Below are 108,325 nucleotides of genomic sequence, written 5' to 3' on the forward strand. Positions count from 1 at the left end.
TATAACGCGTTTTATCATAGAAAGTTTTTTTGGCGTTTGGCTTTTTTGTTGGGGCGCGGTTTGTTTGTTGCGCGGTTTGCTCCTTGTGCGATTCTTGAAGGCGCGGTTTGCTCGTCGTGAGGTTCGCTCGGTTTAATTTCGCGATTCAATACTAAGGAAGATTCTTCCTTATATATAATAGAGAAGAAATCTACATATATAATAGAGAAGAAATCTACTTCTTATAGATACATCAAAACAAACCGCGCGAACCGCACAAAAAACGAACCGCACAAAAAACGAACCGCACAAAAACGAACCGAGGCTCTCCTTTTCTTTAAAAAATAGACAGTGGAGCTATTAAACCAATGCTTATGCGACCTGTATTGTAATTTTGTTGATTCAATTGTTCTTTTGCATAACTTGAATAGTTATACCAGCGTCCCACATAAGCAGCAAAAAAACGCAAATCCACCTTATGAAACGGACGGTACTGTACCATTGGAATTACTCCATAACTCGTTCTTACATGATTTGTGCCAGCGTCAACTGCTGTCAAATTATCTGCGTATGCATTACTTGTCATCAATGTCAAGGATAAATACAACTTAGTCAACACTTTATAATCCACTCTCAACCAATGATCGATATAAGCTACTTGCTCTGCTAATGCTGGTTTATCGCCAGCAAACATTGCACTTATTATTTTACGCTTATCTAAATCATCGTGACTGTATTGAAAATCATACATCACTGTTAACTTTTCATCTTGGTATTTATTTCCCAAAGCGATATAATGCATTCCTTTGTTTTTAGCTTGGGTAAAATAGCTATAACTATAAGAGGTTTGAAATTTATCTTGCCAAAAACTCCCTCTCCAATTCCCAACAACCGCAAAAGGAGTTTTGCTTTCTTCCGTTCCTTGTGGCATAGTAAATGATTCTATTTGATCCAGTTTATTCACACTTGCATTGAGTAGCTGAATATTAAATCGATGCTGAGGGGTTGCTTTGTAGGCCACACCAACCCCTACCATATAATTTTCGGCTGTGCTCAAAATATCATTGTAGTTTAAAATTTCTATCGCATTCAAATCATATTCATATCCTCCCCAATCCGTATACAGCTTACCAACTGCAATATTTACTTTTGACGAGGCTTGAACATCAATATAAGCAAGATCTACATTTGAATTAACACCGTCCAAAGTACCTGGTACAGCTTGAGAAGTATAGCGATGTCGAAAGCGAAAACGAACTTTATCGTGTATTTTAGCACTTAAATCCAGGCGCAATTCACTACCATTAAAGCGACTTGTTGTGTATTTGTTTTTTTCAAAATAGCTGTCTAAACTAGTTCGCACATAAAACTTTAAAGAAAAATCACTTAAAAAATTGGGTTTGTTTAACCCGATCAAAGGACTAGCAAGAGAATCATTCCTTTGGGACTGTTGACCAAAAACAACAGCAGACATTCCGATTATTACTAAGCATACAAATCTTTTCATACCTTTACCGTAATTACATTATTTATTCACTATTTAACTTTTATTAGTAATAAATATTCAATTATCAAAGAATATAAATACTAAAAATTATTAAATATTAAGAAACAAACAATATGCCATTTTAAACAAACAGCCGTAATTTGGACAAAAAAATAAAGGATAAAAAAAAACCACCTAGCCAAGTAGATGGTTTTCTGTTCTTTGCCTCTATAGCGTATTTCACTTCTTATTCAAGAGGCCAAATAATCCAAAGTGACCGTTTCGACCTGTATCCTTCCCTATTTTAATCGATAAAAAAAAACGAACCGACTAGTGTAATCACACCTGAGTCTATATCTATCCCTGATTCCTCCTTTCCATAGGCAGCAACAGAAAAGAACACAAAAGCCCCACCAACCGTATTAACTCTTCTTTCTCATCCTGTCCTTTTTTGCGATTCATCACTGATGCACGTACTGCTTTAGGTTTGACCCCAAAAGTTTCCCTCCTTTACTGCTAAAACCTCTTGTTAATCCAGCTTTCATTTTCCGATACTTTTGTATTTTAAATGATGATTATTTTTTAAGCGTCAGACCTAGTCGCTAGCTTTACTATTTCTCTCGAGACAAAACTAAAAAAGCAGAAAAAACAAGGACAATCTCCTTCCATTTCTTTCCCTTTATGAGCTAAATAAGGTATTTTTTCCTTTCTTCCCCAAACTAAACAACATTAAGAGGTTGAATTTCAGTTTCTTATATTAATAAATAAAGAGTTTGTAAAGGGTTTGTAAGGGGTAAGTTAATACCAGCAAGGGTTTTAGGCCGTTTTACCAATGTTACCCTTTACTATCTATTTACAATCTACTTACTATCTCTTTTCCATAATACAATCTTTTATCACAGTCATTCCTCTATGTAAAAAGCCTAATAAACGCTAGTAGCGCATGCATTTGTCCCTGTATTTCTATCCTAATTATCTCCTAAAATTGATGCGAAAACGGCTTCTACACTCTTGAAATAAAATGCGACCTCATTTGTATTCCAATTGCTGATCATCTAACTTTTATTATTCAAAAAAACGAGGATCAAACAATTAAATCCTCTGTTACACGTACTTTCTAAGTATTTATTATTGTTTGATAAATTTGACTTGATATTTTTTATCCCCTCCCTTTACTTGAAGAAAATACATACCTGAAGACAGAAAAGACACATTTATATTTTGTCTGTTGGACGCAGTTATAGGGAGTGTTTGAATTAGCGTTCCCGTACTGTTGTGAATAGTGGCCTCTAAAGAAGAAAAGATAAAATCAGTAGGGATTTCAAGATGCAGCACTTCCACAGCAGGGATAGGCCATGCGACCAACGCTTGGGGAGTTTCATCAACTAGTGTATCCTCGACTGTTACCCCTTTATAGGTATCAGAATTGATGAGGAGACTATAGTCCTGTAAACTATTCATTAACTTACCTTTATGTGAAATCACTACTTCATAGGTTCCCCTTTGAGGGTCATCAATATCGATTCGCTCTACGTTATCGACGGTATTATCCCCTTTGACGGCCTCACTATGAATAAAGCTATTTGTTAAACGCCAAGGAAAAAAGGTTTCTCCATCCTTTGTCACGCGAATATCCAAATCATTGACAAGTTGTTTCAACCTATTTTCTTCAACAAAATTTAGTTCGCTATATTTTCCTTCGACATCTGTCCAGGAGATGGTAAAAGAAAGTCGCTTCACTTCTTCTGTCAATTGAACGTGATAGGCGTGCATTTGTCCATTTAGTAAGCGATCTTCTCGAATAAACGCATCCTTTTTATCAGCTGCTTCTAAGAACTGTACTCCATTCCACGCATTGATTAATCCCCAACCTGTGCTTGCATTGGGGCCTGTTTGACGGGGTAAATATTCTGCACTATTAATCATCAATCCTTTCAAAGTAGCTGCTTTATAGGGAAAATTCTTATGCTCTAAAGCCCATTGTTGCCACAACAATAAAATACCTGACACGGCAGGCGTTGCCATAGATGTACCACTTAAAAAAGCATATAAATTCGCTTTTTCCATTTCTCCAGTGGCAAAACGGTATTGATAAATCGAAGAATACACATTTTCACCAATAGCCACGATATCGGGTTTAATTCGAAAATCATTGGTTGGTCCTGTACTACTAAAATCAGTTTCTTGTAAATTTCCGGAATTTCCTATCGCTATAGCTCCAACCACAATTGCATTTTTTGCATTTGCATGTCCTAAGAGAAGGTCCATTCCCTTTTTACTGGGATTGATCAATTCAGCATGTGTTTTATCATTACCTGCTGCCACAACAGGTTGTAAATACGGATATAGATAAGCTATTTTATCCATATTAGCTGCATCTATATTATAGGCTCCAAAAAAATCAGTGGATACGAGAGGTGTTTTTTGATTGTCAATGGCAGCTATTCCATAGGAATGATTAGATACTAAAATACCTTGTTGAGCCAATTGAGCCAATTTGGTCCTATCATTTCCCCAACGATAACTAACGGCTTGCGCTGCAGGTGCCATTCCTTGCGCCTTAGCATCTACTCCTTGAGCGATGACTGTTCCTGCTACATGTGTCGCATGACTCCTGCGGCGCTCCAAAACAGCAAACTCATCCGGATCTTCAGGCATTATTGTTTCCCAAGGCTCTAGCAATTCAACCTTAGTTCCTCCTCCCTTAGCAAATTCCACATGTCGATCAAATACTAACGCTCCATCAATAATTCCCACCAACATCTGCTGGCCTAAAAGTTGATTGAAAGCAGGATTATCAGAGGCAACCAATTGATTGACACCACTGACACTTTTAGTTACTTCATTATGTGTTTTAAAGTAAATGACCTTATTCCTTTCAATGCGTTGAGCCTGAAAATAATTAGCTTCATCAACGAATTGCTCTTTAAATGCGTGGTTCTTTTTTTTGTAATTCAGCAATTCTTTTTGTTCCATCGATTCTTTTTTAGCTAGCGCTCTAATTACACTAATCGCCTCATTTGTAGTATACTGTTTATTTAATTGCTGACGAATAGCAGCGGATTGGGCAAACATACTCGTTCCAGTAACGAACAATGAAAACAACAAAAAAGATTTAATTTTAGACATAAAAAACAGCTGTAATTTAAAAAAAAATGATTTCAACGTGGAATTTACGTAAAAAGCACGGTTTAAATTTATAATAAATTAAGTCAATTCCAATATATTTCTATCTTTGACAAACATTAAATTTATAACTAGATTACCCTATGTATATAAAAAAAGCAATTCTAAGCGTAGCAATAGGCGCTTCTTTATTTTCGATTTCTTGCAAAAATGAAGCAAAATGGGACGAAACAAACGCCTTTTATGCAGCAAGTGATTTACCTTATCAAACGGCTGATTTTGCTAAAATTAAGAACTCTGATTTTAAGCCAGCTCTATTAGAGGGAATGCGTCAGCAAAATACGGCCATTCAAAACATAACTGCAAACACAGAAGAACCTACATTCGCCAATACCATGGAGGCCCTAGAGCTATCTGGACTTCTACTAACTAGAGTGAGTAATGTTTTTTATCTACTCACAAGTGCGCATACGAATTCGGATCTCATTGCGATTAACAATGAGTTAGCACCTAAATTTGCAGCACATGAAGATGGTATTTACCTCAATGATGCTTTATTCGAACGCGTTAAAAAATTATATACGGACCGAACTCATCTTGGTTTACAACAGGAACAAATACGATTAATCGAGGTTTACTATGAACGTTTTGAGCAAGCGGGTGCAAATCTATCTTCGACGGACAAAGAAAAATTAAAAAAAATAAATCAGGAGATTGCTACAATGACCAATTCATTTAGCGATAAGTTATTAGCGGCAACAAAAGCTGGATCCGTTTCTTTTAGTCTAGAGCAATTGAGTGGGTTATCTCCAGAAACACTTACTTCATTAAAGCAAGAAAACGGCCAATATAACATTGCGTTGAGCAATACAACCCAACAGCCGATATCGAGTCAATTACAAGATGCTGCAACACGTGAACAGTTGTTCAAAGCTTCTTGGGAACGAGCTGAAAAGAAGGACAAGAATGACACCCAGGAACTTGTGATAGCCATTGCTAAAAAAAGGGCTGAAAAAGCAAACTTATTAGGATTTGAGACCTATGCTGCTTGGAGTTTACAAGGAACCATGGCTCAAACACCTGATCGCGTATTCGAGATGCTAAATACCCTTAATCGACATGCGCTTGAAGCTGCAAACGAAGAAGAACAGGTTCTCCAAAATATGATGGAACAACAAGGAGAATCAACAACTTTACACGCGGCAGATTGGTCCTATTATGCAGAAAAGTTAAAGGCGGAACAGTACGCTTTAAATCAAGAAGAATTAAAGCCATACTTTGAATTAAACAAAGTATTGAGAGATGGAGTATTCTTCATGGCCAAATACCTTTATGGCGTTAGTTATATAGAGCGTACTGATTTACCTGTTTGGCATGAAGATGTAAAAGTATACGAATTTTTCAACCAAGATGGCAGTCAATTGGGGCTTTTTTACACGGATTACTATCAACGTGATTCAAAACAAGGGGGAGCATGGATGAGTAATATTGTGGATCAATCCTACTTGACAAAGCAACTTCCGGTTGTTTACAATGTCGCTAACTTCCCAAAACCTGCTGATGGAAATCCGACCTTATTATCCTTGGATGAAGTCATAACCTTATTCCATGAATTCGGACATGCTTTACATGGTTTATTCGCAGAGCAAAAATACCCAACTTTATCAGGTACAAATGTATCTCGAGACTTTGTTGAGTTTCCTTCGCAATTTCACGAGCATTTTGCTTTCGATCCTTTAGTATTGAGTAATTATGCCAAACACTACCAAACAGGCTATATTATGCCTAAAGAATTGGAAGAGCGCATTTATGCTTCTGCTGGTTTTAACAAAGGATATGATCTAACAGAACTATTAGGCGCTACCATTTTAGATTTAGCATGGCACAGTATTGATGCTAACACGACTATTACTGATATTCATCAATTTGAAACAGATGCTTTAAAGCAACACAACATCTATTCAAAAACAGTTCCTCCAAGATATCGTTCTACTTATTTTAGCCACATCTTTGGCGGTGGTTATGCGGCAGGCTACTATTCTTACAAATGGTCTCAGATGATCGATTACGACGCTTATGCCTGGTTGATGGAACATGGCGGAATAAGCTTAGAAAATGGTAATATCCTACGTAAAAAACTATTTTCTCGAGGAAATACGATGCCTCTTGATAAGTTGTATCGCGATTTTAGAGAAAAAGATCCAACTATAGATGCGTACTTGCAGTATGCTGGATTTACAAAATAGTCTTATTCTAATAGACAATCAATCAAACAAGGCGGTCATAAAATGACCGCCTTGTTTATTTAAAAACCTCTTACTTCCCCAAGAACTATAAAGGAAAATATTACCTTTGCATCAAATGGAATACAGATGAATATCAAATTACTCGCAATTGGAAAAACGGACAATAAAGAATTGCAAACTCTAATGAATGACTACATCAAGCGTTTGTCTTTTTATGTAAAATTTGACATGGAGATTATTGCCGACATCAAGAATGCAAAAAATTTATCTGAAGCTCAACAGAAACAAAAAGAGGGTGAATTAATTTTAAGTAAGCTATCACCTACTGATTTTCTAATTTTACTCGATGAGAAAGGAAAGGAATTCACCAGTGTAGGCTTTGCGGATGAATTGCAGAAGCGCATGAATGCGGGTATAAAGACGCTTGTTTTTGTCATTGGTGGTCCCTATGGATTCTCAGACGACGTGTATCAACAAGCAAAAGGGAAAATATCACTTTCAAAAATGACATTTTCCCATCAAATGATTCGCTTATTTGTGATTGAACAGCTCTATCGCGGGTTTACTATTTTACGCAATGAGCCTTACCATCACCAATAGTAATTTAGTATACTTTATCTTGATCTAACACCTGATCTCTTAGTTTTAATTCTTCAATCAACACGCGCATTTGCAAATAGTTTTCAAAGTTCAATTCTTTGCTAAAGCCCAATTGCAGGCTATCTTTACCTTGTACTTTTTCTTGTAGTTGATTTCTATCTATGGCTTGTCCTTCAAAGAACAGGTCATTCGAAGCATTTACATAGAGTAAATTATCGGTTGATGTTGGTCGTTCAAAAACGTAATCAATGGTTTTAAACGGGAAGAAAGACAGGTGTTTGTTCAGCGTATCTGCATAGCTATAGAAAACGCCTTTTTCATCTGGGTGCATGCTATTTTTGTCGTATTTTTTATCCTTTACCCCTTGAATCATTTCCACTACTTCTTTTAGGTTGAGTTCTCTTTCTACGTGAAAAATAAAATTCGTCCCCCCTATTCGATTGTTGTCATTCAAGTGTGGGTGAATCCCATCCTCTGCAAATTCAATGTAAATTGGAGAATGATCGTCCACGCCTTCTTCTACAATATAGGCTGCACGTGCCAATTTCATTTCTTTCTTTTCACAGCTTAAAAAAAGAAAAAGAAAAGGTAATACAAACAGTAATTTTCTCATATCATCAATTGGTTTAAAATTTTTCTAACTTCACAGGCTTCTTTCACATCGTGTACCCGAAGAATATTTGCTCCTTTTTGCAGGGCAATTGTATTTAATACAGTGGTTCCATTCAGTGCTTCTTGTGGTGTAAGGTCTAATAATTTATACAGCATGGATTTTCGAGAGATTCCCACTAACACAGGTAAATCAAAACAGTGAAAGTGCTCGAGTTTTGCCATCAGCTCATAATTCTGTTGTAGATTTTTTGCAAAACCGAATCCTGGATCCAAAATAATATCGTTAATCTTGGCTGCTCTAGCTTGGGCTATTCGTTCTGAGAAGTAGTAACGCAAATCTACAAGTACATCCTCATACTGGGTTAAACTTTGCATTGTTTGTGGATTTCCCCTCATGTGCATCATAATATAAGGCACTTGCAATTGCCCAACCACTTCAAGCATGCGATCGTCTAATAATCCCGCAGCGATATCATTAACCAGGGCAGCTCCAGCTTCTATGGCTTGTTTGGCCACTTCAGCACGAAACGTATCAATTGACAATTTAATTGTAGGAAATCGATCCACTAACAAAGCAACCACCTGAACCAAACGCGCTATTTCTTCTGCTTCGCTGACAAATTCCGCACTAGGTTTGGAAGAATAAGCCCCTAAATCAATAAAGTCAGCCCCTTCTTTTAGCATTTTTTCTGCTTGGTTTAAGAAGTCTATATCCGTTTTGTATTTGCCTCCATCATAGAAGGAATTTGGAGTTACATTTAAAATCCCCATAATTCGAGGCGTAGATAAATCCATCAATTCTCCCTTACAATTTATTGTCATACAGCACAATTCAATATTTTATCTTATTTTTATTTCCATTTAATTCTTCAAAAGGTGTAACATTTTTTTCAATGCCATAGTATTATTACTATTTTTGAAGAATAATCCATTACAAATATAGTTTAAATGAGTACTACTTCTATACAATATGATCAGGTAATTGCAATTTGCAAGGCGTTATTTCAAAAAAAGATGCACGATTATGGATGTGCATGGCGCATCATGCGTTTAAGCTCGTTGACGGATCAAATTTACATCAAAGCGCAACGCCTGAGAAGTATTCAAGAGAACACGGTACGCAAAGTAGATGAAGGCGAAATTCCCGAATTTATCGGCATTATCAACTACTGTATTATGGCGTTGATTAACGCCGAAATTGGCGTAGGAAAATATCCAGATTTAACAGCAGAAGAAGTAGAAAAATTCTACGATCAGATGGTTTTGGAAACCAAAACCTTAATGGAAAATAAAAACCACGATTACGGTGAAGCTTGGCGCGATTTACGCGTGAGTTCTTTGACAGACTTAATCCTTCAAAAACTACTTCGCGTTAAGCAAATCGAAGATAACAAAGGAAAAACATTAGCATCAGAAGGAATTGAGGCTAATTATCAAGATATGTTGAATTATGCTGTTTTTGCGCTGATTCACCTTGAGCTAGTAAACGAATAAATAACCATCAACCACTAATTATGAAAATCATCACGCAACTGTCGCGCATATTTGTAGGCGTATTGTTTATTTTATCAGGTTTAGTAAAACTGAATGATCCTACGGGATTCTCTTTTAAATTAGAAGAGTACTTTTCGGAGGCAGTTTTAAATTTGCCTTTTCTAATGCCTTATGCCCTATCCTTAGCGGTAATTTTGGTTATTGCTGAAGTAATTTTAGGCGTTGCTCTTTTACTTGGATTTATGCGTAAACTCACGTTGACGTTATTGTTCTTGATGATTGTATTCTTCACTTTCTTGACCTTTTATTCCGCTTATTTCAATAAAGTAACGGACTGTGGCTGTTTTGGAGATGCCGTTCCATTGACTCCTTGGGGTTCTTTCACCAAAGATGTGGTCTTGTTAGTTTTTATCCTTATTCTCATTAAGTTTCAATCTTATATCAAACCAATATTCAAAACAAAAACCAATAATTTAATTATGATGATCACGATTATTTTATGCTGTTTTATGGGATATTGGGTATTAAACCACCTGCCATTAAAAGACTTCAGAGCGTATAAAGTGGGAACGGATATTCAAAAGGGAATGGAAATTCCTGAAGGTGCACCAAAAGCAGAATACCAGATGACCTTCTACTACAATGTCAATGGTAAAGAAGAGAAGTTCACCGATAAAGAATTGGGTAATATTCCAGAAGGAGCTGAATTTGTACGCAGAGAAGATATTCAATTAAGCGAAGGATTTCAACCTGAGATACACGATTTGACCATGGATTTAGATGGAGAGGAATACTTAGGTCAAATGTTAGAAGAACCTAAGTTGATTTGGATTATTTCTTATGATTTGGAGCGTGCAGATACAGAAGGATTACGCGCTATGAAAGACTTTGCGAACAAAGCGATTGTCAAAGGCTATGTAGTGGCGGGATTGACAGCTTCTGGCAACACTATTATTGATGGAGTAGTAAAACAATACGAATTGCCTTTTACGTACTATACCTCTGATGCAACAACATTAAAGACGATCGAAAGAGCGAATCCTAGTATTGTTGTGTTAGAAAAAGGAGTTATTGTTGAAAAGAAACACTGGAAAGACCGCGATCAGGTTACCTTAAAATAGATAAAATTTGTTGGCTTATTTCATCAAAAAACTGGGCTACTCTTTGCTAACGCTTTGGGGAGTTGTCAGTGTTGTTTTCTTTTTGTTTACCATTTTACCTGGTGATCCTGCGCGTATGATGTTGGATCAGAACGAAAATGCAGCACAACTTTTAACGATAAAAAAGAAATATGGGTTTGATCAACCGATTGGCAAACAATATGTATTGTATCTCAATGACCTTTCTCCCCTTTCATTTCACAGCACCCATTCTGATGATTACAGCTTTCGTCATGCCAACAAGTACAATGGGATTGTTCTTCTTACCGTAGGACAATCGGAAATTATGCTTAAAACGCCTTATTTAAGAGAGAGTTTTCAAAAAAATGGAAAAACGGTGAGTAGTATTTTGGCCGAAACCTTGCCCAATACTGTATTGCTTGCCACGGTTGCCATTGGTATTGCTCTTTTTATTGGGGTTTTCTTAGGGATTATTTCTGCGCTTTACGTCAATACCTGGCTGGATCGATTAATTTCTATTGTCAGTACTTTTGGTATGAGTATCCCCTCCTTTTTTAGTGCCATTTTATTTGCTTGGATCTTTGGATTCCTCTTGCATACCTATACGCAACTCCCCATGACGGGAAGTTTATACGAAGTGGATGACTTTGGTGAGGGGCGTTACTTGGCTTTAAAAAACATTATTTTGCCTGCAATAGTATTGGGAATTCGACCCCTATCTGTTGTGATTCAATTAATGCGAAATTCCTTGCTAGAAGTTTTAGGGTTGGATTATATCCGAACCGCTAAAGCTAAGGGGATGAAAACTGCGCAAGTGATTTACAAACACGCCTTAAAAAATGCGCTAAATCCTGTTGTGACAGCTCTTTCAGGCTGGTTTGCCTCTATGCTTGCTGGTGCCGTTTTTGTTGAATATATTTTTGGATGGAACGGTTTAGGCAAGGAAATTGTAGAAGCATTAAACACTTTAGATTTACCAATTATCATGGGAGCCGTACTTACTATTGCAACTGCTTTCGTAATCCTAACAATTTTAGTAGATTTGATCTATGCTTATTTAGACCCAAGAGTTAAGCTAAACGAATAAATATTCACACCCTATGAGAAAATTTTATATTGCCCTTTCTATACTAGCTATAACAGCTACAGCTTGTAAAAAGCAAACAGAAAAGTTGGAAGTACTTGCTACGGATCAACCAACTGAAACTCCGACAACAACACCTGAAACTGCTGTTGATCAATCGCAATTTGCAGCAGAAGCGCTTAGTCAAATCTTTTACAAATTAGATGGTAATACGATCACCTTTCAAGAAATTCTGGCACAATACACAGGCAAAACGATCTTGATTGACGTATGGGCTGCATGGTGCCCGGATTGCATCAAAGCACTACCAACAATAAAAACAATAAAAGCAGATTTTCCCGATGTTGTATTTGTCAATCTATCCCTAGATAAAACACCAGAAGCATGGAAAGAAGCTATTGAGAAATACGGTATTGAAGGCGAACACTTTTACCTCAATGACGACAAACGCATGAAAGGTACTTTCGGGCAAGCAATTCAATTGAATTGGATTCCCCGCTATATCATAGTAAATAAAGAAGGAAAAATTGAGCTTTTTAATGCAACAGAGAAAAACTTTGAAGATATAAAAGCCGTATTAAATACAAAATAATAATGATGAGACACCAAATTGTTGCTGGAAACTGGAAAATGCACAAGAATTATTCAGAAACCCATGCATTATTAGATGAATTAATTGAAGTATTGCCTACAGGAAAAGAAGTAGAAGTAATTGTTGCTCCTACTTTCACCAATTTAGCTAGTGCAGTAGCTCATTTAGAAGGAACCAACATTCAAGTGGCGGCTCAAAATATGCATCAAGCAGAAGGTGGTGCTTTTACTGGTGAAATTTCAGCTCAAATGTTATTGAGTGTTGGAGTAGAAACCGTGATTATCGGGCATTCCGAACGAAGACACTACTTTAAAGAGACAGATGCTATTTTAGCGGATAAAGTCAATACGGCATTACGACACAATATGCGCGTGATTTACTGTATTGGAGAAGAGTTAAAAGACAGGGAAAGCAAACAATACCTCAACGTCATTTTCAATCAATTGAGAGACGGATTATTCCATTTATCCAAAGACCAATGGGCTAGTATCGTTTTAGCTTATGAGCCTGTATGGGCAATTGGAACAGGAGAAACAGCCACGCCTGAGCAAGCACAAGAGATTCACGCTTTTATTCGTCAAGAAATTGAGCGTCAATACGATAAGTCGGTAGCAACGCGTACATCTATTTTATATGGAGGTAGTGTGAAACCAAGTAATGCAAAAGAAATCTTTTCACAACCCGATGTAGACGGAGGATTAATTGGTGGTGCAGCTCTTGTTGCAGCTGATTTTGCAGCCATTGTACAAGCAATCTAAGAACACTTTTGTTCTATTTATACCCTAGCCTATCTCAAGTAGATAGGCTATTTTTTTGTTTCAACCTTACTTATTTATAAAGATTCTAAATAATTTTCATATCTTTGTCAAGCTGAAAAGAAACAACATCATGCCATATAATCAAGAAATCATAACCTATAGCCAAGACAAATCGGTTAAAAATGGGATTTACCTCAAAGAGTTAGCCCCACAATCCTTCGAAAAGGGTATGGTCGGTCATACGCATCGCGATGATTACTACGTTTGTATATTGGTTTTAAACGGCACATTTCGAATCAATTGCGAATTGCAATCCAATGAATTAAAAACAGGTGATTTACTGCTGATTAAGCCGTATCAAATTCACACGATTGAGCATTATAGCGAAGATTTTTACGCCTATTTTTTGAGCATTCAAGATTTTAGAATTCCCGATGAATTGACGTATTTACTGTTTAACTTATCCTATACCCAACAACAAATTTCCTTGCCTCTAGAAGCAACCCAAACGCTTTTGGAGACCATCCATCTCTTGTTAAAAAACGAAAGTAAAAAAGAAGAGTACGCAACGGAAATCACTGATGGTTTATTTCAAGCTTTAATCTACAAAATTGGCTCTCTTTTTAAAGAAACAACGCAAGTTCCAGAAATATCGATTATCAATCAATCCAATGTTATCACGTCTAAGTTTAAGCGCCTAATCACAACACAGACGCATTTAAAACAGCCTTCTTATTTTGCCAATCAGCTGTTTATCACCCCTGCTCACTTGAATGATTGTGTCAAAAAAACAACGGGACAAACGGTGAGTTATTGGTTGAAGAAATCCATTATCAATGAGGCGAAACGACTGTTGTACTATACAACCAAATCAGTAAAGGAAATTGCTTTTGAATTGGGGTACGAAGATCATACGTATTTTTCTCGTTTGTTTAAAAAACACGTCAAACAGACGCCACTTCAATTTAGAGGTGATGCGATGGAATTGGCGAGTTAATTCTACGGAATATACTGTAGCAAACTTTCATAGGGATCTCCTTTCAAATTTAAAAGTGTAGCAAAAGCAGGTTCCGTTTTCCAAGCTGCTTGTTTGCAAGCCTTTACTTTTTCTTTAAAGGCGTTGCCTTGTTTTTGTAGAATTTCATATTCTATACACAAGTGACGATAGCCGTATTGTGCAGTTACGGGAATTGTTTGCGCAAAAATTTCGACAGGAAAATTGGCTATCTCAAAATTAGCAACATAAGTCAGTGGATTGCGTTGATTCAAAATAACTTCATTAAAGCCAGTATACGCTTGAAAATGATCCTGTACAACCTGCTGAAAATGGGCAAGATCTACAAAACTACACGCAATATCTATATCACTGGTGTCTATAGCGATGTCCAAGGGAAAAGTACCCACAACTACAGGAGTAAATTCATGTAAATGGGCTAAGATTTGGTGCGTGGTCAAGAGATCGTACACCTCTTGTTGCTTAGCTGTTCCCTTCTTTAAATAATCGATCGAAAAGAAATCCATTTCAGTTTAATGTGCTTTCATTTTGGAAAATAGGTTGATAATCACCACACCTAGAATAATAAATCCCATACCAATGATTGCAGGCAAATCGGGTTTTTGTCCATACGCAACAATAGCCACTACTGTTACCAATACTATTCCTACTCCAGACCAAATGGCATAGGCAATTCCAACGGGTATAGTTCGAAGTGTCAAACTTAGAAAATAAAAGGCAACCGCGTACATAACCACAGTCACCACACTGGGAATAATTTTCGTAAATTCATGAGAGGCTTTCAGCGCACTGGTCGCAATTACTTCACTGATTATAGCAACGAGAAGAAATAAGAAATTTTTCATTGGGTATCAATTAGTGTACAAAGGTAAACTAGATTGCCCATATATCCACTTCGCCTTTGTTTTTTCTCCTCTACGCTCTTGTTGGTCCACGCTCTTGCTTTTCTCTATTCTCTCATGTACCAATAATGGTCAATGCCATCGAGATCAAAAGTATAAGCTGCATGGAATCCTATTTTCCCTAATACGCGAATTGAACTTTCGTTTTCCACTTCTGAAACTGCATAAACAGGATGGTGTTGAAAGTTTTTTGCTGCGTAATCTAAACACGCTAATGCCGCTTCCGTCGCATAACCTTTACCCCAGGCATCAAAGCGAAAACGATATGCCAAATCTAGATATTCGCGCAAGCCATTTAATCCATTTTCCACCAGTTTAAATCCACACCATCCGATAAATTCATTGGTATCTTTTTTGACAATTGCCCAACGACCAATACCGAAATCAGTGTATTGCTTTTGAATAAATTCGATAATTTCATTGGCTTCCTCCATGGAAGTAATCACCATACTACCTACGTATTTTACCACGCGTTCATCACTGTCTAAATTGTAAATCCCCTGCGCATCCTCACGGGTAATTTCGCGGATAATCAATCGATCTGTTTCTATAATTGTTGCCATAGTCTATTTTGTATTTCTCACTAATTTAATAAAATAATCGGCACTAAGCTTTTATTCTTCAGAAAAATCGATTTAATACCTAAAACTACTTAATATGTGAGAAGATGAGGCGATGAGAGGGTGACTTGAACTTTACCCTCAAAAGAACAAAACCCTCTCCCCATTTTTTTACAACTAGATAAAGCGCTTAAAGACCACACTTGAGGTATGCCCACCAAAACCAAAGGTATTATTCATGGCTACATCCACTTGTTTGGTTTGAGCTACATTAGGAGTTAGATTGAGTTTTGGATTAATTTCAGGATCAACGGTTTCCAAGTTAATTGTTGGAGGAATGATTCCCTCTGTAATACTCTTAATACACAAAATAGCTTCAATGGCTCCAGCCGCACCTAATAAATGACCTGTCATCGATTTGGTGGCACTAATGTTCAACTGATCTAAATGCGCTTCAAACAACTGAGCAATGGCTTCGCATTCACTGCGATCTCCTACGGGTGTAGCGGTCGCATGCGCATTGATGTAGTTGACATCCTTTACTTGTAAGCCAGCATCTGTTAACGCTGCTTGCATAGCTGCCCTAGCGCCTTCTCCTTCTGGATGGGTTGCTGCTACATGATAGGCATCTGATGCAGCGCCATAACCTACCAATTCACAGTAAATCTTAGCGCCTCTTTTTTGGGCGTGCTCAAGTTCTTCCAACAGTAAAATCCCAGCGCCCTCACCTGCAACAAAACCGGTGCGATTAACATCAAACGGACGAGAAGCTGTTGTTGGGTCTTCATTTGCTGTAGATAAGGCCTTCATGGCATTAAACCCTGCAATAGCCGATTGACAAATGGTTGCCTCTGCTCCACCTGCTAAAATAATATCCGCACGTCCTAAGCGAATTGCATCAAATGCACTTCCAATTGCATTGTTGGCCGCTGCACAAGCAGAAGCTACGGCATAGGTCATCCCCTTTAAACCATAGCGTATCGACAGCTGACCTGCTGCCATATTCGAAATCATTTTTGTAATAAAAAACGGATTAAACTTGGGATGGGCTTGATCGTGTGCAAAATCTAAAATCTCGTTCTCCAACGTTTCGAGTCCTCCAATCCCCGTAGCTAAAATTGCTCCCACACGATGGCGATTCACCGTATCCAAATCCAATTGTGCATCCACGATACATTCTTCCCCTGCAGCTATAGCATACTGCGTAAACAAATCCATCTTTCTTGCCTCTGGTTTTGTAAAGTATTGCAAAGGATCAAAGTTTTTTACTTCACATGCAAATTGCGTTTTAAAAGGCGTTGCATCAAAATGTGTAATCGCCCCTGCTCCACTTTGTCCTGCTATGGCATGCTGCCAAAATGTATTTACATTATTTCCCAATGGGGTAATAGCACCCAATCCTGTAATGACAACTCTTTTCATATTTCTTCTATTTTTTATTTTCTTTATACTTACTAATAAGTAAGTATAGGGGTTAAAAAAAATGAACTGCTGTAGGTTTATTTTAATTGTTCTAAAAGCCCATAACAATACCCACGATAGTCAACATACTTATTTACTCGGGCCAATTGTAAACTAGCTACTAAACTTGATAAAATTAAAAACGCTCGTTGGGCTTCGTCTTCTTCAAAGTGAAAAACGCCTTTTTCCTTTCCTACAACTAGTACTTGCGTTAACCATTGGACAATTAAATCTACGATTTTAGTCACTTCTACCTTTGTACTAGGATATAGTGTTTCCACATCTGTACTCAGCGCTCCAACAATACAAAGCTTTCGTTCGCGCTGACTTTTTATATAGATTTTAATAAAGGTTTCAATTTTTTTTACTGGATCAAAATCAAAAGCTTCCATATTGGCTATCATTTCTTCAAAACGCTGGATATTGGTTTTTACGATACTCGTTCCCAAATTTTCTTTGGTTGCAAAATAATAGTGAATTGCTGCATTTTTAATCCCCAATTCCGTAGATATATCGTGATAACTAAATCCATTATATCCTTTGGTCAGAATTAACTCTTCCCCCAGTTCTAATATTCTATCTCGTGTACTAGACATCTTTTTTTCATTAAATAACACAACAAGTTTACTTACTAATTAGTAAGTAAACAATTTTTTTAACATTCTTTTTTAGCCAAATAGTTTAAAAAAGCTCCTCTATTCTTTTAATACTAAGGGTTTTACTCCTGTTAGACTTCGTACTCTATTCGACAAAAAAAGGGTTTGTATCTGTTATTTTGATACAAACCCTGCCATTATTTAAGTTATAACTTAGCCTCCTTTTCCCTACTCTTTTACGTATTTAGGTGGAACAGTGGTATTCGTTCCATCTACATTTCTACTGACAATATAGTGAGGGGAAGCCATTTCAATCTCGTTTTCTGCAAAAACATCTTGTGCATGTTGACGTAAATCGGAATAGATTTTTGCGGTTAACTTTGCTTCTTTGATGTAGACATTCAACTGATAATCGACATAGAAATCCCTGAATTGATCCTGCAAGATGAATGGTTTTTGTCGCTTCAATACGTGCTCTGTCCTATTGGCTACTTCATAGAGCATTTCGTGCACTTTTTGCCAAGGGACATCGTATCCCACGGCAATGGTTGTATGTAAAATCAATCCGTGTTCTTTAGCCGATTGTGAATAATTGACCGTATGTGCAGACATTATATTGGAATTCGGAATGGTAATAATTTCGTTTTTCGGTGTTTTAATTCGCGTAACCAATGCTGTTTTTTCCAAGACATCACCGGTGTACTCGCCTAATTTAATGCGATCGCCAATTTTAAAAGGACGCATATAGGTAATAACTAAACCTGCTACTAAGTTTCCAATAACCGATGTTGATCCCAAGGACACCACAATACCAGCAAACACAGAAACTCCTTTAAAAATTTCGGAATCTGAATTTGGTAAATAGGGGAAAATTAGAATAAACATAAAGATAAACATCAACGCACTGATGATGTTATAGGTTGGGAAAGCCCAATCGGGATAAAACCCTTTTAGGGTTATTTTATTGTTGGCTATTTTTTCAGCTAATGAGCGAACAAATTTCTGCATATACCTGAATATAAATACAATAACAAGGATTGTAAATAATTTAGGCATATAGGCACTCACACTTTTTCCCACTGATTTTAATGGTGACAAGACATAATCCAACAATTGATCTGAAATGTGTTTGGTAAATGGAAATAGCTTGAAGACAGCTAATAATCCGATATACAAAAAGATCAAGACGATGAGAAAGCGAACTACTTTGGCAATTGTAATGGTAGTAAGCATAGCCCTGTGATCGTCAATGATACCAAACAAGCCCTTGATTTTCTTACCGCGTTGTTTCCAAATCATCACTTTAGCTATTCTATAGCCGTAGTAAATATATTTGATAATGAAAATCTCCGCAATAATAATCCCAATGGTTCCTGCTATTTGCAAGAGTAACTGTTGCCAGCTCATGCTGTGCTGTTGTAATTCTACTGCATCTATAATTTGCTTCTTATAAAACGCTGCGGCTTGAATTTTTGTTTTCCCCTCCTGAGTGGCTTGAATTGTATCTACACTCATTAAGATTTCATTATCATACATCAAATTGAGGTAATTTCCTGTATCGACAAATTTGATGGAATCTCCATCAAATAAATAGTTGTCAACCAAAGAGGCTATCTTGTTTTCGATTGATTTAGCGCGTTGCTTGGAGGTAAACGATCCGATATTCCCATAAACATTAAATAGTGTATCGTGCATTATAATCACCGGCGTTTTTTCCAAGACAATATAAGCAGGCTGTGCTGTTTCTACCTTTTCTGGAGTTTTAGGTTTTTTGTCTTTTGCCCAGGTGATGCATCCCATAAACAACACAGTCAATAGAATGAAAAAGCGAAAATTCAATGAATAATACTTCATACGTAAGGATTCTAAATATCATAACAAATTTACTTTAAAAATCTGAATATAAAATCTTATTTTCAATAGGAGATGCAAATCCTTGTCTCTTGAATAACAGCTTGAACAACCCCAAGTTATTCTTTTTTATATCTCGAAACGCTTCGCAAAGTGTTCTTTCGTCTTTTGCCTTTTATTTGTTTTCAAAACCCCTATTAATAGGGAGACTGATACCTGTTTAAATCCAGTACATTCGTTTATCTAACTTTAAACAGCGTGTAACATGCGTTTCTCCCTTTTACTACTCGCTATTTTTTCCTTTATGGGATGCTATTCGTCTAAAGAACGCCTTCAACAACCTAGAGTCAAGCAAGAACTTTATCCCTATTTAAAAAAGAACGGCAATTACATGTATGTAGATACCGATTTTACTCCCGTCCTCCCTACGGAATACAGGCATGCGGATTTATTTACTTCAACAGGATATGCAGTAGTTCAAAACGAACAAGAGGAATATGCAGTCATCAATCAATCAGGAGAAACGGTGGTCTCCTTTTCTGAGCGCTATCTATCTTTACAGGTACTAACGGATCAACTAACTGTTGTCATGCGTCGAGAAACCTATACTAAAACCTCGCGTTTTTGGGAATGGGAATGGACTATTTTTTCGGGTTTAAATACAACCGTATCGCGTCAAAAATTTGACGTTTTCATCCTTGAAACCGATCAAGTGTTGTATTCGAAAAAACTCAGTGCTAAGGCCTCTCTTCCTTCCCATATACAACTACTGGATGATCAGCACTTTGTGTTCAACGAAACGCTGTATATCCGCAAGGGAAAGCGTTTAGTAAAACAAGCGGGTCACATTATTGATACGTTTAACAATCAGCGCGTTTTACAACAAAACGGAGAAAAATACGCCCTGCTAAACGCGAATGAAAAGCGACCTGAACGACAAAATCTAGAGGCAACAGACCAATTATCTTTTCTTGTTGAGGGTGAAAAAATGGTGCTAAATGGAGTAAATCAACGCCGTTATTATTCAACCGTACCTCACTTCTTGTACGATTCCGACAATCAGACATACTGGATAGAACCTCAATTTGACAAAGCTTTTCCAAAAGCGATCACCCTACAAGCACCAGAACAATTGGACTACCTTCAAAAGGTAAGCTATGTCAACTCGATTCCCGATTATTCCTACTTCATCTTGGGTGTCTTCTATTATGACGCATGGGTATATGATTGGAAATATGTATCCGAAACTGGGCAACTTTTAGATTCAATTGATGCTCCTGATTTCTTTGTTCTCGATGTTGTTTCAAGAGTACATCGTCCCTATACATCTGAACTAATTACTGCGGATCAATTGCCTGAAAACACAACGATACAAAAAATAACCAAAAACAGTTCCCTCAACCATGTCTTTAAAATAACAATAAAAGACAAAGCAGGTGTTGAACGCGTGGGCTTGTGGAATACGCAAACAAAAAATTGGGATTTAGCACCAATATACCAAGACTTGTATTGGTTGGATGTAGACTTGGGATTATTAGCCGTAGCACAAGAAGAATATCGCTATCAGCTGTATGACTATGAAACCAAACAAACGATCACATCTTCCATTTACAAATCAATCTATACTTCAGGTTGGGGTACAGTAGAAGATGCAATGGGGAAACAACATCAGTTTTACATTGACTTTAAAACACGAAAAGAATATCGCGAACCGAAATAACCATTGCTTAAAACGAAACACAGTTGACGTATTGCTCAACGATCCCCAATAAAAAAGAGGTTAAACGGAACTGTTTAACCTCTTTTTTCACTAACTAATTACAAATGAATAACAACAAATAAATTATTTATATGCGTTGATTTTTACAATATTACCAACGGTTCCATCTCCTAAATCTTGAATTTCCAACCCTTTTGTAAAGGTTGCTGTTGTTCTATCTAATAGATACACATGCGATTTTGCTGCTGCAGTAATCGGTACAAATACGTCATTTCCTTCTACGTAAGGTGTCCCAATTTCGGCGATTAATCCTGGTTCAGCAACTCCTTCAATCCACTTAAACTCTCCTGTTTTTGCATTGAATAGTGCTAATTTGTTTGCTGGTGCCATATTCCAAGATTGATCTGTGTTTGCAAACATGTTTAAGATAAACTGATCTTTACCTACTGCATATACTTTATACACTTTGTGACCTCCAGATTTTGCTTCTAAGTTGAAGTAGTATGAACTGTCAAATTTTAATGTATTCTTATCGAATTTCAATACAGCTGAAGGCTTCGTAGAGAAAGCGCCTTTTTCTTGGCTAATCATAGCGGATGGTGAGAATACATAAATATCTCCACTAGCCCCTTTTCCAATTGTAGATACGCGACTAGATCTGTAACGAGCGACAGCAAAACTCATGCGGTCATCTTTGATTACATTTTCTAATACCACTCTATTTTCAGGTTCTTTTGACATATCTAATTTGAAGATTGCCAACCATACGCGGTCTCTAAACGCAGAAGTATTGTCTTGGTCGCTATTTTCCGTAATTTTAAACGGTTCAATCGCCATAACAAAACGGTCGTTTCCAATATCTTCTAATCCTGCAAAGTTCGCATACTCGCCTTCTTCAGCAATGTTTTCGACATTGACAAATGACGTAAACTCAATAGCTCCTGTTACTCCATTAATGAAGTTAAACGCTTGTCCTTTTTTGCCGTTTTCCAATTCAATTCCCCCTGTTGTAGAGATCATGAATCGCCCGAAAGCAGTGATAAACTCTTCTCTATTAGGTAAATCTACTAAGGTATTTTCCTGTAAACGCAAGTCTTTGTTTAACATCCAGCTTTGCATTCCAGAAGGATCTCCTTTTCTGTATTCAAAAACGTAAGCACGTAGGTCTTTAAACGTATAGATATTTTTACCCAAGGCTGTTTTACCATTTCCTTTAACGCTAATCGCACCTTCTTTTAAGTTATCCACTTCAAGAAGTAGATTGGTTTTGGAAGCACTAGCACCTAGGATATATTTTGTTCCCAGTAAATCTTCTGGATTTCTTGAACCATCGTCAATTACTTCTTCTTCTCCTCCTTCTCCGCCTTTACTTGAATTATCATCACTTGAACAACTTGTCAAAGAGAATGTACTAACTAAAAAAGCTAATACCATGGTAGATAGAACTCTTTTTTTCATTTTAATTTGATATTAATAGATTATAATTTAGATTATTTTTAGTAGCTATAGCGGATTTTAAACATCACACTTCTTCCTGGTTTTTGGAAGCTGTAATTATCATACGCTAGTTTGTCGAATAGATTATTAACTTCTACTGTAAGATGTAAGGCGTTTTTAAATAAACTATAGGAAGCACTTACATCGTGTACCACTTGAGAAGGAATCCAGATCGGTTCTTCACCTATACTCTGGAAATCATAACTGTAATGATCAATATATCTCAAGTTATAGCCTACATTTAGGTTATTCCCCTTTTGACCTAAATCTTTAAACAACAAGCCCGCATCAAGAGACCCAAAGAAATAGGGTTCATTGGGAATGCGCTCTTCATAATAGGAGTTTAACTCTGTATCACTTCCAATAGCATACTTTTGTTTACTGCGGATACTTTGTGTAGTTAAACTTCCTCCTAATTGCAAGAAATCATTGTACACATAACGAGCTTCCACATTGAGGCCAATGCTTTCTACTCCACCGATATTCACACTAGACGCTCTTGATCCTGATCCATAGGGATTGCTTCGGATATAGTCTTCTGTTTTGCGATATACAAATCCTGCATCTGCAAATACTGCGTGTACTTTATCTAGAACAGTTGAATAGCTCAAGTTGAAATTGTAGTTATTCCCTGCTTCGGGTTTTAAGCCTGTATTTCCCCAAACCATATCCCCATCACCAAACAATTCGCTGTCTGTTGGCAGGCGGTACGTTTTCTCAAAAGAGGATTTTACCTGAAAATCCTTCCATAGATAGGTCGCTGCTATTCCATATCCACTTTTATCTACACTGGTACTTTCACTTAGATAGGTGTGTTTAATGGAATAGTGTTTTCCAAAGATGGATACATTCAAGTTATCTAGGATATTATATCGATAAGATAAAGCCGTGATATTTTTTAAACTTCTACGCGTCGTTTCACTTTTCTTTTCGCTTTCCGTTTCTTTAACTGCTAGGGGGTCTTCTGTTTTTCTATTGAAGTAGTAAATCACGTTATTTAAACTAAACGCGTGTTTGTCGTTTACTTTATAACTGATATTGGCTGTAGTTGAACCGTTGTGGTCAAAGAATTTCACTAGAGAAGGACCTCCACCAGATTCTCCTTTTTTCATGGTTTTAATACGCTCACCTGCCCAGTTATACTTGTATCTTGAGGTATCGATATTTTGGTTGTATCCGGCGTTATAGGTAGAGGTAAGTGTTACATCTAATCCTTCAGTAAACAAGTTGCGTTTGCTGTATTCTAAGGAAGGCATAATGGTTACGGAGCGACGCTTTTTCTGTCCAAACACCTTTTCCATAATCGTTCCAGTTTGCACGCCTTTTTTACCTTCTCCATAGGTAAATCCTAGGAGTAATCGGTCGGCATACGACTTATCTATCACCCCTACTTTAGCCACTACGGTAGCGGTTTGAAAGCGATCGTTGAATCGTTTTACCCATTGTTTTTCTTTAGAGTAAACCCCCGTTTTTAAATTGGCAACAGGAACGTATACTTTGTAGTTGTTATCCGAATAATTTTGGAAAGCATTCACTTGAAAGGTCATACCATTATCAAAAACCTTACTTACATTAAGGTGACTTTTATAGGTATTGAAAGAACCGGTAGCAAAGGAAGCATCAATTTTAGTTTCCTTGGCTTTATTCGTGATAATATTAACGGCACCACCTAAAGCATCAGAGCCAAATTCAACAGGAACTACTCCTTTATATACTTCGATGCGATCAACCATGGTGATGGGTAGGTTGTTAATCTTAAACTCACTTCCAAATCCCTCCATCGGAACGCCATCCATAAAGAATCGAATATGACGACCACTAAATCCGTTCATGGAAAACGTATAATCTGATCCTTCTGCTCCATCTCTTCTCACTTTTACACCCGAAACACGGTCTAGCGCACCTGAAACATCCAAAGAGGTGTTGTATAAGGGTTTCGCATCAATTGCAATTACATTATACGCAGACTCTCTCACTTTTTCAATAGGGCTCTTCACCTGTAAGATCACATCATCTAAAATGGCGTCTTTCGCTTTTAGGACAATGTGTTTCTTTACCTGTTCCCCATCTTCAACAGTAACGCGAAGCTCTACTGATTCATAACTAATATGTTGAACCACTAATTTGTAAGTACCTCCAGCGCCTACTTTTAGCTTAAAAGCTCCTTGCTCATTAGTTAAATCACTCTTTTTTGTTTCCACCAAGGCAACTGTTGCAAAATCGATGGGATTTCCCTTCTCATCTTGTACAACTCCCCCAATACTTGTGGGTTTGTGTTGTGCATGAGCAGCAAATAATTGGCCTAGGATACACGTGGTTAGTAATAGAAATTTCCTCATGGACGAATAAATTGTAGTAATTGGTAAATATGCTTTTATTTAGACTTAATATAAACAGCATGCAAATATATAGACTTTTTTAACATATCTAAAAATTATTTAGACTAATTTCAAATTACATTTGATTCGTGAATGAGATATTTGAATTATGTACTCAAAATGAGAACTATTTCTGAAAGGGATGTTCTTTAAAATAATGGATATCGCAATAAAAACAAAAAAGAGAGAATTAATATTTAATTCTCTCTTCTTCTTGAAATTCTTTCGTTACGCAGTGTTGGACCTGATTTTTTAGAATTATTTCGCTCTCTGTCGAACTTCTTTTTCGGTCTTCTATCCTCTTGGCGGTTGTGTTCCACCGATGTTGTGCTTTTTTCTGGTTGTCTTGCATCCTGAGTAAGGCTTGCTTCTTCTGTTTTAATCGAAGGGGCGATCAATTGATTCAATTCAGCCAATTCAGCTGCTGTAATTTCGCGGTATTGTCCTACGGGTACATCTAGGCTGATATTGATAATTCGAATGCGTTTTAGCGCTACTACATCATAATCAAAATACTCACACATGCGTCGAATTTGTCGATTTAGCCCTTGTGTCAAGAATATTCGAAAGACAAAACGACTAATTCGCTCCACACGACATTCTTTGGTCATGGTATCTAAAATAGGCACCCCTTGCCCCATGCGTTGGATGAAACGATCGGTAATTGGCTTGTTTACGGTAACAATATATTCTTTTTCGTGATTGTTCTTTTGGCGCAATATCTTATTGACAATATCGCCATCATTAGTCATGATAATTAATCCTTCACTATCCTTATCCAAACGTCCTACTGGAAAAATGCGTTTAGGGTAATTGATATAGTCTACAATATTATCTCTTACTTTTTTATTGGTGGTACATTCAATGCCCACGGGTTTATTAAAAGCTAAATAGACAAAATCTTCATTAGTTTGTCGGATCAGTTTTCCATTCACACGGATTTCATCTGCATCAGTTACCTTTAATCCTAGTTCAGGTAGCTTTCCATTTACTGTAATGCGTCCTTCTTCGATTAATCGATCGGCTTCTCTTCTCGAGCAGAACCCCACTTCTGATAAATATTTATTTAAACGCGTTTCTTGATTTTCCATAGCGCAAAAGTAAATAATAAATTTCGTTACTTATACAAAGAAATACGTTCTAGCTTAAAAACGTACGAATTGTTTCAAAAACCAAGGGATCTTGGAGGCTATGCCCCAAATCAATTGTCGTGACTACTGGATTGTTCTTTGCTTGAAGTGCCTGATGAAACCCTATAGCTTCTTGAAAAGAGACTTGTGCATCGTGAATATCATGAATACACAGGATGGGAATAGGCATGGTTGTTGTCGCTTGTGTACTACAATAATTCGCTAAGGGCTGTCCGAGGAGCGTTTCAATATAGTGGCGATACGCTTGACGCAATCGACGGTTATAGCCTAACAAGAGAAAGTACTGGGCTAAAATTTCCTCAAAGCGATCAAACGATCCTAAAATAACGGCCTTTTGAACCGAAGGATAGGATGTAACACTCAACTGTTGAAAGGCGGTAAAAGCACCTAAAGAATGTGCGACAACACCTTGCGGTTGAAAGTGTTGAATGACGAGATCAATTACTTCTTGATAATTCTTTACGCTCAAGTTTTTTCCCTTACTCTGTCCTAAACTCGGCGCATCAAAAGCGATCAGGCGAAAGGCATCTCCTAAATAGGTGTGCAGGGCTTCCCAACGGGCACTATTGCTTTCCCAACCGTGGATCAATAAAATCAAGGGTTTATCAATCGCTTGTGTATGCCATTGATAGGTATAAACCTGTTCCCCTTGATAGACCAAGGTTTCCACTTTTGCTTGCTGCAAGAATTCGGGTAAATGCGCAGGCTGAAGCTTTCCCTTACGCGGGGTAGAAAAAAGTTTATGCACCCAGTAAACGGCTTTATTTACTGAAATAAGGCTAAGAACATTCACTAAAGTGCCAACTACTTTTTCCATACAAAAAAAAGCCTCTTAAAAAGAGGCTTTATATTATTTTAAACCAGCGATAATCGCGTCGATTTTTTCTTTTTCTTCTTCAGCTAAAGCGCTATCTACAAGAATACGTCCACTGTGCTCATCGGTAATGATTTTTTTACGCGCAGCAATTTCTACTTGCGTTTGTGGTGGAATGGTAAAATACGATCCTACAGAAGCTCCTCTTTCAATTGACACTACTGCTAATCCATTTTTAACTCCTCCTCTGATTCTCAAATACGCATTTAATAAACGCTCTTCAATATCTTGTTTGAACTCTTCTGATTTAGCTAACAACGTTTGCTCTTCGCGTTCTGTTTCTGACATAATGTTTTTCAACTCTGCTTCAATGTGAGTTAAGTGCTCATTACGTGCATTCAAACGCTCTTCTGTTTGTGCAATGTTGCTTTTTTTATTCTCGATACTCACTTTCATCTCACGAATGTGTTTTTCAGCAAGTTCGATTTCTAACTTTTGAAATTCAATTTCTTTTTCTAAAGAGTTGAATTCTCTGTTATTTTTTACTTCGTTTTGTTGCTCAGTATACTTTTTAATAGCTTCTTTAAACTCTTCAATGGCATTTTTTTTCTCTTTAATACCACTTTCGATGCCATTTAAATCTACATGAAGTTTCTCTAAGCGTTTGTTAAGTCCAGCAACTTCGTCTTTTAAGTCTTCAACTTCAAGAGGTAGCTCTCCTCTCATATTTCTGATTTCATCGATTCTTGAGTCAATCAATTGTAAGTCGTAAAGCGCTCTTAATTTCTCTTCAACCGTTAATTCTTTTTTCTTTGTCATCGTTATAAGTAGTTAACTGGATTCGTATTTACTGTTGATAAAATAACTGCAAAATTAGGCATTTTTTTTGAAAGAAACTCAACTATATAATTTTTTGTATATCTTTCACTTTCAAAATGACCAATATCAGCCAAAACAAGCTGGTTTTCAGCCTCATAAAATTGATGGTATTTTAGATCGGCCGTAATAAAAGCATCTGCTTTTTGCTGTAAGGCTGCTTTAATAGCAAAACTTCCTGAACCGCCAAGCACAGCAACTTTTTGAATGGGTTTACCCAAAAGTGCGCTATGGCGAATACCGCCCGTCCCTGTTTTGTCTTTTACCAGCTCCAAAAAAGCGCGTTCTTCCATGGGTTGCTTCAATTCGCCTATCATACCCATTCCTACATTTTGCAACTTATTCTCTAGGTTATACAGCTCATAAGCCACTTCTTCATACGGATGCGCTTGGAATAGATTACGCAAAATTTTACCCTGCAAATGTTTTTCAAACGTGACCTCCACTTTATTTTCAGCAACAACTTCTTCTATTCCTGCCTTTCCAAGTACGGGATTGCTCTTCTCATTTCCCTTAAAACTACCTGTTCCTTCGGATACAAAACTACAGTGTTCGTAATTGCCAATCGCTCCAGCGCCTGCAGCAAATAAAGCTTGTCGTACCTTTTCGGTCTCTTGCATGGGAACATAAGTTACCAATTTTTGAATATAGTTCGCTTTAGGCAGTAATATTTTGGTATTCGTCAAGCCAAGCGTATTGCAAAAAATTTTGTTGACGCCTTCCTGATGATTGTCTAAAGCGGTGTGAATCGCATAAATGGCAATATCGTTTTTGATTGCTTTAATCACTGCTCTTTCAACATAATTTTTTCCCGTAATCTTTTTCAAACCCGAAAAGAGAATGGGATGAAAACACACAATAAGGTTGCATTGTTTTTCAATTGCCTCTTCAACAACGGTTTCCAATGCATCGTGGCAAACTAAAATTCCATTGACTTCCTGCTCATAACTGCCCACAAGCAAGCCTACATTGTCAAAATCCTCAGCATAACTCAAAGGAGCAAGCTCTTCCAAAATGGGAATAATATTTTTTACTTTCATATTCAATTACAAGCTATCAATCATTATTTCTCAAAGATACAAAAACCAATTTATTCCTTTCTTCTTTCTTTACTCAGTCTCCAATTATATGACCATGCTACAGCAGTCTTCCCAACTACACTTCTTACTATTTCTTTCTAAAAGCTAAAAAAAGTAATACTTTCGTAGGATGAAATTACTCCGTCTTTTACTTTTTCCTTTTGCCATTTTATATGGTTGTATTACAGGAATCCGCAACTGGTTCTATGCGATAGGTCTATTCAAGCGCACTGCTTTTGCTATTCCATCGATTGTGGTGGGCAACCTCAGCGTGGGTGGAACAGGAAAAACCCCCATGGTAGAATATATTATTCGCCTGTTGAAAGACCGCTATCAAACCGCAACATTAAGCAGAGGATACAAGAGAAAAAGCGAAGGGTTCTTCTTAGCTGATGCTCAGACAACCATGGAACAAATTGGCGATGAGCCCTTTCAGTATCACACCAAATTTGACAACATCGCCGTAGCTGTGGATGCCAAACGCGTGAATGGAGTTCGCCGTATTTTGGAAGAAAAACCACAAACAGAGGTTATCGTTTTGGATGATGCTTTTCAGCATCTCGCTTTTCAAGGGGGACTATACGTTTTACTTACCACCTATGATGATCCTTATTTTAACGATTTTATATTGCCTACAGGTAATTTAAGAGAATCGAGAAAAGGAGCAAAACGCGCAGATATTATCGTGATTACCAAATGTCCGAAAGACCTCAGCCCTGCCCAACAAAAAAACATAACACAACAATTACATCTAAAGCAAAGACAATTGTCTTTTTTTACGTATATTGATTTTAGTAAAATTGCATATTCAAAGTCTGATTCAGTGGAGGTTACTCAATTAATTCAGGAGGATTTTATTATGGTCGCAGGCATCGCAAAACCCCAATCGTTTTTCGATCACCTCAAAAAAGAAGACACAACGTGTTTGACTTTTCCTGACCATCATCATTTTTCACCTGCTGATATTGAGTTAATTTTGAAGACAGCAGCAGGAAGATCGATCATCACAACGGAAAAAGATTATGTTCGTCTCAATGGACTTCTTCCTGAACGTCAATTATTTTATTTACCTATTCAAACCGCTTTTTTAAACCATAGCGAAGCGTTTGACACTAAAATTTTAAACTATGTGGGAGAAAGTACAAGAAACCGTTCGATTCATCATTGAAAAAACGAATTTTAAACCAGAAATCGGTATCGTTTTAGGCTCAGGATTGGGTAACCTAACAGCAGATATCACTATTGAGCATGAGATTTCCTATGCCGATATTCCCAACTTTCCAGTATCTACGGTTCAAGGACATAAAGGAGCCCTGATCTTCGGAACAATTGGAGGTAAAAAAGTGGTAGCCATGCAAGGGCGTTTTCACTACTATGAGGGCTATGATATTAAAACTACGGTTTTTCCAATTCGCGTGATGAAGTACTTAGGTGTAGAAACACTTATTGTTTCCAATGCTTCTGGAGGAGTTAATCCATCCTTTAAAGTAGGTGATATCATGATTATTAAAGATCACATCAATGCCTTTCCTGATCATCCATTACGCGGGCATAATGACGAGCGTTTTGGTCCTCGTTTTGTCAATATGAATGAAGTGTACACCAAAAGCATTATTGAACAAGCCCAAGTCATTGCAAAAGCAAAAAACTACGATATTAAAGAAGGCGTATACTACGGTTTGCAAGGACCAACATTTGAAACCCTAGCGGAATACAAAATGGTACGCGCAGTAGGCGGTGATTGTGTAGGGATGTCAACCGTTCCAGAAGTAATCGTAGCCCGTCACATGGACATGAAGGTTTTCGGTATTTCAGTGATTTCTGATATGGGGAACGAAGATGGGATTGCTGATGTCAACCACGATGAAGTACTCAAAGCAGTACAAGCAGCAGAACCTATTGCTCGAGATTTAATCAATACCTTAGTTTCTACCTTAGCTTAAACTTATTTGATTCTATATAAAAAGTAAAGGCTGTTCCTTAATCAGGAACAGCCTTTACTTTTTATCTTGTAATTTCTTTATTTTTATTGATTTACTTCTTTTTTACGCTTCAATTGTTTCAAGGAAAGAAAAAAACTTGTTACCCCGAAAAACAAACCTGCACCATTAAAAAACCAGTAAAACACGGGCATATCTTGCATCAATAAAAGTCCTAGGGCTACAAAGGAAATCCCTAATAGGCCATAAAGTTGTGGTTTTTTACCCTCTGTAATCATTACCTTTTTCATTTTTCATCTGATTTAGTCCAAGCAAACTTATGTTAATAATAACAAAAAACAAAATTTATCACTACCATTTTTCCAGTTGACAGTACACGATTAAGAGTTAACTAATCAATAATCTGCATTTTCTTCATAATAAAGGTTGCATTCTTATTCTGACAAATACCGTCCCTTATTTTATAATCGAAATGTAAGTCGTCCTTTTTAATTTCGACTTCAAAACATTTATTCATTAAGATAGCAGGATACTCATTCGTGGTATTACACACTTCCAAATCATGGGTAGCGATCATACCATAGGTCTGTTCGCGGATTAATTTGAGAATCACCCCAATCGTTCCACTTTGTTTATCATCCGAATTCGTTCCCCTTAGAATCTCATCCAGCAACACAAAGCACGATTCACTCTGCACTTGTTCGATAATCATCTTCAAGCGTTTCACCTCCGCATAGAAGTAGGATTCACTGTCTTCTAACGAATCTGTTAGGCGCATGGATACCAATAAAGGCAATGGAAAAAATGTAGCTTTTGTTGCGCAAATCGGTGCTCCTATTCCCGCTAAGACCAAGTTTACTCCTATCGTACGCAAAAACGTACTTTTTCCAGACATATTGGATCCTGTTAGAATCACAAAACGCTGATCGGAAAAATCGATGTCATTGGTCACGCGTTTCTTTGCATTTAGCAAGGGATGCCCTAGATCTTGGAAGGACATTTGATTGGTGTCATTCAGCACAGGAAAGGTGTAACTTCTGTTGTTGTAGGAATAGTTTCCCAACGAATTAAAGGCTTCAACCTCCCCTACGATATCAATAACGGTTAGTACCAACCCTCCTTTTTCTTTCTTCCACGTTAAGAATTTGTGCAACACATGGACGTGGAATTGAAACAATCCATTAAATAAGATGGACACAAATAGATTGGCAACCGTTTCCAATTGTTCAAATAAACGCGATAATTTTTTGAGTTCGACACTGGCTTTAAACGAATCGCTTTTAATTTTGGTCAAGTACTCTTTCATGCGTGTTGTAGCAAATTCTTCCTTTTCTATTCGCTTGATAATCGCACTATAGCTTTCAATGGTTTCGTGTATTTTTTCAACTCCACCAATTTCTGCTTGGATCAACCTCACTTTTGCCATGGCCATAATGAGGTTTAACGAGAATACAGTAGAAGCTATATACCCCCATATGATATTGGACGAATCGACAAAAAATCCGATGGACGCTATGACAAATACCAAAGGCATAACATAGGCAAGTACTAAAGAAAGCTTACTCAACGTATTTACCTTCGATTGACTCCAACTTTTCAATCGTTCATAGGCTTCTTTATTGAGGTTGGACAATTTACTATAGGCATAGATTTCTTGTCTCCACTCAACCTTTTGTGAGAGTTCTTTTATCACCTCTTGATTTTTGAGGATATCGTCTTTGTTGCTTCGGCTTTTTAAAAGCGTTGCCAAATGTTCTTTTCCTTTATAAGAAGCGGTTCGATTGAGGTATTGGTAAATGGATTTTGGTCCAAAAATATCCAAATCAAAGGCATAGGGATGATCAGGCGTATGAAATTCATTGCCTTCTTCAAAAGGCCAATGATCTTTTTTGACAAAGTCATCTTCTTCTTGATTGATTTGCATCAGCGCTTCAGCATAGCGCATCTTCCAAGAGTAAGAGGCGTGAATACGCAAGAAAATGAGAAATACGAGCACTAAACCTCCTGTTACGTATAAATACTGATAATCTGCACGAGATACAGACAAATAGAAACAGTAGACAATCGCCAGAAAAGCGACTAAACGCAAGGCACCTACTATTTTGTATTTTTTTCTAATCTCATTGTATTTATGTTGAAAAAGGGAATGTCTCTTGGCGTATATCTCCATTCTTTTAAGATTTTAGTTTTAAAAAGGTTTTTTGTATTGGTGTTAACAAATATACATAATTAAGTAAGGGAGCTCCGTATAGATGACAAAAGAATCAAGCCGAATTTCATTAAAAAAAAGAGGGAACCTAAAAAGTTCCCTCTTTCTCTTCAATCGACCTATGAACGATCTATCTTTGGTATTTCAACCTAATACCTGCATTGTACATCTAGTATGAGTCTATCGTAAGTCTATTAGAAACCGTTATTTTAATAGACTTAATAGACTCATTATGGACTCATTATGGACGTACCACAAAGAAAACATGTCTCGTTCTGATGTAGCTGTACAGCCCTTGTTTATAATCCTGTTATCTACTATACAGTTTGCTACTTTTCTCTTGCATTTTTTCTTGTAACACTTCTTTTTTAATCCCATATATTACTTGTTGAAAGCGCGTATTTCCCACCGCCTGTAAAGAACAAACTCACCGCCATTAATGCATATAGCAACAACAACTCTACTGCCCATCCGCCATTTTCGTTGAGGCTAAAAATAAGACTACTTTGTACGAGAAGCACCGCTGTTATGCAATTGACTGCAAATACAGCTGCAGCCAAACGCGTTCTCCAACCGAGTAATAGCAGCAGGGGAGCAATGACTTCACCTACGTATACGCCATACCCGAAAAAAGCAGGCAATCCTTTCTCAACAAGCACATGTTGGATAAATCCAATACCGTGTACTACTTTTCCAATGCCATAAAACAACATGGGAAATCCGATGGCAATTCGACTAAGTAAAAGTCCTGTGTTTAATTTTGTATTCATTTAGTTCTATTTTTATACGTTTATTTTTACAAAGAGTCCGTAATTTTCTAGGTGATCCCAGCTCATGGCGAATTGTTCAAAATTAGCAGCGAATCCAAGTGCTAATTTTTCTCGTTTCACCCCTATTCTTATATGTTGAAATCCACGGGTATATTCGTGTCGATTGACATTACCTACAGCCGAAAGGCGAAAGAATCCCTCCCAGGCTTGGTTTAATTTTGGCGTATATTCCAACAACAGCGATTGTTCTAAGGAGAATCCTTTTTGATGGGTGGTTCCTACTCCATAGACCCCAATAAAATTTTTTCGCTTTAGTTGATATTGGAGGTAAACACTGGCAAATTTGCCAGGATTTTTTACGCCAACCCCCACATTTACTACAACGTTTTTAGGCAATTGATAGGCAAGGGTATTTCGGATGAAAAAGATATTATGCGTATCTTCTTCATATTCAGCATCAAATAAAACAAGGTTTTGAAGGGTAAGTTTATCTGATAGTTTATGGCTGACGGTATGGGTATAGCCATAAGATCGATGCCCTAGCATCATATCAGGCGTATAGGTTGTGGATTGTCCAAAAACAGAAAGAGTTAGCAATCCAAATAAGAGTATAAAAAAACGAGCCAATACCATGTGTCTATGATTATTTATTTTCATAGGACAAATGTATTCGCTCGCTAAAACACAGTTCTTAAGATATCTTAAGAAAGACTATCGAGGTGTTTTTTCTTGAGATAGCTCAAAAACTCTGGCGTTACCCCCAAATAAGAGGCAATCATATATTGAGGTACGCGTTGTTCAATATTGCGGTATTCTTTGATAAAACGCTGATAACGACTATATACCTCCGTACTCATATTTTCAAGGGTTCGCTCTTGTAAGGCGATATAAGCATTTTGTATTTTTAAACGAAAAAAAGTAGATATAGCGGGAATTTCAACATACAATTGCTCCAGGTTTTCTCTGCTAATTTGTACAATCACGGCTGGTTCAATGGCTTGAATAAAAAGCTTGGATGCTGTTTGTGTCAAAAAGCTATACAAATCATTAATCCACCATTCTTCAATACCTAGTTGCAACGTATGTTCCTGCGAATTTTCGTCTAAGTAATAACAACGCGCACTTCCTTTCGCTATAAATCGCATGTGTTGAGACAATTGCCCCGGTTGAAGTAAGTGCTCTTTTCGCTTGAGCACTACAATCTCCACTACTTCACTGATGCGCTGTACTTCGCTATCGGTCAATACTATGGTTTGCTTTAGATGCGCCAATAGTACTTCAACATAATCTTCTGTCATCCTTCTTTTTATTGTATTACCATCTCCACACTTGGGGTTCTTGTTTCCATACTAAAAGTCGGAATTCCTCATATAAATCACTAGTTCCAATGGTGTGCGTATCGCGTATTCCTTTGCCTAGCACTAATTTGTGTAAAACACCAGAATACGTTCCTACCCACAAGGTTGTTTCATCTTCAGAAACAGCGATTCCGCTAATTGTACCTCCTAAAAAGTGTTGCCACACTTCTTCTCCTGCTGGATTGATGGCGCGAATATAACCATAAGCATCACCTAAAACATAGTAATTTTGTAGAGCTACTCCTTGATACACACGCATATTCTCATCCATATAAACGAAATCTTCACTTTCTTCATAGGCTTCTACGTTCATTCCGTCCAACTTCGTGGCATCTACCCCAATGGTTACTCCATTGTAGAAGTGACAAGAATTGGTGATTAACTGTTTGTCATCTTTAGAAAACAGGCAAAAATGCGGATAAGACGATTGAGGGCCGACTACACCTACTTCCTCTCCATGGGCAGTCAAAATGCGGTGATCTCTTCCTTGATCCCCTACTACGATATAGGTATTATCGTGTGATAGGGTTGCATTTTCCATATCAATCGACAGTTCATATCCTTCTTCTTCCGCTTCTTTTAACTCCTCTTCTGTGTAGAGGGGATGAATAAGCTTTTGCTCCTGTTCCTGTAGCACATATATCCCTTCCATCGAAACGAATAAAACGCGTTTTCCATCGTTAAATGGGATCAGTTTTGAAATACCTAGTTGATCGAGGTCACCCAATGGAAATTCCGCTAGTACAGGTCCATTCCATCCTTGATATGTTACTATTTTATCCGCATAGGCAATAGCCACTACGTTATTTTTCATGGATTTTCCCAATCCTTTCATTTGCTCGTCTAGTAGGCTAACTGTAGTACCCGATACCAAGTATGCAGTTCTGCGTTCAAAAGAAGTTCCCGCTAAAAAAGCAACTGTATTGGCATCAATCGCTACGATATCTCCAATGTATTGTGATTTGGTTTCCAAAAATGGAATTAGAGGCGTATAAGCTGGTGGAAAGTCCGCTCTAAAAGCAGCTATTGTATCATCTAGATTGGCTTGTTTTAAGGCTTCAAAGACAACTGTTCCCAAATGCTCTCTTTTATCTTCAGCTTCTTCGCCTTCCCATTTATCCCATCCGTGCTCATTGCCAAAAGCAACCATCTCATTAATCGCTTTTGCGTATTGTTCCCCTTTTAAAAACCACTCTCTTTGTGGAGTCATTGTTTTTTTTACTTCTTGTTTCATCTTTCCTTTTTTACATCCTAAAGGTAGTTCTATTTCTCCTCTTTGCTTATCCCTAGAATTGTGGATATTCCATAAAAAAACGAGAGTTCTCTTGTACAAAAATCTCTCGTTTAGTCGTTATACTTGTTCGCCTTTCATCATTTTAGACCAATAGAGATAAGGCAACAGGTGTTTCTTTAGCATCCACAAACGCCAATGTTCTTTATGACTGGAAAAGACCAATATTTGCTTCAATTTAGGGTCGGGGATAAATTCATTTTTATAATTGAATTCTGCCAAGACCATTTTACCATAGCCCGTAACGAGCGGACAAGAGGAATAACCCGTATAGCTTTTATTGGTAGCCTCTTGCTTTTGAATTAAACGCATTAGATTATCAACTACTACGGGCACTTGCTTGCGGATAGCGGCACCAGTCTTCGCTGTAGGCAATCCAGCGACATCTCCCAATCCAAAGATCGCAGTATATTTATTGTGCTGTAGGCTATTGTGATCCACATCCAACCATCCCATAGCATTAACTAAGTTAGAATTCTTTACAAAAGCAGGTGCTGTTTGAGGTGGTGCTAAATGTAGAAAATCAAAAGGCATGGCCACAACATCTGCTGCTAATACTCGTTGTTGTTGATCATCTGAGGTTACAAAACAGTGGTTATCTTGGGCGTTGGTCGGCTTAAAATAGGCTATTTTCGCTTCTGCATCAATGCGAATAGGATTGTGAAAAGGCTTAAAATCAATTCCATATCGCTCAACAACTTCTAATAGTGTATCGGCTATTACTTTAACACCAAAAATTACACTCCCAGGCATGGGAAAATAGACCTTTGTTTTTTTATCTATTCCTTTCTTTCGAAAGTAATCACAAGCGAGATACATAATTTTTTGAGGAGCTCCCCCACATTTGATTGGTGTACTGGGTTGCGTAAATATAGCGGTTCCCCCTTGAAAGGCTTGCAGTTGTTTCCAGGTGTATTCTGGATCAATGTAGTTGCTGCAAACGACTCCTTTTTCAACAGCTTCTGCTAATCCTTCAATCAGGGAATAATCATTGACTAATCCTGGGCAAACTACCAAATAATCATAGGTTAACACCCCTTGTTTATTCGTTTGAATGGCCTGATTATCCGCATCAAAACCTACTACTTCATCTTGGATCCAGGTAACGCCTTTGGGAATTAGGGATGCCATGGGTCGAATGGTTTTTTGTTTGTCATACGCTCCCGCACCAACTAAAGTCCAAGCAGGTTGGTAATAATGTTCCGCTGCAGGATCAACAAGGGCAATTTCTAAATTTGAATCGCGCTTTTTTAACTGGGCCGCCGTCATAATACCCGCGGTTCCAGCTCCTATAATAAGGATTTGATAATGCTTTTTCATGTTGTGAGTTTTTGGTTTGATACTCCAAAATAGGCATTAATATTGTAACATTGTGTAACAAATGTTACAGGGTTAGCCAACAGTTGACAGTTCAGTTAACCGTATACCGTCAATCGTAGATTCGCGCTTTGCGCTTTGTTCTTTGCTGTTCGCACTTTGCACTTTGCACTTTGTGATATTCATTCTTATTTATATGATTTTCCCTACACTTCGTTAAATTTATTTTAAACAACAAAAAGTCAATTATTTAAAACATAATTGATTTATTTTTAATAATCATTTAAAATATCCAAACCATGCATAGAAGAGAGATTTTAAAACCCATCCTGGCTGTCGACATGGATGAAGTTCTTGCAGATTCCATTACTTTAGTATTAGAGCTATATAATAAGGCATACTCAGCAAATCTAAGTAAACAAGATCTTTTTGGAAAAACTATTTATGACTGCTTGCCTTCTTCTCACATCTCCTTTATCAAGGAACAACAAAATAGGGTGAATTTTTATCGAGAAGTAGCTGTTATTCAAGGGGCACAAGAAGGCATTGCGATTCTTTCAGAGAAATACGATATCTATGTTGTTTCGGCGGCTTTAGAATTTCCTCATTCGCTGGCTTCGCGTTGTGCCTTTATAGAGCAAAATTTCCCTGAACTAACTTGGAGAAAACTGATTTTTTGTGCGAATAAACCTTTAATTAAAGCAGATATCTTACTAGATGATATGACGGAAAATTTAGTTGGATTTGGCGCAAATGGTTTTGTATTTACAGCCTATCACAATGCAACGCTCAATTATCCCAATCGACTAAATTCTTGGGAAGAAGTTGTTGATCGATTTAGTTAAAACTTATTGTACCTCTTTCTTCTGATCCAAAATAAAAGATGACAAAAAAAGGGCGCCCAATTGGACACCCTTTGAATATTATTCTCCTCTTTTCGCACGTCTTGCACGCGCTAAAAGTGTATTTTTTAGTAGCATAGCGATGGTCATTGGACCAACTCCTCCTGGTACTGGGGTGATGAAGGCTGCTTTTTTGCTTACTTCCTCAAAGTCCACATCTCCAGCGATCACATAACCTCTTGGTGCATCAGCATCTGGAACGCGTGTAATTCCCACATCCACTACTGTTACGCCCTCTTTTACCATATCGGCTTTTAAGAAGTACGGTACGCCTAAAGCAGAGATAATGATATCCGCTTCTCTTGTAATAGCTGCGATATCTTTGGTACGGCTGTGTGTTAAAGTAACCGTTGCATCTCCGGGGTATCCTTTTCTACTTAACAAAATACTCATAGGACGACCTACAATATGAGAGCGGCCGATTACCACTACATTTTTACCTGCTGTTTCCACTTTGTAACGTTCTAATAGCTCCATAATACCATATGGAGTTGCGGGTAAGAACGTTTCCATTTCTAAAGCCATTTTACCAAAGTTCGTTGGGTGGAATCCATCAACGTCTTTGTCTGCATCAACAGCCATTAGAATTTTTTGTTCGTCAATGTGTTTGGGTAAAGGCAATTGAACAATATACCCATCAATTGCAGGGTCTTCGTTCAATGCTTTGATTTTTGCTAACAATTCTACTTCTGTTGTTTCTTCTGGTAAAGCCACCAAAGTAGATTCGAATCCAATTTGTTCACATGATTTTACCTTGCTTCCAACGTAAGTTAAACTTGCGCCATTGCTTCCCACAAGCACTGCTGCTAAGTGAGGTACTTTTTCTCCGCGAGCTTTCATTTGTTGAACTTCAGCTGCGATCTCGTTTTTGATATCTTCCGATACCTTTTTTCCGTCTAGTAGTTGCATTAAATCGTACTAATTAGTGTGTTGTTGTATGTAAAATAAAGAAGGTTTAAACTTCATTGTGAACCTTAAACCTTCTTTTTAATTTTTATTGCATGCCTTTCATTTGCCCCATCATTCGCATCAAATTCTTTCCTTTTGCCCCTTGCATCATCTTCATCATTTTACTCATTTGATCGAATTGTTTCAACAATTGATTTACCTGCTGAATATCTGTACCTGATCCTTTAGCAATACGTTGTTTTCGCTTTGCATCCAAGACCGATGGTGTTGCTCTTTCTTTTGGTGTCATGGAGTGGATAATCGCTTCGATGTGTTTGAACGCATCATCTTCGATTTCGACATCTTTCAATGCTTTTCCAACTCCTGGTAACATACCGACTAAGTCTTTCATGCTACCCATTTTTTTCACCTGTTGGATTTGCGTTAAGAAATCATCAAAACCAAACTCATTTTTCGCGATTTTCTTTTGGATTTTACGCGCTTCTTCCTCGTCGTATTGTGCTTGTGCACGTTCAACTAAGGAAATAACGTCTCCCATCCCCAAGATACGATCAGCCATACGTTCTGGATAGAATACGTCAATCGCATCCATTTTTTCTCCTGTTCCGATGAACTTGATCGGTTTGTTTACTACGGATTTAATAGAAATCGCAGCTCCACCGCGTGTATCCCCGTCTAATTTTGTAAGGATTACCCCGTCAAAATTCAAACGATCGTTAAATGCTTTCGCTGTATTTACGGCATCTTGTCCTGTCATGGAATCCACAACAAACAAAGTTTCATGTGGCGCAATTGCTTTGTGAATATTGGCAATCTCAGTCATCATCTCTTCATCAACGGCCAAACGACCAGCGGTATCGACGATTACAACGTTAAAACCATTTGATTTCGCATATTTAATTGCATTTTCAGCAATTTGAACCGGATTGTTGTTTCCTTCTTCTGAATATACCTCAACCCCCAATTGCTCTCCTACAACGTGCAACTGATTAATAGCCGCAGGACGATATACGTCACACGCTACCAATAACGGTTTCTTGTTCTTTTTTGTTTTTAGGAAGTTTGCCAATTTACCCGAAAAGGTTGTTTTACCTGATCCTTGTAAACCTGACATTAAGATAACTGAAGGAGTACCCGATAGATTAATTCCAGCAGCTTCCCCTCCCATCAATTGCGTCAATTCGTCTTTCACGATTTTGATCATCAATTGACCCGGTTGAAGCGTAGTCAATACATCTTGTCCTAAGGCTTTATCTTTTACTTTATTCGTAAAATCTTTGGCAATCTTAAAGTTAACGTCGGCATCTAAAAGGGCTCTACGCACTTCTTTTAAGGTATCTGCAACGTTTACCTCCGTAATTTTACCATGTCCCTTAAGAATATGAAAGGCTTTATCTAATTTATCGCTTAAATTATCAAACATATCGGTATTATTTAATACTTTGAAGCGCCAAAGATACTATATAACTCCTTAAGTCACAAAAAGCAAAAGCAGGAAAATAGTCTTTTTTAAAAATAATATCGCCTCTTCTGTCATTTTCTCCTCTTTTTAGGGAAGAAACAACAGGTATTGCTGCCTTGTTTTTCGCTCTCTTTAGCCTTTTCTTCCTTTTGGAAACTCAATTTCTGCGATTTTTTTCGTACCTTATTTGGATGAACTAGAATTATTCCGCTATGAAAAAAGTAATCTTCCTTCTCTTCATCTTATCGATGCAGGCGCCACAAGCGCAAACGATAGATCATCAAATTCAACAAATTAGACAAGCACATAACATTCCTCAGCTAACCTATGCGGTAATTACCCAAGACAGTATACTCAGCTTAGGAACATCAGGCACACACAAAAGTACAGATACGCAGAGCCATGCATCCTTGGTCGACTATTTTCACTTGGGATCCAACTCCAAAGCCATCACTGCTTTTATCGCGGCCACCCTCGTTCAAGAGGGGCTTATTAGCTGGAATACCACTTATTTCGATTTATATCCCGAAGCAAAGAAACAAGCCAACCCTGCGTATTACAAGGCTACCCTAGCTGATTTCCTATCGCATCGTGCAGGTGTTCATGCCTATACCAATGGTAGTGAACGATTAGCTCTACCCTCCTTTACAGGAACAAAACAACAACAGCGAACCGCTTTTTCTCAGTTTGTACTGACTCAAGATCCCATTGAAACAAAAGAACCGTACTTCTATTCCAACGCAGGATACTCCATTGCTGCCTCTATGCTAGAGAAAGTGACGAATAAATCATGGGAAACCTTGGTTCAAGAAGTTTTAGGAGACGAACTACACCTCAACTATGTCATAGGCTGGCCTAATCGAAATTTAGAAGATCAACCTTGGGGACATGCCTTATCCGAAGGAGAACTAACTCCTGTTCCACCAACATTTGAATACAACCTCAGCTTGATTGAGCCTGCTGGTGATTTAAGCATGACTGTCTTCAGCTACATCAAGTACATTCAACTTAATTTAGCAGGTCTTGCAGGGGCGAATAATGTACTTTCTGCCGCTTTGTATCGCGATTTATTTAGCACCAAATATCCTTATGCCCTGGGATGGGCAGTTACGAAAAAAGACAAGCACATACAATATGAACATGCAGGTTCTGATGGTACGTTCTTCTCTTACTGTTTGATTGACACAGCTACGCATAAAGCTTATATCCTACTAGCTAATAGCGGGACGCCTCAAGCGCAAGAAGGTGTAGCACAAACTTTAAAAGTCTTGCGCCAACACTTGTAGATTCTTCCCTTTTTAACGTTTTTATTATCTTGACAGGGCTACTTTAGCCCTGTCCTTATGCTAATTCAAACTCAACAAGCGTCTGTCTATTTCCTTTTGTATCAATCACATCCATACCAAAAAAATCAAATCCATTGCGTTTGAGATCTTCTGGCGAAATAATCTCCCCTGAGATCAATTCTATTTGTCCTTTTTCATTTAAAAATTCTTCCATTTCCTCGTCATAATCAATACCGTAGTACGCGTAAACAAGGATTTCAAACTCCGTTTCTCCACCTAAGTGTAACTGTTGAAGTTCTCCCTCCCGTTGTTTGAGTAATTCCTCTTCGTATTCATCACAAAATAGCGCATCATAACCGTGTTTGGCATAGTCAAAAAGTAAAATACGCTCCTTAGTCTGGCAATCTTCAGCATAAACGACAACGGGAAAATCATCCTGATCCAGCAATAGCTCAATATCTTCGTCATAAGTTCCACAATAGTAGAGCTTAAATTTTCTTCCTCCCGTAGTGGATTGTATTTGTCCACGCCATTCAATATCAATCATCTCTTGAAAATACGCTGGCTCGTCATAGGTTACAACATCACTGAGGTACGTAGGGGCTAGATAAGTTGATGGATTTTTCATCTTATTTTATTTTTTCAACAAGGTACCTCTTTTTTCGCTTTTTTTAGTTCTCCTTCAACTTTATATAACGATGCTTTAATACTCGCTTAATAGTAGACTCGTAAGGTAATAGTACTTTAGCTCCAAACAAATTTCAGTTCTATGCACACAGCAAAAGACAAATGGATTAACACCCATTACCACTTACATTGGGACGTTTTATATCAGTATGCCTTCACTATTTTACGCGATGAGACCTTGGCTTCTGATGTTGTACAAGAAGTTTTCATTAGCATTTGGAACAATTTTGATGGTTTGACCATTGACAATGCAAAGGCTTATTTAATTACCTCTGTCAAAAACAAAAGCTTGTACTATTTAAAAAATGTTCCATTTAATACGGTTCAGTTAGAATCGGTATACCACGTACTAACGGAACACGAATTACTAACATATGAAGAAGAGAATCTCTTTAAGGATCAATTGCTTCAGTTAATCTACAACAAGGCACAAGAAGTACTGCCCGTGCGTTGTTTAGAGATTTTTAATCTTCGTTTTTACAAGCACCACACCTATAAAGAAATTGCGTCTAAGTTAGCGATTTCTGAAAGTACCGTAGAAAATCAAATTTCCAAAGCATTGAAGACATTAAAGTCGAATTTGCCCTATACCTTAGATTTTTACTTTTTACTGCTGTATTTATTTCCAACGGGGGATTATTACCAAATCATCATGTAGTTTAAGAAAACGTTAGGCTTCTTTTTAGGCGTAGGGGCAGGCTTTGTTTTATTACTCTTTCTAGTATAATACCACGTATATGGAGAGTAAATTTAAAACCATGTTGACCCATTACCAACAAGGGGTAGCTTCGGAAACAGAAAAGCAGGTCATAGCGTCCTTTATAGCGAAGATGGGAGAAGACCAACTTCCTTTAGCCACCATACAGACCAACACAACATTAAAAAACAACATGCTTCGCGCCATCTTGGCGCACACCTCAAAAAAGAATAAAAAAAGAAGGAACACAACCAAAGCTCTTCTATTCAGTGTCTGTTTTTTATTTCTTGGTTTGGCCTCTGTTTATTACTACAACTATTATCCGACAATAGACACCTATACCGCCACGTATAGTTCTCGAACAATTACCTTAGCCGACCAATCGACGATCACTCTCTTACCAGGAGCCACACTATCTGTGTCTCAGGACTTCAACACCAAAAACCGAGACATTCAATTTAAAGGACACGCTTTTTTTGACATTGCACGAAATCCTCAACTCCCTTTTACGATTAGTGGCACTCAAGTTAAAACTTCGGTGCTTGGCACTTCGTTTTGGATAAAAGAAGAAGAAACACAGACGGTTATTGAGGTCGAAACAGGTCAAGTGAAAGTGGAAGACCCCTTGAATCAAATCTATGTTCTTCTTCAGCCTAAAGAAAAGGCGGAGTACAAAAATAAACAGCTACAAAAATACAATGCTGACCAAGAGCACATTTCCTCTTGGCGCTCTTCTTTACAGATGGTTAATGCTTCTTTTGCGCATTGGAAAGCCAGTATAGAACAGGAATTTGATATTATTATTTTATCCAAACATTCAAATATTCAACAGATTAAGATTACAGGAGATTATCGCAACAGCAGTTTAACAGACATTCTGGATAGCTTCTGCTTTATCAACAACTTAGTTTATCACAATCAAAACCATTTAATAACTATAAACGAAGCAAAAACACATGATTAACAACACAACATTGAACAAGCGAATTCGTTTGTATCTAACTTGTTGTATGCTCTTAGGCGCACAATACAACTTTGCCTTTAGTCAGCCTACTGCAGACCATGCCACTGGGATGACTATTGTTTTGGCAGCCAAAAAAACAAATGTAGGTGATGTTTTTAAGCACATAGAGGAACAGACAACCTATAAAGTTGTTTTTTCATCTGAGATGATCGACATCAATCAACCCGTTTCCTTTTCTAAAAGTACTTCTGTACTTACGGAAATCCTTGATGCTGTAGCTCAGTCAACTAGTACGAATTATCGCATCAACAACAACTTGATTTCTTTTGCTAGTCAACGCTCAACAACTGCCACACAGCCTACTCAACACATAAAAGGAAAGGTGACTGATGCAGCTGGTGAACCCTTACCCGGTGCGGTTATTCAAGTACAAGGTAGCGAAACAAGTACCTTAAGTGATATTGATGGTAATTTTAGTATCAAAGCCTTGGTAGGTAAAGATCAATTAAAGATTTCCTTTGTTGGGTTTACCACACAACTCGTCTTAGCGAAAGAAAACCTCAATATTCAGCTCGGAGAAAGCACGAGTGATTTGGACGAAATCATCATCGTAGGTTATGGGACGCAACAAAAGCGATTAGTGACCACTGCTATTGATAAGATGAGTGTTTCACCCGAAAATATGCGCACCGTAGCCTCCCCTGTGGAACTGTTACAAGGGCAAATGGCTGGGGTCAATGTCAATTTGAGCTCGGGTAATTTAGGAACAGGCGAACGCGTTTCTATTCGTGGAATTTCGTCTATTAGCGCAAGTAACGAACCACTCTATGTTGTTGATGGTATTCCGTTGTACAACCCTTCGGCTCAGCTTTTCAATATGGGGGAAGGCATGAGCTCCCTGAGTACGATTAACATGAAAGACATTGAATCTATCGAGGTACTTAAAGATGCCGCAGCAGCCGCTATTTATGGTTCACGTGCCAACAATGGGGTTATTATTATTACAACCAAATCAGGAAAGAAGAATAGCAGTGCGGTGCGATTCAACATCAATACCGGAATTTCTGAATTTGCAAATAAGAACAAATTAAAGATTACCAATTCAGACAAATATATTGCGCAATACAACGAGGGAGTTAGCAATTACAACAACCAATACAACCTCCAAGTGGGCGATAAAGACTATAAGAGCCCGATTAGCAATCCTTTTGGCGATTTACCCGACACCAATTGGCTGGATATCATTACCCAAAGAGGAAGCTTTACAGATGTTGACCTCTCTTTTTCAGGGGGATCAGAGAAGACCACGTATTATGTCGGCGCCTCCTTTTTACAGCAAGAAGGGGTTATCAAAACCAATAGCATGAAGCGCTATAATTTGAATACCAAATTGCAAACAGAAGTGACACCTTGGTTGACCATTGGCACCAACAGCAACCTCTCCTATGTTCGAAACAACCAAGTTCCCGGTCCTAACTTAGGAACGACCATCGTAGCTAGAGCGATTGAACAACGTCCTTTTGATCGTCCATATAAACCCAATGGCGACTACTATATTGGAGGAACAGAGGAATTACTAAGACACAATCCTATTCAGATTCTCAACGAGCAAAAAACCTACCTGGATCTGTTCCGTTATGTTGGAAATCTGTATGCCGATATTAAAATCTTACCCAATTTAACCTTTCGCAACAGTCTCAATACCGACTTTAACTATACGTACGACTACCTGTATTACAATGAAAAACACCCCTACGGCACAGGTGTTGGACGTTTAGTGGATTCAAAACGCACGATTTTAAACCTCGAAACAGAAAACATCTTAACCTATACCCAAAACTTCAATGATTTTGGTTTAACAGCGATGGCGGGGCATACCTTTCAAAAAGTAACGAATAATACCACAGGTATTGACGGGCGTGGTTTTCCTTCTCCTTCTTTTGATGTGATTAACGTTGCTTCAGAAATTACAGGAGCTACGGGTTATGTGACGGAATATGCCATGGAATCCTATTTCTCTCGTGTTTCCTTGGATTATTTAAGTAAATACATCTTAAACGCTTCTATTCGTACCGATGGCTCGTCTAAATTTGCACCTGATACCCGTTGGGGGTGGTTTCCTTCTGTTTCTTTGGGATGGAATATCGATCAGGAAGCCTTTATGCAAAATACAGGGATTGACGCTAAATTGAGACTGAGTTATGGTAGTACAGGAAACCAAGAAGGAATCAACAACTACGGGTATCTCTCCCTATTATCTGGTGGAAATGACTATGGTTTAGCTAGTGGAATTGCAGTATCGAGCTTTGGAAATGATGCGCTGACTTGGGAAAAAGCAAATCAAACAAACTTTGGTATGGATTTAGGCTTTTTCAATCGTCAATTGACCTTCAGCATGGATCTCTATAAAAAGAAAACCAACAATTTATTGTATTCCATGCCTATACACGCCACTTCTGGGATGTCGAGTATCCTGACGAATATTGGTTCTATGGAAAACAAAGGAATTGAAATTGCTTTAGGTACAGACCTGACTTTCAATAATTTTCAATGGGTTTCAAACTTTAACATAGCAACAAATAAAAACAAGATTACCCAGTTAATCGACAACCAAGGCGAGCCTTTATCCATTGGAGGGAACCGCGCCTTACAGGTAGGAAAAGATATTGGTTCTTTTTATCTATTTGTTCAAGATGGCATTTACCAATATGACGGAGAAGTTCCACAAGAACAATACGAGCGTGGAGTTCGCGCGGGTGATGTCAGATGGAAAGACAAGGATGGCAATAACCTCATCAACGACAACGATAGAGAAGTGATTGGCAGTTCTAATCCTGATTTTTTTGGAGGATGGAACAACAGTTTCCGCTATAAAAACTTCCAATTGGATATTCTCTCCACTTTTTCTTATGGCAATGATGTCTATGCAGGATGGAAACCAGGCGTACTCGGAAAATTAGGGGATCGCTTCCCAATCTTGGAGGAATACTATGACAACCGCTGGACAGGGCCTGGTTCTACTGATCGATATCCCCGCGCTTTAATGGGCGATACCAACAACAATAGAAACTCCGATCGCTGGTTAGAAGACAGTTCTTACTTCAAAATTCAATCCGCTACACTAAGCTATAATTTTGATCAAAAATTCTTGGACAAAATCAACCTAAAAGGATTGCGCCTTTACGTACAAGCGACCAACTTATTGCTCTTGACCAAATACTCCGGCTGGGATCCAAGTGTAAGCCCGAGTTTAGATGCTCGCTTTTACGGGAATGATGGTTTAGGGGTTCCTCCTACACGCAACTTCTCTATTGGTTTAAATGTCAACTTCTAATTAAAAAACAATGAAAAAAATACTTTTACTAGCCCTTAGTCTTTCGCTCTTTTCTTGCAGCAGTGAATTAGACCTACACCCAAGAACGGGAATTTCTCCAGATGCCATTACACCAAACGATTTAAAAGCGTTAGAAAATGGGATGTACAACAGTGTACAAAACGATCCCAAACGCGAATCGTGGATTATGTTTGACATTATTGGCGGCAATGTACAAGGATCGAGTACCACGAGCAAGGATGTAATCAACAACACCCTTAATCCGTTAAACAGTATTATTGTCAACAGTTGGAAAGGGTATTACAGCGCCTTATACCAAGTAAACAATGTACTTGCCATTGCAGAAGCTCTTCCATTAGATGAAGACACGAGGCGAATTCGAGGTACAGCCCACTATTTCAGGGCTTATATATACTATAGCTTAGTGACGCGATGGGGAGATGTCCCCCTATTAACAAAAAACACGGTAGAAAAACCTAGCCGTGCCCCTAAAGCATTGGTATGGGAACAGGTAGAAAAGGATCTAGCTACCGCTCACGAATTCTTAGCCACTGCAAAGAGTTACTACTATGTTTCTCAGGATGCCGTAATTGCTCTCCAAGCACGCGTTATGCTAACCCAAAACAAAAGAAGCGAGGCGTCAGCCTTGGCAGAACAATTAATTACCAAAGGAAACTATGCCTTAGATAGTTTTGAAAAGATCTTTCGCAAAGAAGCCAATACAGAAGTCATTTTTGCTTTTGAAAACCTAACAACTGAATCTTCCAATACCATTAGCACTTTGTTTTATAACTACGGGCATCCAAATAAAGGAAGCTATGTGTATGCACCATCAAAAGAAATATTAGAATTGATTGGGACGAATGATAAAAGAAGAGCGATTTCCTTTGGAGTTTTTGGCGGACAAGACTGCATCAACAAATATCCAAGCGGGCAGACAGGAACAGATCCTGTAATTATTTCGCGTATTGCAGAACTTTACTTAATCAGTGCAGAAACCTCTGCTTTGGATTTGGGAACCCAACGCCTTAATGCAGTGCGAACTGCACGAGGGTTACCTGAAGTACACCCTACTTCTCAAGCCGAAATGCTCACACTTGTGCTCGAAGAAAGACGAAAAGAATTCTTGGCTGAAGGATTTTCATACTACGACTACATACGCACAAACACGGCTAAACAACACTTAGGTCTTCTAGACTTCCAACACCTCTTGCCTATTCCTGGAGGAGAACTACAATTAAACGAAAAACTAACACCTAATCCCGGTTACTAATGAAATCAGTACACTATTTATTATTCAGCTTATTTATCAGCCTTCAAGTTTCTTGTCAAACAAAAACGGATGATACTTTCACCACGTATAAAGCGGTTCCTAAAACTGAAATGGGAACGCAACTCGTTGAAAAAAGCAACTTAATTGCACAAATATTTAAAGATTCCACCTATACGTTAACGGAAGGAGTTCAAGTCAATGAATTATCTTACTTAGCTAAAAAGGGCAATAGTATGAAGACTTTTGTTTATACCATTGACCTCAACAATCCCAAAGTATCTGTTGTTGCTTCTATGCCCTACAATAAACCGGAATTTGCCATGCAACCGATGACAGGACAAGCCACAGCCCTACTAAACCCTAATTTTGAGGTTGTTGGAGGTGTTAATGGTGATTTTTATGACATGACAACTGGAGTACCTCGAGGAATATTTGTCTTTAATGGTATGATTTTGAGAGCATCTTTCACCAATAGAAATGAAGGGTATTTAGCCGTAGACAAGGAAAACAAGGTTAGTTTAGAAGAAATCGAAAACTTTGATCAACAAGCCCAACAGCTGCAACAAGCAGTATCTGGGGGCGTTTGGCTCGTTAAGAATGGGCAAACTTTAGTTCAAACAGATAAGGAAATTCATCCCCGTACAGCAGTGGGAATCACAGCAGAGAATCAATTACTCCTTATGGTGGTTGACGGTCGAAACTACACTTGGTCAAACGGCATGAATTATGAGGATTTAGGTGATTTTATGCGCAGCATTGGTTCTGTAAGCGCTTTAAATCTCGATGGTGGAGGTAGTTCTACCTTTTTTATTAATCCTGATTTTACCCTTAATCGCTTTCAAATCCGCAACCTCCCTTCTGATAATGGAGGAATAGAACGAGCAGTAGGAAACGGAATCATCATCACTAAAGCAAAATAAACATGAAAACACAGTCACTGAAAGCTTTTTTTATTTTGGGGTTCCTTTATGCCTGTGCGTTTTTCTTCTTCAGTTGTAGTGCAGATGACAATCGCTATGGTTTTACGCCAACCAATCCCAATTTATCCCTGTCTAAAAATGCATTTGAAGTAGAAAAAGACAAAGGAGAAGTAGAAATTATTTTTGAAGCTAACCTTCCTTGGCGTATTGAAAGCAACAGCAATTGGCTCGTTCCAAATCTCGTTCGCGGAGAAGCAGGAAAGCACACCTTGCAACTAACGCATGACAAGAATCTTGCGTTAGAAGACCGCGTAGGAACTATAACGATCAAAATTACGGATGATAGCAAAGAAATTATTACCGTTAAGCAGGCCAAAGCCAACCTGGATGATACCTTTAGCCATTACTATGTCAAAGAAAATGGAACGGGAGATGGAAGTAGTTGGGAACAAGCTACAAGCTTACCGAAAGCGCTAGAACTAGCGTTAAACAACAACGATGTCATTCATATAGCAGAAGGAAATTATCAACCAGAACACACCGCCAACATCGACAGTACATTGGACAAAGACAAGACCTTCTTTATCCAGACCAACCTAACGTTAATTGGTGGCTATCCTCAGGATGCGACAACGGGTGCAAAAGTAGATCCTACACGCCAGACCATTTTATCTGGAAACAATCAGAGTGTACACGTGGTTACCATATTCGCTCAAAAGATTACAAACCTAGCCGTTACCCTGAAAAATATAACGATAACCGAAGGAAATGCAGATGCTGGAGCAAGTAATCTCAAAATAAAAGGGTATGATGTTCCGCGAGATCACGGAGCTGGAATCATCAGTATTGAGTCCAACGTTGTGCTTGAAAACTGTCAGGTTATCCGCAATAATTCAGGACGACATGGAGCGGGAATTTACGCAGTCAAACAAAGTGAATGGACCATCTCACACAGTATAATAAACGAAAATGTAGGTCTAAATACCAATTCAAATGGTGGTGGTTTATTCTTAAACAACTCCAAAGCAAGCCTAAGTTTCTCTGATATTTCCTTCAACAAAGCAGGAGGAGTTGCTGGAGGTATACAGACCTTAAACAATTCAGAAATCAACCTAACCAATGTGACTGTTACCAATAACCAAGCAAGAGCCAATGGAGGAGGAATTTACCATCGCGACAATTCAAAATCGATAATGCTCAATACCTACTTCTACAACAATGCCGCTACAGATGGTGAAGGTGGAGCCATTTCGACTCACAATGGTGCTATCTTACATTTGATTAGTTCAACGGTGTACAAGAATACATCTACCAAGAATTTCGGTGCGATAAACAACCAAGCGAACAATACAATTAATTTGTATAACAGTTTGGTGTTTGACAATCCAAGTGCAGCCAATACAAATGGAATCAACCCTGCAGGTACAACTACAGCAACTCAATCAGCCGTACACAACCAAATTTTAGGTGAAGAAAACGTTGCTAGTGGAACATTTACCCCTCAACAGCTAGATACGGCAAACCCACTAAAAATACGTCCCGCTACAGCAACCAGTCCGCTTGCTACCCAAGGATTTAGTGTGGAAGAGCTAATGGAACTTCGCAATAGATTGGGAAGTACAAGCCCTATTGAGGTATTTACTTCAGATTTAGATGAACAAGCTAGAGCAGGAAGTCGAACAATAGGTGCTTATCGCTTATAACCGACGGATTCTATCCAAAACCTTCTTTCAAACAAGAGGCTGTCTTTAGGGATAGCCTCTTGTTTTTTTGTGCTTTGTTTTTTGTGCTTTGTTTTTTGCGCGGTTTGTTTTTTGCGCGGTTTGCGCTTTGTGCGGTGTACGGTGTGCGGTGTTATTTAATTTTCATTCAACCTCCACAACTGAGCAAAGAACAAATCGAAGCGTAGCGTAGATTCATCGAACACTAAAACAAATATTAACTAAGTGAGATAAAGAACAAACCGCGCGCCGCCGCCCCTCACCTAACCACCCAAAAAACGCTTTTTTGTTCCATGTGTAATATGTAATTTTGCAACAAACAAATGCAAAACCATGTCCACTCTCGATGTAGCTTTTAGACGATTTCAATCGGATATTCAATCGATCAACAAACCACAAAAATTCACGTTTCCCTTTTACTACGAGCCTCATCCTTTGAGTATTGTCGCTTGTGAAGAACTACAACGAGAGCTAGAACACAACGAAGTACTCCTTCCTCTTTTTGATCCTTCTCACCCACTGTGTTTACCTGCGGGTAAAATGTTTGGGATATTGATTGTAGAGAATCAGACAGGTGACTTGGGGTATTTGCGTGCTTTTTCAGGTAAATTGGGACCTTATACGCATTTGGAAGGTTTTGTTCCTCCCGTATTTGATTTGTGGAACAAAGACAGTTTTTTTACCAAAGAAGAAGCGGTTTTAAACAGTATTAATGCCCAAATTGAAAAGCTACAACAAGACCGTATTTATCAAAATGCTCAGGCACTACTTCAAGAACAACTTGCAACGGAGAAACAAGTGATAGCGGACAAAAAAAAGTTGCTCAAACAATTGAAAAATGAGCGAAAATTACTGAGAGAGGCCCAAGAAAATCGACTTAATTCGCTTGATTTTGATGCATTTAATGAAGATTTAATCAAGCAAAGTTTACGCGATAAACATGAATTACGCGTATTAACTGCTTATTGGCAAGAGCAAATAGCAGCTACTCAACAGGTGATTTTCGATTTTGAAGAAACAATTACGCTCTTAAAAGAAGAGCGCAAGCAGAAGTCTAATGCCTTACAGCAACAGTTGTTTCAACAGTATCGCTTTCTCAACTTCAACAAAGAGGAACAAGATTTACTTGCTATTTTTGAAGCCACAGCCCTACAACAGCCCCCAGCTGCCGCAGGAGATTGTGCAGCTCCTAAATTGTTACAATACGCCTATCTCAACGATTTAAAGCCTATTGCCATGGCTGAATTCTGGTGGGGGGAATCGCCTAAATCTGAAATTCGCAAACACAAGCACTTCTACCCGGCTTGTAGAGGAAAATGTGAACCTATTTTGGGGCATATGTTGGGTGGATTGACCGTGGATGACAATCCTTTGCTGATCAATCCCGAACTTCAACGTCCGATCGAAATTGTATACGAAGATGAGGATTTTGCTATTGTCAATAAACCAGAGGAATTTTTAAGCGTTCCTGGGATTTACATTCAAGATTCCATTTACGAACGCATGAAAATACGCTATCCAAAAGCAACAGGACCTCTTATTGTTCATCGGTTGGATATGGCTACTTCGGGTATTTTAGTGATTGCTAAAAACAAAGAGGCCCATAAGGCGCTACAGAGTCAATTCATCAAAAAAACAGTAACCAAGCGCTATGTCGCTTTATTAGATGGCATCATTCATGAGGATTCAGGAACAATTGACTTACCCTTACGCGTCGATTTGGAAGATCGCCCTCGTCAAATGGTGTGTTTTGAACACGGTAAACCCGCTAAAACCAAATGGGAAGTCATCGAACGAAAAGACGGTAAAACCAAAGTTTACTTCTATCCTATTACGGGTAGAACCCATCAATTGCGTATGCATGCCTCCCATCCCAAGGGATTAAATACGCCGATTGTAGGCGATGATTTATATGGTACCAAAAGCACCCGCCTCTTCTTACATGCGGAAGAAATTACATTTCGACACCCTAGGACCTATGAAATAGTGAGTTTTCACGTGAACGAACAGTTTTGATGTTTGTTGCGCGGTTTGTTCTTTGTTCTTTGTTCTTTGGTTTTCGTGCGGTTTGGTTTTCTCTCTTTGTGAGATTAGGTGAGGATTTAAATAACAACCAACAACGAACAACGTGCAAAGTACAACGTGCAACGAGCAAAAAACAACGAGCAAAGTACAAACAACAAAAAAAACAAAATTCCGTATCTTTAACTAAAAACTAGGGTATGGCAGATAAAAAGGCACAACTCCGATTACACAAAAGAATTGCAACGGGTTTATTCTTAGCGATGGCAGTGGTCTATCTCAGTATGGTTTATTTTCTGAAGCATACCCCAATGTCGTGGATGGGTTATGTCAAAGCTTTTTCGGAAGCGGCTATGGTTGGTGCCTTAGCGGATTGGTTTGCGGTAACGGCCTTGTTTAGACACCCTATGGGGATTAAGATTCCCCATACCAATCTCATTGAAAACAAAAAGAATGACATTGGCGATAATCTAGGAAATTTCGTTACAGATAACTTCCTTACTCCCACGAGTATTCGCCCCTATATCAATAAATTAGAAGTCGCTACTTTTCTCTCTAATTGGTTGAAACAACCCAAGAGTCAACAGCTAATCGAACGCGAAGTAGGTTTTTTAATTCAGACGATTTTGACTGATCTAGACGAGAAAAGAGTCATTGATTTTCTTTCTCAAAAAGCCCAACAAGGGCTGGATCAAATCCAATGGCAACAGCTGATTGCCCAAGGATTGCAATTTGCAATCGATCAAAATGAACCCAATCGATTAATGACCTTAGTTCTTCCCAAAATTCAGGTGTATGTAGAGGAACACCGAACGGAAATCTATGATCAAATCATTGAGAAGAAGCCGCTATTGGGGTTGATTGGCGGTAAAACAGTGACCAATCAATTAATCAAAGGATTACAAGCCTTCTTAGCCGATATTGAACAAGACGAACAGCACAAGGTTCGTCAAGAAATTAGCCTACAACTCCATCAATTGGCACAAGATATTGCCTCTTCTCCAACCTGGAAAAGCAAGATCAGGGAAACGATACATCAATTTATTACGGAAGATATCCTCAATCAATACCTGACTGATTTTTGGAACAGCAGTAAACAAGCAATTTTACAACAGCTTGAAGCAGTGGATTCTCCTTTACGTGCTTATATTCGTCAGGCGATTCAATCTGTGGCCAAGAGCCTTGAACAAGATCGGGAATTGCAACAGCGTTTAAACCAATGGACCCAAGTGACGCTTTATCGTCTAGCTTTGCGCAATACGCAAGAAGTAGGGACGTTAATTCGCACTACAGTAGATCAATGGGATGGACGTGAACTCAGCGATAAACTCGAACTGGAAGTGGGAAAAGACTTGCAATTTATTCGAATTAACGGGACCTTAGTGGGAGGTTTAGTCGGCTTATTAATTTACTGTATCACCCAGTTTTTGTAGGCACACGAATCGATTGCGAATGTGGTCTGTCAACATTTTTTGAACTTGAGGGTCCGATTCTGTTTGCTTCAAAAAGTCAAAGTAAGACAGCAATTCACGGGTTCTCGCGGGAGAAAGGGTAATATTGGCGGTACTCAAAAAGGTATCAAAAGAAATATGGGCTGCACACACATAGTCAAAGAGGTATTCTTTTCCTCCTCGTTCTAATAATTCTTGAGCAAGTAGATGATAGTTGGTAAACACAGAAAAACTCACTTGAGCAACTTTGCCCAATTCAATAAATAAATCGCGAATGAGGTCAATATTCACGGTGTGAATCTGATCACATACAATACTGGCAATTTGTTGCCTAAAGATATAATTCTCGTCTTTAAACTTAGCGCCAAACTTTCCGTTCCATTTTAAAGCTAACCAATCGCGATCTACGGCGTTGTAATTTTTAATAAAATCCTGTATTCCAACATGTTCTACCGACATACTCCTTTTTTTTAATGCTACTTTTCCTTTGAGCTAAGGTAAGACATAAATTTTTGTTTGAATTTGTTAGCTGAACTTTTTACAAAATAAAATTTATACGTTAGGCTACTTCTTGCTAACTAATTAGTTCACAAATCTAAAAGAAAAAAAATCGAATCAAATTCAATGGTTTTCTTTTTTGGAAAGATATTAGCTATACCATTCCGATGGCGCGAATTTGAATCTGTGCCATCGGGCATCGTTCCTTGTTATTCACAAGCTACATGAATAAACTACAAACCTACATCAGTCGAAATTACCCTGTCCCCCCCTTCCCTTAGATGGAAAAAAAGCTCAAATGGCTTTATTTGTCCCTATAAAAACAATACAAACAACTGTTATTCAGTTGTTTGTATTGTTTTATTTTAGTTTTGTTTGGGTCTTCTTCGGTAAACATGCGTATTTACGAGGGATTACCCCCTATTTACCGAAGGAGACTCGAACAAAACCCGAACAAAACCCAAGCCGATGGCACATATAATTTATCTTCTCTTTTATAAAAGAATTAGAATCAATCTAACGCACGGATTCTCAAATTCTCGCCATCGGGTTCCTAAAATTTCTTGACGCCGAATTTTATTCCCTGCTCTTGCTGATTGTTGTCCAAAAAAAAAGCAGTAAATAAAATTTACTGCTTTGTTGATATTATTGTATTAAAAATAGCGCTTTATTTCACCATTTCTTTTAATTCTTCTATACTTACCGTTTGTTGCTCACCTGAAGCTAAATCTTTTACGGTATATTTCTGTTGCTGCATTTCCTCACTTCCTGCTAAGACAGCAAAAGGAATTCCCTTTTTATCTGCAAACTGGAACTGTTTTCCCATTTTTGCAGCATCGGGATAGATTTCTGTTTTGATTCCTGCATCTCTTAACTGCGCCACTGCTTGCATTGCATAACTCATTTCATCTCTACCTAAATTTAAAAACATCACACGAGAAGAAACTGTTACAGTTGCAGGAAATAAATTCAACTCTTCCATCACTAAATAGATACGATCCAAACCAAAGGAAATACCTACTCCACTCATATCTTTCAGTCCAAAAATTCCCGTTAAGTCGTCATAACGTCCACCACCGCCGATCGATCCCATCTGAACTGTATCAGGAGCACCGATTTCAAAAATGGCTCCGGTATAGTAATTCAATCCACGAGCTAAGGTTACGTCTAAGTTCAATGTTGCTGTAGATAAGCCAATTTGTGCAATTTCCTTACCAACAAAAGCTAACTCTTCTACTCCTTTTGTTCCTTGTTCCGAATCGGCTAAAAGTTGACCTAATTTCGCAATCTTTTCTTCAAAGCTTCCTGTGAAATTGAATAGCGGTTGAACTTTCTCAATAGCTACAGCATCGATGCCTTTTTCGATCATTTCATTCTTCACGCCTTCTTCACCGATTTTGTCTAATTTATCCAAGGCAACCGTAAAATCAATCAACTTATCACTAGCGCCAATAACCTCAGCAATTCCCGCTAATATCTTTCTGTTGTTTAATTTAATCGTTACTCCTTCAATTCCCAAAGCTGTAAATACACGATCATACAGCAAAACAAATTCTACTTCTTGCCATAGCGATTTTGACCCTACAACATCGGCATCACATTGATAAAACTCTCTAAATCTTCCCTTTTGAGGGCGATCTGCACGCCAAACGGGTTGCATTTGGTAGCGTTTAAACGGAAAATCCAACTCATTTTGGTGCATCACAACATAACGAGCAAAAGGCACAGTTAAATCGTAACGCAGTGCTTTTTCCGAAATCTGATTCGTCAACTTTAAGCTGTTCTTCTCTTCCAATAAAGTTTCATCTACTTTGCTTAGGTAATCCCCAGAGTTCAATATCTTAAAAATTAATCGATCTCCTTCTTCTCCATATTTCCCCATTAGGGTCTCTAAATTTTCAAAAGAAGGCGTTTCAATGGGATGGAAACCAAAATGCTCAAAATGATGACGGATTGTTTGCATAATGTATTGTCTTCTTGCTACTTCAATCGAAGAAAAATCTCTTGTCCCTTTTGGAATACCTGGTTTCTTTGCCATTTTTAATTAATTTTCAAATTATTTAACCCTACAAAAATAGGTATTTTTAATGGAAAAATAGAAAGAGAAATGGGAAACCGAAACGCAGTGTAGGTTCATCGAACACCAAAACAAATATAAACTAGGTGAGATAAATGAGTGATGGGAGATGAGTTGTTTTCAATAAATAGAAAAAATGCTGCTATAGTATATTTTTTTGCACCGTTTATTCTTTGTTGTTTCACTTTTTTACTTTTTTGATAAAAGCGTTATTATAAAGAGCCACTTTATTTTCTAGCATTCAGAAAAAAGCTGTATCAGCTGAATACTAGCGGTTAATAAAAAGGATCAAAATGAAAAAGAATAAATACCAGGTGATGTCAATTTTAGTGCTCTAACATCCCCCAACCGCTCATCATGATCCCTAAAGCTTTAAATCCCCAATTGATATCATCTTGTGTATAAACAGGAACAGCCGTTCTACTTGTTAAATCGTCTGCTGTAAGTTTTATTTCTTTAATTTCCTTGGGCTTCATTACCAGGGTTGGGGTTTCATTATTCAAATAATAAATATCTAAACGCAAAATTCCCTGATTTTCTTCTAAATAAAAAGGATGGGCAAAATTGATGGCATCAGTAAATAAGGGCGAAGTATAAACGACTAATTTTTGTACTTGCATGGGTGCATTTTCATCTAATGTTTTGGGAGTATAAACCATTACATCACAGGCATACCCCAAAATAACTTGTTTGTCGCTTTTTGTTTCTCGATTAAATTGACTAAAATCCACCTCGTTTATTGCTCCAGAACCTTTGTGTTCAGAAGGTTTAAAAGAGGAAAATATAGTTTTATCTTGATCCCTAATTTTATCGGTTTGTACCAACGTTTCCAGATATAGACTTGCTTGATCCTGGGGTTTATTATAATAATTATCCATTGTCCATCCAAAACCGCGAACTTTCCCTACTACCTCATCATTTTTAATATTATAGGTACATTCAGCAATATTTAACGTTACCGCCCAAGCTGCTAGCGGATGTTGATTTCCCATATTCGCAATCCAATCAAAAATTGCTTTTACCTCCGCATCATGGGCTATTAATTGTTCGTATTGTTCTTTTACATTAGCTTTAGAAAAATCGATCTTACCGATAAGTTTTCCTAAATCAATGTCATTACTAAAAATTCCCATTTCAACAGAACCTTCTGTAAACGGTGTGTTAATAATTTCACTGCTGGTATCTGGTATTTTGCTGTCGTCTGAAGTATTACAACTAAACAACATAAATACAGATAATAAACAGCTTACACTAATTTTTTTCATTCTTGCTGTATTAAAAAAGCTGTTTCTCTATCTTCAAGAAACAGCTTTTTATTGTTACTTACTTTTTCACCAATTCAACGCGACGATTTTTAGCTTTATTTTCGTCCGAATTGTTGTCAACCAAAGGTTTTTCAGAACCGAATCCTATAGCTGATAATCGTGTTTTATCAATCCCGTCTGCAATTAAAGCGTTCAGTACCGAGTTGGCTCGATCATTCGATAGTTTTTTGTTGTGAACAGCATTACCTGTATTATCTGTATGACCTTCGATTGCAATTACTACATTTTTATCTTTTTGAAGTGCTTCTGCAATTTGTGTTACCACTTCCTTTCCATCGGTTGTGATCGTTGACTGATCTACATCAAAATTGATATATAAAATAGATTTTCCTTTTTCCGAAAGATCTTTCACAATTTCATCAGCCGTTACTTTTGTAATGGTTTGTTTAAAAGCTTCTTCCTGTACAATATTTAATTTTCCTCCTGCATTATTTGAGGTCCATTGGATATAAATATTTCCTTTGTCTTTACTTCGAATAATAAAAAACTTGATATTTTGGTTCCAGTACCCTATGTCTCCAGAACCTCCTTTATTCGGATCTTGTTTATTATAACGATCGTATTCTTCTTTGGTGATTTCGCCATCAAAAACCTTAACTGCTCCAACAGAGAGCATGTAATCCTCCATACTTTTTTCGAAATACCGTTGAGAATATTCTTCGCCGCGAACTGCGCTAATATTTGCTTTATACAATTTCCCTTCAAAAGGCGTCATGATCCCCTGGATTGGGAAGAAGCAAACATCAAATTTACGTTGTATAGCACCTTGATCCGCTTCTAATCCTTCTGGAAGATTGATGAATGGAAAATCTCCAATATCGGCAGTAGAAAACGCAAGGTCTTCTATATTGAATTCAGTAGAGGAATTTTCCTTTTCTGTTTTAACTTCATTTACTTCAACAGGAATTTCTGTGGAATCTTCTGTACCTTCCTGCTGTTTTACAGCTTGATTACAAGATATAATCAGAGCTGATAGTCCAAAAATAAGGGTTGTTTTTTTCATTTTTATCTAGTTTTTGATAGGCTAAAGATAAACGTTTTACTTGCTAAAAAAAGCATTTAATTTATTGTTTTACGCCTTCAAAATTAAACCAAACATCTGTTGCGGATTGCTCAGCTGTACTAACATGAATGTTTTTATTAGAGCCATAATAGTGAAAAATCCCCTCTAAACTACCAGTTAAGGAAACAATATCTTGTGTGTTCTCACCAAAACAAGCACAAGTTTCTACCGTAAAGGTTTTAGGAGTTATATGGGAATATTCTTCCCCTGATTTTGCCGTAATTTTTAATTGATTACTCCCTTCTTTTGTTACAATAACAATAGCATCGAACCATTCATAGACCCCATTAGTATCACTTGTGTATAACTTTCCTTTGTACGTTCCCGCAGCAGCCTCGATAGAGCCTTGTGCTGGTTGTTCGTATCCGTTATTATCATCATTTTTACTACAACTTGTAGCGACTGTTCCAAATGTCAATGTGGCTAATATGCCTAAAAACGCAATTTTTGTGTTTACTTTTTTCATACTATATCTATTATTTTGAATTACAAATTTCTATAGATTGTAAAGTCAAGACAATCGTTGAAAACCATGATTTTTATCTAATGGTTTACCATGATTTTTTACTCCAATAAAAATTTATGATTTTTTATAAAGATATTTGCATTAAATCTTTCATCAATATGCACAAATTTCCCTTGTTTTTTCTTATTTTATTCGGGTTAATTTCCCAAAAAAATCACGCACAACTTCCGTTAGATATGGAACAATATGCTAAAGATTTATACAAATCGTTAGAGACAGCTTCTAGCGATAGTTTACGTGCAACGATTTACTTTAATTTAGTTACGTATTGGACACCTAAAGACTCGTTAAAAACTTTTGAATATTTAGAAAAAGGGCATGAAATGATTCATAACAACTTGTTTTTAAAAGGGATGTATCATGCAAAAAAGGGATATTATTATTACGCAAAAGGAAATCTGGAAGAAAGCAAAAAACACTATTTAACAGCCGATTCTTTCTTGGATAAAATTCAGGGAAACGAAGAAAGTTACAAAATACAATCTGATATTTGGAATAATATTGCGGTGATTCATCAAATTGAGGATGAAGATAAAAAGTTTGTAGAACTAACGCTGAATAAAGCGATTCCGTTTGCGGAAAAAGCAAAAGATAATAGCAGACTTGCTACGCTTAACATTAGTTTGGGGATAGGTTTTATGAATTTAGAACAATACGAAAAAGCAATTGTTTACCTTTTAAATGCTGAAAAGCTTCTTCTATCTCAAGAAAATCAAAAGCACAGATTGATCAGTATGTACAATCGCATAGCCGAATGTTATGTTATCCTTAACAAAACAGATAAAGCAAAAGATTATATTGATAAAGCAAGAGAAATTCTCAAAAACAATCCTGATGCTGATCAAAAAAGTATTTTTTATTTGATAGAAGGTTTATACTTCCAAAAAAACCATCAATTTAACTCCGCATTAAATTCATACAACAAAGCCTTAACATTTACAGGAGGTCCAAATAAAACCTATCATATACATGAAATAAACATGTACAAGGTTACTTTATTATTGGAGATGAAACGTTTTAATGAGGCTTTACAATTAGGCTTATTATTAGAAAAAGATCCCTTTACTAATGAAGTTGGTGCAAACAAAACGTCAGTTTACAGGCATATTTCAGATGCTTATATCGGATTAGGAAAAACAGAAAACGCCTATGAGTATTTAAAAAAGTACAGCAATCTTACTATAGAAATACATGATCAGGGCTTCAAGAAGCAGATTAATGATTTAGAATTAAAATACGATGTTGCACGGAAAGAAAAAGAATTACTACTTGCTAAAAGTAACGAAGAAGAAGCCCAGTTTAACTTAAAGAACAGTAAATTAATTACGGCTTTAGCACTTTCCGGCGCTGTTATTTTATTGCTAATTACACTCATTACTCTTAATTATTACCGAAATAATAAACGTCGATTACTTCAAAATGAAATTATTCATCAACAGAAAATTAAAGAAAAAAGCACGGAAGCAAAATTGGCAGTAAAAAATGCCATATTAGAAAACGAAGAGCAAGAACGGCAGCGAATAGCACAAGATTTGCATGATAGTATGGGTGGAATGCTTGCGAATATACGCATGTCAATCTCTCAAGAAAATGCTCCTAATTCGGGTGAGTTATTGCAAAAAATAGATAAATCCATGGTAGAAATGCGTCGTATAGCCAGAAATCTAATGCCCGAAACACTAAAAAACCTTGGGTTGGAAATTGCACTGAAAGAACTTTGTGAATCCATGTCACAAAAACAATTTAACATTCAGTTTGAAGCTTTCGATGTATCAGACAACATCCCATTTAAAGTACAATTATCTTTATATCGCATAGCTCAGGAAAGCATCAGTAACATCATCAAACACGCACAGGCAAACAATGTTATTGTTCAAATTAGTCAACACCAAAATACAATAAACCTGACGATTGAAGACGACGGCATTGGTTTTGATACATCTAAGGTAGATTATGGCTTAGGTGTAAAAAATATTAAAAGCCGAACAGCGTTAATAAATGGAACTGTAGAGATTTTATCGGAAGCAGGAAAAGGAACCACCATAAATATAGAATGCTATGTATCCTAATGATCGTTTGAATTTGGTAATAGTCGATGACCATCCGATGATTTTAGAAGGGTTGAAATCGTTATTGCAACAGGTAGGTAAGTTTCAACTATTTTCTTTTACAAGAGGATTGGCAGCACTAGATTTTATACAAGAAAACACAGCTGATATTATACTGTTAGACATTGTACTGAACGATGGAAGTGGTTTGGATTTCTGCAAAGCAATTAAACAAAAATCGCCTAAAACCATTGTTATCGGGATCAGTAATCAAGCAGAACGCAGCATTATATTTCGTTTTTTAGAAAATGGCGGAAACGGCTACATCTTAAAAAATGCAGATGCTTGCGAAATCATTCAATGTATTGATAATGCCATAAGTGGAGGAATTGCCTTAAGCAAAGAAGTACAGGAAATTATGTTATCTGCTTCATCAAACAATGTTGAGTTGCCAAGACTAACCAAGCGAGAACAGCAGGTGTTAGAATCAATTGCTAAAGGGAATACCTCTGCTGAAATTGCTGAAAAATTATTCATCTCCGTTATTACTGTAGAAACACACCGTAGAAATTTATTGCAAAAATTCAAGGCTAAAAATATGATCGAATTGGTCAAAATTGCGACAGATAATAAATTGATATAAATTCATTCATTTATCTCCCTAATTTTATATTGGTTTTGGTGTTCGATGAACCTACACTGCGTTTCGGTTTCCCATTTATCTCACCTAGTTTATATTTGTTTTGGTGTTCGATGAACCTACACTGCGTTTCAGTTTCCCATTTCTTTTTCTATCTTTACTCGTAACATTTCACCCTTTTCAGCTACTTATTAATCATGTGGAAAATAACGCTTGAAAATATAAAAATCGCTGCGACTAGTATCAAAAGTCAATTGCTTCGCACCTTTATCACGGTGTTTATTATTGCTATAGGCATATGGGCTTTAGTGGGTATTCTCTCCGTAGTAAGTGCATTAAAAAATACCATTGTTGAAGATTTCTCTTCGATGGGTGCCAACACGTTTACCATTAGTCAGTATGATACAGCAGGAAGAATAGCGAAAAATCAATCCAATCAAGTAGAAAATCCAACAATTACCTATGTGCAAGCGGTAGACTTTAAAGAGCGTTACCGCTACCCTTTTTCTGCCGTTTCGCTGTCTTTTAATGCGGCCACTAATATTGAAGTAAAAAACGATTACGTCAAAACAGATCCCGAAGTCAGCATTGTAGGGGCAGATGAGAATTACTTAGCCAACAGTGGGCTACAAATTGAAAGAGGGCGAACGTTGAGCTATACAGACTGTAAGAATAACCACTTTGTTTGCGTAGTAGGTTCTGATTTTTCTAAAAACATGTTTAAGGGACAATCGCCTATTGATCAGGTAATTTCTATTCGCGGATACAAATTTAAAGTGGTAGGAATACTCAAAGAACAAGGCAGTACGTTTGGTCAAAATGAAGATCAACGTATCTTTATTCCCCTTCAAATTGCCCGAAATATCTTTAATACGGCTAATATTAATTACACCATCAAAGTGGGGATCCTCCAAGAAGGCTTATTAAATGAAGCAATTGATCAAGCGACACTTGATTTTAGAACCAGCAGAAACCTAGCAGTTTCTCAGGAATCTAATTTTGGAATTGAACGCAGTGATGATATGATCCGATCCTTAGAAAATCAGGTAAGCATGTTAAATATAGCCGCTTGGTTAATTGGGATGATCACGATCTTGGGATCTTCTATTGCTCTGATGAATATCATGTTGGTATCTGTTACGGAGCGAACCAAAGAAATAGGTATTCGCAAATCACTTGGTGCAAAGCGCAAGACTATAGCGCAACAGTTTTTTACGGAAACCCTTATTATTGGACAACTTGGCGGACTCTTAGGCACCTTACTTGGCGTTGGAACAGCCTATTTGATGACTTCATTTCTTCATTTTTCCTTTGCTATTCCGTGGTCAGCTATTTCAGCTGCTTTTATTACCACGCTAGTTGTTGCGGTTATTTCTGGTTTATATCCTGCCATTAAAGCATCTAAATTGGACCCTGTAGAAGCCTTGCGTTACGAATAAGTTAATCCTTAAGGCAAATCCCTTTACGTTGTTTATTTTTACCTTCATAAAGAATTAGCATGAATAGAACTTTACCGGAACAGATCGCCGAGCAATTTGTAACAGCATGGAATCAATACGATGCAAAGCAATTAGCTGCACTCTTTGTTGAAGATGCAGATTTCGTTAATGTTACTGGATTATGGTGGCAAAACAAAGCAGCCATTTATCAAGCTCATGACTATGGCTTGCGCGTGATTTTCAATCAATCACACTTAGAATTAAAACGCACCAAAGTTAGATACCTTACCGATACTATTGCCACCGTACACGCTCGTATACGATTGAGTAAGCAAACTGCTCTCAGTACAAATGAAGCGCCTCAGATTCGCAACACCTTGTTTTTATTTGTCACGCAAAAAATTGACGATTGTTGGTTTTGTGTAGCCGCTCAAAATGTAGAAGTACAAGATGGAAAAGAAACATTCATCAAAAAAGAAGATGGCAGTTTTGAAGCGGTTAACTATGGGAAATTCAAAAAATAGAAAGCCTTTATTTACTAAATAAAACACAAACTCATCATTTTTAGGGAGTACAACAAAACGGCTTAATTGTTACTTTTGTAAGCAACTAACAATCTTTCTATTTATGAACAAACTATTTTTGACCCTAGGTCTTAGCCTTTGTACTTGGGTAGTAACACATGCACAAGAAGTGACAACAAAAACAATCCTCGTTAAACAAGGAGGAAAAACCTTGGTCATTGATCAAAAAACACAAAATATCACCTTAAAACCCGAACGCTTTAGTATTGAATTTTTAAACAAACCGTATCAGAATAAAAAAAATCTATTCTATGCTGCTAAAGCCTTACTGACAGACAATAGTCAATTTGTCAATGAATATGAATCCATGTCTTTTGATGATATCGCTTTTTTTAGTCCTGGTACAGGATTTGCAGCATCTTTTGATCAAAACCAATTCTTTCCTAATTTGAGCGAAGAAGGGCACCAATATTTGTACTACGCATCCAATAGCGATCACCGTATCAATAAAATTGGCACACAAAAAGAATGGGATATTTACCAATGGAACCTCGATGGAGTAAATATTGATGGCAATGAAATCACGTGGTCCAATTATCGCATTGGAGAATTGTATCTTTACTTTGTGGTGGATCAAAACTTAAATAATACCATCGATCCGGATGAACATCATTTAATTCGAATTACCTTTAAAAAATAAATTCACGAATAAAGTGAATCGCTAAGCAATTGTCTATGTCGTATTTTTCTAAATTTTCATTTCCGTTTCTTCTATTTTTTGGGTGGTGTATCCTCAGTTGTATTTCCACTCGCGTGTACGGACAAGAAATTTTGACGTTATACAAAGAACAATACGACAAAACAGTGGCGGGCAGTAGTGGGCGTTTTGATTTAGTAGGAAAATACGCACAAGCCCTGTATTTTCACGAACAACAAGAACAAGCTCAACTGCTTTTAAAAGAGAATATTCAGCTAGCGGAGCAACAAGCAGACAAGGCCAATGCGGCCTACCTCTATGCAATCTTAGCCATGAATGCCAAGCTCAATGAGCAAACCAAAGAGGCGAATGATGCCATTGGCAAAGCGCTAAATTACGCCCAACAAATCGATCACTTTGAAATCAAAGCCTATGTCAATTATTGTCAGGGATGGATTTATGTACGCGACGATCAGGAGGCCAAAGCGGTTCAATCGTTTTTAACTGCCATAACGTGGTTTGAAAAAGCACCTTCGTCTCCAACTAAATTAAGTCGATTATCAGCAACCTATAAAGAGTTAACTAGTATTTATGCCAGTTGGGATGATTACGAACTACAAGAAAAATACAGCAAACTCACACTAGATGTTGCTATTCAACAAAATAATCCCAATTCACTTTTTGATGCCTATATGATGATGGGCTATTTATACGAAAGCGAATTCTCGCACAACAACAACAATATTTATGCCCGAGATTTAGCAGAGAACTTCTATAAAAAGGCGATTAAAACCTATGAAAAAAATCAGGAATTGATTCCCTTTCGCTCGGATTTGGCTTTTGTTGCCAATAATCTAGCAAGTTTATACTTGCGTGCATTTCCCAAACAATACAACAAACAGGCTACGTACTATGCTACACTAGCGCTGGAACAAGCTAAAGAAAGCAATCAAGCTAATTTTCAAGCCTCGTCTTATGGAATCTTAGCCGAAATTGCCCTACAACAAGACGATACCCAAACGGCTACTGCACATCTATTATCTGCCTTATCAGCCATCAACAGTACCAATCTTCCCGATAAGAATACTTTGCTCTCCATCTATGAGAGTTTGGCGTATTTACACGAAGCTGAAGGAAATAACGAAGCCGCTTTATACTTTAATAAGCTTTACTTACAGACCTATCAATCGATCTACGATCAAGATAAACTAGAAGTGAGTAAGCGCTTAGAAGCACAATACGAAAAAGAGCAACAAAAACAACAATTATTGACCTTGCAATTGGCTTCTGAAAAAAAAGAACAGCAAATTCAATTGATGAAAACGTTGGGATTACAGCAACTTCAGGAATTAGAAAACTTAAAATTGTCCGAAGAAAACCAACGTAAAAAACTAGAAATTAGCCAATTAGAAACAGAAACACATGCGCAGGCGCTTCAATTGTCTCAACTTGAAAATGACAACAAGCTACTGGATATCCAGCATTTTAAAAAAACACTGTCCTATCAGGAAAAACTCAAGACGTATTTCTTAGCCTTATCCCTTGTTTTTGGCGTACTTGTTTTTGTTCTGCTTTACGTGTACAAACAGCGTACAAAGAGTATGAAGCAACAAAATGAGCTTTACAATTTAGCACTAGAAAAAGAAAAGCAACACGCCAAAATCGCTACACTGACGGCACTTTTGGACGGGCAAGAACAGGAGCGATCGCGCTTAGCTCGAGATTTACACGACGGATTAGGAGGGTTGCTTTCTGGAACGAAAATTCAATTGAGTACGCTCAATACTAAAATACCAGCCGAAAACAAGTCGGAGATGAGTAAATCCATGGAACATTTAGACAACGCTGTAGATGAACTCAGACGGGTAGCCCATAACTTAATGCCCGATCTATTAATCAAATACGGTTTAGAAGAAGCCTTAAAAGAATATGCCAACCGCATGTCTACGGATCAACTGGATATTGCCGTCCAATTTTTGGGCTACACCCATACCCTAGAACAAGACAAACAATTATTGGTCTATCGCATTATACAAGAATTGGTCAACAATGCCTTAAAACATGCCGATCCTCAACAGATCATTATTCAACTCGTTGAAAACAACGATTCCTATATGGTGACCATCGAAGATGATGGTTGTGGCTTTGAACTAGAACAGGTTCAACAAACCCAATCAGCAGGATTACACAACATCCAGTCCAGGGTGCAGTTCCTCAAAGGGGACTTGCACATTCATTCAGAACTAAACCTCGGAACGAGTATTGATTTTCAATTCCCAAAAATATAACACATGATAAAAGTAGCGTTAACTGACGATCATCCTTTGTTATTGGAAGGATTAAAAAACATATTAAACAAACAAGAGCACATTCAAGTGACGGGATGCTATCCTTCTATTGACGCACTCCAAAAAGGGTTAAAAAAAAATCCCATTCACATTTTATTGTTGGACATTAACCTATCTGACATCAACAGCTTAGATTGGATCAAACCCCTGAAAAAGAAACACCCTGAGATGCAAATCATCATGTTGAGTGTTCACAATGAGTATGCTGTAATAAACAGTTCCTTGCAAGAAGGAGCCTCGGGATACATTCAAAAAAATGCATCTGTCGATGAAATTGTACAGGGAATTTATACAGTACACGACCAAGCAACATTCTTGTGTTCTCAAACCCAAATGGTTTTAGAAAAGAAAAGCAAAACGGGTTTAAATATTATTCCCAAACTCACCCGACGCGAAAAAGAAGTATTGGTAGAAGCTGCTCAGGGATTTACAACACAACAAATCGCCGATCGTCTGTTTATTAGTACCCATACAGTAGACAGTCATCGAAAGAATTTGATTGAGAAATTTCAAACCACCAATCTGAGTTCTGTGATTACTTTGGCGATTGAATACGGCTTGATCAAAAAAGCATAAACCCAAGCGCCATTTGATTTGAGTCGGTCAAAGCCTTACGAGACTGAGTCCTCCTGCTCGTGGAAATAAAAATATTTTCCTTATCTTTGGTCGAAAGTCACGCCCTTTTTTCCTTAGAAATGGAATTGAAATCGGCACTATTCGCAAGTTTCTGAAAATATTTTGCAAAAAGACTTTGTAAGATTCAAATGACTTTATATATTTGCACTCGGTTTTGGCGCAAGTATATCAAAGCTGATTTTTTGAAAAGTAAAATACTAAGATTTAAAGATAAACGCAATGAGCAAGAGAACGTTTCAACCTTCAAATAGAAAAAGAAGAAACAAACATGGTTTCATGGAAAGAATGTCTACTCCTAACGGTAGAAAAGTATTAGCTGCTAGAAGAGCTAAAGGAAGACATAAATTAACTGTTTCTTGTGAAACAAAACATAAGCATTAATGTTTTGATCAAAATATAAATAAAGGTGTTACTCATTTGGTAGTAACGCCTTTTTTTATACTTTGTCGGAAGCATCACAATACAATCACACACACTATACTTACTTTTTAAGCGAAGTAGTAAATAATAAACAACACAAGAAAATGCCTAAAGACACTTCTATCAAGACCGTACTAATCATTGGTTCAGGACCAATCATCATCGGACAAGCTTGCGAATTTGATTATTCAGGTTCACAATCAGCAAGATCATTAAGAGAAGAGGGAATTAAAGTTATCTTAGTTAACTCGAACCCCGCAACAATTATGACCGACCCATCTATGGCGGATCATATTTATCTAAAGCCATTAACTGCACGTTCAATTATTGAAATTTTAGTTGCTCATCCAGAAATTGATGCTGTGTTACCTACCATGGGAGGACAAACAGCCTTAAACTTATGTCTGGAATGTGATGAAAAGGGAATTTGGGCAGACTTTGGTGTTCGTTTAATTGGTGTAGATATTAACGCAATTAATATCACAGAAGACCGCGAACAATTCAAACAATTATTAGAGCGTATTGATGTACCTGCTGCACCTGCAAAAACAGCTACCTCTTACTTACAAGGAAAAGAAATCGCACAAGAATTCGGTTTTCCTTTGGTTATTCGTCCTTCGTTTACCCTTGGAGGGACAGGAGCTGCTTTTGTTCACCATGCAGAAGATTTTGACGATTTATTAACCCGCGGACTTGAAGCTTCTCCAATCCACGAAGTTTTAATTGACAAAGCTTTATTGGGATGGAAAGAGTATGAATTAGAGCTATTGCGCGATAAAAATGACAACGTTGTTATTATCTGTACTATCGAAAATATGGATCCTATGGGAATTCATACGGGAGACAGTATCACAGTAGCACCAGCGATGACTTTATCGGATCGTACCTTCCAAAAAATGCGCGATCTATCAATCAAGATGATGCGCAGTATCGGAAACTTCGCAGGAGGATGTAACGTACAGTTTGCCGTATCTCCAGACGAAAAAGAAGATATCGTAGCCATCGAGATTAACCCACGTGTTTCTCGTTCATCTGCACTTGCTTCTAAAGCAACTGGATACCCAATTGCTAAAATCGCTACGAAATTAGCCTTAGGATATACCTTAGATGAATTGCAAAACCAAATTACAAAATCGACATCTGCTTTATTTGAGCCGACATTAGACTATGTAATTGTGAAAATCCCACGTTGGAACTTTGATAAATTCGAAGGAGCAGATAGAACCCTAGGGTTACAAATGAAATCAGTAGGAGAAGTAATGGGAATTGGACGCTCATTCCAAGAAGCCTTACACAAAGCTACGCAATCGCTAGAGATCAAACGCAACGGTTTAGGCGCAGATGGTAAAGGATATACCAACTATGACCAAATCATCGATAAATTGACGCATGCAAGTTGGGACCGCGTATTCGTGATCTACGATGCAATTCAACACGGAATTCCATTGAGTAGAATTCACGAAATCACAAAAATCGACATGTGGTTCCTGAAACAATACGAAGAGCTTTATCTGTTAGAAAAAGAAATTTCGAATTACACGATCGAAACTTTACCTAAAGATTTGTTACTAGAGGCAAAACAAAAAGGATTTGCGGATAGACAAATTGCTCATATGTTGAAAACATTAGAGAGTAAAGTACACGAGTTGAGAGATAAGATGGATATCCAACGTGTATTCAAATTAGTAGATACCTGTGCGGCTGAATTCCCAGCAAAAACACCATACTACTATTCTACTTTCGAAGCAGATATTCAAAAAGCAGATGGAACAAGATATGTTTCAAATGAGAGTATCGTTACAGACAAGAAAAAAGTAGTGGTACTAGGTTCAGGACCAAACCGTATTGGTCAGGGAATTGAGTTTGACTACTCTTGTGTACACGGGGTATTAGCTGCAGAAGAAGCAGGATATGAAACTATTATGATTAACTGTAATCCGGAAACAGTTTCAACGGATTTCGATACAGCGAACAAATTGTATTTCGAACCTGTATTCTGGGAGCATATTTACGATATTATTCGCCATGAAAAACCAGAAGGAGTTATTGTACAATTAGGTGGACAAACGGCTTTAAAATTAGCCGAAAAATTACACCGTCATGGAATTAAAATCTTCGGAACTAGCTTTGACGCTTTAGACTTAGCAGAAGACCGCGGACGCTTCTCTACACTATTAGAAGAGTTAAACATTCCATTCCCACAATTTGGTGTAGCGAAAACAGCAGATCAAGCGTTAAAATTAGCCGATCAATTGGATTTCCCATTACTAGTTCGCCCTTCTTATGTACTAGGTGGACAAGGAATGAAGATTGTAATCAACAAAAAAGAATTAGAAGAACACGTTATTGATTTATTAAACCAAATCCCAGGTAACTCTCTTTTATTAGACCACTATTTAGATGGGGCAATCGAAGCAGAAGCAGATGCAATCTGTGATGGTGAAAACGTCTATATTATCGGAATCATGGAGCATATTGAGCCATGTGGAGTTCACTCTGGAGATAGCCACGCCATGTTACCACCATTCAACTTGGGAGAATTTGTTTTAAACCAAATCAAAGACCATACAAGAAAAATTGCTGTTGCACTACAAACCGTAGGGTTAATCAACATCCAATTTGCAATTAAAGACGATATCGTATACATCATTGAAGCCAATCCAAGAGCTTCAAGAACGGTACCTTTTATTGCAAAAGCATATGGAGAACCGTATGTAAACTACGCTACGAAAGTAATGCTAGGGCAAAATAAAGTAACAGATTTTACCTTCAATCCACAGTTGAAAGGATATGCCATCAAAACACCAGTATTCTCTTTCAATAAGTTTAGAGATGTGAATAAAGCATTAGGTCCTGAGATGAAATCAACAGGAGAAAGTATTTTGTTCATCGACAACTTAAGAGATGACCAATTTTATGAAATCTATTCTCGTAGAAAGATGTACTTGAGTAAATAAAATAAAAAACTCTTCCCTAGGGAAGAGTTTTTTATTTGTATTAAATTTCTTTTAAGCCTCCCATAACAGGTCCCTTTCTAGGTGAAAAGCTATAGAGTATGCCTCCAACACAGGCTTCATATTCTCCAGCTTTATCTCCTTTACCTACGCGGATAAGAAAGACTGCACTACTCACTACATTGTGGCCTCCAGCTATACGTCTTCTTAATTCTTCTAGTTGATAATCACCCAGGGCAACATCTCCTCTACTCCTAGCTCTCATCTCATCTACATAGGAGAAGTTACAGCTTACATATTCCTCTTTTATAACGGTTCTCTTTCGACTGTTACCAATCCAATTACTACTCATTGACTTTGATTCCGCCGAGTCCTTTGTTTCAATTGCTGCAGCTGCAACTACGTCCTTCTTCATTTCTTGTGCCTGAAGTCCAGCGGTAAATAACAATAAACCTAAAACTGCAAATCCTATTTTTTTCATATCAGACCTTTTTATATTCCTATGCTGCGTTCTACTTAACACAAAGGAAAGTATTTAAAATCAAATCTAACTTACTGTTAATTTACAACTTATAATTTGAATAAAAAAACAAATTAACAACTTACTATTAAAAATAGGTTAGACCATCTTTTTTATTTTAACAAATACTTTTGATTATTTGCTACAAATCGGCACAAACCAAATACTACATAACCGCGCAATAATGTCTATTTTTGGAGGATAATCTAACTGTTGTATTATGTCGCAAGAAATTACCCTTGGTCTTTTAGTCCTTTCTATTTTACTTATTGCTTTTCTCCTCGGAAAAAAGACAACAGCCAAAACCGCTACTACTGCGGATCAGTTGCAACTTTTGGCGGAGAAAGACTTTCTACTTCAACAAAACCAGCAATTGCAAGCAGATAAGATCAAAATAGAAGAACAAACAGAAATACTTCGTCAGGACAATCAAGAGCTAATTGCGCGTATCTCTATTCGGGAAACGGAATTGCTTAATCTAAAAGAAAAACTTGAGGTACAACAAAAGCAAACCTTGGAATTACAGGAAAAATTTACTGTTCAATTTGAAAATCTAGCCAATAAAATACTCGAAGAAAAAAGCAATAAGTTTACGCAGCTCAACAAGGCACAAATGCAAACGATCCTCACCCCATTACAAGAAAAAATAGGTCTATTTGAACAAAAGGTAGAACAGACACACAAGGAGAGTATTGATCATCATGCAGCCTTACGTCAACAAATTTTTGGACTCCAACAGGTACATGCCAAGATGAGTGAAGAAACCGTAAACCTGACCAAAGCCCTCAAAGGAGATAACAAAATGCAAGGGAATTGGGGAGAAATGATACTGGAAAGTGTATTGGAAAAATCGGGTCTAGAAAAAGATAGAGAGTATAAAACACAACCGAGTTACACCAGTGAAAATGGCAATCGCCTGCAACCTGACGTCGTGATCTACCTGCCCGATCACCGTCACCTTGTCGTCGATTCTAAAGTATCCTTAGTGGCTTATGAGCAATATATTAATACCTCAGAATCACAAGAGCAAAACCGTTTTCTACAAGAGCATATTCTCTCAATTAAACGACATATTGAAAACTTATCAGACAAAAATTACTACGAATTATACAAGGGGACAAGTCCCGATTTCGTTCTGCTATTTATTCCGATTGAAACGGCTTTTTCCGTAGCAGTAAATGCGGATAATACGCTATATACTAAAGCATTTGAAAAAAACATTGTCATTGTTACGCCTTCTACCCTACTCGCAACCTTGCGAACGGTAGAAACCATTTGGAGACAGCAAAAACAACAGGAAAATGCCTATGAAATTGCCCGACAAGCAGGCTTACTGCACGATAAATTTGTAGGCCTCATCAACGATCTGACCAAAATAGGTAAAAAACTAGAGGAAACGCGAAATGAATATGATAATGCATTCAACAAACTGAGCCTTGGTAAAGGTAATTTACTAACCTCCGTCCAAAAACTCAAAGACATGGGAGCGAAAGCGAAAAAAACAATTGATCCTACTTTGTTAGAAGAATAGCGTTGTTTGAAATTTGGCGTTTGGCATTTGGTGTTCGGCATTTGACGTTTGGTGTTTGGCTTTGGTGTTTGGCTTTGGTGTTTGGCTTTGGAATTACGATTTACCCTTTTCCCTTTTCCCTTTTCCCTTTTCCCTTTTCCCTTTTCCATAACCAATAACTTTTTTTCATTACTTTTATTATTAGAATATGATTAGAAATTTTAATTTCCTATATCTAAGCTGTACTTTTGCACGTGAATTGAAAAAATGATTGTTAAACACTTTATAAAATTCTACCTATGTTTTTTAAAGATATGCACCCAGCCGACATTGCTGAAGCTATTTCAGAAATGAGAAGAAGAGAACGAAATCTTCATTTTCTAAAGCTTTCCCCCGAGCTGAAGGTCGAAGTGTTTTCATTTTTAGATATTAATATTCAGGAAGAAATTGTACGCAGTATGACGCGTGAAGACTACGCAGAGGTACTGAATAATTTAGAGCCTGACGACAGAACGGAACTATTAGAAAATTTCCCTGATGAATTAATCAAGTATTCCATCAATCTACTAAACGATACAGAGAAGCAAATTGCTTTAAATCTAATCGGGTATAAAGAGGATAGTATTGCGCGTTTAATGACGCCTTTGTACATTCAAACCAAAGCAAATAAAACGGTTAAACAAGTCTTACAACACATCAAAAAATATGGTAAAAAGGCAGAAACCTTAAACTATATTTACGTGGTAGATGATCATAATGTTTTGATTGATGACTTAAAAATCGGCCAATTATTAATGGCAGAGGAAGATACGCTAATCGCGGACCTTATTGATCACAACTTCGTTTCTTTGGTAACGACTATGCCCATGGAAGATGCTTTCGATATTTTTGAGAAATACGATCGCTCAGCCATGCCTATTATAACCGAAAAAGGTGTTTTAGTAGGTATTGTAACCTTCGATGATATCCTTGATAAAATTAAAGAACGAGACACCGAAGACATCCAAAAATTCGGGGGGATGGAAGAATTAGACCTATCCTATACGCATACGCCCTTAGCGGAATTAGTTAAAAAACGCGCAGGTTGGTTGATTGTGTTATTTTTAGGAGAAATGTTAACCGCATCTGCTATGGCTTACTATGACCAAGAAATAGAAAAAGCGGTTGTATTAGCGCTATTTGTACCACTTATTATTTCCAGTGGAGGTAACTCAGGTTCTCAGGCTGCCTCTTTAATTATTCGTGCCATGGCCATTGGAGAGCTTAAACTTAGTGATTGGTGGTATGTGATGCGCAAGGAAATTGCCTCTGGATTAATGCTGGGAAGTATCTTAGGTATCATTGGTTTTGTGCGTATTTTCATTTGGCAAGAAGCCGGTATTTACGACTACGGAGAATATTGGTTATATGTGGGCTTGAGTGTTTCTATTTCCTTACTATTCATTGTGCTTTGGGGAACGTTATCTGGTTCTATTATCCCTTTTGTTTTAAAGAAATTTGGTATGGACCCCGCCACTGCCTCGGCACCTTTTGTCGCTACCTTGGTAGACGTTTCAGGATTGATCATCTACTTTACTATTGCTGCGATGTTCCTGACAGGAAAACTATTGTAAATCAACGAAACACCATAAAAAAATCCGATAGGCCTTACCTATCGGATTTTTTATATCATTACCAAAGGGATAACTCCTTTTGGATACTTTGTCTTTCCATACACGTCTAACTTTTCTAGACGCAGCTGACTTTAATTAACTCCTTTACTCGTTGGTAATTCGGTGCCTTTATCGATCAGGTGTAAATTTTTATCGATGTTGTAGTATAGCTGTGGATTCACCGTATCTTGATAAACAGTAACACTCGTTTGATATTCATCGGCATAAGCTACTGTTGCTTGTTTACTACTACACGATACCAAAGCCAATAGGGTTACCAAAATCCCAGCATAGAAAAGAATACTATAGTTCATATGTTTCTAATTTTAGGGAAGATACAACATTATTCCTCTCTAAAAGAAACTTTTTTCATGTTAGGTAAGAAGCAAGCAATAATCCCCAACAGCGGCAAATAAGCACATACGCTGTAGATATATTCAATAGAGGTATGATCGGCCCACCATCCTAACAAAGCTGAACCTAATCCGCCCATACCAAAGGCAAAACCGTAAAATAAACCAGATACCATTCCAATTTTCTTAGGCAATAATTCTTGAGCATACACCAAAATAGATGGGAATGCAGAGGAAATAATAAAACCAATAACCACAATGAGTATCCCCGTCCAAGCCAAATCTACATGGGGCAACAACAGCGTAAAAGGAGCTGCTCCTAGCACTGAAAACCAAATGATATACTTGCGCCCTACCTTATCTCCTAAAAATCCGCCAATCAACGTTCCCAAAGCAACGGCAATTAAAAAGTAAAACAAATACACTTGAGCCTGTACTTCCGTAATGCCAAATTTATCCATCGTATAGAACTGGAAATAACTCGAGATACTCGCTACGTAGAAATACTTGGAAAAAATTAAAAGCAAGAGAACAACAATCGCGCTGTTGACTTTAAATGCAGATAGTTCTGGAATGCGTATTTTCTTCTTCTCTTTTGTTGCTGCATGACTTAGAATGCCCTTATACCAGGTTCCGATAAAATAGTACACAAACTGAGCGATAATGGCCACAACCACAAACCACAAGAGATGTTGTTGTCCTTGAGGCAAAACAAGCCAAGCCACTAAAAGAGGGGCTAATGCAGTTCCTGTATTTCCACCAATCTGAAAAATAGACTGCGCCAAACTTCGCTTACCGCCAGATGCTACATAAGAAACACGGGAAGACTCAGGATGGAAAATCGAAGATCCTATTCCAATACAAGTAACCGCTACTAATACCCAAAAATAACTTGGAGCAAATGCCAGTAAAATCACACCTATAGTGGTGCATAACATGCCGTAAATTTGAGAGTAAGGTTGAGGTCTTTTATCTGTAAAATTACCTACTAAAGGTTGTAAAAGCGAAGAGGACATTTGATAAAAGAACGTAATCAATCCAATTTGCGCAAAACTTAACTGGTAATTTTCTTTTAATAGTGGATACGTAGCAGGAACGATAGCCTGTAACAAATCATTGCATAAGTGCCCAAAACTAATAGCGAGTAAAATTGGATAAACAGTCTGATGAGAGAGCGTTTGCTTGTTTACTTTGTCCAACACTTTGTGCTGAATACTTAAAATTTTGTTCATAACCTAAATTTGAAGTACACAAAGGTAAGTATTTTTTATCCTGCTTTAGGTGTTTGGGACTTCCTAAACTCCATTACTACTAAAAGCGTCATCTTTTATTAGCAATCATTTTAATATCTAAAATAATACACTGAAACACTTCTTTAAATGCATGAATTGCACAAAAAAACAAAGGTAATTTCTGGTGCTTTTACTGTAAAACAGCAGCCTTCCACTTGTCATATGGCAAATCCCCAAAAAAAAGACAGCTGCAAAAAAGAATTTAGATTCTCCTTTACAGCTGTCTTTTTTTGGGGTCGAAATCAATTAGTCTTCTAATTCTTCTGACTCTACATAGCGCGCCATTTCTCTTTCGTAGAACTCGCCTGCTTGTACGACTAACGTTTCCATTTCTCCTTCTACTTCTGACTCTTCTGACTCTTCAATCGACTCTAAAAATTCGATTTCGTCTGTGTTTAAGTTGATAATAAAACGAGGAAACTCTAGGTGTATAATAAAGATATCATCTAAGTGATCTGTATTATCTGCTAAAACAAATTTAGGTAATTGCATGATTTTTTATTTTAAATTAGTATTAATCAATCGATTCGATATCTGATGAAAACGCGCATAGAGCAAAATGGCAGCGGAGGTTAATCCCGCTAATAGACCAATCCAAATGCCTGGTGTTCCAACACTGGTGTATAAACTCAAATATACGGATAATGGGAAACCCACCATCCAATAGGAGATAAAAGTAATAATCATCGGTACATTTACATCTTGCAAACCGCGCAAAGCCCCTAAGGTTACCACTTGTAAACAATCGGAGATTTGAAAAATAGCAGCAACAAGTAAGAGCTGTCCTGCAATGAGAATGACTTCTTCATTCATGGCCGCATTAACGCTATCTTTTGCATCCAAAAACAGCAAAGGAATATAGTTATGGAATAGAACGAATAGCAAGGCAAAAACAACATAAATGATTAAAGCCATCAACATGATCGAACGCGCTACGGTACGCAAATACGCATAGTTCTTTAATCCCATTTGATTTCCTACGCGAATAGTGGCTGCTACCCCTAACCCGCTGGCAAACATAAAAGTCATCGAAGACATACTCAACGCAATTTGGTTTGCCGCTTGAGATACAGTTCCCAACATACCAGATAGCCAAACAGCACCAACGAATAAAGCTACTTCAAAGAAGCTCATTAACCCAGAGGGTATGCCTATTTTGGAAATCTGCTTTAGTACATCTTTTTTTATTTCACTAAACTTCAATTTACTCATAAAGGGTTTAAACATCTCTTGTCTGGTCAATGCAAAATGCATGTAAACAATCATGACAACACGAGAAATTAATGTTCCATATGCTGCCCCTAACATGCCCATTGTGGGGAAAAACCACACACCGTAAATTAGCAGGTAATTAAATGTTAGGTTGACAATATTACAAATTATAGTCGCATACATCGAATTTTTAGTCTGAGATTTCCCATCTGCAAATTGCTTGTACCCTTGGTACATAACCAAAGGAATGATAGACAAGGCAACAATATCTAAAAAGGGTTTCGCTAGTACAGTAACCTCCTCAGGTTGCCCCATATAGCGCAAAAAGGGCTTCGCTAAAAAGATAATCGAAAACAAAAGCAGTCCTACTACAGTACAAAGAAATAGTCCATTGACAAAAGTAGATCTCCCTCCTTCTACGTCATTTGCGGCATCACTTTTTGCTACAAAAGGCGTAATAGCAGTTGAAAAACCAACCCCTAAAGAGATAGCGATAAACACGAAACTATTTGCTAATGAAGCTGCTGCCAATTCTGTGGGGCCAATCTTTCCTACCATAATATTGTCTATGACTCCAACCACAGTATGTCCCAACATGGCTAAAATAATAGGATAGGCTAATTGAATATTATATCGAAATTCCTTAATGTAAATGGAAAGATTCATCTGCTAAAAATTTGTGCAAATATACTGACTTGAAAACGAAAGAATCTGATGGGTTAACAAATTCTTTTAAAAGAATGACCAAACAACGGCAAACTATTTGCTTTTATATTTTTCAAACAAAACTAAAAACACAAAGCTATGACAAGATTCACAAAGATTACAGCCTTATTTTTGGCTTTGAGCATGGGTATGCTTCCTTCAGCCTTTGCTCAAAAGAAAACCGTCCCTTATTATCCCAAAGGATTTCGAATTGGATTTGGTCTACATGGTGGAATTTCTACAAATTCGGATTACGATGCTGTTTTTGGAGCAGATGCGCGTTTGCAATATGATCTAAGCAAAGAAACCTCCTTTACCTTAACTAGTGGATACACCCACCTCAAGGAAAAACACGATCAAGACATCGGTTTAATACCTGTAAAAGCTGGTTTTAAACACTTTATGACCAAAAACATCTATGCCATGGGTGAACTAGGTGCTGGTTTTGGTACCCACCAAGGCTCAGGAAATACCCTGATTTGGAGTCCGTCTATTGGATATGCCAATAAGTATATTGACGTAAGTCTCCGATATGAACGCTACAATGACTTTCACGTTGATCAAATAGGACTGCGTGTGGCTTATGGTTTCAGTTTAAAAAACTACAAGAAAAAATAAAAGGAATAAAAAAGGGTCTTTCATAGACCCTTTTCTATTTTTCATTGAGCAATCGCTCTCGATATTTAGATAAATTTTCCTCAATATGTTCAGGCAATTCAGGTAGCTGAACATCCGTAAGTCTCTCTGTTATTTCCAATAGAATACTTGCAAAAATATAGCGACACAATGATTTATTGTCAGCTGGAATTACATACCAAGGGCAAGTTTCCGTTGAAGTCTTCTCGATGGCTTCCTCGTAATAGGTCTGATATTCCTCCCAAAACTCTCGTTCTCTGACATCTTCTGGCGCAAATTTCCAGTGGTGCTTCTCTTTACCTAAGCGCCTTAAAATGCGTCCCTTTTGCTCATCTTTTCCCAAATGCAAAAAGAACTTTAAAACCACTACCCCGTTATTACTGATATGCTCTTCAAAATTGGCAATCTCCTTATAGCGTTTTTCCCAAAACGCTTCATCAATATCTTCGACTTCTTTAATGTGAGGTAGACGCTCCTGTAAGACAATCTCAGGATGCACACGAGAAACCAATACATTTTCGTACTGTGTTCGATTAAACACCGTAAACTTTCCCTTTTCGGGCAATGCAATATAATGACGCCACAAATAATCGTGTTCTAATTCTGTTGACGTTGGCTTTTTGAAGCTCTGAACCACTACCCCTCTTGCGTTGATTGACTTGAATACCTCGCGAATTAAGCTGTCTTTTCCTGCAGTATCCATGCCCTGAATACAAATCAAAAAACTATAACGGTTATGCGCATACATTAATTCCTGAAACTTAGCTAAATGCCTACTTAATTCCTCTAATTTTCGAATCGCCTTTTTAGGACTCATCTCAAAATCGGGTATTGTACTCAACTTTTTTAGTTTCGTCTTTCCAATAACTTTGTATTTCTGTTCAAAACTCATGTCAATTTTATTCGTTAAGTAATTCGTATGTATTAAATTTATAAAATTCAATTCAGGTAACCATGAAAAAATTGACTTTAGAATTTTTGTATCACATTATTGGTTTAAGTGCAGCATCTGGTTTGTACTATGCAGAAGATAAATTGCATCTTATTGCCGATGATAGTACCTACCTCTATCACTATGATATTCCATCCAAACAGCTCTATAAAACGGCTATTACCGAAGATTACATTGGGCAGGAAAACATCGCCAAAGCGGATAAACCCGATTTAGAATCGATGGCTTTTGATGGAATTAACTACTATTTATTTGGATCAGGCTCAGGTTCTAAGACCAATCGTAATACCCTCTATGAGGTACACCAATTGACCAATGAGCCTGTGAGTAAACAATCGTTGGATGTATTATATGAATCCATGATGGCTTTTGCTCATTTAGAGCACGAAGATTTTAATATTGAAGGCGTCGTTTTTGACCAAGAAACTTGGTACTTTTTTAATCGTGGCAATGGACCTAAGCAGCAAAATGGCGTATTCACCGTAACGGGAGAAAGCATTTTAGACAATTTCAGAATTACCTATACCCCCATCAAGCTACCACTAATAGATCAGGTACAAGCAGGATTTACTGATGCAGTTCTCGTAGATGATTCGATTTACTTTATCGCTACGGCTGAAGATTCCAACTCTACCTATGCAGATGGCGAGATTAAAGGTTCACTGGTAGGTAAGCTCAACCTTAAAAAAATGAAAGTTGAAAAGACAAAAATCATTAGTGCAGATCAAAAATTTGAAGGTATTACCGTTTACAAAAACGCTAAAAAAGAAGTGACCTTTTTATTGTGTACAGATCCTGATAATCCAGATTTACCCACTTCAATCTATCAATTGACCATAAAAAAATAGGATCCTGAGGATCCTATTTTTTTTATATTTCATTTGGAATACTTTCCTTATTTCTCAAGCGCCAATTGGTCCAAACGGCCAACATAAAATAGAATAAACACACCAACCACATTTGCATAAACAAATCAGTAATGTCGCGTAAAGATGCACCAAATTGCGTCAAAGCAACAAAACCTTTAGTCCCAATGGTGGAAGGGACGAAAAAAGACACCACTTTAATTGCCGTTGGAAATGCGGTTGTTGGCCAGGATAATCCCGTCATCAACAAGGTTGGAATGGAAAAAAGGGTAATCGTCATAATCGAATCTTCTCGATGTTTAAAGAAATTCGCCAATGTCATCCCTAAAAAAGTAACAGACAACAAAAACGGAACTAAAAACAATACAACCTCTCCAACATGACCGCGTTGTGGAAACGTAAATACATGCATAACAAAACCTAACACAATCAACATCATCAGCATGGATAGGATCAAATAGGCCAAGCTTCGTCCTATTGTCAAAAAGAAGTTGGAAAATCGCCCTTGAGCAAAAGCAAAGGCTGATGAGAATTGTTTACGTTCGCGCAACGTTCCAGCTAATATTCCCATCCCATTCAATTGTAATGTTTGAACGGCAATCAAAAACACAGCAGGCATTAAAAAAGTCGCGTATCCTCCATTGATATTAAACAGCGGTTTGGCTGTTACATCAAAAGGTCGTCGACTTGCAGCAGCTTGTTTCATGGGAACTCCTCCTGCCATCATTTTATTTACTTCAACCTGGCCACCTAAGGTTCCTGCCGTTACCATGACTGCCCCAAGTGTTTGTTTATAGTATAACATATAAGAGGCATCACAATAAGCACCAATCGTCGGAACAATTCCCTTCTGTAAATCTCGAGCAAAATGCTCGGGAATCACAATAATTCCCTTTATTTTTTCTTGATAAAATGCATCCTGAGCCAAATCCATACTCGCAGTTCGCATCGCTACGTGCAACTGAGGCGTAGCATCCAACATGCGATCGATTTGATGGCTCATCTTTGAGTCATCTTGGTTGACGATCGCCACAGGCAATTCCGTAATCACTTCTTTGGAATAGACGTACGAATATACAAAAGCCACAAGTAGCACACACACCAGATAGGTAATTACAATGGCTGAGTCTTTAAAAATCATTTTGATTTCTCGTTTACACGACTCAAGAATCAAAGCGCAATTGTCGATTAGTCCTCTAAGCATCATAGCCTCCTTTCTGTAATTTTTTATAGTAAAACGGTAAACCGATTAATCCCATGCAAATAAAAATAGCAAAGGCAATTAAATAGCCCGCTTGTTCTGCATTAAATGAAATACCTCGAATGGCGTAGTTCACCACAAATCGCATATAGGAATGGAAGGGAAATACGTAATTTACTCCACGTACAAAACCACTCATTCCCTCAGGTGGAAACGTATATCCAGCAAAAGAAAACGCTACTGCGGCATAAGCTCCTCCAATAGTTAGGGCGATTCTCAAGCTATTCATCACGGATGCAAGAAAGAATCCCATACTTTGACAGACGATCATAAACAAAAAGAAAAATAAATTGAGCATCCAGAAATTACCTTTTAAAGGCATACTCAACTTGTAAAACACATAGGTATTCATATAGAAGCCCAAGACTAAAAACACCAAAGAGTAGGGTAAGATCTTGGCCAATGCCACGACCCAAACCTTATTATTCGCGCGTTCTAATAATTCTTGTCCTTTTCTGTATTTTAAATCAACGCCAAAAACGTAAATAGAGACAACTAGCATAATGATTTGCAAGGCCATTGGCATAAAGGCCAATCCCAAGTAGTATTCGTAGCTGGTATACGGATTAAACAACACATGTTCCTCTACCTTGATTGGTGCAACAGAAGCCAAGGCTTGATCAGGTGTTAGTCCTCCTTGCTCTAGCGATATGGTTCGAACTCCAGCAGCTAAGTATCCCGCCGCAGTTTGAAAATCACGTTGAATTAAACCCGCAGGCAGTAAATACTGTCCATTGTAATAACATGTCACATTGGTTCTCACTCCTTTCTGCACATTTTTTTGAAAGTCTTTTGGAATGATAATCAACGCAAAAGAATCCCCTCTACGCACCGTTTTTTGTCCCTCCAACTCATCGTTTACTTCATAAACAATTTGCATAGCGGAGCTAGCATCAATAAAACTAGCCAGTTTACGTGAAGTACTACTTTTATCTAAATCGAGTATTGTGACAGGTAAGTCTCGAGAAACTCCTTCTTGTAACAAAGCCCCGTAGTAAAAAAACAACATCAAGGGAATGCCCAAGATCAACACCAAAATTCGCGGCGTTGTCAGCATACGCTTAAACTCTTCTTTGACTAGGGATAGCAAACCTTTACTCACGTTCTATTATCTTTTACTTCAAACTACTTTCTACTACTAAAGCACTCATTCCTGGTCGTAATCCTTCTACTTTTTGGGTTGGATACGCCTTGATTAAGAATGTTTTCATATCAAAATCACCTTTTGCTTTGGTAGCACTCCAAGTGGCATAATCCCCTTGTACTGCAATATAGTGTACTTCTAATTCAATTTCTTGATTGCCTAAAGCGGGAACGATAGCCTGGAACCTTGTATTCATTTTGAATTTATGCATCAAATCTTCACGAATATTAAAGTTCACCCAGATATCTGTTAAATCCACTAGATTGACAATGGGATAGCCTGAATTAACAATCTCCCCTTTGTTGGGCATAATGGTATAAACTTCTCCTGCTTGTGGCGATTTCACTTCTCCTTCTCCTTTGTAGATTAGGACTTCTTCAACCGCACCTTTTGCTTGATTTACAACAGCTAAAGCTGCTGCTTTATCTTCTGTTCGCGCACCGCTTTTGGCCATTTGATAGGTTGCGCTTGCTGCTTTTTCTACTTCTTGAGCCGCAATATACTTGGCATAAGCTTCATCCTTTTGCTGAGCGGGAATTACTTTTTCTCTGTATAGGTTTTCAACTCTAGTATAGGTTTTTTGTGCAAATTCAGCTCCTGCTTTCGCTTGTTGCCACATGTTGTACGCTGCCTGAACTTCTTCTTTTCTCGCACCTGTATTGGCTTTTGCATCTTGCGCTAATGCCGCAGCACGCAATGCCTCTACTTGTTGTAATTTTGCATCGATCTCTGGGGTACTGATCTGAACTAACACTTGTCCTGCTTGTACTTGATCCCCTTCTTTGACTAAAATAGTATCAATCCTACCCGGAATTTTTGACGATACATTGATTTGCGTAGCATCCACCTGTCCTTGAATATAGCTTTCCTGTGGTGCACTCATATACCAAATCGATAGAGCGAAAACCACAACAACTACGACAATTCCTACTATTGCACTTATTACTTTATTTTTCATCTTACCTTCAAATTATTTTGCAAATTGGACAAACTCATTACTTAAACCGGTGTATTCAAATAGGGAAGCTAAATTAGACACATAGTAAAAATGCGCCTGAAGTTTCTTTAATTTTACTGCAGATAAATTCAATTCAGCATCCACTACTTCTGTTGAAGTGGCAAACCCTTCGATAAACGCCTTATTGCGTACGCGTAAATATTCGGTTGCCATTGTTTCTTGCGTGGTTAGGTTATCTATTTGTTCTTGCTGTTTTTGAATATCTTGATACAATTTCGCTACCAACATCTTGATATCGGATTTTGCTTTCTCTTCAAATAAGGCAACACTTTCACGAGTAGCCTTGGCTGCTTTGATTTCATTTCTGTTTCTCAATCCTTCAAATAAGGTATAGGTAACTCCCACACCCACCGTCCAAGGTTTATTGTTGTCATAGAGCACGTCCAACCCACTAATGGGATTATTATGAGCCAGTACTGTTTGACCAAAGGCCACTACCGTTGGATAATTTGCCGATTGTTTTGCTTTAATCCCTTGTGTGGCTAATTCTTTTTGCAAGCTCAGTTTTTGTAATGCAGGATAGTGTTCTTCTGCTGATACTTGGTAATAGTCTAAGGCTTCCAACTCCGAGAGCACAAAGAAATCGCTACTCAAATCAGCAGTTACCTCTTCTACTTCCATGGTATTCGCCAACGCCAAACGCGCTAAAGTGGCATCTTTTTTTGCGGCGTCCAATTCTCGGCTAGCATCGGATACTGCAACATCGGCAGCCATGCGTTGAACCGGTGCAATCATCCCGTGTTCTTCTAACTTCAGTGCATCATCTTGATGCTTTTTCATTCCTTCCAAAACATCTTGACGCACGGTTAATGCACGTTCAGCTAGCTTAACTGTATAATAACGAACCACAAGTTCAGATATTAACTTGTCTTTGGCTTGTTCCAACTCTTTCTCGCCTATTTCGCTTTTTAGTTTTCCAGCTTTCACTGCGGCATTAATCTTTCCGCCTGTAAAAATAGGCCATGTCGCCATGAATCCTCCAAAAGCCATATCTCTTTTATTGAAGTCAACCGACCAGTTTCCCAATACCTCTGCATTGGGTAGATGAACGAAATCCCCTACTTGGTTTCGCAGACCATTAAAGTCCAAGCCCAACGAACGATCCATATAGAGTCCCATTCCGAAAGCTTTTACTGTTGGCAAACGCAAACCTTTCATAGCCTTCCATTCATATTGGTGCACTTCTTCTTGTTTTTCCATCGCTTTAATCAAGCTATTTTCCTCGTTCATCACACGCATAGCCTCGGAAAAAGACAAACTTTGACCGTAGCTCGTAGTTGAAATAGAAAAGCAAAATAAAGGCCCCCCGATAAGTAGAAAAAAACGTTTCAAGTTTATTCTTTTCATTCACTTAATGTTGTTAATTACACATAAATGCTTCAATAAATATACAATCTTTTTCACTTTATAAAGCACTATTTTTAATCGTTTTACAAATATAACACTATCCTTGAACTGCAAAAAAATTATCAAGGATGAAATACGACTTCTCTTTCAATAAATTTTAATAAGGATGGCATAAAAAAATCCCTTCTTCAAAAAACTCGCAAAACACATGCCAAGATTTTTTAAAAGAAGGGAATTTTCAGGAAACACTTATTTTCCTCTTATTTTTCAATATCGCGTAAGCTTTCCATTTTCTTATGCGCTAAGAATCCTTTGATATCTTCAAAGTGTTCTTTCACTCGTTTATTGCCAAATTCAAATACTTTTTCAGCCAGACCATCTAAGAAATCACGGTCGTGAGACACTAAGATTACCGTTCCTTCAAAATCTTTTAATGCCGCTTTAATGATATCTTTGGTTTTCATATCCAAGTGGTTGGTCGGCTCATCAAGAATAAGCAAGTTATAAGGTTCTAGCAATAACTTCACCATGGCTAATCTTGTTTTCTCTCCTCCAGAAAGGACTTTTACTTTCTTTTGAATATCGTCTCCAGAGAACATAAAAGCACCCAATATATTTTTAATTTGCGTGCGAATATCCCCTTCTGCAATGCGATCTACGGTTTCGAAAATCGTCAAATCACCATCGAGTAGAGACGCTTGATTTTGGGCGAAATATCCCACTTGACTATTGTGTCCTAATTCAATTGATCCCACATAGTCAATCTCTCCCATGATCGCCTTGATCATCGTTGATTTCCCCTCTCCATTTTTCCCTACAAACGCCACTTTTTGTCCGCGCTCTATCACCATATTAGCATCTTTAAACACCACGTGTTCTCCGTAAGTTTTTCCCATTTCGGTCACCGTTACTGGATATTGCCCTGAACGCGCAGCTGGCGGAAACTTCAGGCGAAGTGCAGAATTATCAACTTCGTCTACTTCGATAATTTCCAATTTCTCCAACATTTTAACGCGCGATTGTACTTGCAATGTTTTGGAATAGGTTCCTTTAAAACGCTCAATAAATTCGGTTGTTTCGGCAATCATTTTTTGTTGTTCTTCATATGCCTTTAACTGATGTGCTCTACGATCTTGACGCAAAACCAAATAATCTGAATATTTCGCTTTGTAATCGTAGATTTTTCCCATCGTTACTTCAATAGTACGATTGGTAATATTGTCAACAAATGCACGGTCATGGGAAATTACCATGACAGCTTTGGCTTGTGTCAATAAGAATTCCTCTAACCATTGGATACTCTCGATATCCATGTGGTTGGTTGGCTCATCCAATAAAATCAAATCGGGTTTTTGCAATAGAATCTTTGCTAATTCGATACGCATTCTCCACCCTCCACTAAATTCAGCGGTTGGTCGAGTAAAATCTTCGCGTAGGAATCCCAATCCTTTCAATACTTTTTCTACCTCTGCTTCGTAGTTTACTTCTTCTATCGAATAAAACTTCTCACTCAATTCCGATACGCGTTCGATGAGCTTCATATAGGCATCACTTTCGTAATCGGTACGTACCGTTAACTCTTCGTTGATTTGCTCAATTTCATTCTTCATGGCGAAAATCTGAGCAAAGGCTTTGGATGTTTCTTCAAAAACAGTACAATCATCAGCCGTTAATAAATGCTGAGGCAAATAGGCTATCACCGCTTCTTTTGGTGCTGCAACAACCCCTGAAGAAGGTTTATTTTCGCCTGCCACAATTTTTAATAAGGTAGATTTACCCGCCCCGTTTTTTCCCATTAAGGCAATTTTGTCATTTTCATTAATGGAGAAACTCACACCACTAAAAAGCGTTGTACTACCAAATTGGACAGCAACATCATTAACTGTTATCATATTGTATTTTATTAAAACAGGTGCAAATATAGTATTTGTTTGTTTTAGATGGGGATATTTTTAAGGAGATCAGCGGCAAAAGAAACAAAGTTTATTTTTTTAGTACTCCTTATATATATAGGTGTAAAAAAGCCCAGCAGTACTGCTAGGCTTTTTCCTGAAAAAACTACAACTGAAAGTAGTTGGTGTAATTTTGTAAATCCTTATCCCCCCTACCGGAAAGGTTTACGACTACAATATCAGTTGGCAAAAACGTTTTATGTTTGAGTGCTGCGAGGGCATGTGAACTTTCAATAGCGGGAATAATACCCTCTAGTTTACACAGTTCCAATCCTGCTTCCATCGCTTCTGCATCTTTAATGGCAAAGAATTCTGCGCGATCTTCTTGTTTCATCAAGGCGAAGAGCGGACCAAAACCGGGATAATCTAACCCTGCCGAAATAGAATAGGCTTCCAGTGGTTCTCCTGCTTCATCTTGCATGAATAAAGTTTTGCTTCCGTGAAGTACACCAGGCTTTCCTATAAACGATGTGGCTGCTGTTTGTGTGGTAGTCACGCCCATACCTCCTCCTTCTGCGACGATCAACTTCACACGAGGATCTTCTAAAAAGGCATAGAAAGCACCTGTGGCATTACTTCCACCACCAACACTAGCAATAACATAGTTCGGTTGATCTACGCCCTCTTTCTCTCTCAATTGCTGTTGAATTTCTTTGGAGATCACTGATTGAAAACGCCCCACCATATCGGGATACGGATGAGGTCCTACAACAGATCCGATTAAGTAATAGGTATCAGTTGGGTTTTCAATCCAGTAAAGCAAAGCTTCATCTACTGCTTCTTTTAAGGTCTGTGTTCCTGTTTTGGCTGCGCGAACCTCAGCTCCTAACATCTTCATGCGCGCTACATTAGGTGCTTGACGTTCAATATCGGTTGCTCCCATAAATACCACACATTCCAATCCAGCTAACGCACATACGGTTGCTGTGGCTACGCCGTGTTGTCCTGCCCCAGTTTCGGCAATAATCTTCTTTTTACCTAAGCGTTTGGCTAGCAAGACTTGACCAATGGTATTGTTGATCTTATGCGCTCCTGTGTGACATAAATCTTCTCTTTTTAAATAGATTTTAGTCTGATACAAATCCGATAAACGCGCTGCATAATACAAAGGCGTTGGTCGGCCTACATAATCGGCTAAAAGCTTTTGATACTCCGCCTGAAAAGCGGGCTCATTCATTATTTCTATATACTTCTCTTGTAGTTCTGCTACAATAGGCTGTAAAGCTGGAGGGATGAATGCTCCTCCAAAATCGCCATAAAATCCGGCTTGATTGACTTGATACTTCATGTTGAGTTTGATTAAATTAATTTGTTTTTTTAATTTTTGGACACAAAAAAAGGGCTTGTCGTGATGACAAGCCCTTAGAGGTGTAGGAATAATATACTCGTTTCCTTATATTTTTTCTTCATACATACCAATAGCAGGACAGCTCACGACGTCTTGACGTAAGTTGCTCCACCACCAATTGTTTGTATGTTTAAAATTCATTTCTGTTATTTTTACGGTGTAAAGGTAGGAATTAATTTTACTCTACCAAATAAAAAAAGCTATCTGTTAGTTCAGACAGCTTTTACTTTTTACAGCATGACTAATGCATTCTTCTCTGGATCAATCTCTGAAACATCATATCCACTAAACTTTTTCAAGTAGGTTTTGATTGACGTTCCAAATCCATCGCTAAATGAATTAGCTCCATTACTTTTCAAATATTTTCTCACAGATCCAGCTCCTCCTAAATGAGCAGCGGCCAGTATCCCCGACTCCGTGATTCTGATCCCATCAATTCTACGACCTTCATACGATTTAATCTCGTTGCGTAGAATCCATTTGTTTTTAGCTATTAAAGCATCAAATGCTTTTTCTTGTAATAGCGGATCATTCAAAAACTCTTCAGAATCAAAAATTCCTATTGATCTTAGAGCTAACCTTCCGAATTGGTATTTTCCGATGTAGCCATACGAGTTGACAATTCGATACAAGCCATTCGATTCTCTTGCACCTAAGGCTTGTTTAAAACCAATATAGGTTTTCCCTGTAAATGGTATTACTGCTAATTCTGCTGTCTTCACTTCCTTTACCATTTTCTCTTCTGGAAAATGATAAGTCAGCTCTTCTGTGGGAAGTATTTTATACTGTTCTAAAAGTATAACTTCGTACTTTTTAAAACCCGAAAAAACTCCACCTAATAGCAGTAAAAAGCCAATAAAAAAAGAACATTTTTTCCTCATTAAAATTAATTTCTCAAGCCCTGTCACCACTTGAAATTTCACTTCGCAAAGTTACCTCCTTTTTTAAATCTGCCTATTTTTTAATCGTTAAATTACATTCCCTTAACCTTACATTTACACACAAACACTGATTAACAAAGAGATAGAACAAAAAACTTTAACATTTAAACAGTTGTCAATTTCTTAAAATTTCACTATATTTTATAGCTTAATTCCATTTTAAAAAATAAAAAAGAGGACTAAAACACTTTTTTCAGTCCTCTTTTTGCCTTTTTTCACCCTTGAAATTACTCTCCTTTTTTGGCTGATAATTCAAACCATCTTTCTTCCTTTTCTTCGAGTTCTTTTATTATTTTTTTCAACGCATTTGCTTTTTCGTCTATTTGATTTTCCTTCACCATTCCGTCAGCAAATTCTTTTTCAATATCTTGTTTTTGCTCTTCCAGTTTTGTCATTTCGCGCTCTATTTTTTGTAGCTCTTTTTGTTCTTGAAAGGTCAATCCATTTTGTTTTTGGTTTTCTTTCCAGTTTACTTTTTCTTTAGGCGCTTCCGCTTTGACTGGTTCAATACTATCTTCATAGGTTCTAAAATCAGAATAGTTTCCAGGGAAATCTTCAATTTCACCTTCTCCTCTAAAGACAAATAAGTGATCGACAATCTTATCCATGAAGTAACGGTCGTGAGAAACCACCACTAAACACCCAGGATAATCCAATAAGAAGCTCTCCAACACGTTTAATGTTACAATATCTAAATCATTCGTTGGCTCATCGAGAATCAAGAAATTGGGGTTTTGAATTAAAACGGTACACAAGTACAAGCGCTTTAGCTCTCCTCCACTCAGTTTTTCAACAAAATCGTGCTGTTTTTTGCGGTCAAATAGAAAACGCTCTAAAAGCTGTCCTGCCGAAATAGAACGTCCTTTCGCTAGGGGAATATACTCTCCAAACTCCTTAATCACATCAATTACCTTTTGTTCCGGCTTGATGTTAATTCCCCCTTGTGTGTAGTAACCAATTTTGATGGTCTCTCCGATCACCACTTTTCCCGTATCTGGTTTCATGGTTTGCGTGAGAATATTCAAAAAGGTTGACTTTCCAGATCCGTTTTTCCCGATAATTCCAATGCGTTCTCCACGGTTAAACATATAGCTGAAGTCATTTAGAATTACCTTTCCATTGAAAGACTTATTCAACTTGTGTAATTCCACCACCTTGCTTCCCATGCGCTCCATGTTAATTTCCAGCTCTACTTGGTGCTCTTTTCTTCTACTACTCGCCTTTTCTTTGATTACATAGAAGTCATCAATACGCGATTTGGATTTTGTAGTACGCGCTTTTGGCTGTCTTCTCATCCAAGATAATTCCTTGACAAAAAGGTTTTGAGCCTTATCAATACTTGCATTTTCAGCAGCTATTCGCTCATCTTTCTTTTCCAAATAATAGGAATAGTTTCCTTTGTATTGATAAATTAATCCATTGTCTAATTCGATAATTTCATTGCACACACGCTCCAAGAAGAAGCGGTCGTGTGTTACCATAAACAAGGTAATATTTTCTTTAGCAAAATAGTTTTCCAACCATTCGATCATTTCTAAGTCCAAGTGGTTTGTCGGCTCATCAAGGATCAATAAATCGGGTTTATTAATCAAAATAATAGCCAAAGCCAAACGCTTTTTCTGTCCTCCAGAAAGCGTTTTCACTTTCAACTTTAAATCGTCTAATTTTAATTTCGTTAAAATCTGTTTGTATTGCGTTTCAAAATCCCAAGCATTGTGAATTTCCATTTGCTCGAACGCTTTTTGATAGGCATCCTCATCTTCTGGATTTTCTAGTGCTTTTTCATAGGCTTCGATCACTTTAAGGATATCGCTATCGGAAGCGAATATACTTTCTTCGATTGTCAATTCATCTTGTAAATTAGGCTCTTGCGAGAGAAACTCCATGCGAATTCCCTTGCGAATAACTACTTGTCCGCTATCAGGATCATCCAATCCTGTTATTATTTTTAAAATAGTCGATTTTCCCGATCCATTTTTTGCGACAAAAGCAATCTTTTGATCTTTATTAATACCAAATGACACATTTTCAAACAAGGTATGTGCCCCAAAAGATTTCGATATATTTTCTACTGATAAATAATTCACTTCAACAAAATTTTGACAAAAATAGCCTTTTATTCTCCATTAAAAAAGGGACTCTCTTTTAACCTGTAACTTTCTCTTTTTTGCGATTCGCTTTTAGCGTTACTACAACGTATTCAGACTGTGTGCCAATGCGGTATCTTCCTCCCCAAATCCCCAAGCCGGAGCTGACGTAATACTGGGTTGTTCCCTTTTTAAGATAGCCGTGAGATTGTTCAAACAAATAATCTGTAATCCACGAAAAAGGCCAAACTTGGCCGCGATGGGTATGTCCCGAAAACTGAAAATCAAGGTGCTGTTCTGCAGCTTTTGCCAAGTCATAGGGTTGATGATCTAAGAGCACTTGTATTTTATCAGGCTGAGGTTGAACTAAATCGCACAAGGCTTTACGGTGTGGATTGGACTTATCATCCCTTCCAATAAGCTGTAAGGAGCCAATATTCACCACCTCATCTCGTAAAACAGTAATATTGGATTCACGCAAGAACGCCAGACTCATTTCAACATTTGCCAAATACTCATGGTTCCCTAAACAGGCATATACACCGTGTTTGCTTTTAATCTCACGCAAGAGTTCATCTAACTTATAGTAGGTCAAAGGCAATAAACTATTGTCAATAATATCGCCTGCAAACAACACCACATCCGCTTGTTGCGCATTGATGAAGCTAATCCAGCGTTTCAATTCTCTTCGGCTAATGGCATGTCCTAGATGTAAATCACTCAATACAACCATTTTGATAGACTCTTCTAACGGTTTCACCGTTTCCAAATCCAAGGTAACCACTTTTTTGCGGTAATAGTTTACATTGCCAATACAAGCAACAAGTACAGTGCCTCCAACAATGATCCACGCTTGCAATTTAGGTAACGAAAGTAATCCCTCACTAAAGGCCTCTATAAAGCTTCCCCAAAAGGCAAAGACAACCTCCGATACCACAGCCAGTAAAAAAGAATAGAGGATCAACATCAACCAACCTGTTCCTACTTTGTATAAAATGGCAGCTTGGGGTACACTGACCCGTTTTCTCAGTCCAAAAAATAAGAGTGGTGACACAATCAAAAAAGCAACTGCCACCCCATAAATGACCTGAATACTCCAGTTCATTTGTGCTACTAGTGGATAAACACGAAACCCTAAATACAAATTAGCTAAAAAATACGCGACAAAAATGGCAACAAAAAATAATCTTCCCTTCATAAAACTAAAATACAATCTATAGTAGCTGCTGTAGAACAACAACTGACTAACCCGTTGAGCAATAATACAATCCTTTCTTGTTTTCTCGGGTTTTATTAACAAATAATTGACGCCTTCCTACTTAGATGAAATTGCATTCTTCAAAACTAAACGCACACGAGTTCCTGCTGCTGTAGATTGAATACACAAGTGTTCCTCTAGATATGCCTGGATCATTTTCATGCGTTCTTTCACTAAATACAAGCCTTTTGATTCATGCGTAACTTGTTCTTGTAGTGTTTGTTGAGTTCCTATTCCATTATCTATTACTTCAAGTATGACATCACCTTGCTCACGATAGATCCTAATCTGTAGTTTTGGATGTTCAATACTATCGGGGAAAGCATGGACCAAGCTATTTTCTACAAAGGGCTGAAGCAACAAGGGAGGAATCTTAATGTACTGGAGATTCAATTGTTCTTCTACAGTGATTTCCAAGTGTACACGTCCATCCAAACGCATATTTTCTAGTTCAAAATAGCCTTCAATATAGGCAATCTCTTCCTGTACGCTTACTTGTTCAACCATGGAGAAGTTGAGTGTCTTGCGAATTAAAGAGGCAAATCGCTCCAGATAATACAAGGCTTCCTTCTCTTTGTGCATGATGATAAAGTATTGAAAAGAACTCAATACATTAAAAATGAAATGCGTATTCAGCTGACTGCGAACGGATAGTACTTTTAACTCCGCTACCTTCTTCTCAAAGCGCAATTGTTTGTCCTTTCTCTCTTGTTGGCGTTTCATTCGCTGTATAATAAATGCTACAACGCCAATCATGGCTAAGCCCATTAAGCTAAAAAACCACCAACTATAGTAAAACGGAGGTTTGATCTTCACATGAAGTAACAACTCAGTTTGTTCAGCCCCACTATGGTAGTCATACATTCTAATTTCAATTGGATAGTCACCTGGGTTTAGGTAGTGTAAAGCTAAGGACGGTTGTTCCACATCAATCCATTTTTCTGTGGGTTTCACTCGGTATTGAAAGGCTAACTTATTGGGATATTTGGCTCCCAACAGAGCAAAGTCAATACGAATTGAATTTTTATAATTGGGTAAAACCAGCGCTTTCTTTGTTGAGAACTGCCCTTGTTTGATTTCTAATGGGGTATCATTTACTTTTACCGAAGAAATCCTCAATTTATACGCAATGGGTTTGGGTTTAAAATACCGGCGGTCTAAGGTGTACAATCCCTTTTCTGTGCCTAAAAATAAATAATGCCCCAAAATAACGCTGCTTTTCACAGCGTAATGATCCAATCCTTGCTCGCTATCAAATAAAAAAGTCCCCTTAGCATCCAATACGGTGATTCCCTTATTTGTACCGACAAACAATTGATGATCCTGATAGGATAGAAAGGTAATGCCATGTCCTAAAATCGATTCTTGCGGAATTTTATACTGTATTTTTAGCTGTGAATTTTGGAGATCCAAGCAATAAATATCGCCAAAATCTGTCGCTACGAACAACTGCTGTTCTTCACCTTTTTCAATAAATTTTAGTCGATTTTCGGTAAAGACACCTGCTGCATAAAACGATCGAAATTGCTTGTTTTCATACACATAAAGTCCATCCAATGCTCCTGCTAGGTACATTTTACCCCCTACTTCTTTCATGTCGACAATATCCCGAGGTACAAAAACTCCATCGGCTCGATCGAAGTATTGGTAAGTAAAATCAGTGAGGTTATCATACACTCTAACCCCGCCATACGGATCTGTTTCAATGCATTGATCCTGTAAAAAATCAAATTGATAGGTATGAATTCCCTTATATTGCTTTAGCTGACCTGTTAAGCTCAACTGAAAAAGACCAATATTCGTACTCACCCAAAGGGCTTCTTGATGAATAACTGCTTTGTAAAACTTAATCTGATCAGCAGGGATGCGATGTTCTATTTCAAAAAAATTATTCGCTCGTGTTGTAACCCCTATAAATGATTGATTATTCGCTAGTTGATATGATTTAAAAACCTCTTTTCCTATCGTTTGAGTGACTCTATTTTGATGAACAATAGACAGTCCTTTCTCACCAAAAATATAGGTATACGCTCCTTGTATTGCTAGCGTAGCGATAGAACCAAAATGCGGATCAAAATGCAAAGGGGAAGCTAAATCTACTTGAAATAATCCTTGTTCTTTACTTCCAATATATAAAAAATGTCGTTTGTCATCATAAGCTAAGCTGTATAGATCGGTATTTTCTATACCATACGCTTGATTGAGTTTTTCGATCTGATGTCCATCCCAGGCATAGATTCCGCCTCCATCATTTAGAACATCAGCTCCAACCCAGTAAACTTTATCGCCTACGGATTGAAAGAAACGCGTTCCTTTAATTTTGTTTTTTAATGTGGTTTGATGGGTTTGTATTTCCACTTCAAACTTCAATCCCAATAATACCTCTTGACGGTTCTGATCAAAAAAAGAGGCTATAACTTCTTTTTGCTCACCTATGGGATACAATTTTCCAGCCTCAACCTTAAACACACCATGATTGATGGTTGTAGCAAAAATCGTCCCATCCTTTTGATAGAAACTCGAAACAGAGCTTGGGGTCGCAAGTGTAGTGTGGGAAGAAAACGTTTCAATTTGAAGTGAGGGAATATCGATAATCGAAATCCCTTGGGTAGTACCAATATACAATGTAGTATCCAAGACGGCTAAACAATTGACGCGATCGTCTTGCAATCCAGTTGTTACATTAAACAGCTGCGTGTGTTTTTTGCCTTTATACAAAACCCCTTGTCCATAACTTCCCACCCAAATTCCTTGATCATTATCCTCTACAAGGGCTGTAATATTGGTAAACTTCCGCTGTAGCGCCTCTTCATCTAATTCAATGCGCTCTTGTTTTCGCGTACTTAATCCCGCTCTCGATCCAATCCAAAGAATGCCTTGACTATCCATAAGTAGAACGCGCACATCATTGGCAATCAACCCATCCGCTGTTGTATAGCGCTTTGTAACCGTTGATTGTCCATAAACCAACGACAGCGTCAACCCAAAGAGCAAGAGTAGTACCCCACGAATCATAACTCAAAGGCTCTAAAGTCTTTCATTTTTGCTGCCGAAATAACAATATCGTGATGGACCTCTTGTTGATTGACGATGATTTTATCCTTAAACACAATGCGATTTGTTCCTATTTCAATGTGTTTGATGTGATTGATATTAACCAGGTAAGAACGACCTACGCGATGAAAATGGGGGTGTTGTAACTTAGAAGCTACGACTCCCAATGTTTTAGAGATCAAGTATTTTTGATCTTTTAGATATACTTCACAATAGTTGTCATCCGCTTTGCAATACACAATATCTGCTACTGCTACTGCCTCGCGTTTTTGATTGTTTTTAATGAGTTTGATAAATGATTGTTCCCCTTCTTTTTCCACATATTTATCATAGGCCAATTGCAAATTAGCAACTGAAATCGGCTTAAGCAAATAATATAAACAAGGGTATTGATTCAATACTTCTAATGCATATTGGCTGTAAGCCGTTGTAATAACAACTTCAAAAGAGAGCGGTTGTTCCACATAATCAAATAGAGCCAATCCATTTTCTTTAGGCATTTGAATATCCAAAAAGACGAGATCTGGCGCGTGTTGTTCAATCATTTTTATCGCTTCTTCGACTGACTTTGCCGTGTAAAACACCAATTTATGTTGAAGTTGAATCTTGTGTTGCAACAGGTGTTTTATTACTTCGGTAAGTTTCCTCTCGTCATCGACAAGTAGAACGACTAACTCATTCATAATAACATTTCGTGTGTAAGGTTGTAGTTGGTAAATAGCGGATCGAATACATCCTCTATTTCTTCAAATATACTATATCACTAAGAAATGTTCTATAAAAATCAACTTATTTTATTTCTTCTTTACCTGTTTCAGAAATAAATTATTCATGGGATTGATTCCCAGTTGATCTATATCTTGACGGCTGAATCGAACGGCTTGATCATAAAACAAGACCAAAGCAGGCACTTCTTCTGCGATTAAGCGATCCATTTGTTCATACAACTGTACACGTTCTTCAAGATTCGCTACCTGAAAGGAGCGTTCGTACAACGCATCATAGGTTGGGTTGCTAAAAAAAGTATAATTAGGACCATTAGGAGCTTTGTTTTTGCTGTAAAATAGCGATAAATAATTTTCTGCATCGGGATAATCAGCAATCCAACTACCTCTAAAAAAGGCGATTTTTCCCGAGGCCATACCTTGTCTTAAGGTAGCAGGCGGCATGACATCTACCTCTACGGTAAGTCCAATTTTTTGCCATTCTCTTTGTAAATATTCAGCTATATCCAAATAGCCCGCGTTGGTAGATAGGGAAATAAGTACTTTGGACAACTTGTGTTCGTCTTTATACGCTTGAACCAACTGCTTCGCTTGAGCCACATTATATAATTCATCCGATACGGTATTACCAGGTAAACCGCGGGGAATAAAGCCTCCTACTTGGGCTGTTCCCATACCACTTCTCAGGTGTTGCAACATTTTAACGCGATCAAATCCCTTGTTCAATGCTTGGCGAATGCGCTTATCACTCGTAGGACTATTTTTGTCTGCCATATTGAACCCCAAATATTCCGTGTTGAGATAAGGTCCTGTTTCCATTTGAACCATCCCTTGATATTTGGGTTGTAATTTTCCTTCTAACGTAATCAAATCGTCCTTATACGAGGGATCTAATCCTGAAATAAAATCCAAATTCCCTTGGATAAACTGTAAAAATGCACTTTGTTTATCTGGTAAAAAAGTAACTGCAACCGACTCTAGATAAGGCAATTGATTCCCTTGTTCATCTTTTTCAAAATAATTGGGATTTCGCCTTAAGACCAATTTGACATTCTCTTCCCAAAATTTAAAGTAAAAAGGTCCCGTTCCGATAGGATGTGTTCGGAAATCGGATTGTGGATCTTCCACTACTTCTCGCGGAACAACAGAAGCATAACGCATGGATAACAACCCGAGAATAGCGGGAAAGGATTCCTTTAACTGCAAGCGAAATACCGTGTCATTTACGGCTTCATAACCCTTTACTTTTTGCATAATCCACGCACCAGGTGAGGCTGTTTTACTATCAGTTAATCGATCTAAACTATACACAAAATCACGCGCTGTTACAGCACGGGTTTGCGCAGGACCAAATGCAGGATGTGGGTGAAAGTAGACCGATTGGCGCAAAATAAAATCATAGGTCAGCCCATCAGAAGAAGCTTGCCACGAATGAGCGATATCGCCAACGACATGTAACTGATCATCGAGTTGAACCAACCCATTAAACAATTGATTGCAGGGCCAAATCACCGCCATACTGCGGGCAAAAGCAGGATCAAGTGTTTGAATATTAGAATCTTCATTGTATCGGAATACGGTTCCCTTCGTGTTTTCCTGTATTTTTTTTTGACAAGAAGGCAGGGTAAAGCAGATACAAAGAATTGATATATAATAAATTATTGATTTCATCAAACCGAATTTTGTACGTAAATTTGCAAGCTTTGTGACAACAAAGAGTAAATATACTTCAAAGTTACTACTCATAGTAAAGAATGATTATGGAAAATAGAAAAAAAGTAGCTTTTTACACCTTAGGATGTAAGCTAAACTTTTCTGAAACCTCAACAATAGCAAGAAGTTTCGTAGACGAAGGTTTTGATCGTGTTGAATTTGAAGATGTTGCAGACATTTATGTGATCAATACGTGTTCTGTAACCGAAAATGCAGATAAACAATTCAAACAAATAGTTAAAAAAGCGCAGAAGAAAAACGACAAGGCTTTTATCGCCGCAGTAGGTTGTTATGCGCAGTTAAAACCTGCCGAATTAGCCAATGTAGATGGCGTTGATTTGGTTTTAGGTGCAACGGAAAAATTTAAGTTAACCGATTACATTAACGACCTTTCCAAAAATGAAATGGGTCAGGTGCACTCTTGTGAGATTTCAGAAGCTGATTTTTATGTAGGGTCGTACTCTATTGGAGATCGAACACGTGCCTTCTTAAAAGTACAAGATGGTTGTGATTACAAATGTACGTATTGTACCATCCCGTTGGCTCGTGGTATTTCTCGCAGTGATACGATGGAGAATGTCTTAAAAAATGCAGCTGAAATAGCAGCCCAAGACATCAAAGAAATCGTACTAACTGGCGTGAATATTGGCGATTACGGAAAAGGAGAATTCGGAAATAAGAAACACGAACACACCTTTTTAGAACTGGTACAAGCCTTAGATCAAGTAGAGGGTATTGAGCGTTTACGCATCTCTTCTATTGAGCCTAACCTATTGAAAAACGAAACCATCGAATTTGTTTCTCAAAGTAGAACTTTCGTTCCTCACTTTCACATTCCGTTACAATCGGGAAGCAATGACATCTTGAAGAAAATGAAACGCCGTTATATGCGTGAGTTATACGTAGAGCGCGTAGAGAAAATTCGCACGGTCATGCCAGATTGCTGTATTGGAGTAGATGTGATTGTTGGCTTTCCTGGTGAAACAGATGACAAGTTTTTAGATACCTATAATTTCTTGAGCAATTTGCCTATTTCCTATCTCCATGTATTCACCTATTCGGAGCGTGACAATACAGAAGCGGTAGATATGGAAGGGGTTGTATCAATGGAAGTGCGCAATAAAAGAAGTAAAATGCTTCGCGGCTTATCAGTCAAAAAACGCCGTGCATTCTACGAGTCTCAAATTGGCAATGAAAAAACAGTTTTATTTGAAAGCGAAAATAAAGAAGGATACATTCACGGCTTTACAGAGAACTATGTCAAAGTAAAAACACCTTGGGATCCTGCGTTAGTCAATACGTTGCACAAGATTAAATTAACGAAAATTGACGAGGACGGTATGGTTCGATTTGATTTTCTAGACTAAATAAAAAAACCTGTTTGAAATTCAAACAGGTTTTTTGCTTTTTATCACCCAGATTGGGGTATGTTGTGTGTGTTATAAGTGGTTTTTAAATCTCACAGGATTAAATTCTTATCCCTGGAGGAAGCATTTCTTTGTAAATAGGGTTTTTCCTAAAAAAAGAAACAATTTTTGGATGGGTAGGAACTACTCGTAGTCTTTTTTCTCTAACGATATCAAGTACTCCTTTTAGAAAATCGATAGATTGTGCTTGCACTCCTTCTTCGAATCCTTTTAATTTGGTCAGAAAGATTTTTCTTTCTTGTAGTGAATACTCGACGCTAAGCAAACCTTGATCGGTTTCGAGCTCAAACTGACGAAGCAATTCATTGTCTTTAATTTCCATTATATTAAAATTTTATATTTCATGTTATGTTGGTACCTCCTTTTCATAGCAACAAAAAAAGAACGGTGGCGACTGCCCCTATTCATAACAATTATATCGTAAGAAATTTTTAGATTATTTATACTGCGAATGCAACTAGTTTTATCGCTATATTTATCAAAGTTCGTCATTTTTTTCCAAACCACCCCTATTAAGTATGTTAATTTATTTAAAATGAACAAAATACCAATTTATTTCTTCCCTGGCATGTCATCCACTTCGCTCATTTTTGAACGATTAAAATGGGATACTTGCCGTTTTGACTTGCATTTTTTAGAATGGTTGCCTTGTGAAAAGAAAGAAAGTTTATTGGCTTATACGAAAAAATACATTCCGTTGATTCAACATAATAATCCTATCTTAGTAGGCGTTTCATTTGGAGGGATTATTGCACAGGAACTATCAAAACTCATTGCCGTTCAAAAGACCATCATCATTTCTAGCGTTCGCACAAATCGCGAATTCCCCACTCGGTTTAAATGGGCGAAATACACCAAGCTTTATAAGTTAATTCCCACCCATGGCGTGGAATTTCTGCTTAATGTGGTTGCTCGCTATGGAAATGACAAACAAAAAAAGCGCGTGGAACTATACAATCGCTATTTATCTATTCGAGATCCACACTACCTCAATTGGTGTATTCAAGCGATATTAACTTGGGATCAAAAAGAAGAATTAGACCATGTGGTTCACATACACGGCACAAAGGATGAAGTTTTTCCTTTTAAAAACATAAAAAACGCAATTGAAGTAAAAGGAGGGACTCATGCAATGATACTAATGAAATACAGCTGGTTCAATCAAAATCTACAAAAAATTATACTAGAATAACTATGAAAAAAAATCTAAAAAACGCACTTTATACAACTGCTGTTATAGGGGTCGCTTCTACTTTTATCTTTGCGGCTTCTCATGGTACAAATGAAAGCCAAGCAGAACAAAAAGATCCGGCTGAACATCACGTTTCCTTGCCGTTAACAGCTAATTTTGCAGGAGAATCAACTCCTTTACACCTCATCGATGTAAAAGAGCGTTTTGATCGCGAAATGATCATCAATGCCAACCTGCATTCATCAACAACACTCGTGATCAAAAGAGCTGAACGCTACTTCCCGATCATTGAACCCATCTTGAAAAAGAATAATATACCCGATGATTTCAAATACCTCTGCGTGATTGAAAGCACCTTGTCTAATGTTGTTTCCTCTGCTGGAGCAACGGGATTCTGGCAGTTTATGAAGGGAACTGCAGGCGAATATAACCTAACAGTAGATGAGTCCGTAGATGAACGTTACCACCTAGAAAAAGCAACAGAAGCCGCTTGTAAGTACTTCAATGATGCCAAAAATCGCTTCGGTTCTTGGACTATGGTTGCAGCTGCCTATAACAGAGGAATGGCAGGAATGACCAAAGCTATGAATGCTCAATATGTAGATAATTACTATGATTTATTTCTAAATCAAGAAACCTCACGCTATGTATTCCGCATCTTAGCAATGAAAGAAATCATGACCCATCCTGAACGTTACGGATACAACATCCCCAAAGCAGATAAGTACCCTCCTATTCCCATGCGTAGCATTACAGTAAGCAATGATATAGAAGACCTACCTATGTTTGCCCAAGAACAAGGATCAAACTACAAAATTCTGAAACTATACAACCCTTGGTTAGTCAATACAAGCCTAAAAACCAAAGGAAAAATCTATACGATCGAGTTACCGAGATAAATTATTAGTTAAAAATGGACAAAGAAACGTATATCAAAAACGCCCTAGAAACAATCAAAGCCAAGAATCTACAAGTGCCTTTTGAATTGGCAAAAGGCAGTGTAATCACGAATTTAGATCAATACTTAAACAGCTTGCGATCTTCCTATTTACAGGCAAAAGATCCGAGAATAGAACAACTATTTTACGATAAAATAGAGCATTTGCTCAACCTATAAATACCGTTTTAAAAAGGAGACAATCAAGGTTAAGGTTGTCTCCTTTTGTTCTTTATGTGGTATATGCCCCACTTGTTCAAAGATGTGTTTTTCTGCTACTCCGCGTACATGCTTGATCGTTTCCTCCACTTGTGCCAAAGAACCATACTCATCTAAATCCCCCTGTAGAAATAACAATGGAGCGGTTATACGCGATAACTCAGGTACCATCGTCCAATCGCGATAGGCTGGATCCAACCAGATATCAAACCACGCATAGCACAACTTTTCCACGCGTTCTCCGTGGTATTTTGCCAAACGATGTCTTAAGTCTGTCTCTTCATAGGCTTTTTTCGCCTCCCGTACACCTTGCAAAGTCTCCTCTTCTACAACTACATGTCCTGCTTCAATAACCATAGCCGCCGTATGTTCTGGGTATAAAATACCATACCATAACGCAATAGAAGCCCCGTCACTATGTCCAAAAACGGCAATTTTACCCAATTGTAAAACCAAACGCAACGCCTCTAAAAACTCGCCTTCTTGCTCCAAATAGTTGCGCTCGCGAAAAGAAGTACGCATCGGTTGAGATTTGCCGTAGCCTACGCGATCATAAACCATCACATTGCACTGCAATTGCTCTGCTAATAAACCCGGCCAATCGCGCCATAATTCCACACTTCCCAACGAATCATGAAGCAACACTAAAGTCGTTTCCGTTTTAGGTCTATCTTGAATATACAGCTGCACAGCAATATCTTGTCCGTGCACTGAAACAATTTTTTCTGTCAGTCTATACATTATTTTCTAGCTTTACTCAAAAATATAAATTTTAATGTAATACATACTCGAGTAAAACACGATTAATTGCGAATCTACTAGTCTTCTATTCTCCTCCTTCCCTTAAATTAGCGTAGATTGATTTATACTCCTATATTTACCTCCATAACAACTGTATAACCATGAAAAAAACAGCATTTGCCTTCCTACTAAGTATCTTCAGTATACTGCAAACACAAGCGCAAACGACACCTAACTATCCCGAACAATTCACAGCTAACCTCGCACAACACTGTGGCAAGGCCTATAAAGGAAAAATTGTTTCCTCTCCTATTCCAGCCGATTTTGAAAATAAAGAACTCATTATGTATGTCTCTTCCTGTACGAATCGAGAGGTAAAAATTGCTTTTTTCGTAGGAGATGATCTTTCTCGTACTTGGGTATTTACCCTAAAAGGCGATCGCTTAGAATTGAAACACGACCACCGTCAACCGAACGGTCAACCCGATGAAATTACCATGTATGGAGGAACAACCACCAATACAGGAAACGATACGATACAATATTTTCCCGCAGATCAAGAAACAGCACAACACATTCCCGCCGCTGCCTCTAACCTATGGTGGGTAACGATTAACGAGGAGGAATACACCTATAATCTACAACGCGCAGGTTCTTCAACGAGTTTCAATGTAGTGTTTGATCTAAACAACCCTATTGTAACGGATAAACGCGCATGGTAAATTGGTAGATGGTTAATTGGTTGACGGTTTACTGCAAACTGATTAACCGTACCATTCAAGTACTTTTCTTTGGGTTTCCTTTGGGTTTTGTTTGGTAAAAGTGCCTTGAGCCCTTGTAAAACCACAGGAATACCAAACAACTACCAAAAAAAACCAACACCAACACAATCTAACCAATTGAAAATATGCTTTTTACCTATTTTAGAACAAAGAAAAATATGCACAATAAGGATGTTTTAGGTGTAATAAAGGAAATAGTTGAAAAAAAACGATATAGCGAGTTGAGAAAATCCATTCCATTGATTACGGAACGCACGCTTAGTCTACAGCTCAAAGAAATGGAAGACCACGGTTTAATCAAGCGAACGGTTTATACCAACAAACCACCTCTGAAAGTCGAGTACGAATTAACTGCTTTTGGACACCCCCTTATTCCCTTACTCAAGGCCATCGCACAATGGGGGCAAAAAACAGCGGCTTTAGATGAAAACATCACTCATATTCCCTATGAAAATATAGACTGTGGGATATTGGATGGATAGACCGATCCGTTTAATCAACACATTTCTCCCCAACTTCTTACTAGCATTCGTTTTGGATGAGTAGACTAAAAGGAATCTTTCTAAATAGAAATACAGGTTCTAAGTCCTCGTTTTATTGTTTTATTTTCGTACAAAATAACGAAACTCACATAGACATGTCAAAGACAAAACTAACCATCAACAATAACGGATCCGTAAAAATCGAGGGCGATTTTGAAATCGTAGACCGAAATGGAAATGCGTACGGATTACAAGGTAGAACCGTGCTATCTATTTGCCGTTGTGGCCTTTCTAAAAACAAACCATTTTGCGATGGTGCGCACAATGGCCATTTTGAACACGAAGCGGTTGCCTTCGATCTTCCACCGAAGAAAGTATAAAGAACAGCTTCCTGTAACAAATACACGGAAGAATGAAAATCGAATACATCCTGCGCTCGACTAGTGCAACGCGCTGGATAAGTCTCCAACAAAAAAAGTCTTTGGTTTCCCAAAGACTTTTTTCTTTCAAACATTTAAACGCATCCTAGTAGGATACATCTTCCCGCTCTAAAAATAAGCTCGTGCTAATTTCTCACGGGATAGATTTATCGCTTATAATACACAACAATACTAGCCTTTGCAAGGGTTTGATTCCAAAGGTTAAACCCAACAAGTGCTGGATTTACCTGCGCATCTAATCCCAATTTGGCTGTCTTTAAAGCGTAAACTGTAAATATATATTGATGAAATCCATGTCCTTCTGGTGGACAAGGTCCTCCAAATCCTCTACTACCGTAATCGGTCATACTCTGAATGGCCCCTTTAGGTGCTAGATTAAGGGAAATATTTCCTGCATTAGCGACTAATTCGCTTACATTTGATGGAATATCAAAGACCACCCAATGCCAGAATCCACTTCCTGTTGGGGCATCTGGATCATACATAGTAATAGCAAAACTTTGCGTTCCCTCTGGTGCATTTTGCCAATACAATTGAGGAGATTGGTTATCTCCATTACATCCAAACCCATTAAATTCCAATGTTTTTGTTCCTTCTCCTCCTAAATCTTTACTCGATAAAGTAAATGTTTTTTGTGCAAATGCTGCCGTTGATACGGTCAAAAACAGCAATACAAGTAACTGAGCTTTTCTCATTCTAGTTGAATTATTATTTCCACCAAAAGTAGCTTTGCAGAGATCAAAAACAGAAGACTAAAGGCTCAAAAACTGTTGCTAAAAGGTCACATTTTTTGATGCTGTTTGGGCGTATGTCCATACTTAATTCGATAGGCTTGAACAAAACTCGACAGACTTTCATAGCCTATTTCCAGATAAATTTCAGAAGCCGTTTTCTTTTCCACAGTCAATAAATAATGTGCTTGTTCTAATCGCTTGTTTTGGAACCAACGCATAGGCGATTCTCCATAGTGTTTTTTAAACATTCGCTTACAGGTTGACTCACTCATATTACACAAGAAAGCAAGCTCTTTCAGCGTCGATTTACGCAGCTGATTGCTTTCGATTATGCGGGTAAATTTTTGTACGCTATCATCTGTTGTATATACCAGCGAGTAGAGCATATCTTTTCCATAGATTTCAACCAAATACCACAGAATTTCATCTAATTTCACCACTAATAAATGCTGTTGAATTTCTTTTGACAAGGTAGCAATGTCGAGTAAACTGGACACAAAACGACGAATAAAGGCATCGTAATCGAAAGCATACACCGTTTTATAGTCATACGGCTTCTTGTGCTCTACTTCATATTTTTGGATGAACTTATAAATCATCTCATTGGAAAAAAACAACAAGACACTTCGGTAGCTATTGGCTTTTGACAATTGTTCTGTCATTAAACAATGTCCAGCTTTCATCAGTAAGAATTTCGCGGGGTCAATGGACTGTAGTGCATCTTCAAAAACAACTTCTTTGGTTCCCTCAAGCAAAAAACTAAATGTATTTTGGTTGAGCGCGATTTGTTGTCGAGCTACTTCTTGGGAACTACGATAATCAAAAAGTTGAATGGTAGCCGTACCATCGAGATTCAAATCGTTAGGAAGAGTAATAATGTTCATGGAGAAAATTCTTTTAAAGCGAATCCACCTGTCGAGATCCGTATTTTGTACATTCGATACTAGATGAAGTTGACGGGATCGAACGAGTTAAAAGTACAAATAAAATCCACGGCCCGCATAAAAACAAAAAAAGTCTCAACTTTCGTTAAGACTTTTTGTTGTGATCCAATCAGGATTCGAACCTGAGACCTACTGCTTAGAAGGCAGTTGCTCTATCCAGCTGAGCTATTGGACC

At 37.8% G+C, this 108,325-nt stretch carries 94 protein-coding genes and 1 tRNA gene; 41 read left to right on the plus strand and 54 right to left on the minus strand.

Annotated elements, in window-relative coordinates; genetic code table 11:
• Window positions 1–316: 316 nt before the first annotated feature.
• Window positions 317–1,486 carry a porin gene (locus ACPDHL_RS06065; RefSeq protein WP_430531898.1) on the minus strand — a complete coding sequence of 390 codons (1,170 nt, stop codon included), beginning with the start codon at window positions 1,484–1,486 and terminating at the stop codon, window positions 317–319.
• Window positions 1,487–2,593: 1,107 nt separating this feature from the next.
• On the minus strand, window positions 2,594–4,594 hold the full coding sequence (locus tag ACPDHL_RS06070) for a S8 family serine peptidase (protein WP_430531899.1): 2,001 nt from the start codon (window positions 4,592–4,594) through the stop codon (window positions 2,594–2,596).
• A gap of 140 nt (window positions 4,595–4,734) precedes the next feature.
• Here ACPDHL_RS06070 and ACPDHL_RS06075 point away from each other — a divergent pair, with 140 nt between their 5' ends.
• Entirely contained in the window at window positions 4,735–6,837 is a 2,103-nt protein-coding gene (locus ACPDHL_RS06075; protein WP_430531900.1) for a M3 family metallopeptidase, read from the plus strand.
• 126 nt (window positions 6,838–6,963) lie between these two features.
• Window positions 6,964–7,437 carry a 23S rRNA (pseudouridine(1915)-N(3))-methyltransferase RlmH gene (gene rlmH / locus ACPDHL_RS06080; RefSeq protein WP_430531901.1) on the plus strand — a complete coding sequence of 158 codons (474 nt, stop codon included), beginning with the start codon at window positions 6,964–6,966 and terminating at the stop codon, window positions 7,435–7,437.
• A gap of 4 nt (window positions 7,438–7,441) precedes the next feature.
• Here rlmH and ACPDHL_RS06085 read toward each other — a convergent pair whose 3' ends face one another.
• Window positions 7,442–8,050 (minus strand): hypothetical protein, encoded by a 609-nt coding sequence (locus ACPDHL_RS06085; protein WP_430531902.1) that lies wholly within the window; start codon window positions 8,048–8,050, stop codon window positions 7,442–7,444.
• Window positions 8,047–8,871 (minus strand): dihydropteroate synthase, encoded by an 825-nt coding sequence (folP, locus tag ACPDHL_RS06090; protein ID WP_430531903.1) that lies wholly within the window; start codon window positions 8,869–8,871, stop codon window positions 8,047–8,049. The genes ACPDHL_RS06085 and folP overlap by 4 nt, the downstream gene beginning before the upstream one ends.
• 126 nt (window positions 8,872–8,997) lie before the next feature.
• Between folP and ACPDHL_RS06095 the strand changes: the two genes are divergently transcribed.
• From ACPDHL_RS06095 to ACPDHL_RS06120, 6 genes are all read left to right on the plus strand, one after another.
• Entirely contained in the window at window positions 8,998–9,543 is a 546-nt protein-coding gene (locus ACPDHL_RS06095) for a DUF1599 domain-containing protein (RefSeq protein WP_430531904.1), read from the plus strand.
• 20 nt (window positions 9,544–9,563) lie between these two features.
• Window positions 9,564–10,664 (plus strand): BT_3928 family protein, encoded by a 1,101-nt coding sequence (locus tag ACPDHL_RS06100; protein WP_430531905.1) that lies wholly within the window; start codon window positions 9,564–9,566, stop codon window positions 10,662–10,664.
• Between the two features lie 7 nt (window positions 10,665–10,671).
• Window positions 10,672–11,751, plus strand: a complete 1,080-nt coding sequence (locus ACPDHL_RS06105) for an ABC transporter permease (RefSeq protein WP_430531906.1) — start codon at window positions 10,672–10,674, stop codon at window positions 11,749–11,751.
• A 13-nt stretch (window positions 11,752–11,764) separates the two neighbouring features.
• Entirely contained in the window at window positions 11,765–12,340 is a 576-nt protein-coding gene (locus ACPDHL_RS06110) for a TlpA family protein disulfide reductase (RefSeq protein WP_430531907.1), read from the plus strand.
• 5 nt (window positions 12,341–12,345) lie between these two features.
• Window positions 12,346–13,098 carry a triose-phosphate isomerase gene (gene tpiA, locus ACPDHL_RS06115; protein ID WP_430531986.1) on the plus strand — a complete coding sequence of 251 codons (753 nt, stop codon included), beginning with the start codon at window positions 12,346–12,348 and terminating at the stop codon, window positions 13,096–13,098.
• A 130-nt stretch (window positions 13,099–13,228) separates the two neighbouring features.
• On the plus strand, window positions 13,229–14,095 hold the full coding sequence (locus ACPDHL_RS06120) for an AraC family transcriptional regulator (protein ID WP_430531908.1): 867 nt from the start codon (window positions 13,229–13,231) through the stop codon (window positions 14,093–14,095).
• A 2-nt stretch (window positions 14,096–14,097) separates the two neighbouring features.
• Here ACPDHL_RS06120 and ACPDHL_RS06125 read toward each other — a convergent pair whose 3' ends face one another.
• The 6 genes from ACPDHL_RS06125 to ACPDHL_RS06150 all read right to left on the minus strand — a co-directional run bounded on the left by ACPDHL_RS06125 (window position 14,098) and on the right by ACPDHL_RS06150 (window position 19,486).
• A complete protein-coding gene (locus ACPDHL_RS06125; RefSeq protein ID WP_430531909.1) occupies window positions 14,098–14,619 on the minus strand; it encodes a DUF4269 domain-containing protein in 522 nt (173 codons plus the stop codon).
• A gap of 6 nt (window positions 14,620–14,625) precedes the next feature.
• Window positions 14,626–14,958 (minus strand): DMT family transporter, encoded by a 333-nt coding sequence (locus tag ACPDHL_RS06130; protein ID WP_430531910.1) that lies wholly within the window; start codon window positions 14,956–14,958, stop codon window positions 14,626–14,628.
• Window positions 14,959–15,062: 104 nt separating this feature from the next.
• Window positions 15,063–15,578 (minus strand): GNAT family N-acetyltransferase, encoded by a 516-nt coding sequence (locus ACPDHL_RS06135; RefSeq protein ID WP_430531911.1) that lies wholly within the window; start codon window positions 15,576–15,578, stop codon window positions 15,063–15,065.
• A gap of 174 nt (window positions 15,579–15,752) precedes the next feature.
• The gene (gene fabF / locus ACPDHL_RS06140; RefSeq protein WP_430531912.1) at window positions 15,753–16,997 is read right to left on the minus strand and encodes a beta-ketoacyl-ACP synthase II; all 1,245 of its coding nucleotides are present in this window, start codon (window positions 16,995–16,997) and stop codon (window positions 15,753–15,755) included.
• Between the two features lie 77 nt (window positions 16,998–17,074).
• Window positions 17,075–17,632 carry a TetR/AcrR family transcriptional regulator gene (locus ACPDHL_RS06145; protein ID WP_430531913.1) on the minus strand — a complete coding sequence of 186 codons (558 nt, stop codon included), beginning with the start codon at window positions 17,630–17,632 and terminating at the stop codon, window positions 17,075–17,077.
• 228 nt (window positions 17,633–17,860) lie between these two features.
• Complete coding sequence (locus tag ACPDHL_RS06150; protein WP_430531914.1) at window positions 17,861–19,486, minus strand: mechanosensitive ion channel family protein; 1,626 nt, start codon at window positions 19,484–19,486, stop codon at window positions 17,861–17,863.
• A gap of 262 nt (window positions 19,487–19,748) precedes the next feature.
• On the opposite strand from ACPDHL_RS06150, the gene ACPDHL_RS06155 reads away from it, so the two are divergent.
• Window positions 19,749–21,203, plus strand: coding sequence for a WG repeat-containing protein (locus tag ACPDHL_RS06155; protein WP_430531915.1), 1,455 nt, complete (start codon window positions 19,749–19,751; stop codon window positions 21,201–21,203).
• Between the two features lie 123 nt (window positions 21,204–21,326).
• Here the strand turns inward: ACPDHL_RS06155 and ACPDHL_RS06160 are convergent, their stop codons facing one another.
• The 6 genes from ACPDHL_RS06160 to ACPDHL_RS06185 all read right to left on the minus strand — a co-directional run bounded on the left by ACPDHL_RS06160 (window position 21,327) and on the right by ACPDHL_RS06185 (window position 28,959).
• Window positions 21,327–22,661: a DUF4374 domain-containing protein gene (locus tag ACPDHL_RS06160; protein WP_430531916.1), complete on the minus strand. Its 1,335-nt coding sequence runs from the start codon at window positions 22,659–22,661 to the stop codon at window positions 21,327–21,329.
• Window positions 22,662–22,699: 38 nt separating this feature from the next.
• Window positions 22,700–25,039: a TonB-dependent receptor gene (locus ACPDHL_RS06165; RefSeq protein WP_430531917.1), complete on the minus strand. Its 2,340-nt coding sequence runs from the start codon at window positions 25,037–25,039 to the stop codon at window positions 22,700–22,702.
• Between the two features lie 236 nt (window positions 25,040–25,275).
• Window positions 25,276–26,169 (minus strand): 23S rRNA pseudouridine(2604) synthase RluF, encoded by an 894-nt coding sequence (gene rluF, locus ACPDHL_RS06170; protein ID WP_430531918.1) that lies wholly within the window; start codon window positions 26,167–26,169, stop codon window positions 25,276–25,278.
• 49 nt (window positions 26,170–26,218) lie between these two features.
• A complete protein-coding gene (locus tag ACPDHL_RS06175; RefSeq protein ID WP_430531919.1) occupies window positions 26,219–27,046 on the minus strand; it encodes an alpha/beta fold hydrolase in 828 nt (275 codons plus the stop codon).
• Window positions 27,047–27,079: 33 nt separating this feature from the next.
• Window positions 27,080–27,862: a zinc ribbon domain-containing protein gene (locus ACPDHL_RS06180; RefSeq protein WP_430531920.1), complete on the minus strand. Its 783-nt coding sequence runs from the start codon at window positions 27,860–27,862 to the stop codon at window positions 27,080–27,082.
• A gap of 2 nt (window positions 27,863–27,864) precedes the next feature.
• Window positions 27,865–28,959 (minus strand): Nif3-like dinuclear metal center hexameric protein, encoded by a 1,095-nt coding sequence (locus tag ACPDHL_RS06185; protein ID WP_430531921.1) that lies wholly within the window; start codon window positions 28,957–28,959, stop codon window positions 27,865–27,867.
• Between the two features lie 169 nt (window positions 28,960–29,128).
• Between ACPDHL_RS06185 and lpxK the strand changes: the two genes are divergently transcribed.
• Together lpxK and ACPDHL_RS06195 are read left to right on the plus strand one after the other, a co-directional pair.
• Complete coding sequence (gene lpxK / locus ACPDHL_RS06190) at window positions 29,129–30,166, plus strand: tetraacyldisaccharide 4'-kinase (RefSeq protein WP_430531922.1); 1,038 nt, start codon at window positions 29,129–29,131, stop codon at window positions 30,164–30,166.
• A complete protein-coding gene (locus ACPDHL_RS06195) occupies window positions 30,126–30,941 on the plus strand; it encodes a purine-nucleoside phosphorylase (protein ID WP_430531923.1) in 816 nt (271 codons plus the stop codon). Before lpxK ends, ACPDHL_RS06195 begins: the two co-directional genes overlap by 41 nt.
• Window positions 30,942–31,024: 83 nt before the next feature.
• Here ACPDHL_RS06195 and ACPDHL_RS06200 read toward each other — a convergent pair whose 3' ends face one another.
• From ACPDHL_RS06200 to ACPDHL_RS06230, 7 genes are all read right to left on the minus strand, one after another.
• Window positions 31,025–31,228: a hypothetical protein gene (locus ACPDHL_RS06200; protein WP_430531924.1), complete on the minus strand. Its 204-nt coding sequence runs from the start codon at window positions 31,226–31,228 to the stop codon at window positions 31,025–31,027.
• Window positions 31,229–31,329: 101 nt separating this feature from the next.
• Window positions 31,330–33,108: a MutS-related protein gene (locus tag ACPDHL_RS06205; protein WP_430531925.1), complete on the minus strand. Its 1,779-nt coding sequence runs from the start codon at window positions 33,106–33,108 to the stop codon at window positions 31,330–31,332.
• Window positions 33,109–33,515: 407 nt separating this feature from the next.
• Window positions 33,516–33,917, minus strand: a complete 402-nt coding sequence (locus tag ACPDHL_RS06210) for a DoxX family protein (RefSeq protein WP_430531926.1) — start codon at window positions 33,915–33,917, stop codon at window positions 33,516–33,518.
• Between the two features lie 12 nt (window positions 33,918–33,929).
• Complete coding sequence (locus tag ACPDHL_RS06215) at window positions 33,930–34,574, minus strand: hypothetical protein (RefSeq protein WP_430531927.1); 645 nt, start codon at window positions 34,572–34,574, stop codon at window positions 33,930–33,932.
• 44 nt (window positions 34,575–34,618) lie between these two features.
• On the minus strand, window positions 34,619–35,215 hold the full coding sequence (locus ACPDHL_RS06220; protein ID WP_430531928.1) for a Crp/Fnr family transcriptional regulator: 597 nt from the start codon (window positions 35,213–35,215) through the stop codon (window positions 34,619–34,621).
• 16 nt (window positions 35,216–35,231) lie between these two features.
• Window positions 35,232–36,509: a hypothetical protein gene (locus ACPDHL_RS06225; protein ID WP_430531929.1), complete on the minus strand. Its 1,278-nt coding sequence runs from the start codon at window positions 36,507–36,509 to the stop codon at window positions 35,232–35,234.
• A gap of 117 nt (window positions 36,510–36,626) precedes the next feature.
• Window positions 36,627–37,886 carry an FAD-dependent oxidoreductase gene (locus tag ACPDHL_RS06230; protein WP_430531930.1) on the minus strand — a complete coding sequence of 420 codons (1,260 nt, stop codon included), beginning with the start codon at window positions 37,884–37,886 and terminating at the stop codon, window positions 36,627–36,629.
• Between the two features lie 296 nt (window positions 37,887–38,182).
• On the opposite strand from ACPDHL_RS06230, the gene ACPDHL_RS06235 reads away from it, so the two are divergent.
• Window positions 38,183–38,728, plus strand: coding sequence for a 5' nucleotidase, NT5C type (locus tag ACPDHL_RS06235; RefSeq protein ID WP_430531931.1), 546 nt, complete (start codon window positions 38,183–38,185; stop codon window positions 38,726–38,728).
• A 78-nt stretch (window positions 38,729–38,806) separates the two neighbouring features.
• On the opposite strand, the gene ACPDHL_RS06240 is transcribed toward ACPDHL_RS06235, so the two are convergent.
• On the minus strand, window positions 38,807–39,694 hold the full coding sequence (locus ACPDHL_RS06240; RefSeq protein ID WP_430531932.1) for a bifunctional 5,10-methylenetetrahydrofolate dehydrogenase/5,10-methenyltetrahydrofolate cyclohydrolase: 888 nt from the start codon (window positions 39,692–39,694) through the stop codon (window positions 38,807–38,809).
• A gap of 85 nt (window positions 39,695–39,779) precedes the next feature.
• A complete protein-coding gene (gene ffh, locus ACPDHL_RS06245) occupies window positions 39,780–41,117 on the minus strand; it encodes a signal recognition particle protein (protein ID WP_430531933.1) in 1,338 nt (445 codons plus the stop codon).
• Window positions 41,118–41,368: 251 nt separating this feature from the next.
• Between ffh and ACPDHL_RS06250 the strand changes: the two genes are divergently transcribed.
• Window positions 41,369–42,442, plus strand: coding sequence for a serine hydrolase domain-containing protein (locus ACPDHL_RS06250; RefSeq protein WP_430531934.1), 1,074 nt, complete (start codon window positions 41,369–41,371; stop codon window positions 42,440–42,442).
• 55 nt (window positions 42,443–42,497) lie between these two features.
• Here the strand turns inward: ACPDHL_RS06250 and ACPDHL_RS06255 are convergent, their stop codons facing one another.
• Complete coding sequence (locus tag ACPDHL_RS06255) at window positions 42,498–43,070, minus strand: hypothetical protein (protein ID WP_430531935.1); 573 nt, start codon at window positions 43,068–43,070, stop codon at window positions 42,498–42,500.
• A 141-nt stretch (window positions 43,071–43,211) separates the two neighbouring features.
• On the opposite strand from ACPDHL_RS06255, the gene ACPDHL_RS06260 reads away from it, so the two are divergent.
• From ACPDHL_RS06260 to ACPDHL_RS06295, 8 genes are all read left to right on the plus strand, one after another.
• Window positions 43,212–43,787 (plus strand): sigma-70 family RNA polymerase sigma factor, encoded by a 576-nt coding sequence (locus ACPDHL_RS06260; RefSeq protein ID WP_430531936.1) that lies wholly within the window; start codon window positions 43,212–43,214, stop codon window positions 43,785–43,787.
• A gap of 79 nt (window positions 43,788–43,866) precedes the next feature.
• A complete protein-coding gene (locus ACPDHL_RS06265; protein ID WP_430531937.1) occupies window positions 43,867–44,790 on the plus strand; it encodes a FecR family protein in 924 nt (307 codons plus the stop codon).
• The gene (locus ACPDHL_RS06270) at window positions 44,783–48,124 is read left to right on the plus strand and encodes a SusC/RagA family TonB-linked outer membrane protein (protein WP_430531938.1); all 3,342 of its coding nucleotides are present in this window, start codon (window positions 44,783–44,785) and stop codon (window positions 48,122–48,124) included. The genes ACPDHL_RS06265 and ACPDHL_RS06270 overlap by 8 nt, the downstream gene beginning before the upstream one ends.
• 10 nt (window positions 48,125–48,134) lie before the next feature.
• On the plus strand, window positions 48,135–49,397 hold the full coding sequence (locus tag ACPDHL_RS06275) for a RagB/SusD family nutrient uptake outer membrane protein (protein WP_430531939.1): 1,263 nt from the start codon (window positions 48,135–48,137) through the stop codon (window positions 49,395–49,397).
• Complete coding sequence (locus ACPDHL_RS06280) at window positions 49,397–50,317, plus strand: phosphodiester glycosidase family protein (protein WP_430531940.1); 921 nt, start codon at window positions 49,397–49,399, stop codon at window positions 50,315–50,317. The genes ACPDHL_RS06275 and ACPDHL_RS06280 overlap by 1 nt, the downstream gene beginning before the upstream one ends.
• A 2-nt stretch (window positions 50,318–50,319) precedes the next feature.
• Window positions 50,320–52,020, plus strand: coding sequence for a BACON domain-containing protein (locus ACPDHL_RS06285; protein WP_430531941.1), 1,701 nt, complete (start codon window positions 50,320–50,322; stop codon window positions 52,018–52,020).
• A 351-nt stretch (window positions 52,021–52,371) separates the two neighbouring features.
• Window positions 52,372–54,054, plus strand: a complete 1,683-nt coding sequence (locus ACPDHL_RS06290; RefSeq protein ID WP_430531942.1) for a pseudouridine synthase — start codon at window positions 52,372–52,374, stop codon at window positions 54,052–54,054.
• 206 nt (window positions 54,055–54,260) lie between these two features.
• Window positions 54,261–55,493, plus strand: coding sequence for a DUF445 domain-containing protein (locus ACPDHL_RS06295; protein WP_430531943.1), 1,233 nt, complete (start codon window positions 54,261–54,263; stop codon window positions 55,491–55,493).
• Here the strand turns inward: ACPDHL_RS06295 and ACPDHL_RS06300 are convergent.
• The 5 genes from ACPDHL_RS06300 to ACPDHL_RS06320 all read right to left on the minus strand — a co-directional run bounded on the left by ACPDHL_RS06300 (window position 55,464) and on the right by ACPDHL_RS06320 (window position 60,940).
• On the minus strand, window positions 55,464–55,970 hold the full coding sequence (locus ACPDHL_RS06300) for a hypothetical protein (RefSeq protein WP_430531944.1): 507 nt from the start codon (window positions 55,968–55,970) through the stop codon (window positions 55,464–55,466). The genes ACPDHL_RS06295 and ACPDHL_RS06300 overlap by 30 nt on opposite strands.
• A 706-nt stretch (window positions 55,971–56,676) precedes the next feature.
• Complete coding sequence (gene hisS / locus ACPDHL_RS06305) at window positions 56,677–58,047, minus strand: histidine--tRNA ligase (RefSeq protein ID WP_430531945.1); 1,371 nt, start codon at window positions 58,045–58,047, stop codon at window positions 56,677–56,679.
• Between the two features lie 365 nt (window positions 58,048–58,412).
• Entirely contained in the window at window positions 58,413–59,351 is a 939-nt protein-coding gene (locus ACPDHL_RS06310; RefSeq protein WP_430531946.1) for a hypothetical protein, read from the minus strand.
• A gap of 58 nt (window positions 59,352–59,409) precedes the next feature.
• Window positions 59,410–60,414 carry an OmpA family protein gene (locus tag ACPDHL_RS06315; protein ID WP_430531947.1) on the minus strand — a complete coding sequence of 335 codons (1,005 nt, stop codon included), beginning with the start codon at window positions 60,412–60,414 and terminating at the stop codon, window positions 59,410–59,412.
• Between the two features lie 61 nt (window positions 60,415–60,475).
• Window positions 60,476–60,940, minus strand: a complete 465-nt coding sequence (locus ACPDHL_RS06320; RefSeq protein WP_430531948.1) for a hypothetical protein — start codon at window positions 60,938–60,940, stop codon at window positions 60,476–60,478.
• 236 nt (window positions 60,941–61,176) lie between these two features.
• On the opposite strand from ACPDHL_RS06320, the gene ACPDHL_RS06325 reads away from it, so the two are divergent.
• From ACPDHL_RS06325 to carB, 9 genes are all read left to right on the plus strand, one after another.
• A complete protein-coding gene (locus tag ACPDHL_RS06325) occupies window positions 61,177–63,069 on the plus strand; it encodes a tetratricopeptide repeat-containing sensor histidine kinase (RefSeq protein ID WP_430531949.1) in 1,893 nt (630 codons plus the stop codon).
• Window positions 63,059–63,691: a response regulator gene (locus tag ACPDHL_RS06330; RefSeq protein WP_430531950.1), complete on the plus strand. Its 633-nt coding sequence runs from the start codon at window positions 63,059–63,061 to the stop codon at window positions 63,689–63,691. The genes ACPDHL_RS06325 and ACPDHL_RS06330 overlap by 11 nt, the downstream gene beginning before the upstream one ends.
• Window positions 63,692–63,885: 194 nt before the next feature.
• Window positions 63,886–65,127 (plus strand): ABC transporter permease, encoded by a 1,242-nt coding sequence (locus tag ACPDHL_RS06335; protein WP_430531951.1) that lies wholly within the window; start codon window positions 63,886–63,888, stop codon window positions 65,125–65,127.
• Window positions 65,128–65,186: 59 nt separating this feature from the next.
• Window positions 65,187–65,651: an SgcJ/EcaC family oxidoreductase gene (locus ACPDHL_RS06340; protein ID WP_430531952.1), complete on the plus strand. Its 465-nt coding sequence runs from the start codon at window positions 65,187–65,189 to the stop codon at window positions 65,649–65,651.
• 103 nt (window positions 65,652–65,754) lie between these two features.
• Window positions 65,755–66,351 (plus strand): hypothetical protein, encoded by a 597-nt coding sequence (locus tag ACPDHL_RS06345; protein WP_430531953.1) that lies wholly within the window; start codon window positions 65,755–65,757, stop codon window positions 66,349–66,351.
• Window positions 66,352–66,386: 35 nt separating this feature from the next.
• A complete protein-coding gene (locus ACPDHL_RS06350) occupies window positions 66,387–68,636 on the plus strand; it encodes a tetratricopeptide repeat-containing sensor histidine kinase (protein WP_430531954.1) in 2,250 nt (749 codons plus the stop codon).
• Window positions 68,637–68,639: 3 nt separating this feature from the next.
• Window positions 68,640–69,272: a response regulator gene (locus ACPDHL_RS06355; RefSeq protein WP_430531955.1), complete on the plus strand. Its 633-nt coding sequence runs from the start codon at window positions 68,640–68,642 to the stop codon at window positions 69,270–69,272.
• A gap of 279 nt (window positions 69,273–69,551) precedes the next feature.
• The gene (gene rpmH / locus ACPDHL_RS06360; protein ID WP_002990519.1) at window positions 69,552–69,713 is read left to right on the plus strand and encodes a 50S ribosomal protein L34; all 162 of its coding nucleotides are present in this window, start codon (window positions 69,552–69,554) and stop codon (window positions 69,711–69,713) included.
• A gap of 143 nt (window positions 69,714–69,856) precedes the next feature.
• The gene (carB, locus tag ACPDHL_RS06365; RefSeq protein WP_430531956.1) at window positions 69,857–72,709 is read left to right on the plus strand and encodes a carbamoyl-phosphate synthase large subunit; all 2,853 of its coding nucleotides are present in this window, start codon (window positions 69,857–69,859) and stop codon (window positions 72,707–72,709) included.
• A gap of 40 nt (window positions 72,710–72,749) precedes the next feature.
• Here carB and ACPDHL_RS06370 read toward each other — a convergent pair whose 3' ends face one another.
• Window positions 72,750–73,187 (minus strand): hypothetical protein, encoded by a 438-nt coding sequence (locus ACPDHL_RS06370; RefSeq protein WP_430531957.1) that lies wholly within the window; start codon window positions 73,185–73,187, stop codon window positions 72,750–72,752.
• 259 nt (window positions 73,188–73,446) lie between these two features.
• Here ACPDHL_RS06370 and ACPDHL_RS06375 point away from each other — a divergent pair, with 259 nt between their 5' ends.
• Window positions 73,447–74,757 carry a DNA recombination protein RmuC gene (locus ACPDHL_RS06375; protein ID WP_430531958.1) on the plus strand — a complete coding sequence of 437 codons (1,311 nt, stop codon included), beginning with the start codon at window positions 73,447–73,449 and terminating at the stop codon, window positions 74,755–74,757.
• 278 nt (window positions 74,758–75,035) lie between these two features.
• Window positions 75,036–76,349, plus strand: a complete 1,314-nt coding sequence (gene mgtE / locus ACPDHL_RS06380) for a magnesium transporter (RefSeq protein ID WP_430531959.1) — start codon at window positions 75,036–75,038, stop codon at window positions 76,347–76,349.
• A 131-nt stretch (window positions 76,350–76,480) separates the two neighbouring features.
• Here mgtE and ACPDHL_RS06385 read toward each other — a convergent pair whose 3' ends face one another.
• The 4 genes from ACPDHL_RS06385 to ACPDHL_RS06400 all read right to left on the minus strand — a co-directional run bounded on the left by ACPDHL_RS06385 (window position 76,481) and on the right by ACPDHL_RS06400 (window position 79,911).
• Complete coding sequence (locus ACPDHL_RS06385) at window positions 76,481–76,702, minus strand: hypothetical protein (RefSeq protein WP_430531960.1); 222 nt, start codon at window positions 76,700–76,702, stop codon at window positions 76,481–76,483.
• 29 nt (window positions 76,703–76,731) lie between these two features.
• The gene (locus ACPDHL_RS06390; protein ID WP_430531961.1) at window positions 76,732–77,973 is read right to left on the minus strand and encodes an MFS transporter; all 1,242 of its coding nucleotides are present in this window, start codon (window positions 77,971–77,973) and stop codon (window positions 76,732–76,734) included.
• A 306-nt stretch (window positions 77,974–78,279) separates the two neighbouring features.
• A complete protein-coding gene (locus ACPDHL_RS06395) occupies window positions 78,280–78,525 on the minus strand; it encodes a hypothetical protein (RefSeq protein WP_410880028.1) in 246 nt (81 codons plus the stop codon).
• A 6-nt stretch (window positions 78,526–78,531) separates the two neighbouring features.
• Window positions 78,532–79,911 carry an MATE family efflux transporter gene (locus ACPDHL_RS06400; protein WP_430531962.1) on the minus strand — a complete coding sequence of 460 codons (1,380 nt, stop codon included), beginning with the start codon at window positions 79,909–79,911 and terminating at the stop codon, window positions 78,532–78,534.
• Window positions 79,912–80,049: 138 nt separating this feature from the next.
• Between ACPDHL_RS06400 and ACPDHL_RS06405 the strand changes: the two genes are divergently transcribed.
• Window positions 80,050–80,568, plus strand: a complete 519-nt coding sequence (locus tag ACPDHL_RS06405; RefSeq protein ID WP_430531963.1) for a hypothetical protein — start codon at window positions 80,050–80,052, stop codon at window positions 80,566–80,568.
• A gap of 34 nt (window positions 80,569–80,602) precedes the next feature.
• Here ACPDHL_RS06405 and ACPDHL_RS06410 read toward each other — a convergent pair whose 3' ends face one another.
• Window positions 80,603–81,478, minus strand: coding sequence for a PPK2 family polyphosphate kinase (locus tag ACPDHL_RS06410; protein ID WP_430531964.1), 876 nt, complete (start codon window positions 81,476–81,478; stop codon window positions 80,603–80,605).
• Window positions 81,479–81,540: 62 nt separating this feature from the next.
• On the opposite strand from ACPDHL_RS06410, the gene ACPDHL_RS06415 reads away from it, so the two are divergent.
• Complete coding sequence (locus tag ACPDHL_RS06415) at window positions 81,541–82,386, plus strand: DUF6929 family protein (protein WP_430531965.1); 846 nt, start codon at window positions 81,541–81,543, stop codon at window positions 82,384–82,386.
• A 22-nt stretch (window positions 82,387–82,408) separates the two neighbouring features.
• On the opposite strand, the gene ACPDHL_RS06420 is transcribed toward ACPDHL_RS06415, so the two are convergent.
• From ACPDHL_RS06420 to ACPDHL_RS06475, 12 genes are all read right to left on the minus strand, one after another.
• The gene (locus ACPDHL_RS06420) at window positions 82,409–83,545 is read right to left on the minus strand and encodes an ABC transporter permease (protein ID WP_430531966.1); all 1,137 of its coding nucleotides are present in this window, start codon (window positions 83,543–83,545) and stop codon (window positions 82,409–82,411) included.
• A 55-nt stretch (window positions 83,546–83,600) separates the two neighbouring features.
• Window positions 83,601–84,767 carry an ABC transporter permease gene (locus ACPDHL_RS06425; RefSeq protein WP_430531967.1) on the minus strand — a complete coding sequence of 389 codons (1,167 nt, stop codon included), beginning with the start codon at window positions 84,765–84,767 and terminating at the stop codon, window positions 83,601–83,603.
• A 13-nt stretch (window positions 84,768–84,780) separates the two neighbouring features.
• Complete coding sequence (locus ACPDHL_RS06430) at window positions 84,781–85,767, minus strand: HlyD family secretion protein (RefSeq protein ID WP_430531968.1); 987 nt, start codon at window positions 85,765–85,767, stop codon at window positions 84,781–84,783.
• Between the two features lie 12 nt (window positions 85,768–85,779).
• Window positions 85,780–87,174: a TolC family protein gene (locus ACPDHL_RS06435; protein ID WP_430531969.1), complete on the minus strand. Its 1,395-nt coding sequence runs from the start codon at window positions 87,172–87,174 to the stop codon at window positions 85,780–85,782.
• Window positions 87,175–87,434: 260 nt separating this feature from the next.
• Window positions 87,435–89,066: an ABC-F family ATP-binding cassette domain-containing protein gene (locus tag ACPDHL_RS06440; RefSeq protein ID WP_430531970.1), complete on the minus strand. Its 1,632-nt coding sequence runs from the start codon at window positions 89,064–89,066 to the stop codon at window positions 87,435–87,437.
• Window positions 89,067–89,232: 166 nt separating this feature from the next.
• Entirely contained in the window at window positions 89,233–90,414 is a 1,182-nt protein-coding gene (gene trpB, locus ACPDHL_RS06445) for a tryptophan synthase subunit beta (RefSeq protein ID WP_430531971.1), read from the minus strand.
• Window positions 90,415–90,704: 290 nt separating this feature from the next.
• Window positions 90,705–91,355 (minus strand): peptidoglycan-binding protein LysM, encoded by a 651-nt coding sequence (locus tag ACPDHL_RS06450; RefSeq protein ID WP_430531972.1) that lies wholly within the window; start codon window positions 91,353–91,355, stop codon window positions 90,705–90,707.
• A 287-nt stretch (window positions 91,356–91,642) separates the two neighbouring features.
• Window positions 91,643–93,502 (minus strand): ABC-F family ATP-binding cassette domain-containing protein, encoded by a 1,860-nt coding sequence (locus tag ACPDHL_RS06455; protein WP_430531973.1) that lies wholly within the window; start codon window positions 93,500–93,502, stop codon window positions 91,643–91,645.
• Window positions 93,503–93,560: 58 nt separating this feature from the next.
• Window positions 93,561–94,700 (minus strand): metallophosphoesterase, encoded by a 1,140-nt coding sequence (locus tag ACPDHL_RS06460; protein ID WP_430531974.1) that lies wholly within the window; start codon window positions 94,698–94,700, stop codon window positions 93,561–93,563.
• A 117-nt stretch (window positions 94,701–94,817) separates the two neighbouring features.
• A complete protein-coding gene (locus ACPDHL_RS06465; protein WP_430531975.1) occupies window positions 94,818–97,775 on the minus strand; it encodes a histidine kinase in 2,958 nt (985 codons plus the stop codon).
• Window positions 97,772–98,497, minus strand: coding sequence for a LytR/AlgR family response regulator transcription factor (locus ACPDHL_RS06470; protein WP_430531976.1), 726 nt, complete (start codon window positions 98,495–98,497; stop codon window positions 97,772–97,774). The genes ACPDHL_RS06465 and ACPDHL_RS06470 overlap by 4 nt, the downstream gene beginning before the upstream one ends.
• A gap of 111 nt (window positions 98,498–98,608) precedes the next feature.
• Window positions 98,609–100,210 carry an ABC transporter substrate-binding protein gene (locus tag ACPDHL_RS06475; RefSeq protein ID WP_430531977.1) on the minus strand — a complete coding sequence of 534 codons (1,602 nt, stop codon included), beginning with the start codon at window positions 100,208–100,210 and terminating at the stop codon, window positions 98,609–98,611.
• 89 nt (window positions 100,211–100,299) lie between these two features.
• Between ACPDHL_RS06475 and mtaB the strand changes: the two genes are divergently transcribed.
• Window positions 100,300–101,619: a tRNA (N(6)-L-threonylcarbamoyladenosine(37)-C(2))-methylthiotransferase MtaB gene (gene mtaB, locus ACPDHL_RS06480; RefSeq protein ID WP_430531978.1), complete on the plus strand. Its 1,320-nt coding sequence runs from the start codon at window positions 100,300–100,302 to the stop codon at window positions 101,617–101,619.
• Between the two features lie 100 nt (window positions 101,620–101,719).
• Here mtaB and ACPDHL_RS06485 read toward each other — a convergent pair whose 3' ends face one another.
• On the minus strand, window positions 101,720–102,001 hold the full coding sequence (locus ACPDHL_RS06485; protein WP_002990470.1) for a GNAT family N-acetyltransferase: 282 nt from the start codon (window positions 101,999–102,001) through the stop codon (window positions 101,720–101,722).
• A 213-nt stretch (window positions 102,002–102,214) separates the two neighbouring features.
• Between ACPDHL_RS06485 and ACPDHL_RS06490 the strand changes: the two genes are divergently transcribed.
• From ACPDHL_RS06490 to ACPDHL_RS06500, 3 genes are read left to right on the plus strand one after another with little or no spacing between them, the layout of a single operon-like run.
• Complete coding sequence (locus tag ACPDHL_RS06490) at window positions 102,215–102,871, plus strand: alpha/beta hydrolase (RefSeq protein ID WP_430531979.1); 657 nt, start codon at window positions 102,215–102,217, stop codon at window positions 102,869–102,871.
• Between the two features lie 2 nt (window positions 102,872–102,873).
• A complete protein-coding gene (locus tag ACPDHL_RS06495) occupies window positions 102,874–103,770 on the plus strand; it encodes a lytic transglycosylase domain-containing protein (protein ID WP_430531980.1) in 897 nt (298 codons plus the stop codon).
• A 14-nt stretch (window positions 103,771–103,784) separates the two neighbouring features.
• Window positions 103,785–103,988, plus strand: a complete 204-nt coding sequence (locus ACPDHL_RS06500; protein WP_430531981.1) for a hypothetical protein — start codon at window positions 103,785–103,787, stop codon at window positions 103,986–103,988.
• Here the strand turns inward: ACPDHL_RS06500 and ACPDHL_RS06505 are convergent.
• A complete protein-coding gene (locus ACPDHL_RS06505) occupies window positions 103,983–104,768 on the minus strand; it encodes an alpha/beta fold hydrolase (RefSeq protein WP_430531982.1) in 786 nt (261 codons plus the stop codon). The genes ACPDHL_RS06500 and ACPDHL_RS06505 overlap by 6 nt on opposite strands.
• A gap of 161 nt (window positions 104,769–104,929) precedes the next feature.
• Here ACPDHL_RS06505 and ACPDHL_RS06510 point away from each other — a divergent pair, with 161 nt between their 5' ends.
• From ACPDHL_RS06510 to ACPDHL_RS06520, 3 genes are all read left to right on the plus strand, one after another.
• Window positions 104,930–105,490 carry a hypothetical protein gene (locus tag ACPDHL_RS06510; protein WP_430531983.1) on the plus strand — a complete coding sequence of 187 codons (561 nt, stop codon included), beginning with the start codon at window positions 104,930–104,932 and terminating at the stop codon, window positions 105,488–105,490.
• 218 nt (window positions 105,491–105,708) lie between these two features.
• A complete protein-coding gene (locus tag ACPDHL_RS06515) occupies window positions 105,709–106,032 on the plus strand; it encodes a winged helix-turn-helix transcriptional regulator (protein WP_430531987.1) in 324 nt (107 codons plus the stop codon).
• 155 nt (window positions 106,033–106,187) lie between these two features.
• Entirely contained in the window at window positions 106,188–106,412 is a 225-nt protein-coding gene (locus tag ACPDHL_RS06520; RefSeq protein WP_060875030.1) for a CDGSH iron-sulfur domain-containing protein, read from the plus strand.
• 206 nt (window positions 106,413–106,618) lie between these two features.
• Here the strand turns inward: ACPDHL_RS06520 and ACPDHL_RS06525 are convergent, their stop codons facing one another.
• From ACPDHL_RS06525 to ACPDHL_RS06535, 3 genes are all read right to left on the minus strand, one after another.
• Window positions 106,619–107,167, minus strand: coding sequence for a YbhB/YbcL family Raf kinase inhibitor-like protein (locus tag ACPDHL_RS06525; RefSeq protein ID WP_430531984.1), 549 nt, complete (start codon window positions 107,165–107,167; stop codon window positions 106,619–106,621).
• An 86-nt stretch (window positions 107,168–107,253) separates the two neighbouring features.
• Window positions 107,254–108,090 (minus strand): helix-turn-helix domain-containing protein, encoded by an 837-nt coding sequence (locus tag ACPDHL_RS06530; RefSeq protein ID WP_430531985.1) that lies wholly within the window; start codon window positions 108,088–108,090, stop codon window positions 107,254–107,256.
• A 161-nt stretch (window positions 108,091–108,251) separates the two neighbouring features.
• Window positions 108,252–108,325 (minus strand) — tRNA-Arg (locus tag ACPDHL_RS06535).

Origin of the sequence: Myroides sp. C15-4 (assembly GCF_050522745.1) — a bacterium.
GTDB lineage: Bacteria > Bacteroidota > Bacteroidia > Flavobacteriales > Flavobacteriaceae > Flavobacterium.

Excerpts from the sequence above, each read along its gene's own strand:
- ACPDHL_RS06395 (WP_410880028.1), bottom strand. The coding sequence starts at position 78,525 with ATGCAATTACCTAAATTTGTTTTAGCAGATAATACAGATCACTTAGAT.
- ACPDHL_RS06410 (WP_430531964.1), bottom strand. The coding sequence starts at position 81,478 with ATGAGTTTTGAACAGAAATACAAAGTTATTGGAAAGACGAAACTAAAA.
- ACPDHL_RS06185 (WP_430531921.1), bottom strand. The coding sequence starts at position 28,959 with ATGAAAGTAAAAAATATTATTCCCATTTTGGAAGAGCTTGCTCCTTTG.
- ACPDHL_RS06385 (WP_430531960.1), bottom strand. The coding sequence starts at position 76,702 with ATGAACTATAGTATTCTTTTCTATGCTGGGATTTTGGTAACCCTATTG.
- ACPDHL_RS06330 (WP_430531950.1), top strand. The coding sequence starts at position 63,059 with ATGTATCCTAATGATCGTTTGAATTTGGTAATAGTCGATGACCATCCG.
- ACPDHL_RS06265 (WP_430531937.1), top strand. The coding sequence starts at position 43,867 with ATGGAGAGTAAATTTAAAACCATGTTGACCCATTACCAACAAGGGGTA.
- mtaB (WP_430531978.1), top strand. The coding sequence starts at position 100,300 with ATGGAAAATAGAAAAAAAGTAGCTTTTTACACCTTAGGATGTAAGCTA.
- ACPDHL_RS06530 (WP_430531985.1), bottom strand. The coding sequence starts at position 108,090 with ATGAACATTATTACTCTTCCTAACGATTTGAATCTCGATGGTACGGCT.
- ACPDHL_RS06520 (WP_060875030.1), top strand. The coding sequence starts at position 106,188 with ATGTCAAAGACAAAACTAACCATCAACAATAACGGATCCGTAAAAATC.
- ACPDHL_RS06355 (WP_430531955.1), top strand. The coding sequence starts at position 68,640 with ATGATAAAAGTAGCGTTAACTGACGATCATCCTTTGTTATTGGAAGGA.
- ACPDHL_RS06110 (WP_430531907.1), top strand. The coding sequence starts at position 11,765 with ATGAGAAAATTTTATATTGCCCTTTCTATACTAGCTATAACAGCTACA.
- ACPDHL_RS06340 (WP_430531952.1), top strand. The coding sequence starts at position 65,187 with ATGAATAGAACTTTACCGGAACAGATCGCCGAGCAATTTGTAACAGCA.
- ACPDHL_RS06290 (WP_430531942.1), top strand. The coding sequence starts at position 52,372 with ATGTCCACTCTCGATGTAGCTTTTAGACGATTTCAATCGGATATTCAA.
- ACPDHL_RS06200 (WP_430531924.1), bottom strand. The coding sequence starts at position 31,228 with ATGAAAAAGGTAATGATTACAGAGGGTAAAAAACCACAACTTTATGGC.
- ACPDHL_RS06450 (WP_430531972.1), bottom strand. The coding sequence starts at position 91,355 with ATGAGGAAAAAATGTTCTTTTTTTATTGGCTTTTTACTGCTATTAGGT.
- ACPDHL_RS06220 (WP_430531928.1), bottom strand. The coding sequence starts at position 35,215 with ATGACAGAAGATTATGTTGAAGTACTATTGGCGCATCTAAAGCAAACC.
- ACPDHL_RS06070 (WP_430531899.1), bottom strand. The coding sequence starts at position 4,594 with ATGTCTAAAATTAAATCTTTTTTGTTGTTTTCATTGTTCGTTACTGGA.
- ACPDHL_RS06350 (WP_430531954.1), top strand. The coding sequence starts at position 66,387 with ATGTCGTATTTTTCTAAATTTTCATTTCCGTTTCTTCTATTTTTTGGG.
- ACPDHL_RS06145 (WP_430531913.1), bottom strand. The coding sequence starts at position 17,632 with ATGTCTAGTACACGAGATAGAATATTAGAACTGGGGGAAGAGTTAATT.
- ACPDHL_RS06525 (WP_430531984.1), bottom strand. The coding sequence starts at position 107,167 with ATGAGAAAAGCTCAGTTACTTGTATTGCTGTTTTTGACCGTATCAACG.
- ACPDHL_RS06295 (WP_430531943.1), top strand. The coding sequence starts at position 54,261 with ATGGCAGATAAAAAGGCACAACTCCGATTACACAAAAGAATTGCAACG.
- ACPDHL_RS06065 (WP_430531898.1), bottom strand. The coding sequence starts at position 1,486 with ATGAAAAGATTTGTATGCTTAGTAATAATCGGAATGTCTGCTGTTGTT.
- ACPDHL_RS06130 (WP_430531910.1), bottom strand. The coding sequence starts at position 14,958 with ATGAAAAATTTCTTATTTCTTCTCGTTGCTATAATCAGTGAAGTAATT.
- ACPDHL_RS06335 (WP_430531951.1), top strand. The coding sequence starts at position 63,886 with ATGTGGAAAATAACGCTTGAAAATATAAAAATCGCTGCGACTAGTATC.
- ACPDHL_RS06075 (WP_430531900.1), top strand. The coding sequence starts at position 4,735 with ATGTATATAAAAAAAGCAATTCTAAGCGTAGCAATAGGCGCTTCTTTA.
- ACPDHL_RS06125 (WP_430531909.1), bottom strand. The coding sequence starts at position 14,619 with ATGGATTTCTTTTCGATCGATTATTTAAAGAAGGGAACAGCTAAGCAA.
- ACPDHL_RS06320 (WP_430531948.1), bottom strand. The coding sequence starts at position 60,940 with ATGAAAAAAGTAAACACAAAAATTGCGTTTTTAGGCATATTAGCCACA.
- ACPDHL_RS06325 (WP_430531949.1), top strand. The coding sequence starts at position 61,177 with ATGGAACAATATGCTAAAGATTTATACAAATCGTTAGAGACAGCTTCT.
- ACPDHL_RS06150 (WP_430531914.1), bottom strand. The coding sequence starts at position 19,486 with ATGAAGTATTATTCATTGAATTTTCGCTTTTTCATTCTATTGACTGTG.
- trpB (WP_430531971.1), bottom strand. The coding sequence starts at position 90,414 with ATGAAGTATCAAGTCAATCAAGCCGGATTTTATGGCGATTTTGGAGGA.
- tpiA (WP_430531986.1), top strand. The coding sequence starts at position 12,346 with ATGAGACACCAAATTGTTGCTGGAAACTGGAAAATGCACAAGAATTAT.
- ACPDHL_RS06405 (WP_430531963.1), top strand. The coding sequence starts at position 80,050 with ATGACAAGATTCACAAAGATTACAGCCTTATTTTTGGCTTTGAGCATG.
- ACPDHL_RS06100 (WP_430531905.1), top strand. The coding sequence starts at position 9,564 with ATGAAAATCATCACGCAACTGTCGCGCATATTTGTAGGCGTATTGTTT.
- ACPDHL_RS06495 (WP_430531980.1), top strand. The coding sequence starts at position 102,874 with ATGAAAAAAAATCTAAAAAACGCACTTTATACAACTGCTGTTATAGGG.
- ACPDHL_RS06420 (WP_430531966.1), bottom strand. The coding sequence starts at position 83,545 with ATGATTTTTAAAGACTCAGCCATTGTAATTACCTATCTGGTGTGTGTG.
- ACPDHL_RS06415 (WP_430531965.1), top strand. The coding sequence starts at position 81,541 with ATGAAAAAATTGACTTTAGAATTTTTGTATCACATTATTGGTTTAAGT.
- ACPDHL_RS06165 (WP_430531917.1), bottom strand. The coding sequence starts at position 25,039 with ATGAGGAAATTTCTATTACTAACCACGTGTATCCTAGGCCAATTATTT.
- ACPDHL_RS06430 (WP_430531968.1), bottom strand. The coding sequence starts at position 85,767 with ATGAAAAATAAAGTAATAAGTGCAATAGTAGGAATTGTCGTAGTTGTT.
- ACPDHL_RS06240 (WP_430531932.1), bottom strand. The coding sequence starts at position 39,694 with ATGCAACTACTAGACGGAAAAAAGGTATCGGAAGATATCAAAAACGAG.
- carB (WP_430531956.1), top strand. The coding sequence starts at position 69,857 with ATGCCTAAAGACACTTCTATCAAGACCGTACTAATCATTGGTTCAGGA.
- ACPDHL_RS06280 (WP_430531940.1), top strand. The coding sequence starts at position 49,397 with ATGAAATCAGTACACTATTTATTATTCAGCTTATTTATCAGCCTTCAA.
- ACPDHL_RS06230 (WP_430531930.1), bottom strand. The coding sequence starts at position 37,886 with ATGAAAAAGCATTATCAAATCCTTATTATAGGAGCTGGAACCGCGGGT.
- mgtE (WP_430531959.1), top strand. The coding sequence starts at position 75,036 with ATGTTTTTTAAAGATATGCACCCAGCCGACATTGCTGAAGCTATTTCA.
- ACPDHL_RS06095 (WP_430531904.1), top strand. The coding sequence starts at position 8,998 with ATGAGTACTACTTCTATACAATATGATCAGGTAATTGCAATTTGCAAG.
- ACPDHL_RS06375 (WP_430531958.1), top strand. The coding sequence starts at position 73,447 with ATGTCGCAAGAAATTACCCTTGGTCTTTTAGTCCTTTCTATTTTACTT.
- ACPDHL_RS06085 (WP_430531902.1), bottom strand. The coding sequence starts at position 8,050 with ATGAGAAAATTACTGTTTGTATTACCTTTTCTTTTTCTTTTTTTAAGC.
- ACPDHL_RS06210 (WP_430531926.1), bottom strand. The coding sequence starts at position 33,917 with ATGAATACAAAATTAAACACAGGACTTTTACTTAGTCGAATTGCCATC.
- rluF (WP_430531918.1), bottom strand. The coding sequence starts at position 26,169 with ATGGAAAATCAAGAAACGCGTTTAAATAAATATTTATCAGAAGTGGGG.
- ACPDHL_RS06205 (WP_430531925.1), bottom strand. The coding sequence starts at position 33,108 with ATGGAGATATACGCCAAGAGACATTCCCTTTTTCAACATAAATACAAT.
- ACPDHL_RS06515 (WP_430531987.1), top strand. The coding sequence starts at position 105,709 with ATGCACAATAAGGATGTTTTAGGTGTAATAAAGGAAATAGTTGAAAAA.
- ACPDHL_RS06390 (WP_430531961.1), bottom strand. The coding sequence starts at position 77,973 with ATGAACAAAATTTTAAGTATTCAGCACAAAGTGTTGGACAAAGTAAAC.
- ACPDHL_RS06460 (WP_430531974.1), bottom strand. The coding sequence starts at position 94,700 with ATGAAGGGAAGATTATTTTTTGTTGCCATTTTTGTCGCGTATTTTTTA.
- ACPDHL_RS06400 (WP_430531962.1), bottom strand. The coding sequence starts at position 79,911 with ATGAATCTTTCCATTTACATTAAGGAATTTCGATATAATATTCAATTA.
- ACPDHL_RS06310 (WP_430531946.1), bottom strand. The coding sequence starts at position 59,351 with ATGAAAAAAATTAGTGTAAGCTGTTTATTATCTGTATTTATGTTGTTT.
- ffh (WP_430531933.1), bottom strand. The coding sequence starts at position 41,117 with ATGTTTGATAATTTAAGCGATAAATTAGATAAAGCCTTTCATATTCTT.
- ACPDHL_RS06160 (WP_430531916.1), bottom strand. The coding sequence starts at position 22,661 with ATGAAAAAAAGAGTTCTATCTACCATGGTATTAGCTTTTTTAGTTAGT.
- ACPDHL_RS06215 (WP_430531927.1), bottom strand. The coding sequence starts at position 34,574 with ATGAAAATAAATAATCATAGACACATGGTATTGGCTCGTTTTTTTATA.
- hisS (WP_430531945.1), bottom strand. The coding sequence starts at position 58,047 with ATGGCAAAGAAACCAGGTATTCCAAAAGGGACAAGAGATTTTTCTTCG.
- ACPDHL_RS06195 (WP_430531923.1), top strand. The coding sequence starts at position 30,126 with ATGTGGGAGAAAGTACAAGAAACCGTTCGATTCATCATTGAAAAAACG.
- ACPDHL_RS06250 (WP_430531934.1), top strand. The coding sequence starts at position 41,369 with ATGAAAAAAGTAATCTTCCTTCTCTTCATCTTATCGATGCAGGCGCCA.
- ACPDHL_RS06315 (WP_430531947.1), bottom strand. The coding sequence starts at position 60,414 with ATGAAAAAAACAACCCTTATTTTTGGACTATCAGCTCTGATTATATCT.
- ACPDHL_RS06505 (WP_430531982.1), bottom strand. The coding sequence starts at position 104,768 with ATGTATAGACTGACAGAAAAAATTGTTTCAGTGCACGGACAAGATATT.
- ACPDHL_RS06285 (WP_430531941.1), top strand. The coding sequence starts at position 50,320 with ATGAAAACACAGTCACTGAAAGCTTTTTTTATTTTGGGGTTCCTTTAT.
- ACPDHL_RS06155 (WP_430531915.1), top strand. The coding sequence starts at position 19,749 with ATGCGTTTCTCCCTTTTACTACTCGCTATTTTTTCCTTTATGGGATGC.
- ACPDHL_RS06300 (WP_430531944.1), bottom strand. The coding sequence starts at position 55,970 with ATGTCGGTAGAACATGTTGGAATACAGGATTTTATTAAAAATTACAAC.
- ACPDHL_RS06370 (WP_430531957.1), bottom strand. The coding sequence starts at position 73,187 with ATGAAAAAAATAGGATTTGCAGTTTTAGGTTTATTGTTATTTACCGCT.
- ACPDHL_RS06475 (WP_430531977.1), bottom strand. The coding sequence starts at position 100,210 with ATGAAATCAATAATTTATTATATATCAATTCTTTGTATCTGCTTTACC.
- ACPDHL_RS06135 (WP_430531911.1), bottom strand. The coding sequence starts at position 15,578 with ATGGCAACAATTATAGAAACAGATCGATTGATTATCCGCGAAATTACC.
- ACPDHL_RS06510 (WP_430531983.1), top strand. The coding sequence starts at position 104,930 with ATGAAAAAAACAGCATTTGCCTTCCTACTAAGTATCTTCAGTATACTG.
- ACPDHL_RS06500 (WP_430531981.1), top strand. The coding sequence starts at position 103,785 with ATGGACAAAGAAACGTATATCAAAAACGCCCTAGAAACAATCAAAGCC.
- ACPDHL_RS06180 (WP_430531920.1), bottom strand. The coding sequence starts at position 27,862 with ATGACAAAGAAAAAAGAATTAACGGTTGAAGAGAAATTAAGAGCGCTT.
- ACPDHL_RS06120 (WP_430531908.1), top strand. The coding sequence starts at position 13,229 with ATGCCATATAATCAAGAAATCATAACCTATAGCCAAGACAAATCGGTT.
- ACPDHL_RS06270 (WP_430531938.1), top strand. The coding sequence starts at position 44,783 with ATGATTAACAACACAACATTGAACAAGCGAATTCGTTTGTATCTAACT.
- lpxK (WP_430531922.1), top strand. The coding sequence starts at position 29,129 with ATGAAATTACTCCGTCTTTTACTTTTTCCTTTTGCCATTTTATATGGT.
- ACPDHL_RS06255 (WP_430531935.1), bottom strand. The coding sequence starts at position 43,070 with ATGAAAAATCCATCAACTTATCTAGCCCCTACGTACCTCAGTGATGTT.
- ACPDHL_RS06225 (WP_430531929.1), bottom strand. The coding sequence starts at position 36,509 with ATGAAACAAGAAGTAAAAAAAACAATGACTCCACAAAGAGAGTGGTTT.
- ACPDHL_RS06465 (WP_430531975.1), bottom strand. The coding sequence starts at position 97,775 with ATGATTCGTGGGGTACTACTCTTGCTCTTTGGGTTGACGCTGTCGTTG.
- ACPDHL_RS06275 (WP_430531939.1), top strand. The coding sequence starts at position 48,135 with ATGAAAAAAATACTTTTACTAGCCCTTAGTCTTTCGCTCTTTTCTTGC.
- ACPDHL_RS06345 (WP_430531953.1), top strand. The coding sequence starts at position 65,755 with ATGAACAAACTATTTTTGACCCTAGGTCTTAGCCTTTGTACTTGGGTA.
- ACPDHL_RS06235 (WP_430531931.1), top strand. The coding sequence starts at position 38,183 with ATGCATAGAAGAGAGATTTTAAAACCCATCCTGGCTGTCGACATGGAT.
- ACPDHL_RS06435 (WP_430531969.1), bottom strand. The coding sequence starts at position 87,174 with ATGAAAAGAATAAACTTGAAACGTTTTTTTCTACTTATCGGGGGGCCT.
- ACPDHL_RS06440 (WP_430531970.1), bottom strand. The coding sequence starts at position 89,066 with ATGATAACAGTTAATGATGTTGCTGTCCAATTTGGTAGTACAACGCTT.
- fabF (WP_430531912.1), bottom strand. The coding sequence starts at position 16,997 with ATGAAAAGAGTTGTCATTACAGGATTGGGTGCTATTACCCCATTGGGA.
- ACPDHL_RS06175 (WP_430531919.1), bottom strand. The coding sequence starts at position 27,046 with ATGGAAAAAGTAGTTGGCACTTTAGTGAATGTTCTTAGCCTTATTTCA.
- ACPDHL_RS06470 (WP_430531976.1), bottom strand. The coding sequence starts at position 98,497 with ATGAATGAGTTAGTCGTTCTACTTGTCGATGACGAGAGGAAACTTACC.
- ACPDHL_RS06260 (WP_430531936.1), top strand. The coding sequence starts at position 43,212 with ATGCACACAGCAAAAGACAAATGGATTAACACCCATTACCACTTACAT.
- folP (WP_430531903.1), bottom strand. The coding sequence starts at position 8,871 with ATGACAATAAATTGTAAGGGAGAATTGATGGATTTATCTACGCCTCGA.
- rpmH (WP_002990519.1), top strand. The coding sequence starts at position 69,552 with ATGAGCAAGAGAACGTTTCAACCTTCAAATAGAAAAAGAAGAAACAAA.
- ACPDHL_RS06485 (WP_002990470.1), bottom strand. The coding sequence starts at position 102,001 with ATGGAAATTAAAGACAATGAATTGCTTCGTCAGTTTGAGCTCGAAACC.
- rlmH (WP_430531901.1), top strand. The coding sequence starts at position 6,964 with ATGAATATCAAATTACTCGCAATTGGAAAAACGGACAATAAAGAATTG.
- ACPDHL_RS06490 (WP_430531979.1), top strand. The coding sequence starts at position 102,215 with ATGAACAAAATACCAATTTATTTCTTCCCTGGCATGTCATCCACTTCG.